General features: G+C 35.5%; 107 protein-coding genes, 2 pseudogenes and 1 riboswitch (1 of these 110 only partly in view). Of the genes and pseudogenes, 70 read left to right on the forward strand and 39 right to left on the reverse strand.

Annotation, left to right across the window (positions count from 1 at the left end; genetic code table 11):
• Positions 1 to 2: 2 nt before the first annotated feature.
• From FDO66_RS12940 to FDO66_RS12950, 3 genes are all read left to right on the forward strand, one after another.
• Positions 3 to 1,127, forward strand: a complete 1,125-nt coding sequence (locus FDO66_RS12940; RefSeq protein ID WP_141433076.1) for a GAF domain-containing sensor histidine kinase — start codon at positions 3 to 5, stop codon at positions 1,125 to 1,127.
• A gap of 5 nt (positions 1,128 to 1,132) precedes the next feature.
• On the forward strand, positions 1,133 to 1,771 hold the full coding sequence (locus tag FDO66_RS12945) for a response regulator (RefSeq protein ID WP_141433077.1): 639 nt from the start codon (positions 1,133 to 1,135) through the stop codon (positions 1,769 to 1,771).
• A 173-nt stretch (positions 1,772 to 1,944) separates the two neighbouring features.
• The gene (locus FDO66_RS12950; protein WP_141433078.1) at positions 1,945 to 2,490 is read left to right on the forward strand and encodes an NADPH-dependent FMN reductase; all 546 of its coding nucleotides are present in this window, start codon (positions 1,945 to 1,947) and stop codon (positions 2,488 to 2,490) included.
• Between the two features lie 92 nt (positions 2,491 to 2,582).
• On the opposite strand, the gene FDO66_RS12955 is transcribed toward FDO66_RS12950, so the two are convergent.
• Positions 2,583 to 2,828 carry a YhdB family protein gene (locus FDO66_RS12955; protein ID WP_141433079.1) on the reverse strand — a complete coding sequence of 82 codons (246 nt, stop codon included), beginning with the start codon at positions 2,826 to 2,828 and terminating at the stop codon, positions 2,583 to 2,585.
• A 246-nt stretch (positions 2,829 to 3,074) separates the two neighbouring features.
• Between FDO66_RS12955 and FDO66_RS12960 the strand changes: the two genes are divergently transcribed.
• On the forward strand, positions 3,075 to 4,487 hold the full coding sequence (locus FDO66_RS12960) for a SpoVR family protein (protein ID WP_141433080.1): 1,413 nt from the start codon (positions 3,075 to 3,077) through the stop codon (positions 4,485 to 4,487).
• 403 nt (positions 4,488 to 4,890) lie between these two features.
• Here the strand turns inward: FDO66_RS12960 and FDO66_RS12965 are convergent, their stop codons facing one another.
• Both FDO66_RS12965 and corA read right to left on the reverse strand, forming a co-directional pair.
• Entirely contained in the window at positions 4,891 to 5,778 is an 888-nt protein-coding gene (locus FDO66_RS12965; RefSeq protein ID WP_141433175.1) for a YitT family protein, read from the reverse strand.
• A 664-nt stretch (positions 5,779 to 6,442) separates the two neighbouring features.
• Positions 6,443 to 7,393 (reverse strand): magnesium/cobalt transporter CorA, encoded by a 951-nt coding sequence (corA, locus tag FDO66_RS12970; protein ID WP_141433081.1) that lies wholly within the window; start codon positions 7,391 to 7,393, stop codon positions 6,443 to 6,445.
• Positions 7,394 to 7,561: 168 nt separating this feature from the next.
• Here corA and FDO66_RS12975 point away from each other — a divergent pair, with 168 nt between their 5' ends.
• From FDO66_RS12975 to FDO66_RS12990, 4 genes are all read left to right on the forward strand, one after another.
• The gene (locus FDO66_RS12975) at positions 7,562 to 8,260 is read left to right on the forward strand and encodes a response regulator transcription factor (protein ID WP_141433082.1); all 699 of its coding nucleotides are present in this window, start codon (positions 7,562 to 7,564) and stop codon (positions 8,258 to 8,260) included.
• A gap of 710 nt (positions 8,261 to 8,970) precedes the next feature.
• On the forward strand, positions 8,971 to 10,281 hold the full coding sequence (gene dctA, locus FDO66_RS12980; protein WP_141433083.1) for a C4-dicarboxylate transporter DctA: 1,311 nt from the start codon (positions 8,971 to 8,973) through the stop codon (positions 10,279 to 10,281).
• Between the two features lie 557 nt (positions 10,282 to 10,838).
• On the forward strand, positions 10,839 to 12,167 hold the full coding sequence (dctA, locus tag FDO66_RS12985) for a C4-dicarboxylate transporter DctA (RefSeq protein WP_141433084.1): 1,329 nt from the start codon (positions 10,839 to 10,841) through the stop codon (positions 12,165 to 12,167).
• Positions 12,168 to 12,519: 352 nt separating this feature from the next.
• Positions 12,520 to 12,891, forward strand: coding sequence for a MerR family transcriptional regulator (locus tag FDO66_RS12990; RefSeq protein WP_141433085.1), 372 nt, complete (start codon positions 12,520 to 12,522; stop codon positions 12,889 to 12,891).
• A 269-nt stretch (positions 12,892 to 13,160) separates the two neighbouring features.
• Here the strand turns inward: FDO66_RS12990 and FDO66_RS12995 are convergent, their stop codons facing one another.
• The 3 genes from FDO66_RS12995 to FDO66_RS13005 all read right to left on the reverse strand — a co-directional run bounded on the left by FDO66_RS12995 (position 13,161) and on the right by FDO66_RS13005 (position 16,513).
• A complete protein-coding gene (locus FDO66_RS12995; RefSeq protein WP_141433086.1) occupies positions 13,161 to 14,510 on the reverse strand; it encodes a hemolysin family protein in 1,350 nt (449 codons plus the stop codon).
• 61 nt (positions 14,511 to 14,571) lie between these two features.
• Positions 14,572 to 15,003 carry a MerR family transcriptional regulator gene (locus FDO66_RS13000; RefSeq protein WP_141433087.1) on the reverse strand — a complete coding sequence of 144 codons (432 nt, stop codon included), beginning with the start codon at positions 15,001 to 15,003 and terminating at the stop codon, positions 14,572 to 14,574.
• Between the two features lie 202 nt (positions 15,004 to 15,205).
• A complete protein-coding gene (locus tag FDO66_RS13005; RefSeq protein ID WP_141433088.1) occupies positions 15,206 to 16,513 on the reverse strand; it encodes a hemolysin family protein in 1,308 nt (435 codons plus the stop codon).
• 274 nt (positions 16,514 to 16,787) lie between these two features.
• On the opposite strand from FDO66_RS13005, the gene FDO66_RS13010 reads away from it, so the two are divergent.
• Positions 16,788 to 17,948 carry a CapA family protein gene (locus tag FDO66_RS13010; RefSeq protein WP_141433089.1) on the forward strand — a complete coding sequence of 387 codons (1,161 nt, stop codon included), beginning with the start codon at positions 16,788 to 16,790 and terminating at the stop codon, positions 17,946 to 17,948.
• 34 nt (positions 17,949 to 17,982) lie between these two features.
• Here the strand turns inward: FDO66_RS13010 and FDO66_RS13015 are convergent, their stop codons facing one another.
• Positions 17,983 to 19,128 (reverse strand): histidine kinase N-terminal domain-containing protein, encoded by a 1,146-nt coding sequence (locus FDO66_RS13015; RefSeq protein ID WP_141433090.1) that lies wholly within the window; start codon positions 19,126 to 19,128, stop codon positions 17,983 to 17,985.
• A 658-nt stretch (positions 19,129 to 19,786) separates the two neighbouring features.
• Here FDO66_RS13015 and FDO66_RS13020 point away from each other — a divergent pair.
• On the forward strand, positions 19,787 to 20,251 hold the full coding sequence (locus tag FDO66_RS13020; protein ID WP_141433091.1) for a helix-turn-helix transcriptional regulator: 465 nt from the start codon (positions 19,787 to 19,789) through the stop codon (positions 20,249 to 20,251).
• Positions 20,252 to 20,397: 146 nt separating this feature from the next.
• Here the strand turns inward: FDO66_RS13020 and FDO66_RS13025 are convergent, their stop codons facing one another.
• Together FDO66_RS13025 and FDO66_RS13030 are read right to left on the reverse strand one after the other, a co-directional pair.
• The gene (locus tag FDO66_RS13025) at positions 20,398 to 21,180 is read right to left on the reverse strand and encodes a glucose 1-dehydrogenase (protein ID WP_141433092.1); all 783 of its coding nucleotides are present in this window, start codon (positions 21,178 to 21,180) and stop codon (positions 20,398 to 20,400) included.
• An 18-nt stretch (positions 21,181 to 21,198) separates the two neighbouring features.
• Positions 21,199 to 22,056 carry a GRP family sugar transporter gene (locus FDO66_RS13030; protein ID WP_141433093.1) on the reverse strand — a complete coding sequence of 286 codons (858 nt, stop codon included), beginning with the start codon at positions 22,054 to 22,056 and terminating at the stop codon, positions 21,199 to 21,201.
• A gap of 285 nt (positions 22,057 to 22,341) precedes the next feature.
• Between FDO66_RS13030 and sigY the strand changes: the two genes are divergently transcribed.
• Genes sigY through FDO66_RS13060 form a run of 6 tightly spaced genes read left to right on the forward strand, consistent with a single transcriptional unit; the run spans position 22,342 to position 25,281 of the window.
• On the forward strand, positions 22,342 to 22,875 hold the full coding sequence (gene sigY, locus FDO66_RS13035) for an RNA polymerase sigma factor SigY (protein ID WP_141433094.1): 534 nt from the start codon (positions 22,342 to 22,344) through the stop codon (positions 22,873 to 22,875).
• On the forward strand, positions 22,872 to 23,204 hold the full coding sequence (locus tag FDO66_RS13040; protein WP_141433095.1) for a YxlC family protein: 333 nt from the start codon (positions 22,872 to 22,874) through the stop codon (positions 23,202 to 23,204). The genes sigY and FDO66_RS13040 overlap by 4 nt, the downstream gene beginning before the upstream one ends.
• Positions 23,201 to 23,401: a transcriptional regulator gene (locus FDO66_RS13045; protein ID WP_141433096.1), complete on the forward strand. Its 201-nt coding sequence runs from the start codon at positions 23,201 to 23,203 to the stop codon at positions 23,399 to 23,401. The genes FDO66_RS13040 and FDO66_RS13045 overlap by 4 nt, the downstream gene beginning before the upstream one ends.
• A 15-nt stretch (positions 23,402 to 23,416) precedes the next feature.
• On the forward strand, positions 23,417 to 23,605 hold the full coding sequence (locus FDO66_RS13050) for a PLD nuclease N-terminal domain-containing protein (protein ID WP_141433097.1): 189 nt from the start codon (positions 23,417 to 23,419) through the stop codon (positions 23,603 to 23,605).
• Positions 23,606 to 23,617: 12 nt separating this feature from the next.
• Complete coding sequence (locus FDO66_RS13055) at positions 23,618 to 24,508, forward strand: ABC transporter ATP-binding protein (RefSeq protein ID WP_141433098.1); 891 nt, start codon at positions 23,618 to 23,620, stop codon at positions 24,506 to 24,508.
• Positions 24,505 to 25,281, forward strand: coding sequence for an ABC transporter permease (locus tag FDO66_RS13060; RefSeq protein WP_141433099.1), 777 nt, complete (start codon positions 24,505 to 24,507; stop codon positions 25,279 to 25,281). Before FDO66_RS13055 ends, FDO66_RS13060 begins: the two co-directional genes overlap by 4 nt.
• A 76-nt stretch (positions 25,282 to 25,357) precedes the next feature.
• Here FDO66_RS13060 and FDO66_RS13065 read toward each other — a convergent pair whose 3' ends face one another.
• Together FDO66_RS13065 and FDO66_RS13070 are read right to left on the reverse strand one after the other, a co-directional pair.
• Positions 25,358 to 25,735 (reverse strand): DUF3147 family protein, encoded by a 378-nt coding sequence (locus FDO66_RS13065; RefSeq protein WP_141433100.1) that lies wholly within the window; start codon positions 25,733 to 25,735, stop codon positions 25,358 to 25,360.
• A 13-nt stretch (positions 25,736 to 25,748) separates the two neighbouring features.
• The gene (locus FDO66_RS13070) at positions 25,749 to 26,105 is read right to left on the reverse strand and encodes a DUF3147 family protein (RefSeq protein ID WP_181444567.1); all 357 of its coding nucleotides are present in this window, start codon (positions 26,103 to 26,105) and stop codon (positions 25,749 to 25,751) included.
• Positions 26,106 to 26,646: 541 nt separating this feature from the next.
• Between FDO66_RS13070 and FDO66_RS13075 the strand changes: the two genes are divergently transcribed.
• The 3 genes from FDO66_RS13075 to FDO66_RS13085 all read left to right on the forward strand — a co-directional run bounded on the left by FDO66_RS13075 (position 26,647) and on the right by FDO66_RS13085 (position 30,776).
• Positions 26,647 to 28,401, forward strand: a complete 1,755-nt coding sequence (locus FDO66_RS13075; protein ID WP_141433101.1) for an ABC transporter ATP-binding protein — start codon at positions 26,647 to 26,649, stop codon at positions 28,399 to 28,401.
• On the forward strand, positions 28,398 to 30,410 hold the full coding sequence (locus FDO66_RS13080; protein WP_141433102.1) for an ABC transporter ATP-binding protein: 2,013 nt from the start codon (positions 28,398 to 28,400) through the stop codon (positions 30,408 to 30,410). The genes FDO66_RS13075 and FDO66_RS13080 overlap by 4 nt, the downstream gene beginning before the upstream one ends.
• A gap of 66 nt (positions 30,411 to 30,476) precedes the next feature.
• Positions 30,477 to 30,776 (forward strand): hypothetical protein, encoded by a 300-nt coding sequence (locus FDO66_RS13085; RefSeq protein ID WP_309475279.1) that lies wholly within the window; start codon positions 30,477 to 30,479, stop codon positions 30,774 to 30,776.
• A gap of 199 nt (positions 30,777 to 30,975) precedes the next feature.
• Here the strand turns inward: FDO66_RS13085 and FDO66_RS13090 are convergent, their stop codons facing one another.
• From FDO66_RS13090 to FDO66_RS20910, 3 genes are all read right to left on the reverse strand, one after another.
• On the reverse strand, positions 30,976 to 32,085 hold the full coding sequence (locus FDO66_RS13090) for an ABC transporter ATP-binding protein (protein ID WP_141433104.1): 1,110 nt from the start codon (positions 32,083 to 32,085) through the stop codon (positions 30,976 to 30,978).
• 129 nt (positions 32,086 to 32,214) lie between these two features.
• Positions 32,215 to 33,111 (reverse strand): PucR family transcriptional regulator, encoded by an 897-nt coding sequence (locus FDO66_RS13095; RefSeq protein ID WP_181444568.1) that lies wholly within the window; start codon positions 33,109 to 33,111, stop codon positions 32,215 to 32,217.
• 192 nt (positions 33,112 to 33,303) lie between these two features.
• Positions 33,304 to 33,480, reverse strand: a complete 177-nt coding sequence (locus FDO66_RS20910) for a hypothetical protein (RefSeq protein WP_181444569.1) — start codon at positions 33,478 to 33,480, stop codon at positions 33,304 to 33,306.
• 127 nt (positions 33,481 to 33,607) lie between these two features.
• Between FDO66_RS20910 and FDO66_RS13100 the strand changes: the two genes are divergently transcribed.
• From FDO66_RS13100 to FDO66_RS13110, 3 genes are all read left to right on the forward strand, one after another.
• On the forward strand, positions 33,608 to 33,961 hold the full coding sequence (locus FDO66_RS13100) for a YlbF/YmcA family competence regulator (protein WP_141433106.1): 354 nt from the start codon (positions 33,608 to 33,610) through the stop codon (positions 33,959 to 33,961).
• Between the two features lie 143 nt (positions 33,962 to 34,104).
• A complete protein-coding gene (locus tag FDO66_RS13105) occupies positions 34,105 to 34,971 on the forward strand; it encodes a Cof-type HAD-IIB family hydrolase (protein WP_141433107.1) in 867 nt (288 codons plus the stop codon).
• Positions 34,972 to 35,231: 260 nt separating this feature from the next.
• Entirely contained in the window at positions 35,232 to 36,746 is a 1,515-nt protein-coding gene (locus tag FDO66_RS13110; protein WP_141433108.1) for a coproporphyrinogen III oxidase, read from the forward strand.
• Positions 36,747 to 36,800: 54 nt separating this feature from the next.
• Here FDO66_RS13110 and FDO66_RS21510 read toward each other — a convergent pair whose 3' ends face one another.
• Together FDO66_RS21510 and FDO66_RS21515 are read right to left on the reverse strand one after the other, a co-directional pair.
• Positions 36,801 to 37,748 (reverse strand): methyl-accepting chemotaxis protein, encoded by a 948-nt coding sequence (locus FDO66_RS21510; RefSeq protein WP_395939786.1) that lies wholly within the window; start codon positions 37,746 to 37,748, stop codon positions 36,801 to 36,803.
• Positions 37,746 to 38,567: pseudogene (locus FDO66_RS21515) on the reverse strand (MCP four helix bundle domain-containing protein); the annotation flags it as partial. The gene FDO66_RS21510 and the pseudogene FDO66_RS21515, both read right to left, overlap by 3 nt.
• Positions 38,568 to 38,758: 191 nt before the next feature.
• Here FDO66_RS21515 and rpmG point away from each other — a divergent pair.
• The gene (gene rpmG, locus FDO66_RS13120) at positions 38,759 to 38,908 is read left to right on the forward strand and encodes a 50S ribosomal protein L33 (protein ID WP_141433110.1); all 150 of its coding nucleotides are present in this window, start codon (positions 38,759 to 38,761) and stop codon (positions 38,906 to 38,908) included.
• 115 nt (positions 38,909 to 39,023) lie between these two features.
• On the forward strand, positions 39,024 to 40,346 hold the full coding sequence (locus FDO66_RS13125; protein WP_258535726.1) for an MATE family efflux transporter: 1,323 nt from the start codon (positions 39,024 to 39,026) through the stop codon (positions 40,344 to 40,346).
• Positions 40,347 to 40,386: 40 nt separating this feature from the next.
• Here FDO66_RS13125 and FDO66_RS13130 read toward each other — a convergent pair whose 3' ends face one another.
• On the reverse strand, positions 40,387 to 41,568 hold the full coding sequence (locus tag FDO66_RS13130; RefSeq protein ID WP_141433111.1) for a GTP-binding protein: 1,182 nt from the start codon (positions 41,566 to 41,568) through the stop codon (positions 40,387 to 40,389).
• 214 nt (positions 41,569 to 41,782) lie between these two features.
• On the opposite strand from FDO66_RS13130, the gene FDO66_RS13135 reads away from it, so the two are divergent.
• From FDO66_RS13135 to FDO66_RS13170, 8 genes are all read left to right on the forward strand, one after another.
• Positions 41,783 to 42,682 carry an ABC transporter ATP-binding protein gene (locus tag FDO66_RS13135; RefSeq protein WP_141433112.1) on the forward strand — a complete coding sequence of 300 codons (900 nt, stop codon included), beginning with the start codon at positions 41,783 to 41,785 and terminating at the stop codon, positions 42,680 to 42,682.
• A complete protein-coding gene (locus FDO66_RS13140) occupies positions 42,675 to 43,925 on the forward strand; it encodes an ABC transporter permease (protein WP_141433113.1) in 1,251 nt (416 codons plus the stop codon). The genes FDO66_RS13135 and FDO66_RS13140 overlap by 8 nt, the downstream gene beginning before the upstream one ends.
• Before the next feature lie 117 nt (positions 43,926 to 44,042).
• A riboswitch (TPP riboswitch) is annotated at positions 44,043 to 44,154 on the forward strand.
• A gap of 157 nt (positions 44,155 to 44,311) precedes the next feature.
• On the forward strand, positions 44,312 to 46,078 hold the full coding sequence (gene thiC / locus FDO66_RS13145) for a phosphomethylpyrimidine synthase ThiC (RefSeq protein WP_141433114.1): 1,767 nt from the start codon (positions 44,312 to 44,314) through the stop codon (positions 46,076 to 46,078).
• On the forward strand, positions 46,056 to 46,250 hold the full coding sequence (locus tag FDO66_RS13150) for a hypothetical protein (protein ID WP_141433115.1): 195 nt from the start codon (positions 46,056 to 46,058) through the stop codon (positions 46,248 to 46,250). Before thiC ends, FDO66_RS13150 begins: the two co-directional genes overlap by 23 nt.
• A 114-nt stretch (positions 46,251 to 46,364) precedes the next feature.
• Positions 46,365 to 47,582 (forward strand): metallophosphoesterase family protein, encoded by a 1,218-nt coding sequence (locus FDO66_RS13155; protein ID WP_141433116.1) that lies wholly within the window; start codon positions 46,365 to 46,367, stop codon positions 47,580 to 47,582.
• Positions 47,583 to 47,621: 39 nt separating this feature from the next.
• Entirely contained in the window at positions 47,622 to 50,615 is a 2,994-nt protein-coding gene (locus tag FDO66_RS13160) for an ATP-binding protein (RefSeq protein WP_181444571.1), read from the forward strand.
• 323 nt (positions 50,616 to 50,938) lie between these two features.
• Positions 50,939 to 51,883, forward strand: a complete 945-nt coding sequence (gene yhaM / locus FDO66_RS13165; RefSeq protein ID WP_141433118.1) for a 3'-5' exoribonuclease YhaM — start codon at positions 50,939 to 50,941, stop codon at positions 51,881 to 51,883.
• Positions 51,884 to 52,021: 138 nt separating this feature from the next.
• The gene (locus tag FDO66_RS13170; protein WP_309475280.1) at positions 52,022 to 52,201 is read left to right on the forward strand and encodes a sporulation YhaL family protein; all 180 of its coding nucleotides are present in this window, start codon (positions 52,022 to 52,024) and stop codon (positions 52,199 to 52,201) included.
• A 265-nt stretch (positions 52,202 to 52,466) separates the two neighbouring features.
• Here FDO66_RS13170 and FDO66_RS13175 read toward each other — a convergent pair whose 3' ends face one another.
• Complete coding sequence (locus FDO66_RS13175; RefSeq protein WP_141433119.1) at positions 52,467 to 53,324, reverse strand: peptidylprolyl isomerase; 858 nt, start codon at positions 53,322 to 53,324, stop codon at positions 52,467 to 52,469.
• A gap of 188 nt (positions 53,325 to 53,512) precedes the next feature.
• Between FDO66_RS13175 and FDO66_RS13180 the strand changes: the two genes are divergently transcribed.
• Both FDO66_RS13180 and FDO66_RS13185 read left to right on the forward strand, forming a co-directional pair.
• Entirely contained in the window at positions 53,513 to 53,596 is an 84-nt protein-coding gene (locus FDO66_RS13180; protein ID WP_141433179.1) for a YjcZ family sporulation protein, read from the forward strand.
• A gap of 61 nt (positions 53,597 to 53,657) precedes the next feature.
• Complete coding sequence (locus FDO66_RS13185; protein ID WP_141433120.1) at positions 53,658 to 53,747, forward strand: YjcZ family sporulation protein; 90 nt, start codon at positions 53,658 to 53,660, stop codon at positions 53,745 to 53,747.
• 78 nt (positions 53,748 to 53,825) lie between these two features.
• Here FDO66_RS13185 and FDO66_RS13190 read toward each other — a convergent pair whose 3' ends face one another.
• Both FDO66_RS13190 and FDO66_RS13195 read right to left on the reverse strand, forming a co-directional pair.
• Positions 53,826 to 54,008, reverse strand: a complete 183-nt coding sequence (locus FDO66_RS13190) for a hypothetical protein (RefSeq protein WP_141433180.1) — start codon at positions 54,006 to 54,008, stop codon at positions 53,826 to 53,828.
• A 174-nt stretch (positions 54,009 to 54,182) separates the two neighbouring features.
• Positions 54,183 to 54,728 carry a DUF3267 domain-containing protein gene (locus FDO66_RS13195; protein WP_141433121.1) on the reverse strand — a complete coding sequence of 182 codons (546 nt, stop codon included), beginning with the start codon at positions 54,726 to 54,728 and terminating at the stop codon, positions 54,183 to 54,185.
• 182 nt (positions 54,729 to 54,910) lie between these two features.
• Here FDO66_RS13195 and FDO66_RS13200 point away from each other — a divergent pair, with 182 nt between their 5' ends.
• Positions 54,911 to 55,252, forward strand: a complete 342-nt coding sequence (locus tag FDO66_RS13200; protein ID WP_141433122.1) for a DUF1878 family protein — start codon at positions 54,911 to 54,913, stop codon at positions 55,250 to 55,252.
• Positions 55,253 to 55,254: 2 nt separating this feature from the next.
• On the opposite strand, the gene FDO66_RS13205 is transcribed toward FDO66_RS13200, so the two are convergent.
• The 4 genes from FDO66_RS13205 to FDO66_RS13220 form a co-directional block, all read right to left on the reverse strand.
• Positions 55,255 to 55,830 (reverse strand): HTH-type transcriptional regulator Hpr, encoded by a 576-nt coding sequence (locus tag FDO66_RS13205; protein WP_141433123.1) that lies wholly within the window; start codon positions 55,828 to 55,830, stop codon positions 55,255 to 55,257.
• A 336-nt stretch (positions 55,831 to 56,166) separates the two neighbouring features.
• Positions 56,167 to 56,529 carry a YtxH domain-containing protein gene (locus tag FDO66_RS13210; protein ID WP_141433124.1) on the reverse strand — a complete coding sequence of 121 codons (363 nt, stop codon included), beginning with the start codon at positions 56,527 to 56,529 and terminating at the stop codon, positions 56,167 to 56,169.
• Positions 56,530 to 56,649: 120 nt separating this feature from the next.
• Entirely contained in the window at positions 56,650 to 57,732 is a 1,083-nt protein-coding gene (gene serC / locus FDO66_RS13215; RefSeq protein ID WP_141433125.1) for a 3-phosphoserine/phosphohydroxythreonine transaminase, read from the reverse strand.
• A gap of 363 nt (positions 57,733 to 58,095) precedes the next feature.
• Positions 58,096 to 58,515, reverse strand: coding sequence for an HIT family protein (locus tag FDO66_RS13220; RefSeq protein WP_181444572.1), 420 nt, complete (start codon positions 58,513 to 58,515; stop codon positions 58,096 to 58,098).
• 628 nt (positions 58,516 to 59,143) lie between these two features.
• Between FDO66_RS13220 and FDO66_RS13225 the strand changes: the two genes are divergently transcribed.
• The 3 genes from FDO66_RS13225 (at position 59,144) to FDO66_RS13235 (ending at position 61,899) form a co-directional block, all read left to right on the forward strand.
• On the forward strand, positions 59,144 to 59,884 hold the full coding sequence (locus FDO66_RS13225; RefSeq protein WP_141433127.1) for an ABC transporter ATP-binding protein: 741 nt from the start codon (positions 59,144 to 59,146) through the stop codon (positions 59,882 to 59,884).
• Positions 59,877 to 61,088: an ABC transporter permease gene (locus tag FDO66_RS13230; protein WP_141433128.1), complete on the forward strand. Its 1,212-nt coding sequence runs from the start codon at positions 59,877 to 59,879 to the stop codon at positions 61,086 to 61,088. Before FDO66_RS13225 ends, FDO66_RS13230 begins: the two co-directional genes overlap by 8 nt.
• Before the next feature lie 91 nt (positions 61,089 to 61,179).
• A complete protein-coding gene (locus tag FDO66_RS13235) occupies positions 61,180 to 61,899 on the forward strand; it encodes an EcsC family protein (protein ID WP_141433129.1) in 720 nt (239 codons plus the stop codon).
• A gap of 223 nt (positions 61,900 to 62,122) precedes the next feature.
• Here the strand turns inward: FDO66_RS13235 and FDO66_RS13240 are convergent, their stop codons facing one another.
• A complete protein-coding gene (locus FDO66_RS13240) occupies positions 62,123 to 63,322 on the reverse strand; it encodes a M20 family metallopeptidase (protein WP_141433130.1) in 1,200 nt (399 codons plus the stop codon).
• A 265-nt stretch (positions 63,323 to 63,587) separates the two neighbouring features.
• Between FDO66_RS13240 and FDO66_RS13245 the strand changes: the two genes are divergently transcribed.
• The gene (locus FDO66_RS13245; RefSeq protein ID WP_141433131.1) at positions 63,588 to 64,226 is read left to right on the forward strand and encodes a phosphatase PAP2 family protein; all 639 of its coding nucleotides are present in this window, start codon (positions 63,588 to 63,590) and stop codon (positions 64,224 to 64,226) included.
• 63 nt (positions 64,227 to 64,289) lie between these two features.
• Here FDO66_RS13245 and FDO66_RS13250 read toward each other — a convergent pair whose 3' ends face one another.
• Complete coding sequence (locus tag FDO66_RS13250) at positions 64,290 to 65,693, reverse strand: hypothetical protein (protein ID WP_141433132.1); 1,404 nt, start codon at positions 65,691 to 65,693, stop codon at positions 64,290 to 64,292.
• A gap of 162 nt (positions 65,694 to 65,855) precedes the next feature.
• Positions 65,856 to 66,344 carry an antibiotic biosynthesis monooxygenase family protein gene (locus tag FDO66_RS13255; RefSeq protein WP_181444573.1) on the reverse strand — a complete coding sequence of 163 codons (489 nt, stop codon included), beginning with the start codon at positions 66,342 to 66,344 and terminating at the stop codon, positions 65,856 to 65,858.
• Positions 66,345 to 66,825: 481 nt separating this feature from the next.
• Here FDO66_RS13255 and hemE point away from each other — a divergent pair, with 481 nt between their 5' ends.
• From hemE to FDO66_RS13285, 6 genes are all read left to right on the forward strand, one after another.
• On the forward strand, positions 66,826 to 67,869 hold the full coding sequence (gene hemE / locus FDO66_RS13260; RefSeq protein ID WP_141433134.1) for a uroporphyrinogen decarboxylase: 1,044 nt from the start codon (positions 66,826 to 66,828) through the stop codon (positions 67,867 to 67,869).
• Positions 67,870 to 67,957: 88 nt separating this feature from the next.
• Complete coding sequence (hemH, locus tag FDO66_RS13265) at positions 67,958 to 68,908, forward strand: ferrochelatase (protein ID WP_141433135.1); 951 nt, start codon at positions 67,958 to 67,960, stop codon at positions 68,906 to 68,908.
• Positions 68,909 to 68,923: 15 nt separating this feature from the next.
• Positions 68,924 to 70,369, forward strand: coding sequence for a protoporphyrinogen oxidase (hemY, locus tag FDO66_RS13270; protein WP_141433136.1), 1,446 nt, complete (start codon positions 68,924 to 68,926; stop codon positions 70,367 to 70,369).
• A 287-nt stretch (positions 70,370 to 70,656) separates the two neighbouring features.
• Positions 70,657 to 72,357, forward strand: coding sequence for an MFS transporter (locus FDO66_RS13275; protein WP_141433137.1), 1,701 nt, complete (start codon positions 70,657 to 70,659; stop codon positions 72,355 to 72,357).
• Between the two features lie 177 nt (positions 72,358 to 72,534).
• Entirely contained in the window at positions 72,535 to 73,137 is a 603-nt protein-coding gene (locus FDO66_RS13280) for a TetR/AcrR family transcriptional regulator (RefSeq protein ID WP_141433138.1), read from the forward strand.
• Positions 73,138 to 73,281: 144 nt separating this feature from the next.
• Complete coding sequence (locus tag FDO66_RS13285; protein WP_141433139.1) at positions 73,282 to 73,707, forward strand: CotD family spore coat protein; 426 nt, start codon at positions 73,282 to 73,284, stop codon at positions 73,705 to 73,707.
• 134 nt (positions 73,708 to 73,841) lie between these two features.
• Here FDO66_RS13285 and FDO66_RS13290 read toward each other — a convergent pair whose 3' ends face one another.
• Positions 73,842 to 74,585, reverse strand: coding sequence for an SDR family NAD(P)-dependent oxidoreductase (locus FDO66_RS13290; protein WP_141433140.1), 744 nt, complete (start codon positions 74,583 to 74,585; stop codon positions 73,842 to 73,844).
• 119 nt (positions 74,586 to 74,704) lie between these two features.
• Here FDO66_RS13290 and FDO66_RS13295 point away from each other — a divergent pair, with 119 nt between their 5' ends.
• From FDO66_RS13295 to FDO66_RS13305, 3 genes are all read left to right on the forward strand, one after another.
• Positions 74,705 to 75,547 (forward strand): LysR family transcriptional regulator, encoded by an 843-nt coding sequence (locus tag FDO66_RS13295; RefSeq protein ID WP_141433141.1) that lies wholly within the window; start codon positions 74,705 to 74,707, stop codon positions 75,545 to 75,547.
• Positions 75,548 to 75,738: 191 nt separating this feature from the next.
• Positions 75,739 to 76,308, forward strand: coding sequence for a TetR/AcrR family transcriptional regulator (locus FDO66_RS13300; RefSeq protein WP_141433142.1), 570 nt, complete (start codon positions 75,739 to 75,741; stop codon positions 76,306 to 76,308).
• Between the two features lie 71 nt (positions 76,309 to 76,379).
• Positions 76,380 to 78,578 (forward strand): YhgE/Pip domain-containing protein, encoded by a 2,199-nt coding sequence (locus FDO66_RS13305; RefSeq protein WP_141433143.1) that lies wholly within the window; start codon positions 76,380 to 76,382, stop codon positions 78,576 to 78,578.
• Positions 78,579 to 78,685: 107 nt separating this feature from the next.
• On the opposite strand, the gene yhfH is transcribed toward FDO66_RS13305, so the two are convergent.
• A complete protein-coding gene (gene yhfH, locus FDO66_RS13310) occupies positions 78,686 to 78,823 on the reverse strand; it encodes a protein YhfH (RefSeq protein WP_141433181.1) in 138 nt (45 codons plus the stop codon).
• A 162-nt stretch (positions 78,824 to 78,985) separates the two neighbouring features.
• Here yhfH and FDO66_RS13315 point away from each other — a divergent pair, with 162 nt between their 5' ends.
• From FDO66_RS13315 to FDO66_RS13335, 5 genes and pseudogenes are all read left to right on the forward strand, one after another.
• A complete protein-coding gene (locus FDO66_RS13315) occupies positions 78,986 to 79,720 on the forward strand; it encodes an MBL fold metallo-hydrolase (protein ID WP_141433182.1) in 735 nt (244 codons plus the stop codon).
• A gap of 16 nt (positions 79,721 to 79,736) precedes the next feature.
• Positions 79,737 to 80,726, forward strand: coding sequence for a lipoate--protein ligase (gene lplA, locus FDO66_RS13320; protein ID WP_141433144.1), 990 nt, complete (start codon positions 79,737 to 79,739; stop codon positions 80,724 to 80,726).
• Between the two features lie 229 nt (positions 80,727 to 80,955).
• Positions 80,956 to 81,363, forward strand: coding sequence for a GNAT family acetyltransferase (locus tag FDO66_RS13325; protein ID WP_141433145.1), 408 nt, complete (start codon positions 80,956 to 80,958; stop codon positions 81,361 to 81,363).
• Positions 81,364 to 81,379: 16 nt separating this feature from the next.
• A pseudogene (locus tag FDO66_RS13330) lies at positions 81,380 to 82,056 on the forward strand (AzlC family ABC transporter permease); the annotation flags it as partial.
• A gap of 427 nt (positions 82,057 to 82,483) precedes the next feature.
• Entirely contained in the window at positions 82,484 to 83,758 is a 1,275-nt protein-coding gene (locus tag FDO66_RS13335) for a M48 family metallopeptidase (RefSeq protein WP_141433146.1), read from the forward strand.
• Between the two features lie 159 nt (positions 83,759 to 83,917).
• Here FDO66_RS13335 and FDO66_RS13340 read toward each other — a convergent pair whose 3' ends face one another.
• Positions 83,918 to 84,154 (reverse strand): IDEAL domain-containing protein, encoded by a 237-nt coding sequence (locus FDO66_RS13340; protein ID WP_141433147.1) that lies wholly within the window; start codon positions 84,152 to 84,154, stop codon positions 83,918 to 83,920.
• Positions 84,155 to 84,421: 267 nt separating this feature from the next.
• On the opposite strand from FDO66_RS13340, the gene FDO66_RS13345 reads away from it, so the two are divergent.
• Entirely contained in the window at positions 84,422 to 84,994 is a 573-nt protein-coding gene (locus FDO66_RS13345) for a competence protein ComK (RefSeq protein ID WP_141433148.1), read from the forward strand.
• A gap of 27 nt (positions 84,995 to 85,021) precedes the next feature.
• Here FDO66_RS13345 and FDO66_RS13350 read toward each other — a convergent pair whose 3' ends face one another.
• The gene (locus FDO66_RS13350; protein WP_141433149.1) at positions 85,022 to 85,408 is read right to left on the reverse strand and encodes a YhjD family protein; all 387 of its coding nucleotides are present in this window, start codon (positions 85,406 to 85,408) and stop codon (positions 85,022 to 85,024) included.
• A 166-nt stretch (positions 85,409 to 85,574) separates the two neighbouring features.
• On the opposite strand from FDO66_RS13350, the gene FDO66_RS13355 reads away from it, so the two are divergent.
• From FDO66_RS13355 to addA, 7 genes are all read left to right on the forward strand, one after another.
• On the forward strand, positions 85,575 to 87,551 hold the full coding sequence (locus FDO66_RS13355) for a S9 family peptidase (RefSeq protein WP_141433150.1): 1,977 nt from the start codon (positions 85,575 to 85,577) through the stop codon (positions 87,549 to 87,551).
• 278 nt (positions 87,552 to 87,829) lie between these two features.
• A complete protein-coding gene (locus FDO66_RS13360; protein WP_309475281.1) occupies positions 87,830 to 88,636 on the forward strand; it encodes an LCP family protein in 807 nt (268 codons plus the stop codon).
• Between the two features lie 166 nt (positions 88,637 to 88,802).
• The gene (locus FDO66_RS13365) at positions 88,803 to 89,423 is read left to right on the forward strand and encodes a TVP38/TMEM64 family protein (protein WP_141433152.1); all 621 of its coding nucleotides are present in this window, start codon (positions 88,803 to 88,805) and stop codon (positions 89,421 to 89,423) included.
• A 43-nt stretch (positions 89,424 to 89,466) separates the two neighbouring features.
• Positions 89,467 to 90,021, forward strand: a complete 555-nt coding sequence (gene lepB, locus FDO66_RS13370) for a signal peptidase I (RefSeq protein ID WP_141433153.1) — start codon at positions 89,467 to 89,469, stop codon at positions 90,019 to 90,021.
• Positions 90,022 to 90,059: 38 nt separating this feature from the next.
• Positions 90,060 to 91,055 carry a Gfo/Idh/MocA family protein gene (locus tag FDO66_RS13375; RefSeq protein ID WP_141433154.1) on the forward strand — a complete coding sequence of 332 codons (996 nt, stop codon included), beginning with the start codon at positions 90,060 to 90,062 and terminating at the stop codon, positions 91,053 to 91,055.
• Positions 91,056 to 91,228: 173 nt separating this feature from the next.
• Positions 91,229 to 94,717, forward strand: a complete 3,489-nt coding sequence (addB, locus tag FDO66_RS13380) for a helicase-exonuclease AddAB subunit AddB (RefSeq protein ID WP_141433155.1) — start codon at positions 91,229 to 91,231, stop codon at positions 94,715 to 94,717.
• Positions 94,710 to 98,477 carry a helicase-exonuclease AddAB subunit AddA gene (gene addA / locus FDO66_RS13385; protein ID WP_141433156.1) on the forward strand — a complete coding sequence of 1,256 codons (3,768 nt, stop codon included), beginning with the start codon at positions 94,710 to 94,712 and terminating at the stop codon, positions 98,475 to 98,477. The genes addB and addA overlap by 8 nt, the downstream gene beginning before the upstream one ends.
• Positions 98,478 to 98,523: 46 nt before the next feature.
• Here the strand turns inward: addA and FDO66_RS13390 are convergent, their stop codons facing one another.
• From FDO66_RS13390 to FDO66_RS13415, 6 genes are all read right to left on the reverse strand, one after another.
• Complete coding sequence (locus FDO66_RS13390) at positions 98,524 to 98,739, reverse strand: spore germination protein (protein WP_141433157.1); 216 nt, start codon at positions 98,737 to 98,739, stop codon at positions 98,524 to 98,526.
• Positions 98,740 to 98,764: 25 nt separating this feature from the next.
• On the reverse strand, positions 98,765 to 99,232 hold the full coding sequence (locus tag FDO66_RS13395; protein WP_141433158.1) for a spore germination protein GerPE: 468 nt from the start codon (positions 99,230 to 99,232) through the stop codon (positions 98,765 to 98,767).
• 4 nt (positions 99,233 to 99,236) lie between these two features.
• Positions 99,237 to 99,416, reverse strand: a complete 180-nt coding sequence (locus FDO66_RS13400; RefSeq protein WP_141433159.1) for a spore gernimation protein GerPD — start codon at positions 99,414 to 99,416, stop codon at positions 99,237 to 99,239.
• 16 nt (positions 99,417 to 99,432) lie between these two features.
• The gene (gene gerPC, locus FDO66_RS13405; RefSeq protein WP_258535727.1) at positions 99,433 to 100,005 is read right to left on the reverse strand and encodes a spore germination protein GerPC; all 573 of its coding nucleotides are present in this window, start codon (positions 100,003 to 100,005) and stop codon (positions 99,433 to 99,435) included.
• A 102-nt stretch (positions 100,006 to 100,107) separates the two neighbouring features.
• Positions 100,108 to 100,314, reverse strand: a complete 207-nt coding sequence (locus tag FDO66_RS13410; protein WP_141433183.1) for a spore germination protein GerPB — start codon at positions 100,312 to 100,314, stop codon at positions 100,108 to 100,110.
• A 36-nt stretch (positions 100,315 to 100,350) separates the two neighbouring features.
• On the reverse strand, positions 100,351 to 100,572 hold the full coding sequence (locus tag FDO66_RS13415; protein WP_141433161.1) for a spore germination protein: 222 nt from the start codon (positions 100,570 to 100,572) through the stop codon (positions 100,351 to 100,353).
• Positions 100,573 to 100,766: 194 nt separating this feature from the next.
• Between FDO66_RS13415 and FDO66_RS13420 the strand changes: the two genes are divergently transcribed.
• The 8 genes from FDO66_RS13420 to FDO66_RS13455 all read left to right on the forward strand — a co-directional run bounded on the left by FDO66_RS13420 (position 100,767) and on the right by FDO66_RS13455 (position 110,602).
• Entirely contained in the window at positions 100,767 to 101,681 is a 915-nt protein-coding gene (locus tag FDO66_RS13420) for a fumarylacetoacetate hydrolase family protein (RefSeq protein ID WP_141433162.1), read from the forward strand.
• A 96-nt stretch (positions 101,682 to 101,777) separates the two neighbouring features.
• Positions 101,778 to 102,134 (forward strand): DUF1516 family protein, encoded by a 357-nt coding sequence (locus FDO66_RS13425; RefSeq protein WP_141433163.1) that lies wholly within the window; start codon positions 101,778 to 101,780, stop codon positions 102,132 to 102,134.
• 51 nt (positions 102,135 to 102,185) lie between these two features.
• Complete coding sequence (locus FDO66_RS13430) at positions 102,186 to 105,179, forward strand: bifunctional diguanylate cyclase/phosphodiesterase (RefSeq protein WP_258535728.1); 2,994 nt, start codon at positions 102,186 to 102,188, stop codon at positions 105,177 to 105,179.
• A gap of 446 nt (positions 105,180 to 105,625) precedes the next feature.
• The gene (locus FDO66_RS13435; protein ID WP_258535729.1) at positions 105,626 to 106,501 is read left to right on the forward strand and encodes a sensor histidine kinase; all 876 of its coding nucleotides are present in this window, start codon (positions 105,626 to 105,628) and stop codon (positions 106,499 to 106,501) included.
• A complete protein-coding gene (locus FDO66_RS13440) occupies positions 106,494 to 107,132 on the forward strand; it encodes a response regulator transcription factor (protein ID WP_141433164.1) in 639 nt (212 codons plus the stop codon). The genes FDO66_RS13435 and FDO66_RS13440 overlap by 8 nt, the downstream gene beginning before the upstream one ends.
• A gap of 173 nt (positions 107,133 to 107,305) precedes the next feature.
• A complete protein-coding gene (locus tag FDO66_RS13445; protein WP_141433165.1) occupies positions 107,306 to 108,238 on the forward strand; it encodes an ABC transporter ATP-binding protein in 933 nt (310 codons plus the stop codon).
• Positions 108,239 to 108,248: 10 nt separating this feature from the next.
• Complete coding sequence (locus FDO66_RS13450) at positions 108,249 to 109,514, forward strand: ABC transporter permease (protein WP_141433166.1); 1,266 nt, start codon at positions 108,249 to 108,251, stop codon at positions 109,512 to 109,514.
• A complete protein-coding gene (locus FDO66_RS13455) occupies positions 109,511 to 110,602 on the forward strand; it encodes an ABC transporter permease (RefSeq protein ID WP_141433167.1) in 1,092 nt (363 codons plus the stop codon). The genes FDO66_RS13450 and FDO66_RS13455 overlap by 4 nt, the downstream gene beginning before the upstream one ends.
• A gap of 67 nt (positions 110,603 to 110,669) precedes the next feature.
• Here the strand turns inward: FDO66_RS13455 and FDO66_RS13460 are convergent, their stop codons facing one another.
• Complete coding sequence (locus tag FDO66_RS13460) at positions 110,670 to 111,233, reverse strand: DUF2777 domain-containing protein (RefSeq protein WP_141433168.1); 564 nt, start codon at positions 111,231 to 111,233, stop codon at positions 110,670 to 110,672.
• 384 nt (positions 111,234 to 111,617) lie between these two features.
• Between FDO66_RS13460 and asnB the strand changes: the two genes are divergently transcribed.
• Positions 111,618 to 113,465, forward strand: a complete 1,848-nt coding sequence (asnB, locus tag FDO66_RS13465; RefSeq protein WP_141433169.1) for an asparagine synthase (glutamine-hydrolyzing) — start codon at positions 111,618 to 111,620, stop codon at positions 113,463 to 113,465.
• 108 nt (positions 113,466 to 113,573) lie between these two features.
• Here the strand turns inward: asnB and FDO66_RS13470 are convergent, their stop codons facing one another.
• Positions 113,574 to 115,343, reverse strand: the 3' portion of a protein-coding gene (locus FDO66_RS13470; protein WP_141433170.1) for an alpha-glycosidase. It continues 30 nt past the right edge of the window; only the last 1,770 of its 1,800 coding nucleotides appear in the window; its start codon lies off the right edge, out of view; the stop codon is at positions 113,574 to 113,576.

Raw genomic sequence — 115,343 nt, forward strand, 5'->3', positions numbered from 1 at the left:
GATTGGAAGAAGAGAAAAAGCTGGAAAAAAATCTTATCCTAAAAGAGATTGCTGAATTGTTGAATGAAGGGATAGAGATTAATCATGTTCTTTCAGAGGTATTGAATAAATTGCTCCATCTTACTGGTTTAAATATCGGCTGGATCTATTTAATCAATGAAGATGGAAGCTATGTATTAGCGGCTCATAAATCTCTTCCGCCAGCTCTTTCTTATCATCAGCTAGCACCTATGTGTGATGGTCAATGCTGGTGCTTGAATCGTTATAATGATGGAAGACTTGATAAAGCGACGAATATTATTGAATGCAAACGGATAGAAGATGCATTAAAAGAGAGAAGAGAAGATACAAATGGTTTGACGCATCATGCTACTGTACCTCTGCGTGCAGGGAAAGAGAAATTCGGATTATTAAATATAGGCTCTCCTCAAAAAACACATTTTCAAGATAAGGAGCTTGCTTTGCTAGAGGCGATTGCATTTCAGGTTGGAACAGCCATAAAGCGGATGACTTTAACGCAAAAAGAGCAAGAGCTAGTATTAACTGCAGAAAGGAATAGGCTTGCAAGAGATCTGCATGATTCTGTTAATCAACTATTATTTTCCTTAAGCTTAACGGCACGAGGCGGAAAGGAAATGACGAAAGATGAAAATATAAGAGAAACCTTCTCATGTATACAAGATATTGCTCAAGAAGCTTTATCCGAAATGCGATCACTCATTTGGCAGCTACGGCCGAGAGGTTTAGAAAATGGTTTAGTTAGTGCTTTCCAACAATATGCGAGCCTGCTTGGATTAACCATTCACACAACGGTAAAAGGAGTAGTCTGTTTGCCAAATAGTATTGAAGAAGCACTTTGGAGGATTGGGCAGGAGGCTCTAAGCAACTGTAAAAAACATTCTGGCAAGAATGAAGCATGGCTTGAAATCATCGTGAAAGAAGCAAATATTTCAATCATCTTTACAGATCATGGACATGGATTCCATTATGATAAAGAAAAAGAAATCCCTTCACTTGGACTTAAAAGCATGAAGGGGAGAACGGAATCATTAAATGGAGAATTTACTGTTAGAAGTGTTCCAAAAAAAGGAACGACAATAAAAATTATGATTCCTATAAAGGAGTGAAAAGGTTGGCTATTCGTATTTTAATTGCGGATGATCATCATGTGGTGAGAAGAGGTTTAGCTTTTTTTTTGAAAACACAACCAAATATAGATGTAATTGGGGAAGCTAAAAACGGACAAGAGGCTGTTTCTTTAATAGAATCGATCAAACCGGATATCATCCTAATGGATTTAATGATGCCTGTCATGAATGGCATTGAGGCAACCAGAGTAATAAAGGGAAAATATCCTAATATCAAAATCATGATGCTTACGAGTTTTTCTGATCAAGAGCATGTAATTCCTGCTCTTGAAGCAGGAGCTTCTGGGTATCAACTAAAGGATATAGAACCTGATGAATTAGTGGAATCGATCTTTCAATTAATGAATGGTGAAAATCAGCTTCATCCAATTGCTACCTCTCACCTCCTTTCTCATTTAACAAATCAAACAAAAGAGCATGATCCTGTAAAAGAATTAACAAAGCGTGAACTAGAGGTATTAAAGGAAATTGCTAAAGGAAAAAGCAATAAAGAAATTGCCGCGGATCTTTTTATAACAGAAAAAACAGTTAAAACACATGTGTCCAATCTTTTATCTAAACTAGAGGTAGCTGATCGTACACAAGCGGCTTTATTTGCGGTGAAAAAGGGGATTGTGGATTAATGACAGTCTCAAAGGAGAGCAAAAAAATGTTATCTTTTAAAAACTAAATGTATAATAATACGAGCTACAATTCATCCAAAAGATGTAGAAAATATTCAGAAGAAAGCATGATGGATGAAATTAGTGCTTTTCCTATAATGAAATTAGGAAATAAACTTGAGGAGTGAAAATAGATGAAGATAATTGTTATTAATGGAAGCCCAAGAAAAAAAGGAAGAACTGGAGTAGCAGCTAAGTATATCGCTGATAAATATAGCTTTGAATTCATTGACTTAAGTACTGGAGATCTTCCGTTATTTAATGGCGAGGAACATCAATCTGAACTGCAAGCAGTTAAACAATTGCGTCAACAAGTATTAGAAGCAGATGGTGTTATACTAACTTCCCCTGAATATCACAGTGCAATGAGTGGAGCGTTAAAGAATGCATTGGATTTTCTAGGAAGTGGCCAATTTACTCATAAACCTGTCGCGCTTCTTGCTGTAGCAGGTGGAGGAAAAGGTGGGATCAATGCCTTAAATAATATGAGAACAGTTGGAAGAGGCGTATACGCCAATGTAATTCCTAAGCAGCTAGTACTTGATCCACAATCCTTTGATTTAGAGAAAGGGATTATTCAAGCGGCTCCGGCTCAATTAGTTGATCAATTGATTGATGAGTTAAAAATGTATGTTCAATTTTACTTGAATTACAAAGCTGAAAATAAAGTAATAAACTAAAGGGAAACACACGATTATAAAAAATCGTGTGTTTTTTTAATAGGGTTTGTTATCCATTTGATAGCTGATCGTTCGTTTATACGAGTTCCAATTTAAGTGAATTGATAAAAATTTACGTCATTATCAGAAATTTCATTTGCATGGTCAATGTATCTTAGTAAAGAATACAAATGCTTTTCAATGACAGTATAATCTTTTTCAAAATTATAAGCATGGAGGAAATGCTCAATTTTTTTGGATAACAGATGGTCCTTTGTTCTTACCATTAATATTAATAAATTATCCCACTCTGATTGGTGTGTATAGTACAGAGCACGATCATAATCTGCTTTTTGCATTTTTTTTTCCTCCTTATAAGGAGTTAGTTCTATTTTATGACGAATATAAAAAAACGTTCACGCTAAATGTTGGACATGCTGATTCAGAGCCTTTTTCATTATTTACCTGAATAATTATCATGATGAAAATTGAAAAATATAGGTAAATCAATATTTTGTACAAGCAAGTTCTCCTTGATAGGAATTCATTTTTTTTATTTCTCTTACATACATTGTCTATAAGAGTAAATAAGAGGGGGAGAACTGATGAGAGAAGAGGAGAAAAAGGAGCTTAATCATGCAATTCAAGAAATCACTGAAATTGCTTCTGGCTTTGGTTTAGATTTTTATCCAATGCGTTATGAAATTTGCCCAGCTGATATAATCTATACTTTTGGCGCATACGGAATGCCCACACGTTTTTCACATTGGAGCTTTGGCAAACAGTTCAATAAAATGAAGCTGCATTATGATTTAGGGCTTTCTAAAATTTATGAGCTTGTAATCAATTCAAATCCTTGCTATGCTTTCTTGCTTGATTCTAATTCACTCATCCAAAATAAACTGATCGTTGCTCACGTACTAGCACATTGCGATTTTTTTAAAAATAATGTTCGCTTTCAAAATACAAAAAGAGAAATGGTTGAAAGTATGGCTGCTACAGCTGAACGGATTCGGCAATATGAAATAGTACATGGTAAACATGAAGTAGAAACGTTCCTTGACGCTGTCTTAGCTATTGAAGAACATATTGATCCTTCATTGATGAGGCCGAAGCTTGCTTGGAACCTAACGGATGTTGAGTATGAGGACGACCCAGTGTCAGCTTCACCATATGATGATTTGTGGAATCTGGATGACCGGAATAAGCCGAAACCGGAGAGAAAAAGAAAGCCTAAAAAAATTCCTCCACAGCCGGAAAAGGACTTACTTTTATTTATTGAAAGCTACAGTCGCGAATTAGCAGATTGGCAGAGGGATATTTTAACCATGATGCGTGAAGAAATGCTTTATTTTTGGCCGCAGCTAGAAACGAAAATAATGAATGAAGGCTGGGCATCTTACTGGCATCAGCGCATTCTAAGAGAAATGGATTTAACAAGCTCTGAGGCATTAGAATTTGCGAAGCTTAATGCAGGGGTTGTACAGCCGTCTCGAACGGGGATTAATCCTTATTATTTGGGTTTGAAAATATTTGAGGATATTGAAGAACGCTACAATGATCCAACCGACGAAATGAAGCGTAGAGGAGTAAAGCATGGTTCAGGTAGAGAAAAGATGTTTGAGGTTCGTGAAATTGAATCAGATATTTCCTTCATGAGAAATTATTTAACAAAAGAGCTGATTATGAGAGAGGATATGTATTTGTTCCAAAAGCAGGGGAAGGACTATAAAATTGTTGATAAATCTTGGGTAAAAGTACGCGATCAATTAGTCAATATGAGAGTCAACGGAGGGTTCCCATATATTACCGTGAATGATGGAGATTATATGAAAAATGGAGAAATTTACTTAAAGCATTGGTATGAAGGGATTGAGCTTGATATAAAGTATTTAGAAAAAGTGCTTCCATATGTTCACCAGCTTTGGGGAAGAGGTGTTCATTTAGAGACAGTAGTGGAGGATAAAAGAATTCTATTTACGCATGATGGGAAAAATCTTCATAGAAAGTATTTATAGAGATTACAGTAAAAAGGAGCGTGCATTAAAATTGCTCGCTCCTTTTTACCTATTTCATATCGCCAACATGCAGGTGCCTTCCGACGTACAGGACGTGGCGTCTTTAATCGGCCGCATTTCTAGTTGTCCAGCTCCAGCGCCTATCGCCTATCAAACTTCAGGCCTTCTCCCTACGATAAGTCAACATCGATTCGCTATCGCTTATCGTGTATCCTTTATCACGTTTTAACGGGCAGTAAGATATAACCTGAAAAAATGTACTACAGTGGATAAAAAACTGCCCATAAAAACCTGATCGGCTCAGGCTAACCATCAGGGAAAAAACACCCTGATGGAAGGTTCGCCTTATCTCAGTCGAAGTCCCTCCAGTTTGTACGTCGATGAACAAGGCGCCTCCGCATTTCTAATGAATGCTCATTTTTTTGAATCTTCCTCCGCGAACTTCTGATATGTTAGCTACAGCTAAAAAGGCTGAACCGTCTAATTCTTCAACAATGGATTTTAATTTTGCTTCCTCAAGGCGCGTAATGACACAGAATATAACTTTTTTATCATCCCCTGTATACGCTCCCTCTCCTTTTAAATAGGTTACACCTCTCCCAAGCCTTGCAAGTATTGCATCTCCGATGATTTCATGCTTTTCGCTAATAATCCATGCAGACTTTGACTCATTAAGGCCAGTTATAACAATGTCAATCGTCTTATAGGCAATAAAATAAGCCATTAGAGAATACATCGCACGGTCAAAACCAAATACAAAACCTGCCGTTCCGAAAATAAAAATATTAAAAAACATGATGATTTCTCCAACCGAGAAAGGCATTCTTTTGTTAAGAAGAATAGACATGATTTCTGTTCCATCTAATGATCCACCATAACGAATGACAATCCCAACACCTACTCCAAGAGTGATCCCTCCAAAAACTGTAGCTAAAAGCAGATCATCTGTTATGACAGGAACATTATGTAAAAGGGAAGTAGTAACAGATAAAACAGTAATTCCTAATAGAGTAGATAGCGCAAACGTTTTTCCAATTTGTTTATAGCCGATATAAAGGAATGGAATGTTTAATAAGAAGATAAAAATACCAAGACTCATGCCAGTTAAATGGGAAAGAATAATGGAAATTCCAACGATCCCTCCATCTAATACTTTGTTAGGAACAAGAAATTCTTCAAGCCCAACGCCCATTAAAATAGAGCCAAGAATAATGAATAAAACTTGTTTAATAAGCTTTGCCGCCGTTATTCTCCTATGCTTTTGCTGTTGTTGCTGTGCTGTTAATATCATTTCTTTTGGAACTTGATTCATTCATTTTCCTCCATAGTTAAAATAATAATATATGATTCTTAAACGGATGGATAGTTACCTGCTAATAAAGGTTTAGGAGAGAGAAGAGGTAAGAGATGTTAAGATCATGTGAATAATTTAATTTTACCATAATGCATGAATATATACTGAAATAGTGCTTACAAACTTTATATAGAAATCAATATGAAAAGAATTAATGATATATTTGATAAAAAAAAATATTCCCCACGGATTTAATGGGGAATATTTATTTTATCTTTTTATAGCACCTTCGACGTACAGGACGTACTAGTGCCGGTGAAGACATAAGGCCGTGGCGTTCTTAATCGGCCGCTTTTCCTATTGTCTAGCTCCAGCGCCTAGCCCTTGTGAAAAATAACCTTTTGCCTCTAAAAGTAAAGAACACTTTTTGAGTCAAATGAACATTTTTCTTCAGGGCTGTTCAAGGCGCCTCCGACGTACAGGACGTACTAGTGCCGATGTTGCCACAGGATGTGGCGCCTTTAATCGGCCGCTTTTGTTATTGTCTAGCTCCAGCGCCTAGCCCTTGTGAAAAATAACCTTTTGCCTCTAAAAGTAAAGAACACTTTTTGAGTCAAATGAACATTTTTCTTCAGGGCTGTTCAAGGCGCCTCCGCTTTTCTTATTTAAACCAGCCTTTGTTTCTAAACCATATGTACATACCGATACCAAGACAAGACATAAAAAGAAGCGCGAATAAATAGCCGTATTTCCAAGTGAGCTCAGGCATGTATTCGAAATTCATTCCATAAATACCTGCTAGGAAGGTTAAGGGCATGAAAATGGATGTAAAAACAGTAAGGATTTTCATAATCCGGTTTGCTTGATGTGCGTTATAAGATAGATAGCTATCGCGAATATCTGCTGTAATTTCACGGTTCGCTTCTATCATTTCTGAAAGCTTTAGTAAGTGATCATAAATATCAGAAAAATATTCAATTTTATTTTGAATACTCACTAATCTTCGAGAGCTAAGCATTCGATATACTAAATCTCTCATAGGAGTTACTGTATGTCTTAAATATAAAAGATTATGCCTGGCATCAAACAGTTCTACTAACAATTTCTCGGTGGATTTATTCATGGAATTATCGTCAATATCATTTAAGGTATCCTCAAGCTGATAAACAATGGGGAAGTAATTATCAACAAGTTGATCTAATATTTGATAAAATACCAAGTGCTGATCCCATTTCTCCAAATCATTTGACTCAATAAGTTTGTTCCATACTTCATCTACTTCTATACATTTTAAGTGATGGAAAGTAACAATATAATGTTCACCAACGAATAAATTAAGTTCTTCTCTTTTCAAAGTTTGTGGATTTAAGCTATGTGTGACAAAAAAGGAATGATCCTCATAATAATCTAATTTTGGCCTTTGCAAATTGTGAATGCAATCTTCAATGGCTAAGGGATGAAAACGCAGAGGCTCTCTCAGCTTTAATGTTTCTTCTTTTGTTGGCTGATTAAAATCAATCCAATACCACTTATAATCTCCAGCCTTAAGTTCCTTAATAGGAATATTTCTTATGATCTGGTATTCCTGATCGATCGCAAGAGTTCTGATCATCTTTTTCTCCTTACGTGTACAATTTCCAATTTATTGAACATCTACTGAATTAATTTTAAACTAGCTAAAAATATTTTACAAACGATTGAAAAATCGCTAACATCAAAAGTAAATATATTAATGTACAAAACGGGCTTATATAAACTTTGTTTTGCGGGGTAAAATAATATGAAAATACTTGTAGTTGAAGATAACGAAAGTGTTTGTTCAATGTTAGAGATGTTTTTTCTAAAAGAGAAGTATATTGGTACATTTGTTCATAATGGGCAAGAGGGATTTGAGATATTTAAAAAAGAAAAATGGAATTTAATTATTGTTGATTGGATGCTGCCTGGAATGGATGGTGTGACTCTTTGCAGAAAAATAAGAGAGATAAGTACTACACCCATTATTATGCTAACAGCAAAAGATAGTGAATCAGATCAGGTTTTAGGGCTTGAAATGGGGGCGGATGATTATGTCACAAAGCCTTTTAGCCCTCTAACATTAATGGCAAGAATAAAGGCCGTTACAAGAAGATATCAACAAGAGACTGAGCATATTGAAGAAACACATTTTCTAACAAGTGAGTATTTTAAAATAAGTAAAGATACAAGAGAAGTGTTTTTTAAAGGGCATTTGATGGCGAATTTAACACCGAAAGAATTTGATTTACTTTATTATTTAGTAAAAAATCCACGTCAGGTATTCACAAGAGAGCAGCTGTTAGATCGAGTATGGGGATATCAATTTTATGGAGATGAACGTACAGTTGATGTCCATATCAAACGTTTAAGACATAAAATTGGGACATCCTCAATGCCATTCATTCATACTGTTTGGGGAGTAGGTTATAAATTCGACGAAACTGCGGTAGAAAGTGAATAGAATAGATAAACTCATACTAAGAAATGACGGATGTCTTTTTAAAAGATGTCTGTCATTTTTTGTTGGTTAAAAAAAGTACATAGACTATTATGCTAACATAACCAGCTGTTACGATTCCACAAACCCTCAGTTTTGAGCTTTTTCAATAGGCTCTTTTCGTATAGATTGTTGTTATTTAGCCCGCAGCCTGAATACACTTCGCTTTCCGCGGGTGACCTGTGAGCCTCCTCGCTCGTACCTCGCTGTGGGGTCTCACATTGCTCACTTTCCCCGCAGGAGTCTACGTGTATCCAGGCAGCTCAGTACTACTAAAGTGGTTCTCATCTTATTTCAAAAACAACAAACTTTTAGAAAACAACCTTTCAATATAACCCATGATTTAGCAGGCAGGTATTCTCTCTGTCTTCTATTTCTATTTGTAATTTTCGCATTTTTTATATACTTTATCTAATTTCATCATTTTTTTTTGGTTAGATGAGATAATGACAAGCATTTTTAAATTCATTATTATTCTTATTATGCTGTTACAAAATCATACATGCTTTGTTAAGAAACATCTCATAACTAAAGGAAGGTGTAAGGTATGTAAAAAGTACCAGAGTATGAAAGACTTCTATTTTGATAGAATGATGCTGGAGTGGAAATTAACATCTTTTTGTTGAGATTTTTTATATAGAATAAAAAAATATATAGGAGAAGGAGAAACATATATGAAACAAGAAGCTTTAAAGGTGAAAAAGCCATTTTATAAGGGGCTTTTCTTTCAAATTATAGTCTCGATTGTAGCGGGGATATTAATCGGATACCTGTGGCCTACAATTGGTATTGCATTAAAGCCACTTGGTGATGGATTCATCAAATTGATCAAAATGATTATTTCTCCTCTTGTTTTTGGTGTTGTTGTTGTTGGGATTGCGAAGGTTGGTAATATTAAAACGGTAGGCAGAATAGGTGGAAAAACACTGCTTTATTTTGAAATCATTACTACCATTGCATTGATCATTGGTTTGGTTGTAGCAAATTTAACCGATCCTGGTAAAGGAATGAATATAGATCCAGCTACATTAAAAATGGCTGATGTTGAGGCAAAAACGAATGGGTCACAACTTCCTAGCGAAGCTGAATTCATCCTGAATATTATTCCAGAAAGTGCTGTTGGGGCTTTTGTCAATAACACGATGCTACAAGTATTACTTGTTTCTTGTTTGTTTGGATTTGCCCTTGTGCATGTAGGGGGACGTACATCCGAAAACATTCTTAACCTTCTAGAGCAAGTGAACGAAGTAATGTTTAAAATCATGGGTTATATTATGAAGCTTACAGCTTTAGCTACGTTTGGAGCAATGGCTTTTGCAGTTAGTCAGTATGGAATTAACACGCTTATTTCGTTCGGTAAATTATTCTTTGCAATGACGATCGCATGTCTTGCCTTCATTATTATTTTAGCTATCATTACACGAGTATTTCTGGGCATTAGTCTCTGGAAAATCATTCTTTATATTCGGGAAGAAATTATGCTTACTTTCGCAACAGGTTCTACTGAGGCTGTTATGCCACAATTAATGGACAAGTTTGAAAAAGCTGGCTGCAACCGAGCTGTTGTAGGTTTAGTTGTACCGACTGGATATTCTTTTAACTTAGATGGAGCATCCATTTATTTATCGCTTGCATTAGTCTTTCTTGCACAGGCAACGGGCATTGATTTAAGTTTAGCTGATCAACTTTTGATGTTAGGTATTCTTCTGTTAACATCTAAAGGAATGGCTGGTATTCCAGGTTCAGCATTCGTAGCATTAGCAGCAACAGCAGCAGCAACTGGTTCAATTCCTGTAGCTGCAGTAGCATTAATGCTCGCTCCTGATCGTTTTATGGGAAATTATCGTACAACAGTTAACGTAATCGGTTACGCTGTTGCAACTTTTATCATTGCTCGCTGGGAGCGTATGCTTGACATCGATCAAGCAAAAAAAGCACTTGATGGTCAAAATAACGGTAAAAATAAGTTGGCTAAAACTTCTTAGTTTAACAATGAATTATAGATGTATGGTTCTTGAAGCAAAAGAAGCTCAATAGAATGGCTATATTCAATTTCTAATGAGGTTGACTCAAAAAATGAGTCAGCCTTTTTAGCTACAATAAAAAATAATTACTCTGAATCAATAAATACACGAAAAAATACAAGAACATCTTTTTGTTTATTCCTAACTAAAAAGATGTGTTTTTTATAGAGAAAATTAAAAAGTAGGAATATTTACTCCGTATATCTTTTACATGTCTTGCTTAGTTTTTTATTTATTTGAAATCTTCTTAATTTTTTATATATAATATCCAATTTTACCCTATGTTTTTAGTTAGTAGAGACAATGACTTTCATTTTTGATTTCCTTATTATACATATAAAGATGTTAAAGGCTCATACATCTTTTGTTAGTAAATATATCATAACTGGGTGGAAGGGGTTGAGCTATGAAAAATAAAAATTACCAAAGCAAAAATGATATTTCATTAGTTGTTTGGTGTCGCGGATAAATAGATAGAGATTAAAACCTTAAATAAAATCAGAGAGGAAGAATTGATTATGAAACAAGAAGCTATAAAGGTGAAAAAACCATTTTATAAGGGACTTTTCTTTCAAATAATGATCTCGATTGTTGCGGGGATATTAATCGGATACCTCTGGCCAACAATTGGTAATGCATTAAAGCCACTTGGTGATGGATTCATCAAATTAATCAAAATGATTATTTCTCCTCTTGTTTTTGGTGTGGTTGTTGTCGGGATTGCGAAGGTAGGTAACATAAAAACGGTTGGTAGAATAGGTGGAAAAACGATTCTTTATTTTGAAATCATTACTACCATTGCATTGATCATTGGATTAGTCGTAGCGAATTTAACTGATCCTGGTAAAGGAATGAATATAGATCCAGCTACATTAAAAATGGCTGATGTTGAGGCAAAAACGAATGGGTCACAACTTCCTAGCGAAGCTGAATTCATTCTGAATATTATTCCAGAAAGTGCTGTTGGAGCTTTTGTCAGCAACACAATGCTTCAAGTATTACTTGTTTCTTGTTTGTTCGGATTTGCCCTTGTACATGTAGGGGGGCGTACATCAGAAAACATTCTTAACCTATTAGAACAAGTGAACGAAGTAATGTTTAAAATCATGGGTTATATTATGAAGCTTACAGCTTTAGCTACTTTTGGAGCTATGGCGTTCGCAGTTAGTCAATATGGAATTAACACGCTTATTTCATTCGGTAAATTATTTGTAGCTATGACCATTGCTTGTCTTGCTTTCGTAAGTATTTTAGGAATAATCACACGCGTAATTCTTGGACTTAGTCTCTGGAAAATGATCCTTTATATTCGAGAAGAAATTATGCTTACATTCGCAACTGGTTCTACTGAGGCTGTAATGCCTCAATTAATGGACAAGTTAGAAAAAGCTGGTTGTAATCGAGCTGTTGTAGGTTTAGTTGTACCGACTGGATATTCTTTTAACTTAGATGGAGCATCTATTTATTTATCCCTTGCACTAGTTTTTCTTGCACAGGCAACGGGCATTGATTTAAGTTTAGCTGATCAACTTTTGATGTTAGGTATTCTACTGTTAACATCTAAAGGAATGGCTGGTATTCCAGGTTCTGCATTCGTAGCATTAGCAGCAACAGCCGCAGCAACTGGTTCAATTCCTGTAGCTGCAGTAGCATTAATGCTCGCTCCTGATCGTTTTATGGGAAATTATCGTACAACTGTTAATGTTATTGGTTACGTTGTGGCAACATTTATCATTGCGCGCTGGGAAAAAATGCTTGATGTCGCTCGTGCTAAAAAAGTACTTAATGGTCAAATATCTTATGAAAATAAAAGTAAAGTAGATAAAACTGCTGGACTGAACTGGTAATTTTTATTTAAAGCCATATATTTTAGAACTAATCTGTAAAAAAATGCTCTTAACGATCGTTAAAATTGAATTTATTATGAAAAAAATGAATAATTAGCTAGTCTTTTATTAGAAAAATTTATGATAAATTGCTGTAGAATTTGCAGTTGTTAAAAGATTAATATTTTGGTGATAGATGACAAGTATAGAAAGAGTATTCATACAAGATTTTATTAATTGTAGAATGTTTAGAACGCATATTAAACTGTACCTCCAATAGATCTAACTTACATACTATCCTCATCGATGGTACTGTCGCAAATAAATATGCTTTCTTGATAAGACATTTGAATTGGTGTTAGGGGGAAATAGGATGAATAAATTAACCATAAGCCAAGTGGCAAAGGCTTCTAACGTTAATATTGAAACCATTAGATATTACGAAAGAAAGGGACTTATTCCCCATCCCCAGCGAACTGAGTCTAGATATAGGATGTTTCCGTTGCATGTTATTCAGGAAGTAAAATTTATCAAACGCGCGCAGGTATTAGGTTTTTCTCTAAAAGATATAAAAAAGCTTTTAACTATTGTGAAAAAAGATGAAATCCTGTCTAGAGATGAACGTTTTAAGTTTGCTCTAACAAAAGTAAAAGAAATTGATGAAAAGATCAAAGGATTAATCGAAATAAAATCAATGTTGGAATTGATCATAAAAGAACCTAATTTAGAAGAACCGGAGAAATAGAAATGATTAAAAGACAAGGATTATCCCCTTGTCTTTTTAAAAGTGAAGAAGACTGATGTCAAGGCGCTTCCGCTTTTCTTATAAAATATTAGAATTTATATCTGAAGTTAGATTACTGTCTAGCTCCAACGCCTATCGACTATCAAACTTCAGGTCTTCTCCCTACGATAAGTCAACATCGATTCGCTAACACTCATCGTGTTTCCTTTATCTCAGTCGAAGCCCCTCCAGTTTGTACGTCGATGATCAAGGCGCTTCCGCTTTTCTTATTAAGATAACAATTGAGACTCAGGCACTGGGAGATGCAGTACGCTTTGCTTTTTTTCTTTAATCTTTGTAACTTCAATGTATTTAATATGATGATCTTCCATGTCTAGAATTTTGAATGAATAAGGTTCTAATGTAATGATATCTCCTTGAACCACATCATAATTTTCTGTTAAAATCCATCCACCAATTGTATCTATGTCTTCATCATCAATTTCAATGTTAAGTAATTCGTTTACTTCACTAATTAATACCTTTGCATCTATAATATAATGTTGATCGTTAACTTTTCGAACCATTGGGATCTCATCCATATCAAGCTCATCTCTAATTTCCCCGACAATTTCCTCGATAATATCTTCTACTGTGACTAAGCCAGATGTCCCGCCATACTCATCCATTAAAATGGCCATGTGAATTCTTTCTTTTTGCATTTTAACGAGAAGATCATGAATAGGGATTGTATCAATGACTCGAATAATAGGACGGATGTAGGTGACCAATGTTTTCGAGGATAATTCATTTGCTTTAATTAAATCCGTCATGATTTCTTTAATGTTTACCATCCCGATAATATGGTCTTTATCACCATCAATAATGGGATAACGAGTGAATTTTTCTTCATGCACGATCTTTAAGAAGTTTTCCAAGCTTGTATCAATAGACATTGATGCAATTTCTGTTCTTGGAACCATGATTTCTTTCGCAATTCGATTATCAAATTCAAATATTTTATTTACATACTTAAACTCAGATTGGTTAATCTCACCACTTTTATAGCTTTCAGATAAAATAATACGTAATTCTTCCTCTGAATGGGCTAATTCATGCTCAGAAACAGGCTTTAATCCAAATAAACCAGTAGTTAAACGTGCAGCTCCATTTAGAACCCAAATGAAAGGGTACATAATCCGATAAAATAAGATTAAAGGACGAGCTGTTAATAGACTGATGGTTTCAGCCTTCTGAATCGCTAAAGTCTTTGGAGCAAGTTCCCCAACGACAACATGTAGAAAAGTAATAAGTGCGAATGCTAAGGTAAAAGACAATATGGTTGTAACTGAAGCTGGAATGTTCAACGATAGGAACATCGGTCTTAATAGATGTTCAATCGTAGACTCTCCAACCACCCCTATGCCTAGTGCTGTAATCGTTATGCCTAATTGACATGCAGATAAATATTCATCTAAATTACTGATGACTTTTTTGGCAGCTAAAGCATTTCGATTACCTTCCTCAATTAATTGATCAATTTTTGAGCTTCTTACTTTTACAATAGCAAATTCAGAAGTTACAAAAAAAGCTGTTAAAGCAATCAAAATGGCAATAATAACCAAGTTAAATATGTCCAATAAGTTTCCTTATCTCGCAAATTACGAGTAAGGAGTCACCTCCTGATAATAAAAAAATTATTTAGTTGTTAAGTCTTTCTAATAATTGTATTAATATAGAGCCTTCACATGAAAGTTTTTTTGAAAGCTCAAGCTGATGATCTTCACCTAATCGGTTTAAGAACGGAGAGAGTACGTCAAGTTCATGGTGCAGTTGTTTCATTAGCTGAGTAATGGATTCAATTTGAGCATCCATTACTTCCTTCTCAACAGGATTAATACTTTTCCATTCTAGTTTTCTCTTAATTTCTTCAAGAGGAAGATGCATTCTTTTGTAATCCTCAATCACCCTTAAGTCATCAAGAGTATCTTCCGAATAGATTCTATAGTTTGCTTCTGAGCGATTTGCCTTTATTAAACCAAGACTTGTATAATAATCAATGGTTCGTTTTGAGACATTTGCCAGGTTTGCTAGTTCACCAATGCGATAGACTGCCCCATCATACCACCTCATCTTTAATTAAAATTAAAACTATTATACTTTAAACTGAACTGTACAGTCAAACGTTCTAGTTTAGATTTTCCTGTAGGGAGATGATTATTCACTTTATATGTTTAAAATACAAGAAATATGAATAGAAAATGAACATAATAAAAAGGGAACTAAAAGCTTAACAGGAATCCTCAAGGTATACATCTCCTGAGGATTCCAGTCATTATTGGATTTTTTCTTTTTGTACTTCAATAAAAGAGATATGGTGACCTTCAATTTCTTTTATAATAAAATGAAATCCTTCAGCTTCAATTTTATCTCCCTTTTGAAGATCAAACTTTTGCGTTAAGATCCATCCGCCAATCGTATCTACTTCTTCTTCGCTTAATGAAGTCCCAAGTAAATCATTGACTTCTGAAATGAGCAGCTTCGCATCAAAAATATAATGATTCTCGTTTAGCTTTTGAATAAGTGGAAGCTCATCTATATCAAATTCGTCTCTAATCTCACCAACAATTTCCTCAAGAATATCTTCAACCGTTACAATTCCTGCTGTTCCACCATATTCATCAATAAGAATCGCCATATGGGAACGTTCTTTTTGCATTTTTAAAAGCAGCTCTTGTATAGGGATCGTCTCAATCACTCTTATGACATCTTTCGTATATTTTAGAATGGGTTTTTCTTCTTCCTTCTGTTTTTTGTACAGACTATCAATTAAAATTTCCTTTATATTTACTATTCCTACTATATGATCCTTGTCTCCGTCAATGGTCACTGGATATCGTGTATATTTTTCCTCTTTAATGATTTCTAATATTTCTTTTAAACAAGCTCCCTCCTGCAATGTAGCAATTTCCGTTCTTGGCACCATAATTTCCTTGGCAATTCGGTTATCAAATTCGAATATTCTATTTACATATTTGTATTCTGACTGGTTAATTTCCCCCATTTTAAGGCTTTCTGATAAGATAATTCGAAGCTCTTCCTCTGAGTGAGCAATTTCATGTTCCTTCGCAGGCTTTAATCCGAAAAAACCTGCGACCACTCTTGCAGAATGGTTTAAAGCCCAAATGATGGGATAAAGGATTTTATAAAACCAAATAAGAGCAGGTGAAAATTGTAAGGTAATATATTCCGCTTTTTGAATCGCAAATGTTTTTGGTGCTAATTCTCCAATGACAACATGAAGAAAGGTAATCACGGAAAAAGCAATGGCAAAAGATAAAATATGGCTTAAAGGAGGCTGAAGATCGTAATGTTCAAAAATAGGCATGAGCAATCTTTCAACGGTGGGTTCGCCAAGCCATCCTAGACCAAGAGCTGTTATCGTGATTCCAAGCTGACATGCGGACAAATAGCCATCTAAATTAGATATTACTTTTTTAGCCGAACGAGCCTTTAAGTTCCCCTCCTCTAGTAGCTGGTCAATTCTTGAAGGTCTTATTTTCACAATGGCAAATTCAGATGCAACAAAAAAAGCTGTTAAGGCAATTAGACATAAAATGAGAATTAATTGAATGAATAACATAGACGAATCCTTACATTAGTAAGGGAGTACACCTCCTCTAACATCTATTATGACCCGAATAGGATGTTAATACTTATTGTTTAAGAAATTTGATAATGTGATGCATTATCAAAAATATAATAATAAGTTAGGGTGAACATATAAATATGTAAATTTGTTTCCAGAAGTCATATGACTCTTTGTTTGACTACAAAATGAAAAAAGTTGTATGGTTATAGTAGGGAAGAAAAGTTTTCTATGGTTACATTTAGCATTTTACATATAGGAGATTAATATGAAAAAGAAAAAACACCTTTTTCTTAATGTATCCCTTTTCTGTGTATTATTTTTTTCTGCTATACTAACTTTTGAAAAAAATAGTGATTTTCAAAATAAAGAGAAGAGTATTGAAGCTACTCCTCTTTCAACTAGGCAATCCAGTATTACCTCAAAAACACTTGAGGTAAAAGTAACATTAGGTGCAATAGGAGACATATTAATTCATGATAGAGTCTACAATATGGTAAAAACTTCGAATGGTTTTGATTTCAAACCCTTATTTAATGAAGTAAAGCCATATCTTCTAAAGCCTGATATTCTTTTGGCGAATCAAGAAACTATTTTAGGTGGAGAAGAGCTTGGTTTGTCAAGCTATCCGATGTTCAATAGTCCTCAGGAAGTTGGGGATGCATTAAAAGATGCCGGTGTTGATATTTGTTCTACAGCCAATAATCACGCATTGGATAAAGGAGAAAAAGGACTTCTTACATCCATACAATATTTAAATAAAATTGGGTTAGAACATGTAGGTACTTTTGAAAGCAGTGCGGATGAAAAGCAAATAAGAATACTCAACCAGAATGGAATAAAGATTGCCTATCTTGCCTATACATATGGTACAAACGGGATTCCTGTCCCAAAAGATAAAGATTATTTAATCCATTTAATTGATAAAAATAAAATGAGTAATGAAATTAAACTGGCTAAAAGCAGAGCAGATATAGTTGTTATGAGTTTGCATTGGGGAGTTGAGTATCAAAGATTTCCTAATGATGAGCAAAAGGAATTAGCCCAATTTCTCGTGAACGAAGGGGTAGATATCATCTTTGGATCTCATCCCCATGTATTGCAGCCTATGGAATGGATAACAACTGTGGATGGACGAAAAGGGCTCGTTGTCTATTCTTTAGGGAATTTTTTATCCGGTCAAAAAGATGATTACAAAGATATCGGTGGGATAGCAACGGTTGAAGTCAAGAAAACAACAAAAGATGGCATTGCTTCTATAAGTCTTTCGAATCCAGCGTTCTTTCCTACCTATGTTGCTAAAACAGCTGATGGGGTTTACAAAACTGTCCCACTTGAAAAAGCAGAGGCTAATGGTCTAATTAATACTAAACAAATATATAATGATATCTTGATCCATATGACTGAGGATCTTAAAAAGGGCGACTAGAAACTATGTTTTAGTCGCCCTTTTCTAATAAAATTTAGTTAAAGATAGTTGTATTTTTTAGCAGTGGCAACGAGATGGTAAATAATGTTCGATCAGATTCGGAATGGCAGGTTAGGGAGCCTTTATGCTTTTCAATGATTTCTCTACATACAAATAAGCCAAGTCCCGTTCCTAACTTTTTCGTTGTCACAAAAGGTTCAAAAATAGAATCTATTAAATGAGGAGGAATCATCGGTCCATTATTGGCAATTTCAACCTTTATGTTCTCTGTATTTATTATAGAAATATTAATTTCAATCATCGGGTTCGTCCGATATTGAACTAACACATCTATAGCATTAAAAATAATATTGATTAAGACTTGGCGAATTTCATCCGGATAACCAAAAATCGTAATTGGTGCTTCATAATTTTTTGTGATTTCTACATTTCCATCTAAAATGCTTGGATAAAGAAATGTTAATACTTCATCAATTAGCTCATTTAAGGAGAAGAATTTCTTTTCCTTGCCGATTAGCTCTTTTTTAGACAGAAGGAGAAACTGTGAGATTCGATAATTTAATTGCTCTAATTCATTTGAAATGATATCCCAATACTTTAATGACGGATGATCCGCTTTTAATAGTTGAATAAATCCCTGGATTGAGGTAAGCGGATTTCGAAATTCGTGGATAAAGCTTGAGGTCATTTGTCCTAATAGTGTTAGGCGATCCTTGTGGCTTAAATCAATGAATTTGGTTTTTTCTTCGATTATTCTATTTTTCGCTTCTGTATATAAAGTGACAGTTAAATAAAGCAGCCTATCAAGAAAATGATCAATTTGGTTTGTTATGAATTGAATATCTTTCCATTCCTGTTGAAATTGATAAATATGCTTATTTAGAGTCATACGAATAGCATTAATATTATAAACAAAGTTGCCAATATTCATATTTTCATTGACTCTTTCTTTTGCAATAGTTGAAGAAAAAGCTTTAATAAAAAGATCAAGAATCGTTTGATCGTTTTTGGGCATGTCATAAATAATCACATATAGGATTATTTCTCCATTTTTCTTCACTTGCTCCCGAAGAATATCCTCATCATTCGTAAGGATTATTTTCTTTTCCCACTCAGTCAATATAGCTTCTTTTTTTTCTTCCAATAAAACAAACAGCTTTTTATTTGGTAAAGAAACCATTATAGCCTCCACATTGATTAGTTTATTTTATTAGCTATGCTAAATAATTCTGTTGATTTTTGACTCATTTAGCACGATTTTTATGAAACGCTAGCGAATGCGAGCTTTCGCTAGCGTTTCACACGAATGATTCAAAAATCGCTTTTATCAACAGTACTCTTTAACAAAGCCTTTTATTAAAAATTCAATACTCTATTTGCTTAGGTAACTTACTTATTCGCTATGAAAAGATAAATTCCTTTTTGGAAAAATATATAAAGTGAAACTTCCATCAGTAGGGGTTTTAGTTCATCCCCCACTGATGGTTAGTTGAACCAATCACGCTCATACATGCCACATCCTGTGGCACTCGCCTGACTAGGACGTCCTGTCCGTTGTCGGGTTTTTACGGGCAGTTATCCTCCACCTAGGATTTTTCGTTTACTCTCATAACCTTGAGGTGGAGGTCTTACTGCCCGTTAATGCGGGATAAAATATTTGTTTTAGAAAAAGCATGATCGCATGGATCAATATAGAAGTAAAAGAGGAGCAAAGAAATTTTACTTTCTTTACAAAATAGTTAATTTTCGAATATTCATTGATCCTTAAATTCATAGTATTTTATAATAGAAGATATTGGTGTAATTTTACAAAGGAAATTATAAAGGGATGACTTAATTTGACACGGGAAGAAATCATTTTTGATGTTTCAGAAAAAATGAGATTAATAAGAGCCGAAGCGGGCTATACACAGGATAAAATGGCTGAGATTATAGGGATTTCAAAAAAAACACTTGTCCAAATTGAAAAAGGAAGGGCTTATGCAGGTTGGACAACTGTAGTCGCTGTTTGTGCTTTGTTTCGTGAAGCAGAGACTGTAAGGTTTTTATTTGGAAATGAACCTTTAGAAGTATTAGAGACAATTGCTAGGGAAGGAGCCGATTATCGGAAGGAAAAAACAATGGGTGGAAAAGTGTGGTGGAGAGAAATAGCCAGAGAGCATGACTATATTCTTCAGCAAAATATCATTAGTCAGCACTTTCGTATTATTGATGTTGACTTATTTCGTATTTTTAGCAGCTTTGATGAGAAGGAAGCGCTAGACCGGTTTAAGGAATTAGCTATCGAGTACAAGGAAATATAAATCTGGAGGGATAAGGTGTATAAATAAATAGTACCAATATATTATCATACATCTTTTTCCTGTTTATTGCATGCATAAGTGAAAAAACTTTAATAATCCATTCATATAATTGATAATAAAAGTAGAAAGAAATAGTATTTAATCTTTTATCCTCTTCCACCTTGAAATGCTGGAAATTTTGTCATTCCCCCATCGGCAAATAATGTAATGCCTGTCACATAGCTTGCTTCTGAAGAAGCTAGCCATGCCGCAACAGCTGCAATTTCTTCCGGTTTTCCAATATACCCCATAGGAATAAGCGATTCGACATCTGCTTTTGCAGCTGGGTCAGAGAATTTTTCAGCATTAATAGGAGTATTAATAGCTCCCGGTCCGATGTTATTTACACGAATTCCTTTTGGAGCAAATTCAAGAGCAAGGGTTTCAGTCATCAATTTCATCCCACCTTTGCTAGCAGCATAGTGAACAAAGTTAGGCCATGGAATCATTTCATGAACACTCGACATATTTATAATATTCCCTTTGATATTATGCTTAAGCATATACGCAATAGCTTCACGGCTTCCAAGGAATGCCCCGGTTAGATTTGTGTTAATCACTCGATTCCAATCTTTAAGCGGCATTTTTTCGGAGGGTACAGGATTTTCGATTCCAGCGTTATTAATCATGACATCAAGTCGGCCAAACGTTTCATGAGCGGCAAGAATTAAATTTTTCACATCTTGCTCTATTGTAACATCACCTTGTTTAGCAATAGCATGTCCACCCGCAGCTTTAATTTCCTGAATTAAGTTTTCAATTTCATCGTTATCGTGATAATTAATCACTACTTTTGCTTTTTCTTGTCCAAATCGAAGGGCCATCGCTCTTCCAATCCCTGTACTTGCTCCTGTAATAACGACTACTTTTCCTTCTAAATCTTTATACATATTTGATATCACCTCATACTATTTTTTTGTAAAACCAAGTAATACCCCTCCGATAATAATCAAAATACACCCGACTATGACAAATATAACCTGTTTTTTCGATTTTTTTTCACCAAGAAAGAACACTCCGCCTAATGTTGAAATAATAATTCCTGTCTGTGAAAGAGAATAGCTTGTAGCAACACCGATTTTTGGAAGGGAAAGAAGTAACCCCAAATTTCCAATCCCCCACCAAATCCCTGCAATTATATTTCTCGCTGCATATTTATTAAAAGGCTTATGTTGATATGTAAGAACAATTGAACTAATAACGATTCCAATAGATTGAGGCATAATTGCAGACCACCCGTCGATTTTATACCAACGAATAATGATCACATATATAAGATAGCCAAGAGTTGACAAAAGAAGGGTGAGAAAACCTTTTTTATTATTTTTTCCATTTTTTTCACTGCTCTTATTCTTATCCTCTAGTACTGTAAAAACAACCCCTATAATAATGAAGAGAATAGAAACTGTTCCTATTAAAATAGTGGTCCATTGTGACCATTCCTTAAAGATTATTACACCAACTAATGCGGTTGAAATTAGCTGCATCCCGGTAGAGAGGGGGACCGTTCTTGAAACCCCTAGGTACTTAACACTAGCCAGTTGATTGCGTTGCCCAATAGCCCAAAACATCCCTGAAATAATCCCTACCATCCAAATGGTGGGAGTGAGGGAAGGTGAAGTAACAAAAAATACTCCAATTGAAAAGATTATAGCGCCAAAGGCAGTACCGAGTAATTGACTAAACGCATCCCCTCCAAGTTTTACATTTAGAAAAATGATACTTCCCCAACATATTGCTGGAATAAGTGCTAATAAAAGTTCCATTACTGTCCTACTTTCTTGAAATAATTTACTATTTAAGCAAGTGGGTATTCAACGTATATTGAAAATATCTTACATGATTCATTAAGTTGATAAAACTTTAAATAAATAATGGGAAAAAAAGTTATATGATTTAGTTTTATATAAAAAAGAATTTTTTATCCATATAGCTAAGATTGAAAGGGAAAGTTTAGATAAAAAACTCATGTTTTGCTAAATTTTTTTGAACGATTTCTTTTTCCTATACGTCTTATTACTGAAATGCAGATAGAAAGCAGGTGCATCCTTTTGAATGTGGAAGATGAGAAAACGCTGATTACAAAAGCTAAAAACGGGGATGATGCCGCGTTTACACAGTTGTTTCAACAGCATTATTCTTTTTTATATAAATATTTGATTAAACTAACGATGAATAATGATCTTGCAGAAGATTTGATTCAGGAAACAATGTTAAAAGGATATGTAAATATTCAGCAATTTAATGGAAGTTCTAAATTTTCAACTTGGTTGATCTCTATCGCCTCTCGCCTATTTATTGATCATCAACGAAAAAGGAATAGAGAAAAAAAGTGGTTCCAAGAAGCAATAGAAACGTTTTCAAGAAAGCTAGAATGGGATTTAGCAATAAAGGGGTATGAGTGGAATGAGATTTTACATTTGTTCAATCACTTAAATGCTGAGACGCGTTCCTCGATACTGTTAAGACATTATTATGGGTTTACATATGCTGAAATTGCTCAAATCCTTCAGATTAAGGAAGGAACAGTTAAATCACGTGTCCACCATGGACTAAAAGAAATTCGAAAGGAGTGGGCTAAATGATCGATGAGAATGAAAAGGAGATTGCTTCGATCTTAAATATTGAATTATCAAAAGTAGACGAAAAGCTTGAGCCTCAAATACCGACTACAAATGAGCTGCATCAATTATTGATGCAATTGAAAGAAACTCGGAAAAAGGCATTTCGAAAAGAACTTGGATGGTTTTTATTCTCCGCTATCTTTATTCTTTCCTTCTATGTGATGATGGCTGCTAAGAACCCAATTATATTTATTACCGTTCAAGTGCTTGCGGTAATCGTTATTCCTATTGGTATCTTTATAGAAAAAAGACGGCAAAACCGAAAAGAAGGAGTTGTACGTCTACCATGAACCAAGAAAAACTTGTTGCGCTAGTATTGTTATCACCTATTCTTTTAACACAAAGCATCTGGCTATTCATTGATGCCAAGAAAAAAGGAACTTATGCCTGGTTCTGGGGAATATGGGGATTAATTCAATTTCCATGTCCAAGTCTTTTTTATTGGCTATTTGTTATTCGTCCTTATAAGAAAAAACAAAAAATGTAAAAGGAGTAATGAAGCATGAATGTAAATTGGGAAATAGTAGCGCCAATTATTGTATTACAGTTAATACTAATGATCAGTGCCTTACTCAGTTTGGTTAAGCAAAGAGAGACGAATGGTCCGAAGTGGCTCTGGACGATTGTCATCGTATTTCTTACAACCTTTGGACCAATTTTATATTTTATTATTGGAAGAAAAAAAGATTAGTGGAGGAAAGATATGCTTATAGAAGTAGAGCAGTTAACTAAAACCTATCATCAACAACATGCTGTGGATCATATAAATCTAAACATACATGAAAACCAATGTGTAGCTTTACTTGGACCGAATGGTGCAGGTAAAACAACCACCTTAAAGATGCTGTCTGGTCTTCTATCACCTACGTCAGGCAGGATTCAATTTCTTGGGAAATCTAGCATAGATAAGCAATTTATCGGCTATTTGCCACAGCATCCATCCTTTTGTTCTTGGATGACGGCAGAAGAATATTTATTATTTTCGGGAACACTTTCAAAGCTTACAAAAAAACAAGTAAAAGAAAAAATGAAGGAAGTTCTACAAATTGTTGGATTGGAGCATGCAAAAAATAAAAAAATCAGTGGTTTTTCTGGGGGCATGAAGCAGCGCTTAGGACTTGCACAAGCAGTCATTCATGAACCTAAATTTCTAATATTGGATGAGCCCGTTTCAGCACTTGATCCTTCTGGACGCCGAGATGTGTTAAACATAATGGATGAACTTAAGAAAAAGATGACCATTCTATTTTCAACCCATGTGCTTCATGATGCTGAGCAGGTGTGTGATGATATTATCATGCTAAAGGATGGCAAGGTAAAATGGTTTGGGTCACTGCAAAAATTAAAAGAGGCGCATCAGGAAGAAACTTTTCTGTTATCTACTTTTGAGTCTCTTAAACAATGGCTTGATAATCTCGAATATGTTCAGAATATCACATATTTTCAAACGTCAAAAGCTGAATTTAAGCTTATTGAATCAAAATATCGCAATAGATTGATTGAAGACTGTATAAAAGCGGGATTGACGATTTTGCATTTTGAACAAAGATCTCAATCTCTAGAGGACGTATATATGGAGGTGATGGGGCAATGAGTCAATTTTTAACTTTGTTTCAAAAAGAAATAAAGGAGAGCTTTAAAGACGGAAAATTGATCTGGTTACCGATCGTTTTTATGATTCTTGGTATTTCCCAGCCTATTAGTTCCTATTATATGCAAGATATTTTAGAAATGTCAGGGAGTCTGCCAAAAGGTACAATCCTTAAATTTCCTAAACCATCAGGAGAAGAAGTTTTAGCACAGGTTTTGTCTCAATTTGGTTTGATAGGAACAGCTATAATTGTTTTAAGTGCAATGGGATGTGTTGCTTCGGAACGAAATAATGGTTCTCTTTCGCTCATAATGGCTAGACCAATTAGTTCAACACAATACATAACTAGCAAATGGGCATCACAAGCAGCGATTCTGCTAGTTTCCTTCACTCTCAGCTATGGACTGTCCTATTATTACACAAGCCTATTATTTCATTCTGTCAGCATAGCTCGGTTCTTTTCAAGTCTATTTATTTATAGTTTATGGATTATATTTGTCTTAACGATCACATTATTTTTTGGTGTTATTTTGAGAAAAGCAGGAGGAATAGCAGGTGCTAGTATTTTGCTAGTATCCGTTCTATCATTAGGAAGTTCACTTTTTTCAAGATACTCAAAGTGGAGTCCATCACAGGCAAAAAATCAGGCAGTCAGTGTGTTATTGGAGGGAGTATGGGGGGATTCCTTTTTACTTATGCTTATTTCTACAGTTTGTTTTATCTTTATCCTTCTAATGGGGTCCGTTCTGTTATTTAAACGCTACGAGAGTTATTAATGAGAACGAGAATGGTAATAAATAGAGGGACTAAAAAGGCGAGATTTGTCTCTTTAGTCTCCCTATATTAATAATATTAAGATGCTTTTATATGCTTTTGTCTTTGCCCAACCGCTTCTTTTGTTTTTAAAATAAGAATTGAGCTAACGAACCAAACGATGGCTCCAAGTATAATGCTCATCCACCAGTTATGAGTCCACTGGAGTAACAATAATACGGCAATCACACAAACACCACAGCCAATCATCCCATATACAGAGCCTTGTGCAATTTGTGCTGCCATATTTGATCCGTGTCGAATGCCTACCATCAAGACAGCTACGATCATGACCGCTGGGAAAGCAGCGAAAATCCCACCAAGCATTTTCCAAGGAATTAAATTAGAAACGACATAGCTTATCATGACGGCAGACCCACCAAATAAAAAGCGTAAAAATAATTCTCGTTTATCCATGTTAACCCCCTCCTTATGCTGATAATAAAGCAATCATCATTGATACAATAAACCAGCAGCTTAATGAGTATACTAGGCCAAGCTTCCAGCCTTTTCTCGTACATAAATAACCGACTGCAACTGCGCATAAAATATTAATGGCCATTCCTATAAGAGCTCCTTTAGAAAGGGAGATTGATTTTTCTATTAATTGATAGCCAGTTGCATCTAAGTGAATTGTGAGCAGAGCGGCGAGATAAACAGCGGGGAAAGCTGCGAAGATTCCACCAATCTTACTACCTGCTTTTTTGGCAATAATGGAACAGGCTAATACTGCCAAGCCTCCAAATAAAAATCGAATCAACATACCGAAAATAGAAATATCGGACAATTTCCTGGCCTCCTAAATGTGTACAAATGAGTGAGTGAAATATGGAAGCATTTTCATGTGTGAAAATACTCACATTTTGTTCTACTACATTCTACTCCTCCTGCCATCATCTTGCCAGTGAATAAATTGTTAAATTTTACGAATTCTTCATTATATAAAAATTCGTAATTGACAATTGTTGGAGGTGATGATAGTCTAAAAAAAGATGGAAAATTAATGAAAAAGAAAGGGAGGTTACGAAAATGAGAAGCTTTCAATATGTTCTTTTTACTCAAATGAATAATAACGTAACCTATCTGCAAACCTTTCAAATCTAACATAGTGCAATCCAACAGCACAGGTTACGACTATTTCGTGACGTGTGCTTTTTTGTCTTATTTACATAGAGGCATATCGCATGTAGCGGTATGCCTTTTTGTATATAAATAATCATTATATGGAGGTAGAAAATGTGATTGTAATCAGACGGGAAAGACGAGGCAAATCATTAGTGGAGCTAGAAGGTGGCTAGTTTGTTTAGATTAGAGGGGAGAGATACGTATTGTTCTCTGTTTTATGGAAATTACGAGAGTTCTTTACAGAACATTGGAAAAGGTATACAATTGCGATTTCTTTACTCACCATTGTAGGGATCATCGAAATCATTCCTCCAAAGCTAGTTGGAATGGCAATTGATGATATTCATCTAAGTACAATGAATGTAGAGCTTTTAATGAAATATTTGGGTGCATTGACCATGATCATGGTTGTATCATACGGGATCACATATATTTGGATGTACCAATTGTTTGGAGGAGCCTTTATTGTTGAGAGAAAATTACGCAGTCGTTTTATGAAGCATTTATTAAAGATGACTCCTACGTTTTTTGAACGCAACAGAACAGGGGATCTTATGGCTCGTGTTACAAATGATCTCCAATCCGTTTCTAATACGGCTGGCTTTGGTGTCCTTACCTTAATTGATTCAAGTATATTTATGTTGACCATCCTTTTCACAATGAGTTTTTTCATTAGCTGGAAGTTAACTATTGCTGCGATTATTCCATTGCCAATCATGGCTTGGTTTTTTAAAATTTTAGGTAATCAGCTTCATGTGAGATTTACGAAAGCACAGGATTCCTTCGGTGAATTAAATGATAAAGTGCTTGAATCAATTTCAGGAGTAAGGGTGATTCGTGCATTTGTTCAGGAGAAGGCTGATCAAAGACGCTTTCATCAAATGACTGAAGATGTTTATGAGAAGAATATTTTAGTCGCAAAAATCGATTCTTTATTTGATCCAATGATCAAAATATTAGTTGGTCTCAGTTATCTAATAGGGATTGGCTACGGAGCTTATTTGGTGTTTAACCAAGAAATAACGATTGGAAATCTTGTTTCATTTAATGTTTACTTAGGGATGCTTATTTGGCCAATGTTTGCGATAGGTGAATTAATAAACATTATGCAAAGAGGCAATGCATCCCTTGATCGAGTACAAGAAACATTAGCTTATGAAGAGGATGTAAAGGAAGCTGTTCAACCCATAAGCATCGATACGCCAAAAGATATATCTTTTCAAACGGTATCCTTCCGCTATCCGTTATCAAAAAATGACAATTTAAAAAATGTTTCCTTACACATAAAGAGAGGAGAGACATTGGGACTCGTTGGAAAAACAGGGAGCGGGAAAACGACCTTCATTAAACAGCTTTTGAGAGAATATCCATTTGGTGAGGGGAGATTAGAGATTAGTCAAGCTCTACTAACTGAACAGCCCATGAAACAAACGAGAAGCTGGATAGGCTACGTTCCACAAGACCATGTCCTATTCTCAAAAACCGTTCGAGAAAATATTTTGTTTGGAAAGGATAATGCTAGTCAGGAAGAACTGGAAAAAGCGATTGAATTAGCTGACTTTCAAAAGGATATTGAACGGCTTCCGGAAGGGCTTGAAACACTGGTAGGTGAGAAGGGTATTGCATTATCAGGAGGACAAAAGCAAAGAATATCCATTGCTCGTGCACTTATCCGTCAACCTGAAATATTAATTCTCGATGATTCACTTTCTGCTGTAGATGCGAAAACTGAACAAAGGATTATCGCAAACATTCGAAAAGAACGATTTGGAAAAACGACCATTATTTCAACTCATCGAATGACTGCTGTACAGCATGCAGAGCATATTCTTGTCTTTGATGATGGGAAAATAGTGGAGCAGGGGAATCATAAAGATTTAATGTCGCAAAATGGCTGGTATAAAGAACAATTCGTAAGACAACAGGCAAAGTCAGATGTAGAGGGGGTGTTGTCTTGAGTACTGGAAAAAGATTGGTGCAATATGCACTGCTGTATAAAAAAATCATCCTTCTCGCTTTATTGATGCTTTCTATCACCGTCACTGCAGACCTATCTGGACCTTTTATTGCGAAAAAAGTCATTGATGAGCATATATTAGGGATTGAGAAAGTTTGGTATCAGACGGAAGCAGGAAAAAATACCGTTTCCTTTCAAGGAAATTACTATAAAAAAGAATCCTATGTAAATAAACAAGATAAGATTATTGAGCGCGCAAGAATCTTACAAGTTCATAAAGATTATCTTTTTATACAAGACGAACTTTCTTTTGAAGGAATTAAATCTTATAAAGATGGGATTCTGACGGTTAAAAAAGGAGATAAAATTAAGACGTACGATGCGATTAAATTGAATAAAGGAGATTTGCTGGCATTTTATAAACCAGAAATTCCGAAAATCATCCAATTGCTGTTTTTTTATTTTGGTTTAGTCATCGTTGCCGCTTTGTTCCATTATGGGCAGCAATTTTATCTTCAAAAATCAGCGAATCGAATTATCCAAAAAATGAGAGAAGATGTATTTGCACAAATTCAGCGACTTCCTATTCGCTATTTTGATCATCTGCCTGCAGGTAAGATTGTAGCAAGAGTAACCAATGATACGGAGGCTATTCGAGAATTATATGTAACGGTCCTGTCCTCCTTTGTTATAAGTGGAATATATATTACAGGTATTTACATTGGATTATTCATTCTAAATGCCAAGCTTGCAGCAATTTGTTTATTGCTTGTCCCAATTTTATTTATTTGGATGCTTTTTTATCGAAAATACGCTTCTAAATATAATCATATTATTCGTTCAAGAGTTAGTGATATTAATGGAATGGTCAATGAATCGATTCAAGGGATGAATATTATTCAGGCATACAGTCGAGAAAAAGCAACTGAAAAAGAATTCGAAAAGATGAATGAAGAGCACTTTACCTTTCAAAATAAACTGCTTAGTTTAAATGCGATGACTTCACATAATCTAGTGAATGTATTGCGAAATATCGTTTTTATTTCTTTTATTTGGTACTTTGGCGGCGCATCTCTTCAAGCATCCTCCATTTTATCGCTTGGAATGCTTTACGCCTTTGTTGACTACATCAATCGTTTGTTTCATCCGATTCAAGGGATCGTTAATCAATTAGCTAATTTAGAAAAAGCACTCGTTGCAGGAGAGCGTGTCTTTCGATTATTAGATGAAGAAGGAATCGATGTAAGTGAAGAAGAACAACCGCGATATAATGGAAATGTGACCTTTAACCATGTTTATTTTGGCTATAAGGATGATGAGTATGTATTGAAGGATATTACCTTTGAAGCCAAACAAGGAGAGACGATTGCCCTCGTTGGACATACTGGTTCAGGTAAAAGCTCCATATTGAATTTATTATTCCGCTTTTATGATTGTCAGCAAGGAAAAATCATGATTAATGGCGTAGATATTCAAACGATGTCTAGGCAAATGCTGCGCAAGCATATGGGGATTGTGATGCAGGACCCATTCTTATTTATAGGAACGATTGCTTCAAACGTTACGCTAGAGGATGAAAAGGTATCAAAAGAAAAAATGGTGCAAGCATTAAAGGATGTGGGAGCAGAAATAGCATTTCAAACATTGGAGAAAGGCTTTGATGAACCTGTACTAGAAAAAGGCAGTACACTATCAAGCGGACAAAGGCAGCTCATTTCCTTTGCAAGAGCTCTTGCTTTTGATCCTGCGATTCTTATTCTTGATGAAGCAACCTCAAGTATTGATACAGAGACAGAATTATTGATTCAAAAAGCAATGGATGTGCTGAAAGAAGGGAGAACGACCTTTATTATTGCACACCGATTATCCACTATTCGTCATGCAGATCAGATCATTGTTTTAGATCGTGGTGAAATTGTAGAAAAAGGAAATCACGATGAACTAATGGAGCTGAAAGGAAAATATTATCAAATGTACCAGCTTCAGCAAGGCTCTTCCATAGCCGGGTAAAAAGAAAAGGAACAACCCTTAAGATTTGGTTGATCTTGGAAGGGATTGTTCCTTTCTTTATTGATTATGCTAATAATAAAAAAGAGGGATTCACTTAACATGAGCATTTGTCCCATCTGTAATGGATTACAAGAAATTCATGCCGTATGTCCATCCTGCGGAAAAATCGTCCATGATGCAGGAAGGATAATGGATTATTATGATGACTACAGCGCCTATATGCCAATTGACCAACTTAAACTAGAGGATGGATATCCAGACGATCTTATAAACCAAAAATGTCCCCATCTTTTCTACTGTATAAGCTGCGGTCATGATCAAGTGATTATGGTAAAACAATGGGTAAAAGGCGCATCTCATCAATGAGTGCGCCATCCACTTTTCTATGTCCAGCTTCAGGCGCCATCGGCTCGAGGTCATAAACCACTTCTGAATGAGAGGAAAAAACATCTTCAATTCAGAAGCGTTTTTTGTTTGTCGGGGCTGATCAAAGCGCTTCCGACGTACAGGATGTACTAGTGCCGATGAAGACATGCGGACGTGGCGCCTTTAATCGGCCGCATTTCTATTCATTAGAAGAGCGGATTCTTATCTCTGTTTCTTTATCAAAAAAGTGAGCTTTATTCATATCAAAGCCAAGTTTAATGACTTGACCTGGTATTGTTTCCGTACGTGAATCAAGTCTGGCAACAAAATCTTGACCATTAACGCTTGAATAGATCATCGTTTCCGCTCCAGTCAGTTCTGAAACATCAACTGTAGCCGAGATAGCAGCTCCAGCAGAAACTTCAAGGAAGATAGGTTCATCGTGGATGTCTTCTGGTCGAATGCCAAATTTAATTTCTTTCCCTACATAGCCTTGGTCACGAAGAACTTTCATTTTTCCTTCTGGGATTTTAAGTGAAACGCTTCCAATTTTTAAAACGCCTTCATCTATTTTTCCATCAAAAAAGTTCATAGCAGGGGATCCGATAAAGCCAGCAACAAATACATTTTCAGGTTTTTCATAGACCTCTTTAGGTGCACCAACCTGCTGCACAATTCCATCCTTCATAACTACAAGACGAGTAGCCATTGTCATTGCTTCCGTTTGATCATGGGTTACATAAATCGTTGTTGTTTGAAGACGTTTATGAAGCTTGGCAATTTCAGCACGCATTTGGACTCTCAGCTTTGCATCAAGGTTTGAAAGAGGTTCGTCCATTAAAAACACCTTAGCATCACGGACAATTGCTCGTCCTAAAGCAACACGTTGTCTTTGGCCTCCTGAAAGCGCTTTAGGTTTTCTGTTTAAATAAGGTTCAAGTCCAAGAATCTTAGCTGCATTTTCAACACGTTCTTTAATTTCCTTTTTAGGGAATTTTCTTAGCTTTAAACCAAATGCCATATTATCGAATACAGTCATATGAGGGTAAAGAGCATAGTTTTGGAAAACCATCGCAATGTCTCTGTCCTTTGGTGCTACATCATTTACTCTTTGCTCGTCAATAAAAAAATCACCTTTAGATATTTCTTCAAGACCTGCAATCATTCGAAGAGTCGTTGATTTTCCACAACCTGATGGGCCAACAAAAACGATAAATTCCTTATCTTCAATCTCAAGATTAAAATCCTTTACCGCGGTTACATTATTATCATAAATTTTGTAAATATGGTTTAATTTTAATTCAGCCATTGAAAGTACCCTCCCAAGATCTTATTTATTTCATAGTTTCATTGTATTGAAAAAGAATGCGCTTTCATATAGAAGGATTGCACAAAAAATAGTTTTAATCTTTGAGCAAATTGTACATTTATCCTTCATTCATTTATCAAAAAGTAAGCAGGATATGTAAATGGTAATTGCACTGTTAAAGTCTTTTAAATTCACACCTGTTTTTTCCGAAAATTTATCTAATCGATATTGTAAAGTATTCCGATGAATATATAATTTCTTTGCGGTTAAGGATGCATTTGAATTGTTTTCTAAAAAGACCTTAATGGTAGAATGGAGCTCGGGATCCTCTTTGAAAATTGTAAACCAGTTTGAAACGATATAATGAAAGTTTTCTTGATCCAAATAGGAAATAAGCAAAGAAGGAAATATTTTCTCAAAAGTGAAAACTCGTTCAGACGGCTGATAGTTTATTCCTTTCTCAAATAAAGATTTTTCTTGATTTAGCTGTTTAGGAAATTCATGATCTAGAAAAGCGAAAGCTCCTAAATAAAAATAAATTTTAATAAAAAATTCACTTTCAAATATTTGAGATACAGATAATAAATCATCATATGTAACGGTATCTGTTTTATATTCTTCAATAAGAATCCCCTTTTGAGCTGATTCCCAAATAATTAGAATATTTTCTCTGAAATACTCTTTTAAAGCTATTTCAATATCCTGTTTCTCCCAATCTGTTCCTTCTATATAGAAATAGACTCCTCTAAACAATTTAGAATGATCTGTAGGAGGGAGTTGACCATGAAGGAATAAAAAATGATACCAAGCAGTTGATAAAGAATAAGCGTTAGTATTTGTTTCATAATAGACAAAAAGTGTCTTTAATAAATCAAGTTCATGCTGATTTATTTTTTCGATAGGAATCCCTATCCATTCATCAGTAGGAGGATGATGAAACCAGTAATATTGTAAATACTTTGAGAAATCTGGATGAGCTTTCATATACAATGCATCTGGATAATTTTCTATGAGTTTATTTAACATTGCTTCGTCCCCAATAACAAAATAGTGATTAATCTTGTCCTCATTATAACAGGTATAATAGGTTAACACCGATTCAAAAGCAATGATTAATGATTGAAAAAGATGTGTTCGTTTGAAAATGAAGGGTGCCCTGTAACTCAACATGAAATCGTTCTTGAAGTATGCAGGGCACTTATTGTTAAGTACTAGAAGTTAATCAATTTCGTTTGAAGGAGTTTCTTCGATTAGATCGACATATTCTTCAAGATTTGTTTTTCCTTCTCGTGAATATACATAGCCGCCACACATGCCTTCATTAATCATTCGATCGACGTCCATAAATGCTTTGTCACGTCCTTCGTTTTTTGAATCATTTCTTTTATTATTCATCGTGAATGCCTCCTTTCATATTGTCTTTATTTTTACTTGAATAAGATCATTCCATTCTATCTGGCTAATTCTTACATAATTTGTTATAGTGTAATGGATTGCTCATTAGGAGAGGAGAGGGACAAAAATGGCCGTAAACATACATGATTCTGCATATGCCCTGGAAAAAGCAATACGAAAAAGCAATGAATATTTGGATTTGAAAAAAATATACGATGAAGTAAATGCAGATAAATCTGCAAAGAAAATGTTTGATCAATTTAGAGATATGCAACTGAATTTACAGCAAAAACAAATGTCAGGACAAGAAATTACTCAAGATGAAATGGAAAAAGCACAAAAGGTAGTAGCTTTAGTACAACAGCATGCAAAAATATCAAAGCTGATGGATGCTGAGCAGCGAATGAGCTTAGTCATTGGCGAGCTCAATCAAATTATAATGAAGCCCCTTGAAGAATTATATGGAAGATTAGACGATTAAAAAGGACCCCACTTCACACAGTTGAAGTGGGGTTTGTTACTTTTAAGTAAATGATCCGCCTCCTCCTTCATAGTTCTAAGATCCTTTTTCGAATCATACAAGTTATAAAAGGAAACAAACATCTAGAGTAGGGGGCCTCATATATGATTTACCGATTATTAGCTTTGAATATTGATGGGACGCTTCTTCAAACGAATGGGAAACTTAATAAATCAACAAAAGAAGTCGTCGAGTATGTTCAAAAAAAGGGGATTTACGTTACGTTAGTCACCTCAAGAAACTTTCCCTCTGCAAAAAAAGTAGCAAAAGCATTAAAGTTAAATTCTATTCTTATTACTCATCAAGGCGGATATATAGCAAATTTCTTTGATCAACCCATTCACATGAAGCGAATATCAGAGGATACCACGGCGGACATCGTTCGGCTGCTTGAAGGATTTGATTGTCAAATAAGGCTAGTACATGAAAACTTTTCACTTGCAAATAAAGCATCACAGACGAGTTCCATGATGGCAAAGACCGTTTTTACATCTACAGATCCTGTGTTCTATTCACAGCAGTTTGTTGATTCGTTAAGTGATACTATTTTAGAGGACCCTGTAAGTCCTCCAAAAATAGAGGTGTATTTTGAAGATAAGGAAGAAAATCATGACGCCAATAAAGCGATTATTCAGATGTTCTCTGAAGTAAATACAATCCGAATTAATGAATATCGAATAGATATTGTTCCTACAGGCGTTTCTAAGTTAAGTGGTTTGCTTTATCTTGGAGAGCATTTAGGTATTTCCATTGATGAGATGGTCGTAATTGGAGATGGAATAGATGATTTAGAAATGATTGAAGCTGTAGGACTTGGAGTAGCGATGGGAAATGCTCCAGTAGAACTTAAGCAAGCGGCAGATTGGGTGACACGATCACAGGATCAGCACGGAGTAGCATATATGATCAAAGAACATTTCAGAAAGCAGCATCCTATTGAGTTTTTACGAAAAATGAATATTATTAAGTAACTTGTTATCGAGAGTTTAGCGAATTATTTATATAGCTATAGAGATTATTTTCTACCTAGAAATTATATAATAGTTGGTTGTTAATAACTTTGAAAAGGTATTTATCGACGTCCAGCTCCGACGTACAGGACGTACTAGTACCGATGTTGCCACAGGATGTGGCGTTCTTAATCGGCCGCTTTTGTTATATATTGACCATATTTATCCCTTTTTGTACACTTAAGCGAGAAATGTTTATAAGAAAATAAAAGGTGATTGATATGATTATATTAATAAATGGGCTAAAGGACGAAAGATTTCTTCGCCCCTTACAGCTAATAGGAAATTTATTTTTTGAAGAAACGAAAGTTATGCTCGAAAAGGATCATGAAGAAAGTCAAATGCAGGTCGTTTTCTCTGTTAAAGTGGAGAGAGATAAGTTACTTGTAGCAGGTGAATTATCTACAAATGGAGAGTCCTTTTTTGCAGAATATACAAATGTACTTTCCACTTCTATGTCAGAGAAGGAGAGATTTAAAGAGATAAAAAATGTAGTTTTACGAGTGTTTTTAGAAGTGCTCCAGAATTGTACTGGTATGAAGCAAAAATGGGGGATATTAACGGGTGTTCGTCCAACAAAGCTTCTGCATCGTAAAATGCAAGAGAATATAAATAAATCACAAGCTCATCAAGAATTGAAGGAAACGTATTTAATTTCGGATGAAAAGATCAATTTGATGCAGGATATTGTGGATCGTCAGCGTGCTGTCGTCCCTGATTTATATGATTTGAAAAAAGAAGTAAGTATTTATATTGGAATTCCATTTTGCCCAACGAAGTGTGCCTATTGCACTTTCCCTGCCTATGCAATCAATGGAAGGCAAGGGTCTGTTAATTCTTTTTTAGGCGGTCTTCATTATGAAATGAAAAAAATGGGTGAGTGGCTTAAAGAGATGGGGATTGCAATTACAACCGTCTATTACGGAGGAGGGACTCCAACCAGCATTACGGCCGAAGAAATGGACCTTTTATATGAAGAAATGTATCAATCTTTTCCTAATGTAAATAAGATTAGAGAAATTACCGTTGAGGCTGGAAGACCAGATACAATTTCAATAGAAAAGCTCGAGGTTCTGAAAAAATGGAATATTGATCGTATCAGTATTAATCCACAATCGTATATTCAAGAAACATTAAAAGCGATAGGAAGACATCATACCGTTGAGGAAACAATAGAAAAATATCATCTCGCACGCCAAATGGGGATGGATAACATTAATATGGATCTTATTATCGGTCTTCCTGGTGAAGGGGTAAAAGAATTTTCTTATACATTAAATGAAACAAAAAAGCTACTGCCTGAATCTTTAACGGTGCACACCCTTTCCTTTAAAAGAGCGTCTGAAATGACAAAGAATAAAGAAAAATATAAAGTAGCTGAAAGAGAAGAAGTGGAAGAAATGATGGAGATGGCAGAGAAGTGGGCAAGAGAACATCAATATGTCCCATATTATTTGTATCGACAAAAAAATATTCTCGGCAATTTAGAAAATGTTGGCTATTCGATGCCAGGAAAAGAAAGCATTTATAATATTATTATGATGGAAGAGCTGCAAACAGTGATCGGGCTTGGATGCGGAGCTTCGAGTAAATTTATCCATCCTGAAACTGGCTCAATCCTTCAATTTTCCAATCCAAAAGACCCAAAATCGTATAATGAAAGCTTTCAAGAATACACTGAGAAAAAATTAGCCATTTTAAATGATCTTTACAAAAAAACGGATGCATTTGTTTAAAAGCAAATATAAAGGGTAACCCAAAATAATGGGTTACCCTCTTTTTTGTTACTGTTATACTTTAAAATTCGATACAAGCTCTTGAAGTTTTTCTGCTAAGTTAGAAAGGCTTTGTGCACTTGATGATACTTCTTCTAAGGTAGCCAAATTCTCTTCTGTTCCAGCACTTATTTCTTGACTTGCCCCAACGTTCTTTTCGGCAACCTCTTTTACATGAGTGATCGCTTCGACAATTTGTTTGCTTAATGAATCAAGTTCCTCTAAGGAACCTGTTACTTCTTTTACTCTAGTTGTCACAATATCTATAGAAGATTGAATTTCATTGAAGGCAGAATCTGCTTCTTTCGTATAAGCTAATCCTTCGCCAACTTCTTTATTTTGTTTTTCCATAACTGAAATAGCGTCGCCAGTTTGTTCTTGAATTTGAGATATCATATCAGTAATGCGGTCTGCAGATTTTCTTGATTCTTCTGCAAGCTTTCTAACCTCATCTGCTACCACAGCAAATCCTTGGCCATGCTCACCGGCTCTTGCTGCCTCAATTGCAGCGTTTAAAGCAAGTAAATTTGTTTGGTTTGATATATCTGTTATAAGGCCGACTATATTATTTATTTCTAGTGAACGGTCCCCTAAAGAACGGATAACCGAGGTTGTTTTAGAAACGGATTCATTAATATTATTCATTTGTTGAACCACATTTTGAATAGACATTTCTCCTTTTTTCGTTAACTCAGTAGTCAAAACAGCAGAGTTTAACATATCTTCACTGTTGTTCGTTATTTCATTAATGCCAGATAGCATTTTTTTAGTCGAATTTTGGACTTCATTAAAGTAATTTAGCTGTGTTTCTGCACCTTCTGCATTTTCTTGAATTAAATGGGCAATCATTGTACTGGCTGATGTACTTTCTTGCGCACTTGCATTAAGCTGTTCACTGCTTGCTGCAACAGAGGTAGAAGACTCTCTAACTTCTAACACTACCCCTTTAATATCCGTGACCATTTGATTGAAAGCGTCTGCTAATTGGCCTAATTCATCTTTTGATCGAATTTTTATTTTTTCAATTCCTAAATTTCCTGTTGCTACCTCTTTCATAGAAACAACCATTTTATTCAATGGAGATGTAATTTGGTAGCTTAGCCAAAGCGCAAAACCAAGACTTATCACAATCGAAACAATTAAAATAATAAAAGTTAATAAACGAACGGAATGAACCTTATTCTCAGTTTGAATGCTTTCTTTTTTCATTTCATTCGTTTCATATTTCACTAAATCTTCAACATATTTATTGAACACAGGAAAAACATTTTTGGACATATGATTCATCACTTCAACATAGCCTTCTTGATTTCCATTTTGAATATAATCCATTGCACGTTTTGCATTATTGTTAATATCTTTGTAAATTGTTTCAATATTTGTTAGTAGTTCTTTTTCTTCTTTTAAGCTAGACATCTGTTGCAATTGATTTAATTTCTCGTTAAAAACAGTAACAGAAGCATCGTAGCTATCGATATATTTTGTATCCTTTGAAATAACAAAACCCCGCAGAGAGGCAGGCTGGCTAATCATTTCTTGTTTTAATTCTTCTGCAAGCACAAGTTTTTCAACTTGTGAATTCATTAATTGCTTATACATACTATTTACATTATTTAACTGAGTGGCTCCGATTCCTCCGATTAAAGCTAGCAATAGCAAAATAATCACAAATCCACCTATCAGTTTTTTACGAATCGTTATGTTCAATTTTTCTCCTCCAAAATAAAAAATAAAAATTTGCATATTTATTATAATAATACATATATTTACAAAATACGACATCTTTTTCTATGATATTTAAATCTTTTTGATTATTTTTTCCTCTTAACAAAATGTATATTGCATCTCTAGATGAACAATTTGATTAGTATAAATAAAAGTTTTTTGAATTTTCTTATGCTAATTGACTAAATAATAAAATTCATATAAAATTTAAATCGTAATAATTTCGATTTAAAAAGAGGTGGGAAAATATGCGAGTAAATGTTACATTACAATGCACAGAAACAGGTGACCGAAACTATATAACAACAAAAAATAAGCGGAATAATCCTGATCGGCTAGAATTAAAAAAATATTCACCTAGATTAAAACGTTACACTTTACATCGAGAAACGAAATAATTTAGACTGAAATGGATGAGTTATACAGGCTTAATAGGAAGCTGTATATACTCATCCATTAATTTTTTTATGGTACAAATACATAGTTTATTAAAGATGTAAGAGAGGCACTTCCATGAATCCTATTAGTCAAAAGGAATATTTAAAAATTGCATTCCCCCTGGCTGTATCAAATTTATCTACGCCAATCATAGGAGTAGTAGACACAGCAGTTGTTGGGAATCTTTCTTCTTCTGCTTATATTGGAGGAGTGGCAATAGGTACGCTTATTTTTAATACCTTATACTGGCTGCTTGGTTTTCTCCGTGTTGGAACTTCAGGTTTTGCTGCACAGGCTTTAGGTGCCAAGGATGATAAGCAGCTGCTTTTCACTTTTTACAGGCCTTTATTAATTTCTTTTGCAATCGGTCTGTTATTTATTTTATTTCAATGGCCGATCATTCAAAGCTTTCTTTTTCTGTTAAAACCAAGTGTTGAAGTGAAGACGCAAGCTGAAATCTATTATCATATTCGTATTTGGGGAGCTCCTTTTGCTTTAGCTAATTATGTGTTGATTGGTTGGATTTTGGGAAGATCCAAGGTTAAGCTCATGCTATATTTGCAGTTATATATGAATGTAATTAACGCAATCCTTTGTGTAGGCTTTGTATATGGCCTTGGAATGAAGGTAAATGGGGTTGCTTTTGCAAGTCTTTTTGCTGAAATCAGCAGCTTTATTATTGGATCATGGATGGTTCAGAAAGAAATGAAACAAATCAATGACAAAATTCGCTTTAAAGAATGTTTTAAAATGAAAGAAATGGTAAAGCTTATGCAAGTGAATCGAGATTTATTTTTAAGGACAATCTGTCTTTTAACTGTTTTTCAGGTGATCACTGCCATAAGTGCAAGAATGGGGAATGATATTCTAGCGGCTAACACCATCCTATTGCAGGTTCATTATATTATGGCCTATACATTAGAAGGATTTGCGAATGCAAGCAGCTTATTAGCTGGTAAAGCAGTAGGAGAAAAGAATCCGACTATGATGAAAAGAGTCATTCGTTTGTCTGCCATTTGGTCTTTTATATCTGCCATTGTACTTTCCACCATTTATTTTATTGGTAAAGAGTTTTTTATAAGTATATTTACAAAGCACGAAAAAGTAGTGGATTTAGCCATTGAGTTTTCATCCTGGATCGTATTATTTCCGTTAGCAGGTGCAGTAGGCTTGATTTTTTATGGAATATTCACTGGTGCAACAGATACTTCATATGTGAGAAACTCCACCTTTTTTGCCTGTGTTTTATTTATCATAACGATTTTATTAACAGTACCTTGGTTACAAAATCATGGAATATGGCTATCATTTATTATATTTACTTTATTTAGATCCATTGGACTGATATGGTACTTACCATCGCTTTCTAAAACTACTAAACAGGCGCAAGTGATTTAAAATGACAGGCATTTAATTGATGCCTGTCATTTAGCGATAATTAATTGGATACAGTGAATTTTGGAAGAGGGTCATTCATTTTTTTCCAATCGAAATGCATTTCTTCATCGGTTAATAAGCATTGATCTAAAGAATGTTCAATCTCTTCCGTATTCATATCGATCCCAATCATGACTAGCTCTGTCATGCGATCTCCAAAGGTAGAATCCCATTTTCTTTGCAGCTCTGGATCTTCTTTAAGCATTTGTTCTTGTTCTTTAAGAGGATATTCAGCTACCCATTCGCCAGCACCTTGAATCGTAATCGTTGAACCTGCTTGGGAGAGAAGGCCTGATATTTCATTTCGAGAAGCTAACCAAAAAAAGCCTTTCGCCCTTACAACATCAACAGGCCAATTTTCGAGCCACTCCATTAATCTTTCTGGGTGAAATGGTTTTCTTTTTCGATAGACAAACGATGATATGCCATACTCTTCAGTTTCAGGGATATGTTCTTCATATAATTCTTTTATCCAACCAGCAGACTCGCTTGCTTTTTCAAAATCAAACTTACCAGTGTTTAGAACCCAATTTACATCAACTTTAGAGAAAGAAGTTGGATAAATAGAAGCATCGCCATTTAGTTTTCTCAAAAATGATACTAACTCAAAGGTATCGTTTTCCTCTATTAAATCTGTTTTGTTTAGTACAATGACGTCAGCAAATTCGATTTGATCAATTAGCAGATCGACAACTTCTCTCACATCTGTATCATCCATTCCTTGCTTGCGATCAAGAAGAGAGTCTCCAGAAGCATAATCTTCCCAAAAACGGTTGGCGTCCACAACGGTTACCATCGTATCAAGTCTGCACTTTTGTGTTAAATCGATCCCAAATTCTTCATCTATATAAGTGAATGTTTGGGCAACAGGAATCGGTTCACTAATTCCAGTTGACTCGATTAAAATGTAGTCAATACCTCCTTGATCAACAATTTTTTCTACCTCTTTCATTAGATCTTCTCGAAGTGTACAGCAAATGCATCCATTTTGAAGCTCAACTAATTTCTCATCGGTTCTTGAAAACCCGCCGTTTTTTACAAGCAGGGCATCGATATTCACTTCACTCATGTCATTCACAATGACAGCAACTTTCAATCCTTCCTGATTTGTTAATATTTGATTTAATAAGGTTGTTTTTCCGGCACCTAAATATCCACTAAGTACGGTTACAGGTATTCTCATTAGTTTTTCTCCTATTAAACTGTATTTTAGTATTAAATAGTAATGATTACGATTTATAGTCTAACCTAATTTCAATCTACTGTAAATAAATTTACCTCTATTTTTTGCACGAAAAAATGAACAGCGTCCCAAAGAATATTAATATAGTTTTCCTTTTTCTTGAATCTTTTTTATAATGAGACTCGTAGTAAATATTGGTAAAGGAGGAGCGGAAATGACATTAGAAATTAGCGAGGTTACAAAACGCTTTGGAAAATTTAAAGCTGTAGATCAACTATCACTTTCAATTCCTGAACAAGAAATGTTTGGATTTTTAGGTGCAAACGGCGCAGGAAAAACAACGACCTTTCGAATGATTCTTGGATTATTAGAAGCAACAGACGGTCAAATTACTTGGGATAACAAGCCGATTGACTATTCTACCAGTTCATTAATTGGCTATTTACCTGAAGAAAGAGGCCTTTATCCAAAGCTGAAGGTGAAGGACCAAATTGTCTATTTAGCGAGACTAAGAGGGATGTCTAAGCAAGATAGTTTAAAAGAATTGGACTATTGGTTAAATCGATTTAAAGTTCCTGAATATAAGGAAAAGAAAGTAGAAGAGCTTTCAAAAGGGAACCAGCAAAAAATTCAATTCATTACTGCGGTAATACATAAACCTAAGCTGCTTATTCTAGATGAGCCTTTTAGTGGATTAGATCCTGTAAATGTTGAACAGTTGAAAGAAGCTGTTTTGGAGTTAAAGAAGAAAGGAACAACCATCGTTTTTTCAAGTCACCGGATGGAGCATGTGGAAGAGATGTGTGAGCATTTATGTATTATGCATAAAGGAAGCCCAGTCGTACATGGGTCATTAAAAGAAATTAAGAGATCATTCGGAAAGAAAAATTTGGTGATTCACTCTGATTTTGATCTTAGCTTTTTAAGTAAGTATCCTGGTGTGACGAAGGCAAAAGAAACACCAGAAGGAATTCAACTGCAAATTGAAAAAGAAGAAGTAGCAGAACAAATTTTAAAAGAAATTGTGGGGAAAGGGTTTATACGTAAATTTGTTCTAGAAGAACCTTCACTAAATGATATTTTTATAGAAAAGGTTGGTGCTTCTTATGAATAAGTTTTTTATTATCTTGTTTCATACTTATTTAAGCAAGCTTAAAACAAAATCATTTATCATTACCACACTTATAACGGTATTGATCGTCTCTGGCTTAACAAATTTAACGAACATTATCGATTTTTTTGATAAAGATCAAACAGACACGATTGCTGTAATTGATCAAACTGATCAATTATTTTCACCACTAATGAAACAGCTAACAGAGACCAATGACCAACTAAAGTTGGAGAAGTACAATGGAACAGAAAAAAGTGCAGAGAAAAAAGTGCGAGAAGAAGAATATGATGGTGTTTTAATCTTATCCAACGATCAAGAGGGGCTTCCGGTTGCTTCCTTTAAAGCAATGAGCATAGCGGATTCGTCGGTAGCCACTGACATTCAAAATGGTCTTCAACAAATAAAAACGAAGCTGGCTGCTTCACAAATTCATTTAACAAATGAACAGCTCGGAAAGCTTTATGAGCCAGTTGCTTTTAATAAAATCGCTTTAGAGAAAAATGCCAAATCAGAAGAAGAGCTTAATCAAGCAAGAGGACTTGTTTATGTGTTATTGTTTGTCATTTATTTTGCTGTCATGCTGTATGCGAATATGATTGCCATGGAAGTAGCGACTGAAAAATCTTCACGTGTCATGGAAATCTTAATATCTAGCGTTTCTCCTATTAAACAAATGTTTGCAAAAATCCTTGGAATTGGTCTTCTTAGCTTAACACAGCTAGCAGCTTTATTACTTGTTGGTTATACCTTTATTAAACGAAATTTAGAATCCATGAGTGGAGGATTTTTTGATGTTTTTGGCTTTCAGGACATTCCGATAATAACTATCATCTATGCTGTTATCTTTTTTATCCTTGGCTATTTCCTTTATGCAACACTAGCAGCATTTTTAGGATCACTTGTCAGTCGAATTGAGGATGTTCAGCAAATGATTACACCAATGACCTTTATCATTGTAGGTGGATTTATGATTGCGATGTTTGGACTTAATCAGCCAGACACTCCATTTATTACGGTTACGTCATTCATTCCGTTTTTTACACCAATGCTTATGTTTATGAGAGTTGGCATGCTAACATTGCCTGTTTGGGAGCCGATCTTAGGCATTGTGATCTTACTTCTTTCAGTGATCCTGATGGCCATATTTGGAGCGCGAGTGTATAAAGGCGGAGTCTTAATGTACGGAAAATCGAATTCCTATAAAGACATTAAGAAAGCTTTACAGATCACGAAAAATGAGTAATAAGATCATGATGAAAAGAAGAATTAGAAGACTACTAAAAATAGAATCACGATTAAGTTACTTTTTTGTGTCAAAAGAATAGAAAGTGTGTTATATTGAACTTGTACAATTGAATAAAATTTCCACTGGGGGGGCCGAATAGGTCGGCTGAGATTAAGACCCATATGTCTTTGACCCTTTTTCACCTGATCTGGTTCGTACCAGCGTAGGGAAGTGCATACTAGAGTGATTATCATGCAGATTCCAAGGGTGGAGTCTGCATTTTTTTGACTTCATCTAAGGATTTTTATCTGTATATACTTATTCGTCCCCCAGTGATTGTTACATGGGGGTTTTTGTTGTCTTGTTGCAGATCCTCCATGAAAAAAATGTTGGAGGTATGAAAAATGAAGAATGAAGAGACAAAGCAATACGCATGTTTACCTGGAAGTAAAAAGGTTTATATTCAAGGCTCAAGAAGTGATATTCAAGTGCCAATGAGAGAAATTGGACAAGGGCCTACAGAAGGCATTTTTGGAACAGAAGAAAATCTACCATTACGTGTATATGATACGAGTGGACTTTACACAGATTCTAACTATGAAGTTGATATTCATAGTGGCCTGCCAAAGCTTCGAGATAAGTGGATCAGAGAGCGAAATGATGTAGAAGAATACGAAGGAAGGACCGTAAAGCCTGAAGATAATGGTTATAGAAAAGAGTCTGATGGGAACGAAGTGAAAAAATTCCCACTACAAAACTATCTCCCTTTAAAAGCGAAAAAAGGACAAAATGTCACACAAATGCATTACGCCAAAAAAGGAATCATTACTCCTGAAATGGAGTATATCGCGATTAGAGAAGGACTTGATCCAGAGCTTGTGAGAAGTGAAGTTGCGAAAGGGAGAGCGATTATTCCTGCCAATGTGAATCATCCCGAAAGTGAACCGATGATTATCGGGCGCCAGTTTCACGTTAAAATCAATGCCAATATCGGAAATTCAGCTGTTTCTTCATCAATAGAAGAAGAGGTTGAAAAAATGACCTGGGCAACTCGCTGGGGTGCAGATACGATCATGGACTTATCAACTGGGAGAGACATTCACACAACGAGAGAATGGATCATTCGTAATTCTCCAGTTCCAGTGGGTACCGTTCCTATTTACCAGGCATTAGAAAAAGTAAAGGGAGTAGCAGAAGATCTTACTTGGGAGGTATATCGTGACACCCTTATTGAACAAGCTGAACAAGGAGTAGATTACTTTACAATTCATGCTGGCGTGCTATTAAGATATATTCCATTAACAGCGAAAAGAACGACAGGAATAGTCTCTCGTGGAGGATCTATATTAGCTCAGTGGTGTCTAGCTCATCATGAGGAAAACTTCCTGTACACTCATTTTGAAGAAATTTGTGAAATATTAAAAGCGTATGATATTTCCGTATCCCTTGGCGACGGTTTACGTCCAGGCTCCATTGCGGATGCGAACGATGAAGCGCAATTTGCAGAGCTTGAAACACTTGGTGAGCTTACGGAGATCGCCTGGAAGCATGACGTTCAAGTCATGATTGAAGGACCAGGTCATGTACCAATGCATATGATTAAAGAAAATATGGACAAGCAATTAGAAATTTGTAAGGAAGCTCCTTTTTATACATTAGGCCCATTAACAACAGATATTGCACCAGGATATGATCATATTACCTCGGCGATCGGAGCAGCGATGATTGGATGGTTTGGTACAGCCATGCTTTGCTATGTTACTCCAAAAGAACATTTAGGCTTGCCGAACAAAAACGATGTTCGCGAAGGCGTTATTGCTTATAAAATAGCCGCTCATGCTGCTGATTTGGCTAAAGGACATCCATCTGCTCAAAAAAGAGATAATGCTCTATCAAAAGCACGTTTCGAATTTCGCTGGAAGGATCAATTCAACCTTTCTCTTGATCCTGAAAGGGCTCTTGAATACCATGATGAAACATTGCCAGCGGAGGGTGCCAAAACCGCTCATTTCTGTTCAATGTGCGGTCCGAAATTTTGCTCTATGCGAATTTCCCAGGACATAAGAAATATGGCGATAACAAAAGAAAAAAGTGAACAAGAGATCATTGATGAAGGATTAAAGGAAAAAGCGAAGGAGTTTGTTGATCATGGGTCTGTCATTTACAAATGATCCGTTCATGATTGCAGATATGGAAGCTCAAATTCAGGAACTTGAGAAAAAAATAAAAGCTTTGCAAAATGAAATTCTTTTCATTCAATCGAATTGCCGACATGTATATTTAGAAAATAAAGGCTTTAGAAGATGTCAAAAATGCAATAAAATTGAAATCGTTTATTATTAATCTTACGAAAAAAGCTTGCCTAGAAAGGCAGGCTTTTTTCGTAAGATAAATAAGAACGTGCATTCGTTTTTTTGAGATGTTACAATGTAGGAAAAGATTGTGAAAGGACTATTTATGAAAAGGATTACATTTATTCATGCAGCAGATCTTCATTTAGATAGCCCAATGATCGGATTAAAGGAATTGCCTTCCTTTATACGTAAAAGAGTGCAGGAAAGTACGTTTGTTGCATTGAAAAAGGTTGTGGAAGCGGCGATCCTTCATAAGGTTGATTTTGTTATTATAGCTGGAGATCTATATGATGAAGAAGACCGAAGCATCCGTGCACAAACGAGATTTCGTCAAGAAATGACCAGATTAGCGAAGGAGAATATTTCTGTCTTTTTGGTACATGGAAATCATGATTATTTAACAGGAGATTGGGTTCATTTAAGCATGCCAGATAATGTTTATATTTTCCAAGGCCACGTAGAGAAAAAAAACTTTGCCAACCATCATACATCCGTTCATTTATACGGCTTTAGCTATGATCAGCGCCATGTAATAGAACGGAAAATTGATCAATATCAAAAAGTAGATGGGGCAGATTTTCATATTGGCATTTTACACGGTTATTTTGAAGGCGGCAGTGAGCATGGACGTTATGCTCCTTTTCAGCTTTCTGATTTAGTGGAGAAGAAATTTGATTATTGGGCTCTTGGTCATATACATAAACGTTCCATTCTTAGCAAAGAGCCTCCTATCATTTATCCAGGAAATATTCAAGGCCGCCATAAGAAAGAAGAAGGGATAAAAGGCTGCTACCTAGTTACGATCGATGAAGTAACAACGCATCTTCAGTTTATTGAAACCTCTGATATTGTATGGAGGAAGCTTGAGTTGGATGTTGAACAGGTTACAAGCTTTAATGAATTATATTCTTTCTGCAAAAAAGCAATAGAGAAAGAACGATCTAATAAGCAAGGAATTCTAATGTCACTTATCTTAAAGAATGTCAAATTAGAAGGACATGATTTAAAGGCCATCGTAACAGGAGAGCTAATGGAAACTTTACAAGATGAAGAAAAAGAAGAGGACTTATTCGTATGGATTTTTGAAATAGCCATACAAGAAAGCTTCATTTGGACAAAAGAGACATTAATAGAAAAGTCCGATTTTTACTCTGAGCTTTTTAATGTAATTGATGAATATGATGGATTTGATCAATCATTAGCCCCCTTATTGGAACATCATCAAGCTTCTCGTTTTATTGAAACAGTATCTGAAGAAGAGAAAAAAGAGCGATTAACAGATGCACAAAAGCTGCTAATACAGCTTCTTAATGAACATTAATCTTGATAATTCTTACACAATTAGGAAGGGAGTATGTGTATGAAAATCATTAGTATTCATATTTATGGCTATGGAAAATTTAAGAATTTAATTATACAAGATTTAAAGGATCGGCATGTTTTTTATGGAAGGAATGAGGCTGGAAAATCAACCATTATGTCATTTATTCACAGCATACTATTTGGTTTTCCTTCAAAACAGCAATCGGAATTAAAATATGAACCAAAGAAGCTTGTGAAATATGGAGGAATGCTTGAAGTGTGGTTTCCTGAAAAAGGAAGAGCTTTGATTGAAAGAGTGAAGGCGAAGGGGTTAAGTGAAGTTACGGTCACTTTAGAAAGCGGTGTAAGAGGCGGAGAGGAATTATTAAATGAACTCCTTCAAAATATGGATAAGCCCTTATATCAAGCTATTTTTTCTTTCAATTTGCAAGGCTTGCAAAATGTTCATCAATTAAAGGGGGAGGATTTAGGAAGATATTTATTTTCAACAGGTACAATTGGGTCTGATCGATTGTTTAAAATAGAAAATGATATACAAAAACAGCTAGATTTTCAATTTAAGCCTAGTGGAAGAAAACCAGTCATTAACGAAAAGCTTAAGGACCTTCGTCAGTTGTACAAGGATTTAAAAAAAGCTGAACAATTAAATGAACAGTATGTGATTTTCCTTGAGAATCGAAAAGCATGTCAAAACGAAATTGAAGAGCTTAATAGTGAGTTGAAAAAATCGCATCAATCGCTGAATAAACTAGAAGAATGGGGCAGGATGCAGCCTGTTTTTTTAGAACAGCAAGTTCTTTCCGAAAGAATAAAGGAGTTTGAGCAAGGGTCCTTTCCAACCGATGGCATATTAAGACTAGAACGCTTAATTGAAGCAATTCAACCATTAGAAAGCCAAATAAATCACTTAGCACATAAAAAGATGCAGATAGAGCAAGAAATGGAGTCTTTAAAACCAGATCAAAAACTTTTGGACCATGAATCTAGCATTTCTTTAACCATTGAAAAAATGTCTAATTATGATCAGCTCGTACAAGAAAATATTCAATTAGATATGAAAATAAAGAAGCAAAAAGAAGATCTGATTCTTTTAAAGGATAAGCTTCATCTTGATCTATCAGATAAGGCAATATTAGATAGTAACACAAGTATATTCATGAACGAACAAACAGCAAATGCACAGAAAAACCAAAGGCGTTTATTAGAAAAAAAAGACGGGTTAGAAGAGAGATTTAATGAAGAAAAAAGAGCGTTAGAAGAAATTGAAATGAAAATAAAATGGATAAAAAAAGGGCTTCTTTCAGAAACAGAGCGAGGAATCCTTTTAAATAAATTAAAAGATCAAACTGATAGACCGTTGCTTAGTACAAAACGAGATGATATTCAAAGTAAGATACGCATTCTGAAGCAAGCGAAGCAGACAGAATTAAAAAAACGCAAACAAGACAGGCTTCAGTTACTAATGTTTGGGGTAATCTTTTTCATTTTTACCATTTGGGGTTTTATTGAGAAACAGCTTATCATGAATGTGGTTGGGGCTGTTGGCATATTTATTTGCCTATTTTTCCTTTTCAGACTTCAGCACTCTAAACAACTAAAAATGGTTGAAATGGAACTCGAGGACTTACAAAAGCAGGGGAATCGTTTAAGTACTCAATTGGAAGATGCCCCCTTAGAAACAGAGAATCTTCAAGCTCTACAGCTTGAGAAGGATCAATTGCAAAGGCAGGAACTAAATCAATTAACGATGAAATGGGAGCAGCAAAATAAATATTATGAAAAAGTTATTGATGGTTTTGAAAGATGGGAGAAGGAATTTAATGAGCATAAAAAAAGGGTTATTGAGTTAGGAAGATATTTAAACTTACCAGATGAAATTTCTTTATTAAATATCCATGATGCTTATACGATAGTCGAGAAGATGAAATCAATCCTAAAGGAATTAGAATATTTTACAAAACAGCATCAGCAGATAAATTTGGAATTAGAACAGATTAATACAGATATTAATCATTACGCGCGTTCCTTTCTTGAAACACCACTTTCATCCTTATCGGAAACAGTCCTTTTGCTAAAAACTAAATTAAGATCAGAAATGGAGAAAAAAATACAATTTAAAGAGAAAAGTAATAAATATTCTGAACTACATGAAGAAATGAACAGGCTTGATCATAAAATGAAGCTTCTTCAAAATGATAAAGAGAAGCTTTTGCAGGCTGCTCATGTAGAAACAGAAGATGACTTTCGAGAAATGGGGAGAAAAGCGGCAAAAAAAATGGAGATCAAAGAGCGCATGGAGCAGCTGCAAATGCAATTAGCATTGTCATCATTATCGATGAACGAAATGCTTCATTATTCGAATACTACTTCATTGATAAAGGAAACAATGGAAGAAATACAAGTGCAAATAGAACAAACTCAGCAGAAAATGACAGACGTACAAAATCGTTTAGCAGAATTGAATTATCAAATTGGTTTAATAGAGGACGGAGGCATTTACACAGACTTATTGCATCAGTACAAGCAAAGGAAATTTGATTTTGAAGAAGAAGTAAAAAAATGGTCTCGTTTGGCATTAGCAAAAGATCTTTTAATGAAGACCATTGAACGATATAAACATATCCAGCTTCCTGCGATGCTTACAAAAGCTGAAGAATACCTCAGCTATTTAACAGAAGGGAGATATATTCATATTTTTCCGAAAGAAGAGGGAAGCGGCTTTTTAATTGAAAGTCACGAGCATGAAATATACAATGCAAACGAACTGAGCCAAGCGACGACAGAACAGCTATATGTTTCCTTGCGATTGTCATTGGCATTTACTATTTATCAAAAATATAAACTGCCTATTATTATCGATGATAGTTTTGTTAACTTTGATGAAAGAAGAACAGGAAGAGTCATGACATTATTAAAGACATTTCGTGATCATCAGTTATTGTTCTTTACTTGTCATCGGCCTTTATTATCATACTTTAAACAGAGTGAAATGACTGATATCGCTGAAAAAGTTAAGCTGCAATCTGTTTAATGTAGAATGTATGCAGTATGATATACTAATATCGTAAGAAATGTGGAAGCGGCTTGATCAGCCCTGAAGAAAAATGTTCTAATGGCTCAAAAAGTGTTTTTTACTTTTAGAGACATTAGGTTATTTTTCACAAGGGCTAGGCGCTGGCCGATTAAGAACGCCACATCCTGTGGCAACATCGGCACTAGTACGTCCTGTACGTCGGAGCTAGACACCGGTCGAAGTTCCGAAAACTTATACTTTCTTACCCTTGTAAATAAAATGAAAAATAACGATGTAAAAGAGACGAAGGATAAATTTTTATAGAGGAGCGACGGTTTAATATGTCAAAAGGTATACTTCATTTTGAAGTAGGGGAGCAAGTTGATTTATTTTTAATGATTAAAAGTTCAGTGAAAGCTACTGCAAGTAATGGGAAGCCTTTTTTAACCCTTTTTTTTCAAGATAAAAGCGGGGATATTGAAGCAAAGCTTTGGGATGCTTCTGATGACGATGAAAAAAATTATTGCCCCGAAACCATTGTAAGAGTGAATGGTGATATTCAGAATTATCGAGGGCGTAATCAACTAAGAATCAGGCAAATTCGTTTAGCTTCTCAGGATGATTCAGTTAAGCTTTCTGACTTTCTTGAAACAGCACCATTAACCCCAGACGATATGATGAGTAAGATTACTCAATATATCTTTGAAATGAAAAATCCAAACATTCAAAGAATCACGAGACATTTACTAAAAAAGCATCAACAAGCATTTTACCAGTATCCAGCTGCCACAAAAAATCATCATGAATTCATTTCTGGATTAGCTTTTCATGTGGTAAGTATGCTGGATTTAGCCAAAGCTATAGCGGGATTATATCCTAGCCTAGATAAGGATCTACTATATAGTGGGATTATTCTTCATGATTTAGGGAAGGTATTTGAATTGTCTGGACCTATTTCTACTGTTTATACTGTTGAAGGAAATTTACTTGGTCATATTTCCATCATGGTCAATGAAATTGGGAAAGCTAGTGATGAATTAGGGATAGCTGGTGAAGAGGTGATGATTCTTCAACATCTAGTTCTTTCCCACCACGGAAAAGCAGAATGGGGCAGTCCTAAGCCTCCTTTAATAAAAGAAGCAGAAATTTTGCACTATATTGATAACATTGATGCAAAAATGAATATGCTTGATCGAGCTTTAGAAAGAGTGAAACCTGGGGAATTTTCAGACCGCATTTTCCCATTAGATAATCGTGCGTTTTATAAGCCAACCTTTCATAAATAATTGATAGAAAAGGGCAAGTGCTTGATTTCTTTGAAAGAAGTCAAGTACTTGTCCTTTTCTGGAATCATATTTTAGACTTTGTTACATAAGAATGTATCAGAGAGAATCAGGAGATTATTTTTGAAATGAGGTGTAATTTTGATCATTCCAATTTGGGTATATTTTGTTGTAGTTGGAATTGTGATAAGTATGTACATGGCTATCCGTACAGGTAGAGCGGAAAGGAAGCAAGAGGAAGCACTGATTGAGAGAGATGGGGAAATATTTATGAAAAGAATAGAAGAAGAAAAGGAAAGAAAGCTATTAAAGAGTGAATAGTGCTAGGACTCCTTATATCTATTACATCAACAGATATAAGGAACCTAGCATTTTTTCTTCTCTTATGAAATAGAAAGCTCGCTCTCATGTAATCCTTCACAATCGAGATTAAGTGAGACTAATTTTATATTTTTTTTGAAAATAGGCGGGTGTCCAGCTGTGCGCCTAGCCGCTCGGATCATAAGCCACAATACTCCAAAAATCAGGATTTTCTGTGTATTGCGTCTTATGTCTGTCGCAGCTGATCAAGGCGCTTCCGCTTTTCTTATGATTGTTTAAGCTCTACAGCACCTTTAAGGTCTTTATCTGTAACATTTACATCAGCATCCTTAAGCTCACGTTCCATTGCTTTTTGGATACTTTCGCTTGTAATTTTAGATACCTTTAGATCATACGTCATTTGCTTTTTCATTTTTTCAAAAGTGTCTTTTTTCTTCTTGTCTGTTACTTGAATAATATGAAATCCATGCTCAGACTTAACAGGGCCACTGATTTCATTTACATTTAAGGCATAAGCCGCATCTTCAAATTCTTTGACCATCGCTCCTGCACCAAACCAGCCTAGGTCTCCTCCGTTTTGTGCTGAAGCAGTGTCAGTCGAATATTGTTTAGCTAGATCCTCAAATTTTTCCCCTTTATCAAGCTTTGCTTTCACTTCATTGGCTGTATTTTCATCAGCAACCAAAATATGGCGAGCCTTAATTTGTGGTTTGAAATCATCATAATATTTTTTGACTTCTGCATCTGTCACCTTAATATCTTTTACAGCTGCTTTTTCTTGAAGAATGCTTGTTTTTAAGCTTTCGCGTAAATCCTTCTCATCCTTTAAGCCATATTGAGATAAAGCCATTTGAAAGTTAGATCCTAGTTGATCTTTAATCGCCGCTACTTTTTCATCAAGCTCTTTATCAGTTACTTTATATTTATCAGATAATATTTTGTTAAAAAGCAACTCTTGAAGAGCCTGCTCCCCAACTTTCTCTTTCATCGCATCATATAACTCATCCTTCGTTATATTTCCTGCATCTGTTTTAACGATTGCTTGTGAGCCATTGCTTCCACAGGCAGTTAAGCTGCTGATTACACCTGCTGAAATAACAAGGGATAAAATCCTTTTTTTCAAATTAAACACTCCTAAAAAAATTTTTTGATCGTTTTAATCCACAAACATTACTATATCATAATTTTGAGAAAGAGCAAAAAATATTGAGAATGAATTTATTGATGGAAAAGGAAAATAGGCATTTTAATCTATGTCTTTTTATTGATGTACGCATAATATGAATCATAAGAGATTAAGGAGGTGCTAGTATGGGTCATGTACATGGTGGAGGATTTGCGTTAATTGTGGTGTTGTTTATTTTATTAATTATTGTTGGAGCTTCTTGGTTCTAAGTATGAGATTTATCTCCTGAGATCGTATGCTCAGGGGTTCAAAAGAAAGGAGGCAATGGATATGTCTGGTGCACCAGGATTTAGCGGAGGGTTTGCGCTAATTGTCGTACTGTTTATCCTTTTAATCATCATTGGAGCGTCTTGGTTATAAAATAACCAGATGTCTTTTTTCATACACGGAAAATGTAAAAGCGGTGAGAATATCTACTCACCGCTAAGTATTTTCCAATTAAGAAAATAAAATTTCAATATAGGAAGAAATCAATAAAATAGTAATAAGAATATTAATAGTATGAAATACTCTTGATTGCTTTTCTTCGGGAATTTCTTTTTGTAAACAAAGTAAATTTGTCATTTTATTAATATTAAACAATATAACAATAGCAAAAACAATGGTAAAAATGGAGATCATCATTGATTCCCTCCTTCTGGCAGACTTATATATGGTACATACATTATCAAATTTTGCAAAAAAAAGATAGCAAATTGTTTTTTATTTTGCTTTTGAGTTACTGACATGAGAATAGCTATCTCTTACATAATATATGTGACTTTAAAAAAAATATGAAACTTAATTGATCACTTATTAATCAGCAGTATAGACTAATATTTCAAATCCTTCCTCATTTTCTTCAATGTAAGCTTTTCTTGGAGCAAAAAGGACATTTTTTGTGCGAATAAAATCTGGTACACAAAGCCCTATGTGCATAGCTAGTAATATAGTCAAATAATGAACATAATGAGTAAAAAGAAAACAGCCAATAATTAACGTGACATTAATTAGAAAAAAAGGCAACATTGATGATAAAAGAAATAGATGTTTCGAAATAGGTTCAACTGCTCTAATTTCAATAATAGGAAAAAAGCGTAATTTAAAGTACACGATTCTCTTTACATTCTTACCTAAATGGGCAATAGGAATGTAGTGAAGTAATTTATGAATTGGGTACAAAAGCCAAAGGCATAATAAAAATAATAAAAAATATTGATTATATAAAGAAGTTGTAACAAATAAAAAGGTCGCCGGTACATAGAGAACAATAAATGCTATTAGCATCGTTAAGGAAGACAACATGACAAGTCTTTGTGACCCATATTGTTTATTGAAATTAATCGTCTTCCAGCAATTCATCGTATCAACCCTCCATTAGGAGTAAAATTTATGTTTAAAAACTCACTTAGATAATGTACGATGAAAGATAAAAAAAATCAATAGGGAAAAAAGCTACTTTTTGACTTTATTGTGTACACATAGCGAAAGAAGAATTAAGATATAGATGCTACAACTTTTCAAAATGAATTGAGGGAAAAGGCATGGATCTAGAATACCTTTTAGAAAAAATTAAACGTTTAGAATTTCATCAAGGCCTGCTATTAAAAATGCTACCGCATACGAAAGCAGCTTTTTATCAATTAGTCATTGAAAAAGGCTTAAGAGAAAGGGATCTCGAAGCCTTTAATAATATTTGTGAAAATTTGAACATTGAATTAGAGGAACAAAAAGCGGAGGGCTTTGTTCATTTTCACCCGCTTTTTGAAAAATTCACAATGAATTTACATCCGCACCTTCGACCAGAAGAGACGATTGAAGCTTGCCTTTTACAGGGAATTTATATTCCATTAATGATGGAGTTAAAAAAGTATACGAAAGAATAGCATTATAAGGTTTCATTGATGACTGTATCTTTTTTTCTAAGTTTTCTATTTTCTTCAACAAAGTCATTGTCAATATTCGTAAATGCTTTTTCAAATATTTTCATAAAATCATCGCCATAAATATTCCGAACGATCGTCATCATTTCTATAAACTCAGGAAATTTACCATATAAATTCCGTAATGGAAGAGCACCAGAAAATGTTGTATTATTGCTAGGCTCATAGGTCTCTAATAAACTTAGTAAAATATTTTCACCTTTTGTTGTTAATTTAATATACGTATTTCTTTTATCGCTTTCTTTTTTTGAAAACTCCAGAAAACCACGCTCTTCTAACTTTTTCGAAAAATTAAATGCAGTGGAGACATGCATAACCCCAAATTTTGCAACATCAGAAATCGAAGCACCATTTAAATGGTAGGCAATCCATAATATATGATGCTCATTAATATTTAAATCAAAGGGTTTAATCCACTGCTGCCAATCTTTTTCAATGGATTTCCATAACGCTTTGCTTAGCTGAGCAATTCTTTGACTAAAAACAATAGCTTCCTTCATTGAAAATTCTTTTTCATTCATCCCTAAACTCACCCACCTTTATATCTCTATCATCATTATGCCAATAAAACAAAAATTAATAAAGAAAAAAATTTACGAAATTTTTAGAAATTAGAGAAATAAAAGACATATGTAATGAATATTTAGATATAAAAGGATCTTTATAATGATAAAATTAGAAAAATAGGTAAATATTGTATGGGGTTGATGAAGGAAAATCATCTTAGAATATTAAGAACATTATTTTTCATTACAAAGGGATCGAACCTACACGTCTAATTCCGCGTAGGTGATTCCTTAATGATATTGAGAGTGGTCTACTTGATTCCCTTAGCTTTTAGATTGTGACATTCACATTCATTCAGTTTGTTTACTGATTGTTGACTCCAATTGTTTTAGGGCGGCTTCAATTTCTTCTAATTTTGTCTGCAGCTCTTGCTGGTGAGGAGTTATTTCGTTCCGCCATTGATCAATAGCGATTTTTACGTCTGAAATAAAATCGATTAATGAAGACTTTCCTTCAATTGTCACAGTTTTTAATGCTGTTAAAAGAGTGGAGATATGTGTGCTCAGTTCCGTTATCTCAAACTTAAGGGTGTCTTTATGATCCTTGATATATTTCCTTACTTCGCTCCCAGAAGAAGGAGTTAAAAATAGAGTGCTGATACCAGCGGTTAGACCGCCAACTAGTAAACCAAGTGCAAAAGTTTTCGTTTTCATTATTATCACTCCAGATATCAGAAAATTTAGTCTCTTAAATGATTTCTACGTAGTTTTAATATTTTCCTTCTGAAGAAAGGTATGAAAAAACCCGTTAGAAATTTAACGGGTTTTTAGAACTTAATATTGGTTTTGAAATTCTTTCATGAATTCGGCAAGCTGACGAACATGATCAAGAGGAACTGCGTTATAAATGGATGCACGGCAGCCGCCAACTGAGCGGTGTCCATTTAGACCGACAAAGCCTTTTTCTTTTGCTTTTGTAAGGAAGGCTTTTGTTATTTCATCATTTTGTAAAGTAAAGGTTACATTCATATTTGAACGGCTGTTTTTCTCAGCATGTCCTTTGTAAAATCCGTTGCTTTCATCGATCGCATCATATAATAATTTTGCTTTTTCGTCGTTCGTTTTGGAAATCGCTTCGATACCGCCTTCATTTTCTACCCACTTAAGAACAAGTGAAAGTAAGTATATAGCTAAAGTAGGTGGGGTATTGAATAATGAATTATTTTTGGCATGGGTTTGGTAATTTAGCATAGTTGGCAAAGAATCTTTTGAAAGCTCTAATAAATCTTTCTTAATAATAACAACAGTTACCCCTGAAGGACCAAGGTTTTTTTGTGCACCAGCGTAGATGACATCGAATTGTTCTACGTTGACTGGTCTGCTTAAAATATCACTAGACATATCAGCAACTAATGGAACAGAGAGATTCTCTGGAAAAGAGCTCCATTGCGTACCAAAAATAGTGTTATTGCTCGTTACATGTAAGTAAGCTGCATTGTCAGGTATTTTACTTGTATCTAATTCAGGAATATTGGTGTAATTTTCTTCTTTGCTAGTGGATAGAATGGCTGTTTCTCCAAATTTTTTCGCTTCTTTTAAAGCTTTTTCGGACCAAGCACCAGTTAGTGCGTAGCAGCCAACTTTCCCTTCAGTGAGAATGTTCATAGGAACCATCGTGAACTGAAGGCTAGCACCACCTTGTAAGAATAAAATTTCGTAGTTATCTGGTATCGACATAAGCTTTCTTAGTAAATCTTTTGCTTCGTTATGGACTTCCTCATACTCTTTGCTTCGGTGGCTGAGTTCCATAATTGACATACCAGTGTTATTAAAATTCATCCAAGATTTTTGTGCTTCTTTCAGCACCCATTCAGGCAGTGCTGCTGGTCCAGCATTGAAATTTAAAGCGCGACTCATTGTATTTCCTCCCGATAAAAGCATTGTTTCGCTTTAAAGCGATATATGAAAAACATTCATCCTTATCGTACCAAAAGTTAAGCATTTGTACAGATAAAAAATATAAAAATATTTTGTCGAAACAATAAAGAATAGTTCAATTTATGTTTTCCAAATTGGAGATAAATAAAACCATTGCAGCATTTTGCCGAATGGTTTTATGTTTGTAAGGTAAGAAATTAACATTTTTGAAGTCCGACTGGTATCTAGTATAGCGCCAAGCCTTTGTGAAAAATAACCCTTTGTCTCTAAAAGTAAAAAACTTTCCCGTGCCAAATGAACATTTTTCTTCAGAGCTGACCAAGGCGCTTCCGCTTTTCTTATTTAGATATTTTCCTTAATGGTTGACGAAATCGTTTGCAGATCCTCAGGAGTATATTCGCTCGTATGAGTTTTCCAAACAGCCCCAAATCCATCACTTTTTCCGTATCGAGGAATGATGTGCATATGGTAATGGAAAACAGACTGTCCCGCAAGTTCACCATTATTGTTTAATAGGTTTAACGCTTCCGGGTTAAAAGCTTTCTTAATACCATTTGCAATTGCAGGGACAACCTCAAATAAATTCTTCGCAATTTCTGGTGTTAATTCAAAAATATTTTCTTTATGTATTTTTGGTATAACGAGCGTATGTCCTTTTGTTACTTGACTTATATCTAAAAAAGCGACCACATGCTCATTTTCAAACACCTTGGCGGAAGGGATTTCTCCATTTGCAATTTTACAAAAAATACAATCACTCACGTTTTGATCCGTCCTTTCAATAAACCTGAATTTTACACTATATTGTATCATACTAGATCATTCGACAAAAGAATTAGAAAAAATGAAGAGGATGACCCAGAATCGTCTGCACGAATTTCTGTGTCATCCTCATTTGAAGGGAAAGCTTCTTATTTTATGCGTTCTTTTTCAGGTTATTTTCTGCGACAAACACCTCATTTATTTAATGAATTGTGTTTATATCGAGACTGATCTTTGTTCAAGCTAACCATCTCCAGATTCTTTATAGTTTTCATCAAACGTATAAAGCAAGGATGATTGTCTTTAATAAACACCTCATTTCAATTGTGAAAGGTTCATCACATGTTACCCATGTGATTAGGTGTAAATAGATCCTTTTTGTGGCTTATCAACACTAATGTGCAATAGAACCATCCCCTTAATTGAACGAATGAAGCTTCTTTTTGAACCCACTTTTCTGATGATTTCACATCAAATTTTTGTGGTGCTCCCCTTCAAAAATTAGAATATCCATCTATACAAAAGATATGCAAATCAAATTAATTTTTTTTGTACCGTTATATTTGTGCCTATTACGTCGATTATTGTTACAATGTTAGTAATTCAATCAGAGAGGACGTTGCAGCTTATGTCTTTGTTAGAAATTAAGAATCTAACAGGTGGTTATACGAGGAGCCCAGTTTTAAAAGATGTATCCTTTCATGTCAATGAAAATGAGCTAGTTGGGCTGATCGGATTAAATGGGGCAGGGAAAAGTACGACAATTAAGCATATTATCGGATTAATGGAGCCTCATCATGGTGAAATTACAATAGGTGGAACTGCTTTTCAAAAGGACAAAAAAGGTTATCGAAGCCAGTTTACTTATATTCCTGAAACGCCGATTCTTTATGATGAATTAACGCTTGAAGAGCATTTAAAAGTGACAGCTATGGCTTATGGATTAGAAGAGGGATTATTTCAAAAAAGAATGAATGATTTATTAAAGGAATTTCGGATGGAGAAAAGATTGAAATGGTTTCCAGCTCATTTTTCAAAGGGAATGAAGCAGAAGGTAATGATCATGTGTGCTTTTCTTGCTCGTCCATCACTTTACATTATTGATGAGCCATTTGTAGGGTTAGATCCGCTTGGGATACAATCTTTGCTAAATTTAATGAAAAATATGAAGGAAGACGGAGCAGGTATTCTTATGTCTACTCATATATTAACAACAGCTGAAAAATACTGTGACCGATTCATTATTTTGCATGAAGGGAAAACGAGAGCTCAAGGGACACTCGACGATTTAAGACAGCAATTTGAAATGCCGCATGCATCACTTGATGAGCTTTATATACAGCTAACAAAGGAAGAATCCAATGTTTAATGATAAAAATTTGTGGAAAGAAAGAGTAAATCGAACAAGAAAAGAGCTCGGAAGCTACCTGCGATACATATTGAATGGACATTTTGTGATTGTAGTTGTTTTTTTATTAGGTACAGCATCCTTTTATTACCAGGCGTGGATAAAAACCTTATCAGCGAATTTTCCAGCGGCTATCTTGCTTGCTTTCTTGCTAGCGTTTTTAATGACTTATAGCCCTGTTTATACTTTTTTTGTTGAAGCTGACTTGATTTTTCTGTTGCCATTAGAGCATAAACTTACGAGCTATATTCGAAGGTCATTATTCATAAGTTTTATCTTACAGGCTTATGTTGTCATGATTGGACTGGCAGTGATGATGCCTATCTACGCACAAGTAAATGAAGCGAAGTTTTCACCTTTTTTCTATTTTTTATTCATTCTTTTCCTCGTGAAATGGTTAAACCTATTTATTAGATGGCATATTCAATACTACGTAGATATACGAGTCCATCGCATCGATATAGCAGTAAGGTATTGCCTAAATTTTAGCCTGCTTTATTTGCTTTTTTCCAATGCCCATCTAGTTTTTATCATAGGATTAATAGGGCTATTAGCTGTGCTTTCCCTATATTTCAAAAATAAATCAATGCATAAAGGCCTTAAGTGGGAGTTTTTAATTGAAGCTGAATCAAGAAGATTAAATGCATTCTATCGTTTAGCGAATCTCTTTACAGATGTGCCGAAGCTGAGAGATCGAGTAAAAAGAAGGAAATGGTTAGATGGATTTATTCAATGGATAACATATCAACAGTATAATACCTATCTTCATCTGTATGTGCGATCCTTTTTTCGAGCAGGGGACTATTTTGGTTTATTTTTACGATTAACTGTAATCGGAATAGCTGCTCTCTATTTTATTTCGTTTGGAGCTGGACAAGTACTATTTGTTATTCTATTTATGTATTTAACTGGATTTCAGCTGTTGCCATTATGGCGGCATTATGATAACAAGGTTTGGATTGAGCTTTATCCTATTGAAAAAACGATCAAGGAAAAATCATTTAAAAAGCTTTTGTCTTTCTTGCTAGTCATCCAAGCTTTTGTACTGTCATGCGTTCTTCTTTTCAAAGGAGACGTGTTATTATCAGTTATATCTCTTCTTTCTGGAGCAGTCTTTACCTATGTATTTGTTTATGTATATCTGCCTAAAAAAATCCGCTCTTGATAAGCGGGTTTTTTTAGATTAGATCGAATGAAACAATTGCCTGCTTCTTTCGTATATACAAATTAAGAAGATTCGTAAAGGTGGTTTCATAATGAATGATTATAAAGTAAAAATACATCATGAAGTTTTAGATTGGAAACGAAAGCTACTAAGGAAATCAAGCTATTTCAATCGAATATCAAGAAGTGTACAAACTAAAGTGAATCAATATATCCCTGAGAAAGCTCATATGGTGATGACTAGTGCCATAAAAAATATGGTTGAAGCTATTTTAAAGGGATCAAATTATATAACCAAGAAGAATCAGGCAAATGAATTTCAAACTTTAGCTGAAAAGGATGCAAAGGTCGTTGAAAAATTAGCTATTTATCGAAAAACGGCAATGCTGGAGGGAGCAGGGACAGGAGCAGGAGGTTTTTTATTAGGATTAGCTGATTTTCCACTTTTGCTCTCGATTAAGATTAAATTTCTATTTGAGATGGCTTCTGTATATGGTTTTGATACGAACAAATATGAAGAGCGAATTTTTATTTTACAAATCTTTCATTTAGCCTTTTCAAGTGAGAAGAAAAGAAATGAAATAATTGATACTATTGAGAACTGGGAGAGCGAAAAGAAAAAGCTTGTACAAATGGATTGGAGAGAATTTCAACAAGAATATCGAGATTATATTGATTTGATCAAAATGTTTCAGCTTGTTCCGGGGGTAGGGGCAATGGTTGGTGCTTATGCCAATTATCGCTTCTTGGACCATTTAGGCGAAACAGCCATGAATTGCTACCGTTTAAGATTATTAACAGCAGCCCCATAGAATTGACGGATGCTGTTAATTATGGCCTTTCTTCTAATTTATAGGTTTAGTTAAAGAGTATTGTTGATAAAAGCGATTTTTGAATCATTCGTGTGAAACATCGTTTCACACGCCTTGAAGCATAGCTTCAAGGTAGCAGGATCTTTATGAACCGCTAGGAGCAAGCGAGCTTACTACTAGCGGTTCATAAAGATCCTGCTAAATGATTCAAAAATCAACAGTGTTATTTTGCAGCTGTTTCTTGATATTCTTTTACACTTGAGTGATATTGCACCGCAACTGAACAAAGAGTTTTTGCTGCTATTAGCATGGATTTTTCATCAATATCAAATTTAGGATGATGATGAGGATAAGCCTTTGAAGGGTCTTCAGGCCTTGCTCCAGTGAAGAAAAAACTTCCTTTTATATGCTGCAAGTAGTAAGCGAAATCCTCCGCAGCCATTTCAGGCTCTGATTCTTGAACCATAGCAAATCCATCCTTTTTCGCACATTCAGCTAAGAATTCCGTTTCTTTTTCATGATTTACTACTGCTGGATAGCCTTTTGTGTATTGGAAGTCGTAAGTACTATCAGATGTATAACAGGTCCCTTTTGTTACTCTTTCTAATTCTTCGGAAATAAGATTTTGAATGTCTTCATTGAAAGTTCTTACCGTTCCGCCAATTCGAGCACGATCCGCAATCACATTAAAGGCATTATCCGAAATAAAGGATCCCACAGATACAACGCCAGATTCAAGAGGATTCACTTTACGGCTCACAATTTGTTGTAAGTTGACGACTAGCTGGGAGGCTGTGACAATGGCATCCTTTGTTTTATGTGGCTGCGAGCCATGCCCGCCATGTCCTTGAATCGTAATTTGAAAGCGATCACCAGCTGCCATAATCGGTCCCACTCGATGAGCAACTGTTCCAGTTGGCAAGCTTGTCCAAAGATGAGTCCCATAAATAACGTCAACTCCTTCTAAGCAGCCATCTTGAATCATCTGTAAGGCTCCACCCCCGCCTTCTTCTGCATGCTGATGGATCATAACATAGGTACCTTCCAACTGTTCTCTGTTTTCATATAGCGTTTTAGCAAGTACAAGCAATGTGGCTGTATGTCCATCATGTCCGCATGCATGCATAACGCCTGGGACTTTTGATTTATAGGGTACGTCCTTTTCATCCTGTATCGGTAACGCATCAAAATCTGCGCGAAGAGCAACTGTTTTTCCTGGCTTTCCGCCATAGATTTTAGCGACCACTCCATTTCCGCCAACTTGGCTTCTAACCTCTACGCCTAATTGTGTATAGAAATCTTTTATGTACTTGGCTGTTTGATATTCTTGGTTTGACAATTCTGGATGCTGATGTAAATACCTTCGAATAGAGACCATTTCTTCATAATAGCGATTAAGTGTATTGAATAATTGATCAAGCATGTTAACCCACCTTTAAAAAAATTTGAAAATAAAACTAATTAAAGTTATAGTAATGTCTAGCTAAAGTCCTAATGTTAAGATATAGCTAGAAAAAGAAACCCATTTTTGACGAAAAATGAAGTTCGTTTGGGAAAATAAAGGTTGATTTTTCTGAATTGTTTACTTTATTTAAACATTATACCATTTATTTGATGGATGATAGGGGAAATTTTCTAAAGACAAGAAAAATAGAATAATATTTTTAATGCTAGTTGGAGGAAAGAGAATGAGGATTCGCAATTCAAAAATAGCTTATGTATTCGTAACAGCTGCTTTTATTTGTTCCATATATTTAATTATTGCTTTGAAAAATGGTAACTCAATTCCTTTTGACCGAGAAATTTCTTCTTTTTTTATGAATGTAATTCATGACTCAACTTACCCAGTTTTTCATTTTATTACAGGTTTTGGAGATAAAATGGGGATAGGGATTATGGCATTATTTGTTATCGCATGGTTATGGGTGAAAAAAAGAGATTATACGGGAATATCGATTTTTGTTCTTGCAGTTGCTATCGGAAATGAATTTAACGAATGGATAAAGGAAGCAGTCGGTCGACCACGGCCACATTTTGAGCATCTTGTTGATGTTAAAACATTAAGTTTTCCTAGTGGACATGCTATGGTGGGCTTAATATTGTACATGCTTACAGCCTATTTCCTTATCAATGAACTATCAACAAAGAAAGGGAAATGGATAGTAGGTATAGTTGCTATTGTTGTTATTTTTTTAATAGGAATTAGTCGGATTGCCCTTCAAGTTCACTACCCTTCAGATGTATTTGGAGGATATGCGTTAGGCTTTATTTGGACATTCCTATGGATTTCAATCTATGAAAAGTTGAAAAGACGAAAAAATAAGTAAAAATATGGACTTAAGTAAAGTACGTGGCACCTAAGAGCTTTGTAAAGGTGCCACGTACTTTGTTTATAAGAGAAAGATAGCAACAATGGTTGTGACAGCTAATCCGATGGTAACAGGGAGAAGATTTCGTCTAGCAAGCTCGAATGGATCTACATTACAAATGGCAGCTGCAGGTATTAAAGCCCAAGGGACCAGTGTGCCGCCGCCAACCCAAATAGCGGCAATTTGCCCTAATGCGGTTAAGGTAGAGATGCCAGATCCGATCGCTGTTCCAAATAAATGAGCAATGGATCCTGCTAAAGAAATTCCTGAAAACCCTGATCCATCTAATCCTGTGATCACTCCGACAGCTGTCAGAGTAATTGCACTAATTTCTTCTGTAATCGGAACAAAGTTTGCAAGGGCTACCCCTAGATCATTAACGATCCCTTGAGAATGCTTAGGGAGGAAATCTCCGATAATCGTAGTAAATCCTGAATCCCCCAAGTAAAAATAAGCAGCAATTGGAATAACAGGTCCAAATACTTTAAATCCAAATTGAAAACCTTCAATAAGATAGCTCGTTACCTTCTCAATGCCATTATTCTTATAGCTGATCAATGTAATGAATAGAAGAATCAAAATAGAAGTGCCGCCTACTAGCGCAGTCGCATCACTACCTTGCAGTTGAAGAGTATACATTGCAGCAACATCCACTGCAAATAAGACTGGGACAAGGATAGCAAAGAATTTTTTTTGAGATTTGGATAATAACAATGATTGTTCTTCAGAAATTTTCTCCAATTTATTATTTATCGCCTCATTTTTGTCAATTAATAAACGACCTTTTTTCATATCTCTTCTAAGAAAATAAAAAGCGGTGATTGTTGTCACAGCCCCCATGACCACAACGAGCGGTATACTCGCATGAATGACCTCATTGACAGCTATGCCTGCAGCATCAGCTGTTAGCTTCGGTGCGGCTTGAATCACATAATCACCTGAAAGTGCGATTCCATGTCCGAATAAATTCATGGCCATTGCTACGCCAAGGGCGGGTAAGCCGACACGGAGGGCAACGGGAAGTAATACAGCTCCTAATAGAGCAACAGCAGGAGAAGGCCAAAAAAACCATGAAATGGTCATCATTAAGATTCCAATGATCCAATAGGCTAAAGTTGGGGTACGAATGAGTTTAGAAAAAGGAGAAATCATAACTTCATTGATTCCTGTGGTTGTCAGTACTTTACTCATCGCCACAATGATGGATATAACGAGGATGGTAGAAAGAAGCTCTGTAATCGCATAAATAAAGCTAGTAAATATACTGATCACAGAAGTGCTTATTGATCCGGTTGCTGTAATAGCAATTAAAAATATCCCAACGATGCAAACGAGCGTCGTATCTCTTCTAAAAATCATAAATCCGATTATAAAAGCAATAAAAAGAACGTAAATCCAGTGGATAGCAGTTAATTCAATTCCCATAATAGCTTTCCTCCTTCATATGGTGCATATATCATGAATCAAGCAGTACAGGGCTAATGTCTAACTTGAAACGTAATACAGAATATGTGTGAAGGAAAAACTTTGTGAAAGGCACTATTGTGAGGTAGGGCAATCACTTGTCAAATTATTTCTTTCCTCATATTAACTTTCCATCGATATGACATATTCATGGATATAAGACTCCTGAAGAAAAGTGCTTGCCTTTGTTTGGTCGAAAAATATGTCAAATTTGCTTGCTTTTTTCCAATCAGAATAAGCATGTTGATTTTCCCAAATGGATAAGAAAATATACGTATTTGATGAAAGGGGACGAAGCAATCTTAACGCAATTAAGCCACATTCTTTTTTTATAAGCTCTATTTTTTTCTTATTATCATATTCAAAAATTGGACGTCCTTCCTCTGTAACGGGTATGTGATTCATCGCTGCAAAACCTGATTTAACTGTAAGCTCACCGATTGAAGAAATAGCTTCATATTTTCTTGGGGCTTTTAAATCCGTTTTTTTGTCCGTTTCCTGAAGTAAAAGAGCGTGATCTTCGTTTTCCATGAGGAGCCATGCTGATTCCTTATGCTTTTTTATAATTTTCTCTAGATATTGATAAGTTCCACTTGTGATATAAAGGTTCATCATTATCCCTCCGTTTATTTAGCAGTCTCATAAGATAAATTCCCTTCCTTGATATCATAAACCATTTTCTTGCAAATAGTTTTCCATAACCAGGGGATATTAATATAGAATAAAACGATAAAAAACGTCAATTTCATGACAATTCCCGAGGTTATCTATACAAAGATAGTGAAAAAGCTTATATTAATTACAATCAAACAATTAATATCATATTACCTGTTTCTCATTTTTTTACAGATAAGTAAAGAAGTTTTCTGAAGTTCGACGGATATCTAGCTTCAGGGCTGATCAAGGCGCTTGCGCTTTTCTTATGTATAGCTCCAGCTCCTAGCCCTTGTGAAAAATAACCCTTTGTCTCTAAAAGTAAAAAACACTTTTTGAGCCAAATGAACATTTTTCTTCAGGGCTGATCAAGGCGCTTGCGCTTTTCTTTGTTTATAATACAATGATTAACAGACACGTCTTTGAAAGGTGGATGTTAATGACGAAAGAGATAAATCAAACATTTATTCAAGCTGCAAGAGGGAAAGGGACAGCATATGTTCCTGTCTGGTATATGCGGCAAGCAGGTCGATCTCAACCAGAATATCGTGCAATTAAAGAAAAGTATTCTCTTTTTGAAATCACTCATCAGCCTGAACTTTGCGCATATGTGACAAAACTGCCTGTTGACCAATACAATGTTGATGCAGCTATTTTATATAAAGATATTATGACACCGCTTCCTGCAATAGGCGTGAATGTAGAAATAAAACCGGGCATTGGTCCTGTTATTTCAAATCCTATTCGTACATTTCTCGATGTTGAAAAGCTTGGTGAAATTAATCCTGAAAAGGATGTTCCCTTTGTCCTTGATACAATTAAACTATTAACGCAGGAACAGCTTTCTGTTCCCTTAATTGGTTTTTCAGGTGCGCCCTTTACACTTGCCAGCTATATGATTGAAGGAGGGCCATCGAAAAATTATCATTATACGAAGGCCTTTATGTACTCAGAGCCGAAAGCTTGGTTTGCTTTAATGGACAAGCTGGGTGATATGACCATTACATATGTCAAAGCTCAAATAAAAGCTGGTGTGAAAGCTATTCAAATTTTTGATTCTTGGGTGGGTGCATTAAATGTTGATGATTATCGCTATTATATCAAGCCAGTCATGAATCGGATTTTTACGACATTGAAGGAAGAGAACGTTCCTTTCATTATGTTTGGAGTAGGTGCGAGTCATCTTGCTTTAGAATGGAATGATCTTCCTATTGATGTCGTTGGTTTAGATTGGCGTCTTCCTATTCAAGAAGCAAGAAAATTAGGGATTAAAAAACCGGTACAAGGAAACCTAGATCCATCTATTTTATTAGCATCATGGGACATCATTGAAGAAAAAACGCGTGCGATCTTGGATCAAGGGATGAAAAATCCAGGCTATATTTTTAATCTTGGACATGGGGTTTTCCCAGAAGTAAACCCAGCGACACTAAAAAAATTGACCGCCTTTATTCATGAATATTCTGCTTCAAAACTAAGTTAATGAACTTTTCTAAAAAAGTGTAAGTTTTGCCTTAGCTTCTTTAGGCACGTATGCTTTTATGATTTGAGTGTAAGGGGTGTTAATTTTAATGAAGAAAAAGAAAATGGGTCTCCTAGTAATGGCCTACGGAACCCCATATAAAGAAGAGGATTTAGAGAGATATTACACGCATATACGTAGAGGAAGAAAGCCTTCAGAAGAAATGGTTGAGGAACTTAGAGGAAGATACCAAGCAATTGGAGGAATTTCTCCACTTGCAAAAATAACATTAGAGCAAGCGAAAAAGCTCGAGGAATATTTAAATTCCACTCAAGATGAGATATGCTTTCAAATGTATCTTGGCCTTAAGCATATAGAACCTTTTGTTGAAGATGCAGTTGCGAAAATGCATGAGGATGGGATTACAGAAGCAGTAAGTATTGTACTTGCTCCTCATTTTTCTACATTTAGTATTAAATCCTATAATGAACGTGCGAAGGAAGCAGCAAAAAAACTAGGTGGACCTGCTATTTCATCCGTTGAAAGCTGGTATAAAGAGCCAAATTTTATTCAATATTGGGTTGAACAAATTCAAAAAACGTATAAACAATTGCCGATTGACGAAAAGGATCATTCAATTTTTATTTTTTCAGCACATAGCTTACCAGAAAAAATATTACTTGCAGGCGATCCATATCCTGATCAACTAAAAGAAACGGCTGATTTGATTTCCAAACAAGCTGGTATTACTCAATATACAGTTGGCTGGCAAAGTGCAGGAAATACACCTGAGCCATGGCTAGGTCCAGATGTACAAGATTTGACTCGTCAATTGTTTAATGAAAAAAAATACAGAGCATTCATTTATTTACCTGTGGGGTTTGTTTCAAATCATCTTGAGGTCCTCTATGATAATGATTATGAATGTAAGCTTATTACTGATGAATTGGGCGCAAGTTATTACAGACCTGATATGCCAAATACGCATCCTTTATTTATTGAAGCTCTAGCGACAGTTGTGTTAGAAAAATCCGCATTAACAATCGGAAACCACATGTAAAGAAGGCGATAAAGAATGGGAGCAAAAAAGAGTAAAGTCGTCATAATAGGTGGAGGGATTACAGGATTATCGACAGCCTATTATCTACAAAAGCATGCTCGTGAAAATCAATGGCCAATTGAAGTCACTCTTGTTGAGGCATCACATCGGCTTGGCGGTAAAATCCAAACGATTGTGAAAGATGGATATGTCATAGAAAAAGGTCCAGATTCTTTTTTAGCCAGAAAGCAAAGTGCGAGCCGTCTTGCTAAAGAGGTTGGAATGTCAGATCACCTTGTTCATAATGCATCAGGGCAATCGTTCGTGCTTGTCAATGAACGTCTTTTTCCGATGCCTGGAGGCTCTATTATGGGCATTCCAACACAAATTGCTCCTTTTGTGACAACAGGTTTGTTTTCTGCAGTTGGAAAATTAAGAGCTGCTGCTGATTTTATTTTACCTCGTTCAAATGCCGTACAAGATCAATCATTAGGGCAGTTTTTTCGCAGGCGATTAGGAAATGAAGTCGTTGAAAACTTGATTGAACCACTATTGTCTGGAATTTATGCTGGTGATATTGATCAATTAAGTTTAATGTCTACGTTTCCGCAATTTTATCAGGTTGAGCAAAAATATCGCAGTTTAATCTTGGGAATGAAGCAGGCTTCAAACGCTGCACCTAATAAAGAAAAGAAAACAGAAAAGAAGAGTAATGGCCTTTTTTTAACTTTTAATACAGGTCTTTCATCCTTTGTAGATGCAATTGAAAGTAGTTTAGAAGCATCTTCTGTATTAAAGGGCTTTCGGGTTGAAGATATTAAAAAACAGGAAACTGGCTATCAAGTCGATTTAAATGGGGGAGAGTCTTTATTTGCTGATAGTATTGTGATGGCGGTTCCCCATCAAGTCACTCAATCCCTTTTTTCAAAATATGAACTTTTTGATTGCTTAAAGGACATGCCTTCTACATCCGTCGCAACTGTGGCACTAGCGTTTGATCAAAAAGCAATTAAGAAGGATATCAATGGGACAGGCTTTGTTGTTTCCAGAAATAGTGATTATACGATTACAGCCTGTACTTGGACGCATAAAAAGTGGCCACATACGACTCCAGACGGAAAAGTATTATTGCGTTGCTATATTGGAAGGTCTGGGGATCAAACCGTTGTTGACCTTTCAGATGATCAGATTGTTAAAATAGTACTAGAGGATTTAAACCGAACAATGGATATATCAATGGATCCGGAGTTTGTTATTATATCAAGATGGAATGATTCAATGCCGCAATATACGGTTGGACATAAGCAAAGGATTGAAATGATTAAAGCTAGAGTGAAAGAGGAATTGCCAGGCATTATTTTAGCAGGAAGCTCTTATGAAGGGCTCGGTTTACCTGATTGTATTGATCAGGGAGAATCGGCGGTTAAAGAAGCTTTTACTTATTTAAATTATCAAAGCAATGCAGTGAATCAAGCTGTCTAAGGATATTATGGATAATTTAATATCAATTGTAAAAAAGATTGAAAGTCCTGTATTTATAAAAATGCAGGACTTTTATTTTATCCATTTAAACACAGTTAGGCTATTTAGTCATTGTAAAAAGCACCTTTAAAGGGGTCTATCATTATTTAATTTAGATTCCATTCATATGAATCGATTTTTATTATATCTCGAAAACTTTATATAAAAATGTAACCAATCGATTGCTTTCATTATCTGGATACGATATAATGCAATCGAATGATTACATTTTTGGAGGTTGATGGATTTTGGTAGGAAATAATCATAAGAGTTTTTGGACTATTATTGCCGCAGGATTAGGTTATTTTATGGCTTTACTAGACACTACAATTGTAAATGTATCATTGCCAAAAATAACAGAGTATTATGGAACAACAATGGATCAGATATCTTGGATAGTGGATGCCTATAATTTGACATTTGGAATTGTTCTTTTAACAGCTGTACGCTTAGCTGATCAATTTGGTCGAAAAAAATTATTTCAAATCGGGTTAGTCCTATTTACAGTTTCATCCTTACTATGTGGATTCTCACAAACGGTTGAGATTCTTATCGTTTTTCGAACCTTGCAAGGATTAGCTGCAGCGATCATTGTACCTGTAAGTGTACCAATGGTAATCGTGCAGATGTCTTCAGAAAAGGTAGGTAGCGTGACAGCATTATTTGGTTTAATGGCAGGTGTGGCAGCAGCTCTAGGACCGACATTAGGAGGAATACTATCAGAAAATTTTTCTTGGCAATGGATATTTTGGATTAATATTCCTATCGGTGTGTTAGCCATTTTACTCGTTAAATCCATCATACGAGAATCCTATGACCCTACGGCATCAAAATCGATCGATTGGGGCGGAATCATCACCTTAAGTGTTTCTTTATTCTCTTTAATTTATGGTTTGTTACAAATTAAAGAATCTGGAGGGACTTCAACGATCGTGTTAATATGCTTTGGGAGTACGATTGTAGCAGGTATTCTGTTCATATTCTTTGAAAAGAAAAGTCGTCAACCAATGCTCCCACTTTATTTATTTAAAAATTTGGCTTTTACAAGTGGGAATTTTGCGACTGTATTTTTAGGTATTGGGATGATGAGTGTTTATTTTCTTATGGCCTTTTACTTAACGACTGTGAATGAGATGAGTCAAATGCATGCTGGACTTGTATTGAGTTCAGCATCGATCGCAACAATGCTAATCACACCGATCGCATCCAAAGCATACAAATGGGGAACGAAATGGTTAGGGGTCATTGGCTTTATCCTTTTCGGAATAGGTGCCTATCTATTAGGGAATATACCGTTAGATTCTTCCATATGGGTTAGAGTCGGAAATTTAATGGTAGTTGGAATTGGATCTGGACTAATCTTCAGCCCATTATCCATTTCACTAATTATGCAAGTACCAGTAGAAAAGGCAGGGATTTCCTCCGGTTTATTCCAAGCTAGTCGTGCAATCGGTACAGCAGTAGGAGTAGCGATTTTAGTCTTATTATTACAGCACACGATCCAAGACGAATGGAAATTAGCGAAACATGAGGTAATCGTAAAAATAGAAAAAAGTACATTAACGGAGGAAAGTAAGCAGCAAATGATTCATAAGATAAATGATATAAAAGATATCAGTCATCAGCAACCATCGAAGTCAATGTCTTTAAAGGACATCTTAGCAAGGATCGATAAGCAGGAAAAAAAGACTTTACAGACATCTCCTCAAGGAATGCACGATGAGATAAAAATGGGATTCTTTAATGATAAAAAAGAAATGAAACAATTATTTCCTAAACTAGAAGATACAATAAAAAATCATTTGTCTTCAGCTTTTAGTTCAGTATTTCATCTTGGCTCCATTTCCTTATTTATAGGAATGATTTTTGCTTATTTTAATGGAATTACTGCCAATGAAATGAAGCAGGAAATTAGTAAAAGAAATTTTAGCGTTGGTGTGGAACAATAGTGTCAATGATTTTATAAAATGCTCATGTTTTGTAGATAGTACCATATATTGTAGAGTTCATTGATAATGGAGATGAGATCTGACCGATTTTATAGTTAAGGCAATCAGTTGCTTACACAGCCTTTATTTCGATATAATGTGGTCAATTAGATGGTTATATTGAAAGAGGGATTCTAGTTGGGCAAAAAGGAAACGCGAGAGAAGATATTACAAACAGCTTTACAATTATTTGGTGAAAAGGGATATGCAGGTACATCAACTCGAGAAATTGCAGAAGGGGCTGGTGTGAATCATTTAACTCTTTTTCGTCATTTTGGAAATAAAGAAAATTTATTTAGAGAAAGTGTAATTATGCATAAAACTGATAGAGATTATTTTCCAAAAGTAGAAGGTCAGTTCTCAGGAGATATTGAGCATGATCTGAAAATTCTAGCTCATGCCTATTTTAAGGAGAATCTCCCTTTAAAAGAAGTAATTTGGATAAATATACGTGAAATGTATCAAAATCAGGATTTTGAAAAACTATTTTTTGAGTATCCGAATAATCTCTATCATCACCTTGAGAATTACTTAATAGAGCTACATGAGCAAGGGAAAATTCCTAAAGCCAATTTTAATAATATTGCCAATATGTTTTACTCTACACTTAATTCGATCCTTATTTTTCAAATGACGCTTCCTTATATGAATCAACATATTAATCCGAATCTCGATGAATTAACCACGGAAATTGCTCACGTATATGCAATGGGATTGCTGCATCCACGAAAAGATTCATAGGTTTTGTGTGCTAGCCGTCATCTGACATACGTTAAAGGATTTTTTTTGAAATGGCATTGGCAAAATAGGTGTTTCGTTTAGTACATGCACACCTTCTTTCTCATATAGTATAACTGTAGCAAATATAAGAAAGGAGGTAATTGTATGTATTGTAGACCAAGACCTACACAAGTATTGCCAGCTGTTGTTCATCCTACTAAATGCTGTGTTCAGCACACTTATAAAAATGTCGTTCAGCCAAATATATATCCAACACACACAACAAATGTTCAACACACAAATATTGTAAAACAAAATTATTTTCCACAAACTCAATCTTTTGTAGATCAAGTATCAACCCAAGAAGTGAATATGGGTCCAGGCCCATTCCCAGGATATGGACCGGGGCCAGGAGTGGCAGGAGCTTCAATGCCAGGTTATGGTCCAGGACCAGGAGTGGCAGGAGCTTCAATGCCAGGATATGGCCCAGGATCAGGAGTGGCAGGAGCTGCAACGCCAGGCTATAAACCAGGAACAGGAGTAGCAGGAGCTGCAACTCCAGGACCTAAGGGATCTTATCGCTACCGTTAATGGAATTGATTAGCTTTATAAAGGCGAATATGGAGGGGCTGTCTCAATAGCCCATGTTAATAAAGGAACCCACGGTGAAAGTGAAATTTTCTCCGTGGGTTATTTTTGCTTGGAATCGTTTTTTTACTTGCTTTTTACGAAAGTGACTGTCCATTATCAATGGTAAAGACTTGTCCTGTAATCGAATCTTGAGTCATTTGAAACACAATGGCTTCTGCAATCTCATCAGGTGTCGAAATTCTTTTAAGTGGTACATTACCTGCAAGCTGATACATCTTTTCTTGATGATCTGCCCACCATCTTGTATTTACTGCCCCAGGAGAAATACTATTGACTCTGATGTCAGGAGCTAATGCAATAGCTAAAGATTTGGTCATCGTATGAATGGCCGATTTTGTTGCAGCATATGGAATCGAAGAGCCTATGCCCGTAAGTCCTGCAATACTGCCCAAATTAATGATCACTCCAGATTGATGCTTCTTCATATAAGGGATAACAGCCTTAACACAATGGAACATTCCTTTCACATTTACGTTAAAAAGCGTATCCCATACTTCATCAGTAACAGATTCCAAGTCCTCCATTGGTATTTGAGCAGTTATACTTGCATTATTTACTAAACCATCCACTATACCAAATGTTTGGACAGTTTGTACCACCATTTGATCCACTTCATTTTTTATTGACACATCTGCTTTAATAGCTAGTGCTGTTCCTCCTTGTTGCGTAATTTCCTCAACTACTTGTAATGCTTCTTTATTTGAACGACTATAATTTAATACGACCTTTGCTCCTGCATCTGCTAATTTTAATGCGGTTGCTTTTCCAATTCCAGTTCCGCCGCCTGTAATAATCACTACTTTATCCTTTAACTTCATTATGACTTCTCCCTTTACTTTATTTGACACATTTATTGTATCCTCTGTTTCTTAAGAGGTATAATACAGAATAATAAGGTAGATATCATTTTAAATGATACCAAAGGAGTAGAACATTATTGGAAAGTCATGATTTATGGATTTTTAAACATGTAGCAGAACTCCAATCAATTTCCAAAGCTGCTGAAAGGTTGGGCTATGTACAGCCTAATATCACGCAAAGGATTAAAGGATTAGAGGATGAACTCAGTGTCAAATTATTTACACGTAATAATAGAGGGGTAACCCTAACCGAACATGGGGAAATTCTATTGGAGTATACAAACCAAATTATCATGCTAATGGATGAAGTGAAAGCTAAGATTAGCCCTAATCAGGGGAAAGAAACTTTAACGATTGGTGCAAGTCAAACTATTTCAGCTGTTAAAGTTCCTCAACTTTTTTCCTCATTTTTAAAAACAAATAAAGATGTGAATGTAAAAATAAGAACAAATGATAACCGAAAACTGCAAGAAATGCTGTCTTATGGGGAACTCGATGGGATTTTTTTAAGCGGGTCGTATAATCCTGCAATATTTGAATCCGTTTATCATTATTTTGAATCCATGATCCTCATTTCTCCGATAACTATAAAAATGATGAAGATAAAGGATGCCACTTTACTTGTTAATAGTGATAAGAGTTGTGTTTATAGAAATACATTAATAGACTTATGGAAGAAAAATATTTTTTATGAGCCTTCGATCATGGAATTTGATTCACTTGAATCAATTCTGCAGGCTGTTCAGGAGGGACTTGGAGTCAGTATACTTCCAAGCGATGTCATCCATAATCGAAAACAGATGAAAACAATGCATTTTCAAGAATTACAAGATAAAATAAAGATTGATTTTGTGATTAGACATAGAAAACAGCAGCCACATCGTTTAAAAAAATTCATTCTCTTTTTGCATAATCAATGATAAATGAATTTTACCACAAAATATTTCCAGTTATCCATGAGTGTTTAAAGCGTAACGGTACAGAATTCATAGGAAGGAGCAAAGTATACTGTCTTTTATATTGTAAATTTTAACGGAGTATGATATATTTCGAATATAGAAAAATGACCAAAATACTAAATTGGTCATTTTGTTCAGGAGGCGTTCAGAATATGGCTGACCGAAAGCAGCAGATTATAGAAGCTGCAGCAAAGTCTTTTTCTCTATTTGGCTATAAAGCGACAACGATGGATCAAGTTGCAAAGCTAGCGAATGTCGGTAAAGGGACGATATACACTTTTTTTAATAACAAAGAAGAATTGTTTGCTGAAATCATTCACTCTGTCATACAAGAAATGAAGGTAGTTGCAGAGGAAGCTTTTCAAGCTAACTTGCCTTTTCATGAAAGAATTCATGCTGTATTATTTCAAATACTTGAATTTCGTAAAAAGCATCAATTAATGATAAAGCTTTTTCAAGAGCAAAAAGAGATGGGTACTCCTGCTGTGCGGGAGGTACTCGAACAAGTAGAGAATGTAATTTTGAATTATATGAAGGATAAAATTATTATAGCAGTTGAGAATGGCGAGGTTCGAAAATGCGATCCAGAATTAACAGCATTTGTTATGTTAAAGCTGTATACATCTCTTATTTTTGAGTGGGAAAAGAATCATCCTCCATTAACGAAGGAACAGATTGCTTCCTTGTTTGAGCAATATATCTTTATAGGGTTATCCACTTAGATAGTCCTTCTTTTTTTAGATTAAATGACCAAATGAACAAATTAGTCAATTGTATAGAAAGGGTGTAAAAAGTGAAAAATCGTTTATTCATTTCGGAATTAAAAGCAATCTTCCACCATAAAATGCTGCTTATTTCGATTATTGCTATTTTATTTGTACCTATTTTATATAGCGGTATGTATTTATGGGCTTTTTGGGACCCATACGGACATCTAGATAATTTACCCGTAGCGGTTGTAAACCAAGATATAGGGGCGGAGCTTGACGGACAAAAGCTAAAACTCGGTGAAGATTTAGCTGCAAATTTAAAAAAGAGTGAGGAATTTCATTTCAGCTTTGTCGAAAAAGAATCAGGATACCGCGATTTAAAAAAACAAAATTACTATCTTTTAATCGATATTCCTAAAAATTTTTCTGAAAATGCTACCACGTTAATGGATCAAAATCCTAAAAAATTAGATTTGGTTTATGTTACGAATCCTAGCTACAATTTCATCTCCTCTCAAATAGGAAAATCCGCCATTGAGAGAATTAAAGAGGAGGTAGCAAAAAATATTACAGAAACGTATGCTCAGTCTTTATTTCAAAATATGGACGCGATGTCAAATGGACTGAAAACGGCCAGTGATGGTGCAGGACAATTAAACGATGGGGCAGCTAAACTAAAGGATGGGACGGTCACACTTTACGACAAGCTATCTCTGATAGCGGAAAAATCGATTGAGTTTGATTCTGGAGTAGCGGCAGCAGGAAATGGAACAAAGCAGCTTGTCGAAGGCACACAATCATTAACAGAAGGGCTTGGACAACTTGAAGCTGGTCACAATAAGCTTTCTTCAGCATCTGAGCAGTTAAAAGCTGGTGATGAACAAATTAGCAATGGCATTTCAAAGACAAAGGATGGACTTCAAGAAGTAAACGGAAAATTACCTGAGCTTATTCAAGGAACTGGGCAATTGCAAGCGGGGGCAACCAACCTACATAATTCTTTACAATCATGGCAGGATGGAGCAGCAAAGGCTTCTCAAGGAGCGAAGGAATTAAGTCAAGGGGCTGAAAACTTACAAACGCAATTGAATCAAATGATGCCAATGCTTGCTTCATTACCAGACGAGAACAAGCAGCAATTGATAGATGCCATGCAAAAAATCGTGGATGGAAGTATAGCATTAAGCACAAGTAATAATCAACTGGCAACTTCTGCAGGACAGCTTGCTGCAGGAGGAGGAACACTCTCTAGTCAGCTAGTCCAAGTGAACGAGGGCCAAAAGCAACTGCAATATGGATTAAATCAATTAGCAAATGGAAGTACAGAATTAGATAACGGAGTTAAGGCCCAGGTCTCAGGACAACAGCAATTTGTAGCAGGAATGTCTTCCTTTGACCAACAGTTTGCAAATGCGAAGGAAGGATCAGATCGTCTTTTATCAGGTGCGAGTGGTTTGCTTGGAGGGATGAATAAGATCACTGCTGGATCTGGGGCATTAAAAGAAGGAACAGATGAGCTTTCCAAAGGGGCAAAACAGCTTTCTGATGGGAATACAAATTTATGGAAGGGTGCGGATGAGTTAACAAGTAAGCTTCAGGAAGGGGCAAATGAAGCCTCTCAGGTTCATTCAACAAATAAAACCTATCAAATGATGGCTGAACCAGTTCAAGTGAAGAATCATAAGATAGCAGATGTACCAAACTATGGAACGGGACTAGCACCTTATTTCTTGTCGCTTGGGCTCTTTGTAGGAGCATTAATGTTTTCAATCGTTTTTCCGTTTAAAGAACCGATTGGACGTCCACAAAGTGGATTACAGTGGTTTATGAGTAAGTTTACGATATTAATAGGAGTAGGTACTCTGCAATCCTTAATTGCAACTTTTATTTTGCTTGTTTGTTTAGGGATTAAGGTACAAAGTGCTCCACTATTTATTTTATTTACCTTTATTACAAGCTTAACATTTATGGCTGTTATTCAATTTTTAGTGACTTTATTTGATAATCCAGGTCGATTTATTGCGGTCATTATCTTAATTTTTCAGTTGACGACAAGTGCAGGAACATTCCCGCTTGAGCTAATTCCGAACTTTTTACAGAAGGTGCATGCGTTTTTGCCAATGACTTATTCTGTTTCAGGCTTAAGATCGGTTATTTCAAGTGGAGATATTGGCTTTATGTGGCATAACGCAGGGTTTTTGGGGATATATGCTGTGCTCTTTATAGGAGGTACCATTATTTATTTCCATTCTCTCTACAAGCGTAGATATTCAGAAGCTTAAAAAATGAAGCTGATCCATGATCATCATAGGTTGTTTAAACTTACCGTTAGGGACTCATGATGATTGTTTGATCAGCTTTTTTTATCAAATGATAGTCTTATAATTTGTTAGTCTAGTATGGTAACCTCCAAGCAGTTTTCGCATTTATTGCCGTAACATTCATGCTGCTCCTCTATCTCACAACCACATTCTGTACATCTTTTGCGGGGCAAATGACGAAAAAATTCTAATACTTTACGCATAATTTTTTTTCCTCCAATTTGTGGTGTTTCTTGTTAAGATAATTGTAATATAACAGATGGTATTATCCAATAGTTGTTTTATGACAATTTTGTGAAAAGTGAAAAATACGGGAATCTATTATAGTATAAGTATTGATAGATTCGTTATAAATGGAGGGATTCATGTTGAAATTAACAGTTATCGGACCGTGGGGCGGCTATCCAAAAGCGAATGAAGCCAGTGCAGGCTACCTTTTGGAGCATGATGGCTATCATTTGTTAGTCGATTGCGGGAGCAGTGTCTTGTCTAAAATGCAAAATATATTGCCACCTGAAAAGTTAAATGGTGTGATCCTATCCCATTATCATGCCGACCATATTGCGGATATCGGAGTACTTCAGCATGCAAGGCTTATTCTAGGATTGTTAGGGAGGGAGCAGGAAACGCTTCCTATTTACGGACATAATGAAGATCTTGAGGAGTTTTCAAAGCTAACCTTTCAAAGCGCAACAAAAGGAATCGCCTTTGATCCACAAAAAGGATTGGATTTAGGTCCATTTAAGATTTCCTTTTTACGTACAAATCATCCAGCCATCTGTTACGCCATGAGAATAGAAGCAGAGGGAAAATCAATCGTTTATACTGGAGACACTTCCTTTAAAGAAGAGCTGATACCTTTTAGTATGGAAGCAGATCTGTTATTATGTGAATGCAACTTTTATCATAATCAAGATGGAAAAGCGGCCGGACATATGACGAGTACTGAAGCGGGCTACTTGGCACAAAAAGCGAAGGTAAAAAATCTTATACTCACTCATCTTCCGCATTTTGGCAATATTGAACAATTAATAAATGAAGCATCTATAGAATATGATGGTCCACTTTCGTTAGCTGCTTATCATAAAACGGTCATTTTGTAAAAGAGGAGTGCGATTGATGTATTTTATCGATAATCAAGGAATCACGGATCCAAGGATAAATTTAGCGATCGAAGAATATGCTTTGAAAAACTTAGATATTAATGAAACCTTTTTGCTTTTTTACATAAATGAGCCATCTATTATCATTGGCAAAAATCAGAACACCATTGAAGAAATTAATACAGATTATGTTGAAGAGAAAGGATTACATGTCGTAAGGCGCCTTTCAGGAGGCGGGGCGGTTTATCACGATTTAGGGAATCTAAACTTTAGTTTTATTACGAAAGATGACGGAGAAAGCTTTCATAATTTCCGAAAATTTACGGAGCCAGTAGTTTCCGCATTAAGAAAGCTTGGTGTAAATGCTGAGTTAAGCGGACGAAATGATATATTGGCAGAGGGACGAAAAATCTCTGGAAATGCTCAGTTTTCTACAAGAGGAAGAATGTTCAGTCACGGAACTTTATTATTTCATTCTGAAATTGAACATGTTGTTTCAGCGTTAAAGGTCAAACAGGATAAAATTGAATCAAAAGGAATTAAATCAATTAGAAGCCGCGTGGCGAATATTTCTGAGTTCTTATCAGAAGAAATGACCATTGACCAATTTAGAATAACACTTTTAAAAAATATTTTTAACGATACAAATGAAATTCCGGAATATACACTTACAGATGAGGACTGGGAAAAAATTCACCAATTATCAAAAGAACGTTATCAAAATTGGGAATGGAACTATGGGAAATCACCAAAGTTTAACCTCCAGCATTCTCATCGCTTCCCAGTAGGGCAAATCGATGTCAGATTTGAAGTCAGCAAAGGCATCATTAAAAATTGCAAAATATATGGTGATTTCTTTGGGGTTGGCGATGTCAGTGACATTGAAAATAAATTAATTGATTTAAAATATGAAAAAGAGACGATCGATTACGCATTAAAAGATGTGAATATTAAACATTACTTTGGAAATGTGACAAAGGAAGATTTTATTCATTTGTTATATTGATTGATAAAAGATTGAGTGCCTTTGATATTAAATAGTTCCGTTTTTGTGAAGAAACATTAGAAATAACATATTAATTTCAAGACCAAATTGCTATGGATTTGGTCTTTTCCTATTGCTGATATAACAGTAATTTATTCGGTTTAATGTTTGAAATAATTGAAAAAAATTCCATAAATATGTATAATTATTAATAGTTTGTTATTTTTATACAATATAGGAGGTTCTTTATATGAAATTTCGTGAGTTTACTTTGAATGATTTTGATGCAGTTACTAACCTATGGAAAAAAGCAGGATTAATTCTTTCTCGTTCTGATACATTTGAGGGAATGAAGGAAAAATTAAAAAGAGACCCAGAGTTGTTTTTTGTACTAGAGGATTCTACTCGAATTATAGGAGTAGTAATGGGTAGCTATGATGGAAGAAGAGGTTGGATTAATCATTTAGCTGTTGATCCTGAATACCAAGGAAGAAATATAGGACAGAAAATTATGGCTGAGCTTGAATTGCGTTTTAAGCAGGCAGGGTGCGAAAAGATTAATCTATTGATTGAATTGGATAATGAAAAAGTACAAGGCTTTTACAAAAAACAAGGATTTAAAAAGGATGAATTAATATTTATGGAAAAATGGATATGATTTTTCAACTTAAGTAGGTTCAAGCATTGGAATTGGCTATTTCCCTATTGCTGCTACTTTCGGTCTTTTAGCCAAATCAACTGGGTTATCACTAAGCGAAACCATTTTTATGAGTATCCTTGTATTTGCAGGTGCTTCACAATATATTTCATTAACCTTGTTAACATTGGGACTGGTGTGTTTGAAATTATCATTACGACATTTATTGTAAATATTAGACATTTTTTATTGTCTGCTTCCTTAAATGAAAAATATGAAGAATCTCATTTTTCCCCTAGAGCTTTAACTGCTTTTGGGACGGCAGATGAAGTTTTTTCAGTCGCAAGTATGCGAGAGGGGAAGGTTTCCTCCTCATACGTTTTAGGTATTATTACTATTTCTTATTCTAGTTGGGTCATTGGTTCAGGGTTAGGGCATATGTTAGGTGCCAGCTTGCCTAAAACATTGCAGGAGAGCATGTCCATTGCGCTTTATGCAATGTTTATCGGGTTACTTGTTCCATCCTTGAAAAAAGGAAGGAAGATTCTCTTTTTAGCTGCAATTGCTGCTTCCTTGCATTCTATTTTTGCGATTACTCATGTATTTTCAACAGGCTGGGCTATTGTGATATCGACATTATTGTCAGCTGTGCTTGTTGAATTAATAGGAACTTGGAAGCAGCATTTAAAGGAGGAGAAAAGTGATGAGAGTTGAAATACTTTCGATGATTATTGGTATGGCAGTTGTTACCTATATCCCAAGATTGATCCCATTTGTCGACTAAATAAAATTTAATTATAAACTTTTTCTAGCTTGGGTTTCCTAATGGTGCTCAAGCTACTTTTATTTATTATTGCAGCAATATCGTGAAAATAAAAAGTTATTCAATAAAGGGCTTGATTGTAGAACAATATATTTAAAAAATGATCAAGCTTTTTTTCATTTGTTTGGAAACGGTAAGTTCAATTACATAAAAAAGTTCTTGTTCTAAATCAATCTTTTTTCATTAAACTATTATAAGAAAGGTTGTACTTTGTGAATGGGTATAATCGTTTTGATCATGGGAAATATTGATATGATAATCTTATATACCACACAGGCTGTAGCTTTAGCATCATGTTCTAATTAGGGGGAAATACACATGGCTAGGAAGATTGGCTTTTATGGAATCATGATCTATGTTTTATATGGATTCTTTTTTTATGTCTATCTTTTTCATTTTTCAAATACTTCTATTCCGTTTGAATATGAAGGAACGAAGGCAGATCCGGCTACTTTTTTAAATGGTCGGGAGCTTGTACTTAGTGAAGACTATTCGAAAATACGAAATTTATTATTTTTCTTATCGACTCCATTTGAGTGGCTTTTTTATTTTTTAATCCTTTTGCTAGGTTTTTCAAAGATATTTCATAAATGGGCAGAGAGTTCAAGCAAATTTAAATGGCTTCATCCCTCTATTTATTTATTTTGGCTATCTTTGTTTGCCTTTATTGCGACGCTGCCTTTAAGCTATTTAAGCTATTCATTATCAAAATCGTATCATATTTCCACTCAGACTGTTTCATCTTGGGTAAAAGATGAGCTTATTGATTTTTGGATGAATTATGGAACTTTGCTTATTATCGTGTATGTTCTATTCTGGCTTATGAAAAAAAGCAAAAAGCGCTGGTGGTTCTATGCATGGGTCCTATCGATTCCATTTACACTTTTTATGATGTTTTTGCAGCCAATTGTAATTGATCCGTTGTATAACGATTTTTATCCTTTGAAGAATAAGGAGTTAGAAGCAAAAATACTAGATTTAGCGAACCAAGCACACATTCCAGCGAAGCACGTTTTTGAAGTAAATATGTCTGAAAAAACGAATGCTCTTAATGCATATGTGACGGGGATTGGGTCTAACTCGAGAATTGTTTTATGGGATACGACATTGAATCGATTAACGGATGATCAAATTTTATTTATCATGGCTCATGAAATGGGTCATTATGTAGAGAAGCATATTTATTTTGGGATTGCAGGGTATTTGTTCTTATCCCTTTTTGGCTTATATATTGTCTACAAGCTTATGCATGCAATTGTGAAAAGATGGGGGAGGGTGTTAAAAATCCCAAAAGTAGAGGATATACGATCGTTGCCTCTTTTCCTTATGCTTTTGTCCATGCTGATGTTTATTTCGAGTCCTTTGTCTAATTTAGCTTCACGCTATCAGGAAAAACGAGCGGATCAGTATGCAATCAATCTAACCAAGAATACCAATGCCGCGATAGGTTCCTTTCAAGCATTGACGAAAGCTGGCTTAAGTGAAGTCAATCCACCGATCCTCGTTAAAATTTTTCGCTATGGGCATCCAACAATGCTTGAACGTATTACTCGCCTTGAAGAATATGAGTTGCAGCATCAGAAGGACAAGTGATTTCAAGTAGACCCTTAAAAGTTTGGCGGTTTACGAATACAGATAAAATTAAACCTAATAAAATAAAATGGCCTTCTTGACGTCCGATTCAAGAAGGCTAAATTAATGCTTGTTCATTTGTCTTTTTTCCTCAATTCTTCATTTTTTCATGTTAAGCCGTTACGTTCCAAAGCGTCGTGCTAATGTACTGTAATGGTTCGACAAGTGAATGAATTTTTCCTCATTACGCTCATCAAGAGCTTGATTAATCATCTCAGTTAGCTTCTCTTTTTCAGCATTCAATTGTACCTCTGAAAGAACCATATCAATGTACAAGTCTAATACGAACGATTCTTTTCCATTCTTTTTTTTCATTACCCCGTTTTTCATTAACTCAGAATAAGATTTCTCATTCAAATGGATCACCTCGATGACTTTTTAATAGTATATGGAATTTTTCAAAGATAATCAACTGAATTTTATAAATTTTTTGATAATACTTTTAAAATGTGAAAAAATTAAGAAATTTTAATTATTAAAATTTTATAAATGGAATTGTTTGATATGATAGTCATAATTTACTATAAGGAGTTGAGTTTAAATGATTATAAAATGATCATTTTGGATCATGTTTAGATTTTTATGTCCATTTTGTAGAAAGAGAGTATTAAAGGAGTGCATTCTATGAATTCTTTTGAGAGAAAGTTAGAAGAATACGAAATCAACCCTTTTACGATGGTGATTTTACCTGTTCTGTATGAGGATTTAATTTGCTCAACCGTTTTAGAGCTGGAGGATGAGATCTTGATACCGTCTAAACCGCTCGATATTGTCAAGGCTAGTTGCAGCTATTTTGGAGTCAGCTATGAGGGGAGGAAGCAAGGAACGACGCATTTAACCGATTTTACTCACAAGGTTCCGATTGTAGTTGACTCTGCCAATACCCTCTATTTTTTTCCCACACATTCACCAGATAACCCTAAATGTATTTGGGTTGCTTCTAAGTATGTTTTTCGTTATGAACGGCTCACTGCTGTCAGTACACTTGTGACCTTTCAAAATAAACAATCAATTGAAATACCGATTTCTTTCACCTCATTTGGAAATCAAATGAAAAGGACGGCAGTACTACAAACAATGGTCTTTCAAAGAGTCGAGGAAACAAGAAAAGCTCATATTTATTTTAATCGTGACGAGAGATACGAAAAAGCCTTTGAAATGCGGACAAGCTATTGGAAGAAGCAAGGGAAAAAATGAAGGATTATTCTCAGAAGCATGTGAGCGTCATGCTTCTGCCTTGCCTTGTTCTTCAGAAGCGTATCTCTTGAAGAAATAGTATTCGAGTAGCTCTTCCACCTTATTTCGAAGACGCGGATTAAAATAATTATGATGCTCCTCGTACCCTTTGTAGAGAAACAGAAACATCGTAAAAGACTCATCACGCTTCATTTTTTGGACCTGCAGCTGATTTTTTCTCATATAGATCTTTACCTCTTTGAGATCAGCCTGGATTGCTTTCATTGTTTCTTCGATAAGATCTAAATAAGGCTGCTTTAGTTTGAATGAGCTTTGATTGATGACGGAAAGATCTCGATTTAATACAGTTAACACCATAGGCAAATAAAAAGATTGCTCCATGATTGTTCGATCTTCCTCTGGAATTCTCGTCATAGCACACATACCCTTTCAAATAATATAAGAACAAATGTTCTGTATTTATATTATATATAGAAACGACTGTTCTTACAAGTGGAAAAATTTTAAAAATAGAAAAGGGAATATATTTCTATTGTCGAAATATAAAAGGGGAAATGTTTATGAGAGAAGGGAGAATAACATGCCAGGAAAAGTAAAGATTCAGGCAGAGGATTTATACATATTGAAATCAGTCGTTGATCCACAGGTATCATCTAATGGAAGAGACTGCTTATTCGTTGAGACGACCATTAATGAAGAAAAGGATGCATATAGCTCCAACCTTTATTATGTGGATTTGGAGCAAAAAAATGAGCCTGTCCAATGGACATTTGGAAATGATCGTAATGTTTTCCCGCGCTGGTCGCCAGATGGGCAATTGATTGCCTTTATATCCAATCGTAGCGGAAAAAATCAACTGTACGTAATGAGCAAACACGGTGGAGAAGCAAGACAGCTAACCTTTCATCCGAATGGAGTCAGCCATCCATTTTGGTCACCAGATGGAACACAAATTGCCTTCAACATTGCTTTAGGAAAAGAAAGCTTTTTACACGAAACAGAAGAGAATACGAAAGAGCTGCTTCCTTTGGAAGTAGACAACATGAAGTACAAATCTAACGCCAAAGGATTTTGGGACGGGACATATACTCAGGTGGCGGTTGTTCATGTTCAAACAGGAGAACTGAATCAGATCACAAGCGGAGAGCATGATTATGAGCTGGAAAGCTGGTCCCCCGATGGAAAATACATAGCGATTGCGGTGGACTTAAGTGAGGATAAGGATTTTTCCTTTCTTCAAGATATTTATTTGTACGAGATAGACACAAAAGAATTAAAAAACGTAACAGCTGGAAAAGGGGCTTTTTATCAGGCTGCTTGGTCACCCGATGGAAACAATTTAGCAATAATCGGGCATGAAAGAGAATACGAAAATGCAACCCTTTCGAAAATTTGGATCTATGATATGGAAACAGATGCTTTAACGTGCTTAACAGATGGATGGGACGTGAATATCGGAGACTATGTCGTAGGAGATTTTCAACAGGGTGCCTCAGCACCGGGGATTCTTTGGGGAGAGGATAGCCACAGCTTCTATTTTTTAGCAACAGATCATGGAAATACCGTTGTGTATTATGGAACGGTTGAAGGAGAAATCTATCCCGCTTTACTTGATCAGCAGCATGTATATGGGTTGTCAACAGGAGGAAAGCTAGACAAAGCGGTAGTAGCGATCAGTGATCCTCTTAATCCTGGTGACTTATTTTTGTTAACTGTTGGAACTGGGGAATTAGATCAGCTAACAAATGTCAATAAAGAATTTAAGGAAAACCATGATTGGGCAGCGACAGAGCCGATTCAATTCCAGTCCAGAGATGGATGGGAGCTTTACGGCTGGATCGTAAAGCCTGCTGATTTTCAAGAAGGGGGAAAATACCCGCTTCTTCTTGAGATCCATGGAGGCCCTCATGCGATGTATGCCAACACCTATTTTCATGAATTTCAAATCCTTGCTTCGAACGGCTACGTAATCCTTTACATTAATCCAAGAGGCAGCCATGGCTACGGTCAAGAATTTGTCAATGCTGTTCGTGGCGATTATGGGGGCAAGGATTACGAAGATTTAATAGATGCAGTTGATTATGCTCTGCAGGAGTTTGATTATATTGATCCAAACCGGCTAGGAGTGACAGGTGGAAGCTATGGCGGGTTTATGACAAACTGGATCGTTGGTCATACAAATCGCTTTAAGGCTGCGGTTACACAACGTTCTATTTCGAACTGGATCAGCTTTTATGGAGTAAGTGATATCGGATATTACTTCACGGAATGGCAAATAAAAGCAGACCTAAAGGATATTGATACGTTATGGAAGCATTCGCCGCTAGCATATGTTGACAACATACAGACACCTTTACTGATTCTACATAGCGAAAAGGATTATCGCTGTCCAATTGAACAAGCAGAACAGCTGTATATTGCATTAAAAAGGCAAAGGAAAACAACGAAATTCATCCGCTTTCCTGAATCCAATCATGAGTTATCAAGAAGCGGGAAGCCCTCATTTCGAATAAAACGCTTAAATTATATAACGGATTGGTTTGAAAAATATTTGTAAAGAATATGAAATATATGACCGTAGGAGCTTTAAGCTTTTGCGGTTTTTTGTGTAAAATAAGGAATATAGTAATGAGGCGGAAACCTTTTGTGAAAAATGAGAGTCATATATTATAGAAGGTTGTAATCTTCTTCAAAGAAAGGAACTATATCATGAGAGCAGATAGACATCGAAAACATAAAAAAATAAGAAAAGTAAGATGGAAAAGGGTATTTTTTGTGCTGTTCCTTCTTTGCATAGTTATATTCGGATTTTCTTATTACCAGTTCAAACAGGGGATGAAGGAAGCGAATAAAGAAGCCGCGATCAATCAAGAAAAATATGAATTTAATGGCAAAAAAGATCAGTATGGCGGGACAAACATTCTGGTGCTTGGCAGCGATGCACGCGGAAATGAGAAATCAAGATCTGATACGATTATGATTGCTCACTACGTACCAGATCAAGATTCCTATAAAATTATCTCTATTATGAGAGATTGTTATGTCAATATTCCAGGGCATGGAAAGAATAAAATCAATGCCGCATTTGCTTTTGGCGGTCCTGAACTTTTGCGGAAGACGATTAAGGAAAATTTCAATATTGATTTACAATATTATACGATCGTAGATTTCCAAGGATTTGTACATTTAGTTGATACAGCATTTCCAGAAGGGGTCAAAATGGATGTGGAGAAAAAAATGTCTGCTGATGTAGAGCTCGAACCGGGTGTTCAAATGCTAGACGGAGAGCATTTATTAGGTTATGTGCGTTTTAGGCATGATGCTGTAGGTGATTTTGGAAGAGTTGCACGTCAACAAAAGGTTTTAAAAGAAGTTGCTGATCAAATTACAAGCGTTCAAACCGTTCCTAAACTTCCAAAGCTCGTAGGAGGAATGATTCCTTTTATAAACACGAACATGGATACTGGAGATATCCTATTCATGGGCAAGAATTTGCTAATGAATAAAAATCGAACCATTGAAACGCTGCGGATTCCAGTTGACCATTCCTTTGACAACGATAGAATCAGTGGCATTGGCGATGTTTTAACAATTGATTTAGAAGCGAATAAAGCTGCAATCGATGAGTTTTTAGGAAAGTAATGCACAAGCAAAATTTGAATGAATGACTTAGAAGAACTTTATTCTGCTATACAATAAGGTATTTCAATTATTTTTATTTGCTTTAGCGAAAGTGTACAATAGAGTAATTGAAATAAAATGAATTCTGACTATGCAGATTTGTTTTTAGAAAACAAGGAGATATTTCATGGACGTAGAAATCATAAAAACGTGGTTTACACTTGATCATATTATGGAATTGATAAACGAATACCGTTCTTTTGGTCCGATAGCAGGGATCCTATTACCGATGCTTGAATCATTTTTGCCTTTTTTACCACTGTTCCTTTTTGTGTTAGCGAATGCAAATGCATTCGGTTTATGGTTTGGATTTCTTTTTTCTTGGATTGGTGCATGTGCAGGGGCTATTTTCGTCTTTCTTCTCATTCGAAAATACGGCCAGAAAAGACTTTTGAGCTTTATTCAAAAACATAAAAAAGTACAAAAATTAATGCGTTGGGTGGAAAGTCATGGGTTTGGTCCGTTATTTATTTTACTATGCTTTCCTTTTACACCTTCAGCATTAGTCAATATCGTAGCAGGACTTTCAAAAATCAGCACTCCGCAATATGTTCTAGCGGTGTTAATCGGAAAACTAGTCATGATTTTTACGATCAGCTTTGTTGGATATGATATTCGTTCGTTAATTACTCAACCGATACGGACAGCGATAGTTGCTGTTGTTATTTTTATTTTGTGGGCTTTAGGTAAAAGAATTGAAGGAAGAATCAATAGGAAGGTTGAAAAGGAACGTCAAAGAGATTATTAATGTAGAAATAGACAAGTTTGATATGTAAAATGGAGGTTATTTTTTGAAGAAAAAGCTGAAAAGAGAAGGAATTGAATGGGTGAAGGCTTTTGGGATAGGATTTATCATCTTTGTGTTTGTACGAGCTTTTTTCTTCTCCAGTTATGTGGTTGAAGGTGAATCGATGGAGCCAACGCTTGAAAATGGAAACAAGCTTGTTATTAATAAAATTGGCTATCAAATAGGGGATTTGCACCGTTTTGATGTCATTGTCTTTCACGCCAATTCAAAAGAGGATTATGTAAAAAGAGTGATTGGGCTTCCGGGAGACAGGATTGAGTATCGTGGTGACCATTTGTATATTAATGACGTGAAAATAGAGGAACCATTTTTAAATACGTTGAGAAAAAATGATTATGGCAGTAAGCAAACGGGAGATTTTACATTAAAAGAACTAACAGGAAATGAGACGGTTCCAGAAGGACAGCTTTTTGTTATGGGAGATAATCGGTTAGTAAGCTTTGATAGCAGACAAATCGGTTTTGTGTCTTTAGAAAGAGTAGTAGGAAAAGTAAATTTAAGATATTGGCCAATGAAAGAACTGGATGCATCTTTTTAACAAGACAAAACTAACAAAAAAGAGGGAGTGGAAGACTATTGGTTAGATTCGGAGTTATCGGAACGAATTGGATAACAGATCGTTTTATTCAAGCTGCTCAAGCTGTACAGGGTTTTCAATTAACGGCTGTTTATTCAAGAACAGCAGAGAAAGCAAGTGAGTTTGCGGGAAAATATAATGTCAGTCTAATCTATACGGATTTAGAAGCGATGGCAAAGAGCAGCGAAATCGATGCTGTGTATATCGCAAGCCCTAACTCTTATCATAAAGAGCAAGCGACTATTTTTCTAAAAAACGGGGTACATGTGTTGTGCGAAAAGCCGATAGCCTCTAACACTTACGAGCTTACGGAAATGATCAAAACAGCAAAAGAACATCGAGTATTATTAATGGAGGCTTTAAAATCAACCTTTTTACCAGGCTTTCTTAATATTCAAAACCATCTATCAAAAATTGGTCCAGTCAGAAAATTTATTTCGAATTATTGCCAATACTCCTCTCGCTATGATGCATATAAGCAAGGGAAGATCTTAAATGCTTTCAATCCAGCTTTTTCAAATGGTTCATTAATGGATATCGGGATTTATTGTATTTACCCAGCTGTTGTATTGTTTGGAAAGCCAAAAGAAGTAAAAGCAAGTGGCTTATTGCTTGATTCTGGTGTGGATGGAGAAGGAAGCATTCTTCTTAAATATGAAGACAAGGAAGTCATCATTACGCATTCAAAAATAACGCAATCGTTCCTTCCATCTGAAATTCAAGGAGAAAAGGGGAGCATCGTCATTGAACAAATTAGTACACCTGAAAAGGTTCAGGTTAGTTATCGAGATGGAAAAATAGAAGATATTTCTAGCCCCCTAGAGTACGAATCCATGTATTATGAGGCAAAGGAATTTATTGAATTAATTAAGCAAGGGAAAACCGAGTCTGAGATGAATTCGTTTGAAAATTCTCTTATCACAATGGAAATTATCGAAGAAGCACGAAAGCAAATAGGACTTGCCTATCCAAGTGATGAGAAAGTAAAAGCTTAGCAGGGAAAAAACACACTCACGAACACTGACCTCCAGCTTAGTGGAGGCAGTGTTTTTTATGTGAGTCTCTATATAAAAGCTTTATTGATTTTAGGATCAAGAGTATTCAAAAGCAAACAAATGTTCTATAATAGAAGAACAAATTTTATTTTAAATCAGCAAGGAGGGACAAAATGACGGTACGTTTCATCATTGGTCGATCTGGAAGTGGAAAAACGACCTTTTGTCTAAATGAAATTCGTTCGAGTTTATTTAACAGCCCAGAAGGAGATCCGATTATTTATTTAGTTCCAGATCAAATGACTTTTTTATCTGAGTATCAATTAATAAAAACTCCAGACTTAGGCGGAATGATTCGTGCACAGGTGTATTCCTTTACTCGCTTTGCCTGGAGAATTTTGCAGGAAGCTGGGGGAATTAGCCGTTATCATTTAAATAGTGTTGGGATCAGCATGCTTATCCGGAAAATTATCGAGGATAAAAAAGAGGAGCTAAAGCTTTTTCAAAAAGCGGCTGACAAAAATGGCTTTATTCAGCAAATGGAACAGATGCTGACCGAATTTAAACGATATTGTGTGAGACCAGAGGAATTAAATGACAAGGGATCACAGTTTGCATCTAAGGAGAAAAATATCTCATTAGCAGACAAGCTGCACGATTTAGAGCTTATCTATCGCAGCTTTGAAGAAGGCTTATCAGATAAATATATTGATTCAGAGGACTACTTTCGTTTATTTGCAGAGAAAGCTCCTTTATCAAATGATTTAAAAAGAGCAGAAATTTATATTGATGGCTTTTACAACTTTACACCACAAGAATATGTCATGATCGATCAGCTCATGAAAAACTGTAAAAATGTAACGATTACGTTCACATTAGATCAGCCATTTAAAAACCATCCGCCTGATGAGCTCCATTTATTCAGAATGAATGGAGAAAATTATCAAACACTTTATGAAATGGCGAGAGCGAATGGAGTTACCATAGAGGAAATAAATCTAGAGGCACAAAAGAGATGGCAAGATGAATCACTTAAGTATCTTGAAGTTCATTTTGATTCTCGTCCTGCGATTGCTTTTAAGGGAGAGACATCGATTTATCTTGGACAAGCTGTTAATCGCCGTGCAGAGCTAGAAGGAATTGCTAGGAAAATAAAAGAGCTTGTTCGTTCACAAAAATATCGATACAGAGATTTTGCTTTATTAATGAGAAATGGACATGAATATTCTGATATAATTGAGACCATTTTTGGAGATTATGATCTTCCTTACTATATTGACCAAAAACGGACGATGCTTAACCATCCATTTGTTGAGCTGATTCGTTCAACTCTTGAAATATTGAATTCGAATTGGAGATATGAGCCAATTTTTCGTTCCGTAAAAACGGAACTATTATTCCCGCTCACTGAAAATCCTAGTAAAGTGCGCGAGCAAATGGATCGGCTTGAAAACTATGTTTTGGCATACGGTATTCAAGGAGATAAATGGACGAGAAAAAATCGCTGGACGTATCGTAGATTCCGAGGGTTAGAGCTTGCAAATATCGTACAGACCGATCGTGAAAAAGAGATAGAGCAGGAGCTAAATGAATTACGGCTCATGATTAGCGCTCCTATTCTCCGCTTGTCCCGCCGACTTAAAAAAGCAGAAACAGGGAGAATGCTCTGTGAAGCTCTTTATCTATATCTAGAAGAGCTGGAAATTCCAGCAAAGCTTGAACGCTGGAAAAATGAAGAGGAGGAAATAGGGAATCTAGTCAAAGGACGAGAACATGATCAAGCATGGAATGCGATTATGGAACTACTGGATCAATTTGTAGAGATGCTTGGAGAAGAAAAGATATCTCTTAAACAGTTTTCTGCTATTTTAGATGCTGGATTCGAAACGCTGCATTTTTCACTTGTTCCACCAGCCATAGATCAAATCATTATTGCCGATTTGGACAAGTCAAGACTTACTGAAGTAAAAGCTGCCTTTATGATTGGGCTAAATGAAGGAGTTCTTCCTGCAAAATTTTCGGAGGAAGGAATTTTAGCGGATGACGATCGTGAAAAGCTTATGCAATTCGGTTTGAAGATTGCTCCAAGCAGCAAAATTCGAATGCTTGACGAGGAGTTTCTGGCTTATAAAGCGTTCACCACCCCTTCAGAATCTTTATATATAAGCTATCCATTAGCAGATAATGAAGGGAAGGCGTTGCTCCCATCTCCATTCATTAAAAGAATGAAGGAATTATTTCCTTTAAGTATAGAAGAGTTTTATTTGACAGATCCTGCAGAATTAGGAGAAGAAGATCAGCTCAGCTTTGCCGCTAATCGAAAAACAAGTCTGTCTTACTTAACTTCACAGCTGCAGCTGCAAAAAAAGGGCTATCCAGTTCAAGCTCTTTGGTGGGATGTGTATCATTATTACTTAGAACATGATGAGTGGAGACCTTTCGTAAAAAAAGTGCTTTCAAGCTTGTATTATCAAAATGGAACAAAGAATTTATCGAAGGAAACGGCGCGTGAGTTATACGGAGATACGATTCAGGCCAGCGTTTCAAGAATGGAACTATTCCAAAGCTGCCCTTTCTCTCATTTTGCAGGTCACGGTTTGAAGTTAAGGGAGCGGCAGATTTTTCGTTTAGAAGCTCCAGATATAGGAGAATTATTCCATGCAGCTTTAACATTTATTGCCGAGACAGTTCTGCAGCAAAATCAAGATTGGTCAAAGCTGACGAAAGACCAATGCGAAATGTTAGCGAAGGAAGCAGTGGAATTACTAGCTCCAAAGCTGCAAAATGAGATATTGCTCAGCTCCAATCGACATCATTATATAAAAAGAAAGCTTGAGCAAATCATTACGAGAGCATCCGTCATTTTAAGTGAACAAGCTAAGTTAAGCGGTTTTTCTCCGATAGGGCTTGAGCTTGGATTTGGTCCTAGAGGGAAGCTTCCACCTCTCTCCTTTAAGTTAAAGAATGGGACAAAAATGGAGTTAATAGGGAGAATTGATCGAGTAGATAAAGCACAGGAAGGCAACGAAGCACTGCTTCGAATCATTGACTATAAATCAAGTGAAAAGGATTTAAATTTAGGAGAGGTCTACTATGGACTTTCCTTGCAAATGCTTACTTATTTAGATATTGTTATCACTCATTCAGAAGCTTTAATTGGCACTAAAGCAGATCCGGCTGGTGTGTTATATTTTCATGTCCATAATCCAATGATTCAATCAAAAAAAATCCTTACGTTAGATGAAATTGAGCAAGAAATCATGAAAAAATTTAAAATGAACGGTCTCTTACTTGCAGATGAACAAGTGATTCGATTAATGGATCAATCCATTGAGTCGGGTGATTCAAAAATTATACCAGCTGGAATTAAAAAGGACGGGACATTATCCAAGCGCTCTAAAGTAGCAAGCAGGCAAGAATTTAATGAATTAAGGCATTTTGTTAGAAAGATGTATAAAAAAACTGGAAATGAAATTGTAGATGGAAAAGTTGATATTTCCCCATATAAACTTAAGGATAAAACGCCATGTGGTTTTTGTTCCTATAAATCGGTTTGTCAATTTGATCAATCTATTGAAGCGAATGACTATCGATTATTAATTCCGTATTCAAAGGATGAAGCGATGGATTTCATACAAAGTGAGGTGGACAACGATGAGTGAAATGAAAATTCCTCAAAAACCGAAGGATGTATCTTGGACACATGATCAGTGGAAAGCGATTATGGCCAAAGGACAGGATATTTTAGTGGCAGCTGCAGCAGGATCTGGAAAAACAGCTGTCCTAGTAGAAAGAATGATTACAAGAATTTTAAGTGATCCTTCTTTTCATGTGGATGAATGGCTAGTCGTGACGTTTACAAATGCCTCTGCTGCTGAAATGCGTCATCGAATTGGCGAGGCGCTTGAAAAAGCAATTAAAGAAAATCCATCCTCTCAGCATTTAAGGAAGCAGCTTACCTTATTAAATCGTGCGTCCATTTCGACGCTTCATTCCTTTTGCTTAGAGGTCATTAGAAAATATTATTATTTAATTGACATAGATCCGGGATTTCGAATAGCGGATGCAACGGAAGCACAGCTGTTAAGAGATGAAGCGATGGATGAAATCTTTGAAGAGGAATATGGCAAGGAGGGAAATGGTCGTTTTTTTGATCTTGTCGATACCTTTACAAATGACCGATCGGATGTAGCTTTGCAGGACATTGTTCAAAAGCTTTACGATTTTTCTCAATCACACCCTGACCCTGTTTCTTATTTGCAATCCATCATCAATATGTATGATGTAAGGGAAGATGCACCGATCGATGCGCTCCCTTTTATTGATGCGCTACTAGAGGATGTGGAGCTGCAGCTTGAAGGAGCAAAGGAACTGCTTGAAAATGGACTAGATATAACAAGGCAGCCATTTGGACCTGCACCAAGAGAAGAGAACTTCTTAAGTGATATTCAAATTGTCGATACATTATTGCAAGCAAAGCAGGATTCTTGGTCTACTCTTTATGAAGCCATGCAGGTTTGGTCGTTTGCAAGAGCAAAGACATGTCGAGGAGACCAGTTTGATAAAGTTTTAATCGACCAAGCCCAAAAGAAAAGGGAGAAAGCAAAATATATCATAAAAAGCATTCAAGAAGAGCTTTTCTCTAGACGACCAGAGAGCTTTATGAAAGATATGCGAGAAATGAAAGAGAATATAGAGACACTAGTGCAGCTAGTTCAATCTTTTGCCAATCGCTTTCAGGAAATGAAAACAGAGAAGGGTTTGGTTGATTTTGCAGACTTGGAGCATTTGTGCCTTCAAATATTAATGGATCAAACGACAAATAAACAAGAAGGACCCGTTCCATCTGACGCAGCACTTTCCTATCGTGCTCAATTTAAGGAAGTATTAGTTGATGAATACCAGGACGTAAACATGGTTCAGGAGTATATTCTTCAGCTTGTTACAAAGGGTGAAGGAAAAAACGGTAATTTATTCATGGTTGGTGACGTAAAACAGTCGATCTATCGTTTTCGTCTAGCCGAGCCTAAGCTGTTTTTAGGAAAATATCATCAATTTACACACGATGGAGAAGTCTCAGGGTTAAAAATTGACCTTGCGCGAAATTTCCGCAGCCGGAAAGAAATATTATATGGGACGAACTATATATTTAAGCAAATTATGGGCGTGAAAATAGGTGAGATTGAATATGATGCAAGTGCTGAACTTGTTCCTGGTGCATCTTATCCTGAAAATGTGAAGGAGCCTGTTGAATTAATCCTCATTGATCATGATACAAATGGGCTAGATCGAGAAGAAGCTGAAGAAGATGATTCTATTGAATACGATCCAATCGAATTGGAGCAGTCAGTACTCGAAGCAAGGTGGATGGCACAGAAAGTAAAGGAGCTTATTTCAAGCAGGGCCTCCGTTTATCAAGCAAAGACTAAAACGAGCCGCCCCATTATGTATCGTGATATCGTTATTTTATTACGTTCGATGACTTGGGCACCGCAAATCATAGAGGAATTTAAGCAGCAAGGGATTCCAATTTACGCGAACCTTTCAACAGGATATTTTGAAGCTTCAGAGATATCCACGATGATGGCGCTTCTCAAGGTAATCGATAACCCGTATCAGGATATTCCACTAGCTGCAGTTCTTCGTTCTCCCATAATTGGCTTAAACGAGGAAGAATTAGCAAACTTGCGCATTCATCATAAAAATGGTTCTTTTTATGAAGCTTTAACCTCTTATGGAGAAAAAGGTGATGATTCAGCAGAGCTTTATGAAAAATTAACCATGTTTTATCACAGCTTAAAAGGATGGCGTTCACAAGCTCGAAAAGGATTTCTTTCTGAATTAATATGGCAGCTTTACCGGGATACCCATTTCTATGATTTTGTCGGTGGCCTGCCAGGCGGAAAGCAGCGACAAGCGAACCTAAGAGCTCTATATGATCGTGCTCGTCAATATGAAACAACCTCCTTTCGAGGATTGTTCCGTTTTTTGCGATTTATTGAAAGAATGCGCGAAAGAGGAGATGACTTAGGAGCTGCAAGAGCGCTTGGAGAGCAGGAGGATGTTGTTCGTATTATGACGATTCACAGCAGTAAAGGACTTGAGTTTCCTGCTGTTTTTATTGCGGGATTAGGTCGGAGCTTTAATATGATGGATATGAGAAAATCGTATTTATTTGATAAAGAATGGGGCTTTGCAACAAGATATGTAAATTCGAAAAACCGAGTAACTTTACCGTCTCTCCCACAGCTTGCATTAAAAAGAAAGAAAAAGCTCGAGATGCTTGCAGAAGAAATGCGTATTTTATATGTTGCTTTAACAAGAGCAAAAGAAAAGCTGTTTTTAATAGGATCTGTCAAAAAAGCTGAAAAAATGATTCAACAATGGGAATCTGAACTTGATAACCCTAAATGGCTGCTTAAAGAATATGAAAGAGCAAGTGCTTCCACCTATCTAGATTGGATCGGCCCTGCTTTAATTAGGCATGAGGATTCCGAGAAGCTTCGTTTGGAGGGTAAAGGCATATACGGACTTCCAGCAGATATTACGAAGCATCCATCCTCTTGGGATATTCAAATCATCCCTGCAAACGAGATCTCTTCTAACGATCAACTAGAACAAAATGAAACTGAAGACTATTTGAAGTATGTGTACAATGGAGAAAAAGTACCAATTGAATCAAAGTATAAAGATACCATTTATCAACAGCTTTCTTGGGAGTATCGTTTTCAAGCAGCAGAAACACATCGGTCGAAGCAATCGGTTTCTGAGATGAAGAGACAGAGAGAGGTTACGGATGAAAATAGTGGTGCAGAGTTAATATCAACCTTTAGCAAACCGTTTTTTAACAGACCAAAATTTATGCAGGCGAAAAAGCTGACCCCTGCTGAAAAAGGAACAGCGATGCATTTGGTCATGCAGCATCTAGATGTAAAAAAACCGTTAACAGTGGACCATATTCAGGATCAGTTAGATGAGCTTATTTCAAAAGAGCTCTTAACAGAGGAGCAGAGAATGGTGATAGATCCAACAGTAATCATTGAGTTCTTCGATTCAGAAATAGGAAAAAGATTAATGAATGCTAAGAAAATAGATAAAGAAATTCCGTTTAGTTTTTCCTATCCAGCAAGCAAAGCTTATTCTGATTGGAGGGGGGAGGAAGAAGCAGTATTAATTCAAGGGATTGTTGATTGCTTCTTTGAAGATGAGAAAGGAACCGTGCTTTTAGATTATAAAACGGATACCATTACAGGTCGATACAAGGGTGGTTTTACTGAAGCACAGAGGATTCTTGAGTCAAAATATCGTGTGCAAATGGATTTATATGCTGAAGCGATTGAAAACATAACCAAACGAAAAGTAGACGAATGCTATTTATTTTTCTTTGATGGATCTCATTTACTACCATTAACGAGAGTTTAAAGATGAAGTGCCAGTAAACTTCCTGATTAGAAGTTCTGGCACTTCATTAGTTATTTCCTATAGTAGGCTGATCGATAAGACTAGTATCAATATTATTTACAATACTCAACCCATTATTTGTTATGATAAAGGCTCCCGTGTTTCCAGATCCAGATCCATGGGCTGATTTTGAATTGCTTTTTGGTGAGATAAAAAGAGAGTCGCCGAACTGAACAGTTCCACTGGCATTAACAATTTGGACAGGCCCTACAAATGCTGGCATACCATACCCCCTTTACATAGTTATCTTACATATATCGGTTAGAAGAATATGAATCTACTGTTGTGTACTCTTCTTTGCTAATGTAATTGCCTAACGGAACGGAAGGATTATCCCGCTGTATATTTTCTGAATGGTCCATATGTCTAATATGCTTCACTCTAGATTCCATATAGATATGCTGACTACTGCCAATATGAAAGATAGATGAGGCTGCTATTCCGATAATAGCTATATCATGAACTTTAATTAGTGGTTTTCGATTTTCAAATTGTAGTGAGATATTTTCACTAATTGGAAGGAGAGGAATCCTTTTTGTAAAGATTGGATAGTCAGAGAAGTCCCCCTCTTTTCCAAAAAATAATTCTTTTTCTCTTTGGACAGCTAAAGCTTTAGATGCTCCTTGCAGGAATGTCGAATCTCCAATTTGAATAATAGAGGATAAGGATACTGTACTGACATGAAAATGATCCACTACAGAGGTTCTCTGCAGCATTTCTTTATCCTTCTGGTGAAAGTGGAACAAATGGACCGATAATAAGCGACTCAGGGGGAGTGTCAAAAATTGACGCTAATTGAATCGATTGTGTATCTCCTATCATAAAAAGGGAAGAACTTGATACACCAAGGATCCTAATGGTTCCGACCTGTAAATCTCGGTTATATACTTGAAAATTCATTGATTCTTCATTCCTTTCATTGATGAGGCATTTGACTAATAAAAGTAATTATCCCATTTTTGATGTCCATTTTTAGTTGATTGATCATTGTTTCAATTTTTTCATTTAATGGATATTGCTTTAAGTAATGTTCGATTCGTTGAGGAAGCTGTTTTTTTATATCTTCCTTAATGAATGTTAGCAATGAGTCATCTATTGTTCGATTTGTTTTCATTTGGATATCAGTTACGATGGTTGGCAATTCTGATTCAAGAAATTGATAAATGGCCTCTTCAATTTCCATTTCTATGTTCATTCTTTCCTTTGGTGAAAGAGGCGTTTTAACATCTTGATTGTTAACAGCAAACTCGTCAATATTTTGCAGATCAGATGGGTTTAAACCAATATTTAATGTTCCGTCTAAAGATTCCACTTTAAGCTGGTCAAATTTATATTCAATTTTATCCACATGGATAGAAGGCTTTTCTTTAATTTTCATTAGTTCTTTCTTTAATTCATTAATAGTTCTCTCAAGACTGCGTATTCTTTTTTCCTGTTCCTGAAGAAAAGCATTTACACTTTGTATATATTGTTGAAGCTGTTGGTTCAACCAAACCACCTCGTTTAAAACATAAAAATGAAAAGATATAAACGTTCTAAAGTTAGTCATGAATTATCCATTAAATTATTTTTAATTTTGGTGTGTCTAAGATCATGATTGGAAAGGGACTGCAGGTGTTATCGTCGTCGTTTGCGGCTGCATGATTGCTGGGGCAGGTTCTTTAAACCCTCCTGTGTTATACAAGAAAGAGGCTGGTTTTATGATTCCAGCACTGCCAATTTGCAATACAGAAGAATTAGAAATCCCTCCAATTTTTATCATATTTATGCAAATCGTTTGTTGAATATAATAATTCAAATTCTTCACCTGCTTCCTCTTAGTTTTTCTACTTTTTTACATATTAAATAAAATGCCTTGATCAAAATTATCTCTATCATCTGTGTTGGTTGTGCTTTTGTAGCTGGTCACATTTAGCCCATCTCCAGTGTTAAAGGAACCGCCACCTGAAAAAGTTTTTGCGCTAGAAATGGGTGCAATTTTATACACATCTCCAATATTAAACACAGCACTGCTTCCGATGGATATTACTTGAGCCACTCCGACAATAGCTGGCATAATCAACACCCTTTGTATGAGTTCTAATAGTATGGTATGTTTAATTGGGTGGAGTGTGATTAGAAAGCCCAAATTTATTGAGTCGATGTATGAACGATTCCTTGTTAAAAGCACAAAAAACCGTACGAATAGAAAAAGGATTTCTTAAAGATATACAGAATGTTAATAATGAAAGAAAACAAAGGGGTGTTTTTATGAAATTTGTGACAGCAAAAAGTGAGGATCAGACTTTCGTGGGTTTAGCAGACGAGAGTGGCAAAAAGATTCTTCCTTTAGGGATGGCAGAAGAAAGAAAATCAGGGGAAAATTCGATTCCATCTTCAATGATTGAATGTATTGAACTAGGTGATGCATTTTTAACGAAAGTGGAAGAATTGCTGCAATGGATCGAACAAGAGGGACTTGAGGAAGAGCTTTATTTGTCTATTGAATCTGTTAAATTACTCGCACCTATTCCAAGACCGCTTAAAAATATTTTTTGTGTCGGCAAAAACTATGCAGAACATGCAGTAGAGCTAAGAAACTTAGGAACGGGAGATATCCCGGAGCATATTCTAATTTTTACGAAAGCTCCAACAACGGTTATTGGGCCAAACGAGGCAGCATTGCTTCATCCGAATGCAACAGAAAAGCTTGACTACGAAGGTGAGCTTGCCATTGTTATCGGAAAAAAAGGAACAGCTATTCCTAAAGAGGAAGCTTTCGATTATGTATTCGGTTATACGATCATCGATGATATTACAGCTCGAGATTTACAAGTACAACATAAGCAATTCTTTATCGGGAAAAGCTTGGATGCTTCATGTCCAATGGGCCCTTGGATCGTCCATAAATCTTGCATAGAAAATCCGCATCAATTACATATTCAAACAAAGGTGAATGGGGAAGTTAGACAGGATTCAAATTCAAAAAAATTTATGTTTCCAATTGATGAAATCATATCTGTTCTTTCAAAAGGAATGACGTTAGAACCAGGGGATATTATTGCGACAGGAACACCAGCTGGTGTAGGACATGCTTTTAATCCTCCAAAATATTTAAAAGATGGAGACGTGATCGAAATAACAGTTGAAGGAATCGGTACTCTCGTTCATACGATGAAAAATTAAACGACTAAAACGTAACGAGGTTTACATCGTTTATAGATAGGTAATCTGGCTGAGTGTATAATGATGTGGAAGAAATCAGAGAAGGGGTTTATTTAAATGACACATGCTCATATTACGACTTGGGTAATATCCTTAATCTTATTTTTCGTCGTGCTAGGACTAGGCAAGAGCGGAAAAGAAAAAGGAAAAAAAATTGTTCACATGATTTTGCGCTTGTTTTATTTGTTCATCATTGCAACAGGAGTAATTCTTCTCTTGAGCATTTCTAGTATTAGTTTTCTATATGTTTTGAAATCACTTGTTGGTCTCTGGATCATTGCTATACTGGAAATGATTTTAGTTCGAGGAGGAAAGAAAAAACAAACGAGTATTTTTTGGGTACAATTTGTAATTGCTCTCCTGCTCGTTTTTTATTTAGGATTTAAGCTTCCATTAGGCTTTTTGTTTTTCTGATGCATGATAAATTTAAAAATATGGTAAAAAACTACCACCTTGGTAGTTTTTTTGTTACAAAAACCTTCTAAATATGGTATTTTAAAAGAAGATAGTGATGACTATTTTACTAATAATGGTGATGAAATGGCAAAGACCTTCTCTTATCTGTATAAAAATAATAGACACCTTAGATCCTTTATTGAGAAACATCAATTGTATCAGTATTCTACTATTTTAGTGCAAGTATTTTCAGATTGTATGGACAAGGCAAGAATTCTTTCCTTGCAAGCTGTTATTAAAGAGCAGTTGCCATCAGCACATATGATTGGGTGCACGACTGCTGGACAGATACATAATGGAAAAATCAAAGATAAAGAAATCATGATGTCATTTACGATTTTTAAGAAAGTAGAAATAGAATCCTGTTTGATAGAAATAGAGGCTTATGGAAATAGTTTTCAAATTGGAAAAAGATTAGGAGAGTCTCTATCTTCCTTAGATACAAAAGCATTTATCTTATTTCCAACACGTCATCAAATAGACACCCAGTCTTTGCTGGATGGAATTTATCAAGTGAATCCTAACCTTTTGTTAGCAGGGGGAGTAGCTGGAGAAAATGAGCTTGGAGAGTCATTTGTGTTTACAAACAATTCGATAACGACACATGGGGTAGCAGCAGTGGCTCTGAATGGAGAGAACCTCTTTTCTCAATTAAATACGGATTTTAGATGGCAAGAAATTGGAAAGAGCTTTCGAGTAACAAAGTGTAATGAGAATATTATTTATGCCATAGATAATAAAAAACCTCTTACCTTGTTGAAATACTACTTTGGAGAGCGATTTGTAAAGGGTCTACCTCTTTCTGGTAATGAATTTCCATTGCTCGTTCATCAGAAAGGGAAAAAAAATTCCGCATTTATCATTAATATCTTGAAAAATGGTGCGATTGAACTTAATCGTCAAATTCATGTTGGAGAGCAGTTAACATTTGGCTATGCAAATTTCGAAGAAGTTGTTCAATCCTCGTACATAAATATTCGCAAGCTTTCACAAAAGCCGGTAGACACTGTTTTTGCATATAATTGCATGGCTAGAAAAAAGACGATTAAACAATTGACAGAAAATGAGTTAGCGGCCATCAATCAAATTGCTTCAGTGAACGGTTTCTTTTCATATGGAGAAATTTCAGGAATGAAAATGAAAAGGCCACAGCTTTTGGGCTATACTCTTTCCGGTCTTGTGATATCAGAATGGGATCATATGGAGCAAGAAAACAAAATGATATCGACCTTTCAATACGATTTTCCTGATTATTTTCATACGATTTTGGCTCTTACCCATTTTATGAAGGCGTCAAAAAATGATATAGAAGTGTTAGATGAAAACAGAAAAGTATCAGAGCAATACTACCGATCATTATTTAATAATAATACGGATATTGTCTACTCGACCAATTTACAAGGACTTTTTACAAGTGTGAATGCCCATTTTGAGAAGACTTTTTCCATTAAAGAAAAAGAGATAATAGGAACATCCTCACTAGAATTTGTAAAGAATAATGATGTGTCAAGGGTTAAAAGGCATTTTTATAAAACCATAACAGGAAAAGAACAATATTATCATATTCAAACTGAATTGGAATCAGGAGAGATCAGGTATTTTCAAATAAAGAATATTCCTATTACACTAAACGAAGAGATTGTTGGGGTTTACGGAATTGGTCGAGATATCACAGAGCAAAAGATAATGGAAGAAAAAATGATAAAGCTAGCTTATTATGATGCTCATACGGGTTTGCCAAATCGATTGAAATTAACAGAGATATTAGAAGAAATGCTAAAAAGAGCCAAGAAGAAAAAACGATTACTAGCAGTTAGTATCATTGCAATTAATCGATTTCATTTAATTAATGATACATTTGGACATGATGAAGGAGATAATATATTAAAGGAATTGGCTGCAAGAATACGAGCCGATCTTCCAAAAGGTGTTTATTTTGGTCATTTTGGAAGCGATCATTTTGCTTTGGTCATAACAAAGGATGTAGAAAGAAAAAATATTGCTCAAATATTAAACTCTGTCCTCCAAAATTGTTCAAAGCCAATTATGTGTCGACATAAGGAGATGTTTTTAACAGCCAGCGTAGGCGTTAGCATATTTCCTCGAGATGGAGAGGACGTAAAACTTTTGTTTAAAAACGCTGATATCGCCAAAAATTATTCAAAGAATCAAGGCGGAAATCAATTCACCTATTTTTCTGTTGATATGAACGATGATGCGTTAAAAAAGCTTGAACTGGAAAGTCAATTAAGAAAGGCTCTTGCTTTACAGGAGTTTGAGCTGAATTATCAGCCACAACTAGACTTAATTAGCGGGAATATTACTGGATGTGAGGCATTAATACGTTGGCAGCACCCTACTCTGGGCCTTATTTCACCTGATCAATTTATTCCATTAGCGGAAGAAACAGATTTAATTAGTCAAATAGGGAACTGGGTATTAAGAACAGCTTGTCATCAAAACAAGCAGTGGCAATTAGCTGGCTTGGGGATGCTGTCAATAGGGGTAAATGTTTCTGCGTTTCAGTTTCAGGAGCCAGGATTTATTGACCAAGTTAAAAAAATTCTTAATGAGACACACCTAGAGGCAAAATATTTAACCTTAGAGCTAACAGAAAGTACCATGGTTCAAAATATTGAATATAATATTTCAGTTATGAAAGCATTGCAGGAGTTGGGTGTAAAAGTTGCGATTGACGACTTTGGGACAGGCTATTCTTCTTTAAGCTATCTAAAGAATCTTCCTATAGATATTTTGAAAATTGATCGATCTTTTATTCAAAATCTTCATATTGACCCCTCTGACATGGCGATTGTCAATGCCATCGTGATGATGGGGCATGGATTATCCTTGAAAATTGTTGCGGAAGGAGTAGAAACAAAGCCGCAAATAGAACTATTAAAGGGTTTAAGATGTCATTATGCACAAGGATACTATATACATCGTCCACTCTCTAGGGAACAATTTGAACTTGATTTCATAAAAAAATGGAGCATGATATAAGGTGTAACTTCAATCAGTGGTGGGTTCCGATGTACAGAGATAGAAATGTCATGCTGCATGTTTCAGCAGCATATATTAAAGGATAAAATCTAGCCAAATAATAGAGGTTGAAATCTTTTTCAAAGGCAAAGAAGTATTTCAACCTCTATAAAAATGTGTTGAAAATTTATAAAACAATATTGATGATAAAGCTAAGGTGAGTCAGCTTGATTTCTTTTTATTTTCGATTTGCTTTTTTACTCTCCCTGTGGATAGCAGGGATCCTGTTACACAAACAACCCCAATGGATTTTTATTAGCCTATTGTTTGGAAGTGCTTTATCCATTGCTCTATATTTTTTCATACCGATCGTAAAGAATAAAATATATTTATTCTCGAGCCTTATACTTATCGCTTTGTTTTTCTCTTTATACATAGGTACTCAAACAACATGGCTGTTTATTTTAATGGTTTTATTTTATTTATTTGAGGCAGCTTTTCAAATTCAACCACGTTTTTTTAACATCTTACTTATTTTAACCAGCACTATTGGCTGTGCAGTTTCTCTTTTTCAAATTGGATTGAATTCGTCGATTGTCTTTTCTTTTTTTATCTGGGTTTTAGCAGCATTTATTTTTTATCAATACAATGAGCTTTATAAACAATCTAAGGAACAAAAAGAGATTTACGAAGGTGTTCTTGATGATTACAGACGATTAAAAAGACAAGCTCTTTCAGATGAAAAGGCAGCAAGAGTGGAAGAAAGAGCGAGAATCGCAAGAGAGATGCATGATTCGGTTGGTCATATGCTTACAGCTTTGTTAATGCATATTGAAGTAATGATAATCAAAGAAAAGAGCGAGTCCCTTATAGTAATAAAGGAAATGATCAGCGAATGTTTAGAAGAAACAAGGAGAGCGGTTAGAGCTCTGCAAACAAAGGACATTGAGGGTATTTCATCTGTCATTTATTTAATTCGCAAGCTGGAAAGTGAGAGCCATTTGAAAGTACATTTTACAACGAAGCAAGGGGTATTAGGAGCCTCTTTATCTAATCAACAAAGTGTAGCTCTCTATCGAGTGATACAAGAAGGATTAACGAATGCCATGAAGCATGGTAGCTCTCGAGAGGTTTATGTCATATTAGGTATTTCTCCAATTGGGCATGTGACTTTTACCATGAAAAATTCAAACGTTGCAAGCAAACGAATTCATGAGGGATTTGGCTTGAAAAGCATGAGAGAGCGCCTTAATGAGGTTGGCGGAAAGTTTCAATTTATACAGACTGAAAAGGATTTTATCCTAGAGGGTTCCATACCCGTAGAGGAGGATAAAAATGATTAGGATATTGCTTGTTGAGGATCAAAGCATCGTTAGACAAGGACTAAAAATGATTATTGAGCAAGATCAACAATTAAAAGTGGTTGGAGAAGCAGAAAATGGTCTAGAGGCCATAAAGCGATTGGAACATCAGCATGTCGATATAATATTAATGGATATACGTATGCCCATAATGAATGGTATAGAAGCTACTCATAAAATTAAACAACGATGGCCCTTTATGAAAATACTTATTTTAACAACATTTAATGACGAAGAATATGCTATCAATACGTTAAAAGAAGGGGCAAGCGGGTTTTTATTAAAAACATCTGATGGTCCTAAGCTGATTCATTCAATTAAAAGCTGTTTAGATGGAGGAATAGCCATTCATGATCAAGTTGCTGCGAAGGTTATGCCAAAGCTTCTTGATAAGCCAATTGAAAAGGAGAAATCCACCTCCATCCCATTAACACCAAGAGAGATAACCATTACGAGGCTTATTGGCCAAGGGAAAACGAATAAAGAGATTTCGAGTGAATTATTTTTGTCGATTGGAACAGTAAAAAATCACATTACACAAATATTGCTTAAATTGGAATTAAGAGATCGAACGCAATTGGCCATTTTTGCAGTGAAAAATGACCTATATTAAATTGGAGGAGGCTATGAAAAAACATAGTCTCCTTATTATTTGGTATTTGATAAGAAGTTCCTGATATGAAAGATCATATGACTGAGGTCATAGAGTGAAAGCAAAGTTATGACTGTAGATTATAGTGGTTTAAGCAAAGTAAGAGTATTCTAACAATGTAGGAGGGAGATAACATGCTAGAAATCATAGATATTTCAAAAGAATTTAAAAATATTAAGGCAGTCGACCGGATAAATCTTTATTTAGAGCAAGGGGAAACGATCGGACTTTTAGGGCCAAATGGCGCTGGAAAATCAACAACCATTTCACTTATCTCATCATTAATAAAACCGACAAGCGGAGATATTCGAATGAATAATGGCAGCATATTGAAAGCTCCTGAAAAGCTTCGTCGAATACTTGGCGTTGTACCACAAGAAATTGCTCTTTATATGGAGCTAACAGCGAGAGAAAACTTGCAATTTTTTGGGAAAATGCATCGTATTCCGAAGAACCAATTAACGAAACGTGTCGATGAAGTAATTGAAATTATTGGTCTGAAGGACAGAGAAAAAGATCTTGTGAAAACATTTTCGGGAGGGATGAAGCGCCGTCTAAATATTGGAGTAGCTCTGCTTCATGAACCGGATATTATCATCATGGACGAACCAACTGTCGGCATCGATCCTCAGTCAAGAAACTATATATTAGAAACAGTAAAAAAGTTAAATAAAGAAAAAAATATGACCGTGCTGTACACCAGTCATTACATGGAAGAGGTCGAGTATTTATGTGACAGAATTTATATTATGGATCATGGAAAAATCATTGCTTCTGGGACGAAGGAGGAAATCAAGAGCATTCTTTCTAGTGAACAATCGATTGTCGTTAAAGTTGATATGTTAAAAGGTTCGTTTATTCAAGCTTTAGAAAAAAATCCAAGTATCAAAAATATTTCCGTACAGGAGCCTCTCGTTACCATAATTGTTCCTAAGCAAGTCTTTATTTTAAAGGATATTTTTAAAGCATCTGAAGAAACTGGCACAAACATTGTTTCGGTAAACATTGAAACCCCTTCACTCGAAGATGTATTCTTGCATCTTACTGGAAGACAATTAAGGGATTAGGTGAAGAAATATGATTAGTCAATTAATCAAAAAAGACTTGCTAATGTTTTGGAGAAGGCCGAAAGAATTAATCATTTTGCTCCTTATGCCTTTCGTGCTTATTTCAATATTAGGGACTGCTCTAGGGACACTTGAGGGAGATCAATCAAATATTCATATTAAACTTGCTGTTATTCAAAAGGACAATATGAAGATAGCACATGAGGAGATGGAAAAAGAAATAAATAATTTACCTTTCCCCAATGAGCAAAAAGAGCAATTACTATTATCCTCAAATAGCTTTCAACCAGTGAAAATTTTACTAGAGGATTTTTTACAAAATCCAGAGCTAAATGAGAATATTCAATTGGACTTTATTCATGAACATCAGCTTTCAAAAAAGGAACAAAAAAAGTATAGTGGGATTCTCGAAATTCCAGCTGATTTTACACTAGGCTTTTATCGATATGCTTTTATGAATGAAGGAAAGCCGCCACAGTTGAAGCTGACTTTAAATGATTCAAAAGAACTTGAAGGGAAGATACTAACGGATCTAATAACGACCTTTCAGGAAAAAATCAGCTTGTTTACCTCTGTTCATTCTATAGGGGTTGATGCACAAAAACTGCAGGAGTCTATCCCAAAAGAAATTGGAAAAATCAATTCGATATCTGAGAAAAAAATGATTAATTCGGTTTCTTATTTTACTGTTGGAATGTGTGTCATGTTTATTTTTTATGTAGCTTCAACCTCAGCGGAGTTTGCGTTTTTACAAATACAAAATCATGTTTATTCTAGAATTATTTTAGCAAATGTACCTATCATCGCTTTTTTCATCGGTATTTTCATTTCAACAATGCTGATGACTTTTTTACAGATCAATATTTTATTTGGATTATCCGCCCTTATTTTCAAGGTTTATTTTCCGAATATTGGCTATTTTCTTCTAGTGTCAGCAGCATTAAGCTTCATGATTGGAAGCTTTTCTTTATTGATCTCTTCCATGTGCTATCGCCTAAAATCAGAAAGTATTAATAAATTATTTGTAGCTTTTCTAGTTCCGATCCTTGCTTTTATAGGAGGCAGTTTTTTTCCAATCTCTCAACTGGGAAGAGAATTTGAAAAATTAGGGAATTACTCGCCGGGAGGAGCAGGAATCTTAGCTTATTTAAAGCTTATGCAAGGCTATTCTATTCAAGATGTTTCAGCTCAAATAATGTCTATCTTCATTGTTTCTGGAGTATTTATTATTCTCTCTTATTTAATTCAAATGAAAAAAGCAGGTGTACGCATATGATGGGAATTCTTTGGGGGAAATATCGACAATTTGTTCGAAAACCAGCTGCCATTATTATTTCAACGATTATTTGTATGGGTTTTGCTTATATAACAGGAAAAGCAAGCTATTCCAAAATAGAAGTTCCCGTATTTAGCTCATTATCTCAAACAGAAATAAAGCCTTTGCTGCACGAACTAAGTAAAGGGGATTCCTTCATATTTAAGGTTTATACAGAAAAAGAGGTAAAGGATAAGGTAGCAGAAGGGAAAGCAGATGCAGGGATCGATCTAGAAGAGAAGGACTATGTTCTTTATCGAACAGGAGAAACAAAAAATCTACCATTGATAAAGCGTCATGTTGAACGTTTCTACGAAAGCAAATTTGAAAAAGAATCAATCATAAGGATGGCAAATGATCCGCTGCAAGCAGAAGTAAAGCTAAAACAAATAAAAGAACAGCCGTTATTCAATTTGTCTATTCAAAGCTTTCACAATCAAGACCAGTTTAAATATAATCCAGCACTTCAATCCCTATTTGGCTTTACTCTGTTTTTTTCTATCTATACGGTAGCTTTTACAGTTGTTGAGATTTTACGTGATAAGCAGAATGGAATATGGGATCGGCTAATATTATCTCCATCTTCTAAATTTAGTATTTATACCGGGAATTTGTTGTATAGCTTTATTATTGGATTTATTCAAATTGCTTTTATATTTACTGTTTTTCGTTTTGGGGCAGGCATAGATTTTAATGGTGCATTTTTAAAGGCGCTGATCATGCTCATTCCCTACCTCTTTTCGATCGTGGCACTCTCAATCTTTATTACAGGGATTGTGAAAACAACAAGCCAATTTAATGCGATTATTCCATTAATTTCCGTCAGCTTTGCCATGCTTGGAGGAGCGTATTGGCCCATCGAAATCGTAACATCGAAGCCGCTTCTATGGATATCTAAGTTTGTTCCTATCACATATGGAATGGAATTGTTAAAAGGAGCCGTAATAACAAACTCCTCTATGTTAGAGCTGTTATATCCGATCGCGATTCTTTTATTGATGGGTGTTATATTAATGGGAATTGGCATACGTCTAATAGAAAGAAGATAGGCAGAAAAAAGGTGACAGGTTCCTTATTTCAGTTTGTTCCTGTCACCTAAATTTGTGGAATTAAACGTTATCTGGAGATTTTCTCAATAACAATTCTTCTCCCAGTATTTAAAGTAAATTCAAAGCGGTCATTTTGTTTTTCATAATAGCAGAAATGGTGTTGAACATTGCAAATGGATTCTTCATTATCAAATACCATAAAATTTACGCCTATTTTTTGTTTAGCGTCATTTGTAAAGGCTAAATGATTATAACAATAGAGGCAATCATAAATGGAAAATTTCATTGAATTTAAGCTTGTAATAAATTGATAGAAAGCGTCATCATTCAGTTCCTCAAGTAATCTTTCTAAGGAAAAGATTAAATGCTTCCGAACTTTAATCATATCGTTCTCTTTCAAAAAAATGACTTCATCTGATAGTTGTAATTTTCCATTTTCATACAAAACTCCTTTTTTCCAGCGTTTATAACGCTGTACTTCGATTTCTTGAAAAAGAAATTGACTTAACAAGGAAGATTCCTCTGTTTCATCATTGTAAAATACCCATTCATTATTAATAAATTCGATGGAGCCAACTGTAAAGGCTCGATTTTGATTTTCAATTAGTTTTGTCCTTTGGTGTTTATTCATATGGAACCTCCAATTATATTCCCTTAAAAGCTGTTCAAAAAGTCCGGGAAAAATAGCTCTCGAATTTCTACGTCAGCTTGCTTTTCCGTTCCTCACGTATTTAAATAGAGGATCTTCAACTAAAAAACGCTCACGTCCTGTGAGCAACGTTGAAGTCACCACATCCTGTGGAAGTCCGGTACTCAAAGCTTCGCTTCCTAGAACTTCTCGGCTCTTTTTGTCCTCCTTTTTGAACCCTTTTCTTAACATTCTTTTTTTCCAGATTGGTCCCTTTTTATAACTGAACGTTAGGACAAATAACCATTTTCATTCCTATGCATACAATATCAGCATGTCAGTTAGTCGTATCTAATCAACAGTTCCGCGAGAGAAAGGATGAATGGAATGTGTGGAATAACAGGTTGGATTGATTTTAAGAAGGATATGCGGAAGGAAGCAGAAGCAGTTGAGAAAATGGCGGAAACACTTTCTAAAAGAGGACCAGATGATACCAATATTTGGACCGATGTCCATGTTGCCTTTGGCCATAAACGATTGATCGTCGTAGATCCTTTATGTGGAGTACAGCCAATGACAAAAACAAAGCAAATCTATCATTATACGATTTGTTATAATGGTGAACTCTATAATACGGATGAATTAAGAAAAGAACTTCTACTAAAAGGATATTCTTTTAACGGTCATTCTGATACAGAAGTTCTTCTTGCAACCTATATGGAATGGGGAGAAAAGTGCGTTGATTTTTTAAATGGAATTTTCGCATTTGCTGTATGGGATGAAAAAAAGGATCAGTTATTTGTCGCGAGAGATCGCTTGGGAGTAAAGCCGTTATTTTATAAAGAAGTAAAAAACGGAATTATTTTTGGATCAGAGATTAAAGCCATTCTAAAGCAGCCGGATGTTCGAGCAGAAATAGATCGTGATGGTTTAGCTGATCTATTTGCTCTTGGCCCATCTAGAACACCAGGGTTTGGAGTATTCAAAGGAATAAAAGAGCTAAGACCCGGTCATGCACTTGCATTTTCAAAAAACGGTTTGAAAATATGGAGATATTGGAATGTAAAAAGTGAAGCACATCACGATAGTTTAGAAGAAACGATTGAAAAGGTAAGATTTTTGCTGAACGATGCTGTTACTAGACAGCTTGTTTCAGATGTTCCATTATGTACTTTTTTATCTGGTGGCGTGGATTCTAGCGCCATTACAGCGATTGCTTCATCCTCCTTTCAAAAAGAGGGGAAGGGTGCGCTGCATACTTATTCAATCGATTATGAAGGAAATGATCTTTATTTTAAAAAGAGTGAATTCCAGCCAAATTCAGATGGGGTTTATATAAAAAAAATGACGGATACATTTCAAACCCTTCATCATAATTGTGTAATTACGCAGGATGTATTAGCTGAATACTTAATTGAGGCCGTTCATGTACGTGATCTTCCTGGAATGGCAGATGTCGACTCTTCTTTACTTTGGTTTTGTCGTCAAATAAGGAAGGACTTTATTGTTAGTTTATCAGGAGAATGTGCGGATGAAATCTTTGGTGGTTATCCATGGTTTCATCGGGTAGAAGATGTTAGCAGAAGTGGTTTTCCATGGATGCGATCAATTAAAGAACGCCAAGGACTGCTAAAAGAGGATTGGCAAAAAAAATTAAATCTTGAGGACTATATGATGGGAAAATTCCAGCAAACGATTGCTGAAACACCACGTTTAGAGGGGGAATCAGAGCTGGAGACTAAGAGGAGAGAATTGTTTTATTTAAATCAAATTTGGTTTATGACGACTCTTTTAGATCGGAAGGACCGAATGAGTATGGGAGCTAGCATTGAAGTCCGTGTTCCGTTTGCTGATCATCGTCTCGTCGAGTACGTATGGAACATCCCATGGGAAATGAAAATGTATGGGAATCGGGAAAAAGGAATATTACGAAAAGCATTAGAAGGCATACTTCCAGACGAAATTCTTTACAGGAAAAAAAGCCCTTATCCAAAAACGCATCATCCCTCCTATACAAAAACGGTTCAGAATTTACTAAAAGAAATCCTCGCCAAAAAAAGCTCTGTTCTGCATGAATTTTTTGATCTGAAGACGTTACAAAAAATTGTGGATACAGAAGGAGCCTCATTTAAAGAGCCGTGGTTTGGCCAACTAATGACTGGACCGCAGCTGCTTGCCCATCTTGCTCAAGTCCATATTTGGTTTGAGGACTATCGGATTAATATAGTAGATTAACTAATACCATGAGGTGATTATTCCTCATGGTATTTAAGTATTTGTCTAGCTCCGACGTACAGGATGTACGAGTGAACAGTACGTGACACACTTAATCGGCCACTTTTCTTAGTTTGGAAATACTAGGATCGCAGCATCATACGGCTTTAACATTATACATAATTGTTCAGCCTCTAATGCATACTCTTTCTCATTCAGCATATTGACGATTTTTCGGCTTTTTAATGGATAAGGAAGTGAATATTTTGTTTTTTGATCTGATGGATTTAAGATTACGAGTGCCCTTTTCTCAGTGTTAAATTTAGTAAAGGCAACACAAGGATTCTCTTCCGTTGATTCAAGAAACATAAAGGTGCCATCATTTGCTAGTAGAGGTTCTTTTTTACGTATCTCAATTAACTTTTTAAAATAGCTCATAAGCTCAAGCTGTTCTTTTGTATGATTCCAAGGCATACATTTCCGACAGTCTGGATCCATTTCCCCTGTTAACCCCAATTCATCTCCATAGTAAATGCAAGGCGTCCCAATAAACGTCAGCATAAAAGTATAAATTAATTTCACTTTTTCCTTATGATGATTGCATTGATTGATAATTCTTGGTGTATCATGACTGCCAACTAAGTTAAAATTAGTCCCATTAACGGTTAATGGATATTGCTGAATCACGTGTGTCATATTTTCAATAAATTGCTTTGAATTCATATAGCCTTTCCCAAAAAAATTGATGACATTTGTGGAGAAAGGGTAATTCATAACAGCATCAAATTGATCGCCTCTAAGCCAAGGCATTGCATCATGCCATACTTCTCCGAGAATATAGATATCTGGTTTTATTTCTTTTACAGCTGTACGAAAATCTCTCCAAAATTGATGGTCAATTTCATTTGCTACATCTAGCCTCCAGCCGTCAATATTAAATTCTTTTACCCAATAACGCCCAACCTCCAATAAATAACTCTTTACCTTCGGGTTTTGCGTATTGAGTTTAGGCATTGTTTCAACAAAACCAAAGGTCGAGTAATTCGGTCGATCTCCCCCTTGGAGAGGAAATTCGGTCGCATAAAACCAATCAGCATACTCAGAAGCCTTTCCTTTTCGAAGAACATCCTTAAAAGGAGCAAAATGAAGGCCGCTATGATTAAAAACAGCATCCAACATCACTTTTATTCCATTTTCATGACATTGATCTACTAATTTTTTAAAGGTTGCTTTATCTCCAAATTGAGGGTCAATTTCAAAATAATCCATTGTATCGTATTTATGATTTGAGTATGCTTTAAAAATAGGCGTAAAATAGATCCCAGTAATGCCAAGCTCAACTAAGTAGTCGAGATGATCCATAATCCCTTGGAAGTCTCCGCCAAAGAAATTTGTTGGACTTGGAGGTTCACTATCCCAAGCTAACGTTTTTTCAGGATTAATTGAATCATCTCCGTTTGCAAATCGTTCTGGGAAAATCTGATACCAAATCGTATTTTTCACCCAATCAGGTGAACGAAATACTTCAGTGGCATGCAAATAAGGAAAGCAAAAGTAATAGCCAGGATCCTGTGGTGGATCTTGGAAAAATCCTTTTTCTGTATAAACCATTTGTTCATTATCTTTATATAAAATAAATCCGTAGCGAAGCCTTTTAAAAGGTGGCGTTACGGAAATAAGCCAGTAATCAAAAAAGTAGTCTGATCCATTCTTACTCATCGTGTCCTGATGGTAAACCCAATGATTCTCGCTCCATTCATATTGGTCTCCATGTAAGAGAGCTACGGAAGTAACATCATTTTTCTTCGTTTTTAAACGTATGTGAAGTGTATGTTGATCTATTGGATAAGCAAAATTATCGGTTGGTCGGTGATATACTGCAGGAAGCTCAAACACATT

The sequence above is a fragment of the Bacillus sp. 03113 genome, from assembly GCF_006546985.1.
Classification (GTDB): domain Bacteria; phylum Bacillota; class Bacilli; order Bacillales; family Cytobacillaceae; genus VATK01.

What these genes read in the sequence shown, in the direction of transcription:
- FDO66_RS13240 (WP_141433130.1), bottom strand. Translation starts at nt 63,322, where the DNA reads ATGCTTGATCAATTATTCAATACACTTAATCGCTATTATGAAGAAATG.
- FDO66_RS13150 (WP_141433115.1), top strand. Translation starts at nt 46,056, where the DNA reads ATGGGTCTGTCATTTACAAATGATCCGTTCATGATTGCAGATATGGAA.
- FDO66_RS13300 (WP_141433142.1), top strand. Translation starts at nt 75,739, where the DNA reads ATGGCTGACCGAAAGCAGCAGATTATAGAAGCTGCAGCAAAGTCTTTT.
- FDO66_RS13350 (WP_141433149.1), bottom strand. Translation starts at nt 85,408, where the DNA reads ATGACGAGAATTCCAGAGGAAGATCGAACAATCATGGAGCAATCTTTT.
- FDO66_RS13055 (WP_141433098.1), top strand. Translation starts at nt 23,618, where the DNA reads ATGCTTATAGAAGTAGAGCAGTTAACTAAAACCTATCATCAACAACAT.
- FDO66_RS13290 (WP_141433140.1), bottom strand. Translation starts at nt 74,585, where the DNA reads ATGAAGTTAAAGGATAAAGTAGTGATTATTACAGGCGGCGGAACTGGA.
- FDO66_RS13190 (WP_141433180.1), bottom strand. Translation starts at nt 54,008, where the DNA reads ATGATCTCCATTTTTACCATTGTTTTTGCTATTGTTATATTGTTTAAT.
- FDO66_RS13005 (WP_141433088.1), bottom strand. Translation starts at nt 16,513, where the DNA reads ATGTTATTCATTCAATTAATTCTCATTTTATGTCTAATTGCCTTAACA.
- FDO66_RS13235 (WP_141433129.1), top strand. Translation starts at nt 61,180, where the DNA reads ATGAATGATTATAAAGTAAAAATACATCATGAAGTTTTAGATTGGAAA.
- FDO66_RS13400 (WP_141433159.1), bottom strand. Translation starts at nt 99,416, where the DNA reads ATGAATTTTCAAGTATATAACCGAGATTTACAGGTCGGAACCATTAGG.
- FDO66_RS13395 (WP_141433158.1), bottom strand. Translation starts at nt 99,232, where the DNA reads ATGCTGCAGAGAACCTCTGTAGTGGATCATTTTCATGTCAGTACAGTA.
- FDO66_RS13010 (WP_141433089.1), top strand. Translation starts at nt 16,788, where the DNA reads ATGAAAAAGAAAAAACACCTTTTTCTTAATGTATCCCTTTTCTGTGTA.
- FDO66_RS13195 (WP_141433121.1), bottom strand. Translation starts at nt 54,728, where the DNA reads ATGAATTGCTGGAAGACGATTAATTTCAATAAACAATATGGGTCACAA.
- FDO66_RS13160 (WP_181444571.1), top strand. Translation starts at nt 47,622, where the DNA reads ATGAAAATCATTAGTATTCATATTTATGGCTATGGAAAATTTAAGAAT.
- FDO66_RS13140 (WP_141433113.1), top strand. Translation starts at nt 42,675, where the DNA reads ATGAATAAGTTTTTTATTATCTTGTTTCATACTTATTTAAGCAAGCTT.
- FDO66_RS13230 (WP_141433128.1), top strand. Translation starts at nt 59,877, where the DNA reads ATGTTTAATGATAAAAATTTGTGGAAAGAAAGAGTAAATCGAACAAGA.
- FDO66_RS13000 (WP_141433087.1), bottom strand. Translation starts at nt 15,003, where the DNA reads ATGAGGTGGTATGATGGGGCAGTCTATCGCATTGGTGAACTAGCAAAC.
- FDO66_RS13435 (WP_258535729.1), top strand. Translation starts at nt 105,626, where the DNA reads ATGGTTTTATTTTATTTATTTGAGGCAGCTTTTCAAATTCAACCACGT.
- FDO66_RS13390 (WP_141433157.1), bottom strand. Translation starts at nt 98,739, where the DNA reads ATGCCAGCATTTGTAGGGCCTGTCCAAATTGTTAATGCCAGTGGAACT.
- FDO66_RS13360 (WP_309475281.1), top strand. Translation starts at nt 87,830, where the DNA reads ATGAAGGAAGCGAATAAAGAAGCCGCGATCAATCAAGAAAAATATGAA.
- FDO66_RS13155 (WP_141433116.1), top strand. Translation starts at nt 46,365, where the DNA reads ATGAAAAGGATTACATTTATTCATGCAGCAGATCTTCATTTAGATAGC.
- FDO66_RS13030 (WP_141433093.1), bottom strand. Translation starts at nt 22,056, where the DNA reads ATGGAACTTTTATTAGCACTTATTCCAGCAATATGTTGGGGAAGTATC.
- lplA (WP_141433144.1), top strand. Translation starts at nt 79,737, where the DNA reads ATGTATTTTATCGATAATCAAGGAATCACGGATCCAAGGATAAATTTA.
- FDO66_RS13415 (WP_141433161.1), bottom strand. Translation starts at nt 100,572, where the DNA reads ATGCCAGCTATTGTCGGAGTGGCTCAAGTAATATCCATCGGAAGCAGT.
- hemH (WP_141433135.1), top strand. Translation starts at nt 67,958, where the DNA reads ATGAAGAAAAAGAAAATGGGTCTCCTAGTAATGGCCTACGGAACCCCA.
- addA (WP_141433156.1), top strand. Translation starts at nt 94,710, where the DNA reads ATGAGTGAAATGAAAATTCCTCAAAAACCGAAGGATGTATCTTGGACA.
- FDO66_RS13450 (WP_141433166.1), top strand. Translation starts at nt 108,249, where the DNA reads ATGATTAGTCAATTAATCAAAAAAGACTTGCTAATGTTTTGGAGAAGG.
- FDO66_RS13110 (WP_141433108.1), top strand. Translation starts at nt 35,232, where the DNA reads ATGATTATATTAATAAATGGGCTAAAGGACGAAAGATTTCTTCGCCCC.
- FDO66_RS13425 (WP_141433163.1), top strand. Translation starts at nt 101,778, where the DNA reads ATGACACATGCTCATATTACGACTTGGGTAATATCCTTAATCTTATTT.
- FDO66_RS13420 (WP_141433162.1), top strand. Translation starts at nt 100,767, where the DNA reads ATGAAATTTGTGACAGCAAAAAGTGAGGATCAGACTTTCGTGGGTTTA.
- corA (WP_141433081.1), bottom strand. Translation starts at nt 7,393, where the DNA reads ATGATCAGAACTCTTGCGATCGATCAGGAATACCAGATCATAAGAAAT.
- FDO66_RS13200 (WP_141433122.1), top strand. Translation starts at nt 54,911, where the DNA reads ATGGATCTAGAATACCTTTTAGAAAAAATTAAACGTTTAGAATTTCAT.
- FDO66_RS13015 (WP_141433090.1), bottom strand. Translation starts at nt 19,128, where the DNA reads ATGGTTTCTTTACCAAATAAAAAGCTGTTTGTTTTATTGGAAGAAAAA.
- FDO66_RS13125 (WP_258535726.1), top strand. Translation starts at nt 39,024, where the DNA reads ATGAATCCTATTAGTCAAAAGGAATATTTAAAAATTGCATTCCCCCTG.
- FDO66_RS13105 (WP_141433107.1), top strand. Translation starts at nt 34,105, where the DNA reads ATGATTTACCGATTATTAGCTTTGAATATTGATGGGACGCTTCTTCAA.
- FDO66_RS13090 (WP_141433104.1), bottom strand. Translation starts at nt 32,085, where the DNA reads ATGGCTGAATTAAAATTAAACCATATTTACAAAATTTATGATAATAAT.
- FDO66_RS13460 (WP_141433168.1), bottom strand. Translation starts at nt 111,233, where the DNA reads ATGAATAAACACCAAAGGACAAAACTAATTGAAAATCAAAATCGAGCC.
- FDO66_RS13250 (WP_141433132.1), bottom strand. Translation starts at nt 65,693, where the DNA reads ATGGGAATTGAATTAACTGCTATCCACTGGATTTACGTTCTTTTTATT.
- FDO66_RS13065 (WP_141433100.1), bottom strand. Translation starts at nt 25,735, where the DNA reads ATGGATAAACGAGAATTATTTTTACGCTTTTTATTTGGTGGGTCTGCC.
- hemE (WP_141433134.1), top strand. Translation starts at nt 66,826, where the DNA reads ATGACGAAAGAGATAAATCAAACATTTATTCAAGCTGCAAGAGGGAAA.
- FDO66_RS13445 (WP_141433165.1), top strand. Translation starts at nt 107,306, where the DNA reads ATGCTAGAAATCATAGATATTTCAAAAGAATTTAAAAATATTAAGGCA.
- FDO66_RS13345 (WP_141433148.1), top strand. Translation starts at nt 84,422, where the DNA reads ATGAATTCTTTTGAGAGAAAGTTAGAAGAATACGAAATCAACCCTTTT.
- FDO66_RS12965 (WP_141433175.1), bottom strand. Translation starts at nt 5,778, where the DNA reads ATGATATTAACAGCACAGCAACAACAGCAAAAGCATAGGAGAATAACG.
- FDO66_RS13210 (WP_141433124.1), bottom strand. Translation starts at nt 56,529, where the DNA reads ATGAAAACGAAAACTTTTGCACTTGGTTTACTAGTTGGCGGTCTAACC.
- FDO66_RS13245 (WP_141433131.1), top strand. Translation starts at nt 63,588, where the DNA reads ATGAGGATTCGCAATTCAAAAATAGCTTATGTATTCGTAACAGCTGCT.
- addB (WP_141433155.1), top strand. Translation starts at nt 91,229, where the DNA reads ATGACGGTACGTTTCATCATTGGTCGATCTGGAAGTGGAAAAACGACC.
- FDO66_RS21510 (WP_395939786.1), bottom strand. Translation starts at nt 37,748, where the DNA reads ATGGTCACGGATATTAAAGGGGTAGTGTTAGAAGTTAGAGAGTCTTCT.
- thiC (WP_141433114.1), top strand. Translation starts at nt 44,312, where the DNA reads ATGAAGAATGAAGAGACAAAGCAATACGCATGTTTACCTGGAAGTAAA.
- FDO66_RS13335 (WP_141433146.1), top strand. Translation starts at nt 82,484, where the DNA reads ATGGCTAGGAAGATTGGCTTTTATGGAATCATGATCTATGTTTTATAT.
- FDO66_RS13365 (WP_141433152.1), top strand. Translation starts at nt 88,803, where the DNA reads ATGGACGTAGAAATCATAAAAACGTGGTTTACACTTGATCATATTATG.
- asnB (WP_141433169.1), top strand. Translation starts at nt 111,618, where the DNA reads ATGTGTGGAATAACAGGTTGGATTGATTTTAAGAAGGATATGCGGAAG.
- FDO66_RS13285 (WP_141433139.1), top strand. Translation starts at nt 73,282, where the DNA reads ATGTATTGTAGACCAAGACCTACACAAGTATTGCCAGCTGTTGTTCAT.
- FDO66_RS13455 (WP_141433167.1), top strand. Translation starts at nt 109,511, where the DNA reads ATGATGGGAATTCTTTGGGGGAAATATCGACAATTTGTTCGAAAACCA.
- FDO66_RS13025 (WP_141433092.1), bottom strand. Translation starts at nt 21,180, where the DNA reads ATGTATAAAGATTTAGAAGGAAAAGTAGTCGTTATTACAGGAGCAAGT.
- FDO66_RS13225 (WP_141433127.1), top strand. Translation starts at nt 59,144, where the DNA reads ATGTCTTTGTTAGAAATTAAGAATCTAACAGGTGGTTATACGAGGAGC.
- rpmG (WP_141433110.1), top strand. Translation starts at nt 38,759, where the DNA reads ATGCGAGTAAATGTTACATTACAATGCACAGAAACAGGTGACCGAAAC.
- dctA (WP_141433084.1), top strand. Translation starts at nt 10,839, where the DNA reads ATGAAACAAGAAGCTATAAAGGTGAAAAAACCATTTTATAAGGGACTT.
- FDO66_RS12950 (WP_141433078.1), top strand. Translation starts at nt 1,945, where the DNA reads ATGAAGATAATTGTTATTAATGGAAGCCCAAGAAAAAAAGGAAGAACT.
- FDO66_RS13040 (WP_141433095.1), top strand. Translation starts at nt 22,872, where the DNA reads ATGATCGATGAGAATGAAAAGGAGATTGCTTCGATCTTAAATATTGAA.
- dctA (WP_141433083.1), top strand. Translation starts at nt 8,971, where the DNA reads ATGAAACAAGAAGCTTTAAAGGTGAAAAAGCCATTTTATAAGGGGCTT.
- serC (WP_141433125.1), bottom strand. Translation starts at nt 57,732, where the DNA reads ATGAGTCGCGCTTTAAATTTCAATGCTGGACCAGCAGCACTGCCTGAA.
- FDO66_RS13185 (WP_141433120.1), top strand. Translation starts at nt 53,658, where the DNA reads ATGTCTGGTGCACCAGGATTTAGCGGAGGGTTTGCGCTAATTGTCGTA.
- FDO66_RS13355 (WP_141433150.1), top strand. Translation starts at nt 85,575, where the DNA reads ATGCCAGGAAAAGTAAAGATTCAGGCAGAGGATTTATACATATTGAAA.
- FDO66_RS13255 (WP_181444573.1), bottom strand. Translation starts at nt 66,344, where the DNA reads ATGAACCTTTATATCACAAGTGGAACTTATCAATATCTAGAGAAAATT.
- FDO66_RS13095 (WP_181444568.1), bottom strand. Translation starts at nt 33,111, where the DNA reads ATGTTAAATAAACTCATAGAAAATTATCCAGATGCATTGTATATGAAA.
- FDO66_RS12955 (WP_141433079.1), bottom strand. Translation starts at nt 2,828, where the DNA reads ATGCAAAAAGCAGATTATGATCGTGCTCTGTACTATACACACCAATCA.
- yhaM (WP_141433118.1), top strand. Translation starts at nt 50,939, where the DNA reads ATGTCAAAAGGTATACTTCATTTTGAAGTAGGGGAGCAAGTTGATTTA.
- FDO66_RS13085 (WP_309475279.1), top strand. Translation starts at nt 30,477, where the DNA reads ATGCTAATAATAAAAAAGAGGGATTCACTTAACATGAGCATTTGTCCC.
- FDO66_RS13440 (WP_141433164.1), top strand. Translation starts at nt 106,494, where the DNA reads ATGATTAGGATATTGCTTGTTGAGGATCAAAGCATCGTTAGACAAGGA.
- FDO66_RS13045 (WP_141433096.1), top strand. Translation starts at nt 23,201, where the DNA reads ATGAACCAAGAAAAACTTGTTGCGCTAGTATTGTTATCACCTATTCTT.
- FDO66_RS13205 (WP_141433123.1), bottom strand. Translation starts at nt 55,830, where the DNA reads ATGAATGAAAAAGAATTTTCAATGAAGGAAGCTATTGTTTTTAGTCAA.
- FDO66_RS12960 (WP_141433080.1), top strand. Translation starts at nt 3,075, where the DNA reads ATGAGAGAAGAGGAGAAAAAGGAGCTTAATCATGCAATTCAAGAAATC.
- FDO66_RS13180 (WP_141433179.1), top strand. Translation starts at nt 53,513, where the DNA reads ATGGGTCATGTACATGGTGGAGGATTTGCGTTAATTGTGGTGTTGTTT.
- FDO66_RS13135 (WP_141433112.1), top strand. Translation starts at nt 41,783, where the DNA reads ATGACATTAGAAATTAGCGAGGTTACAAAACGCTTTGGAAAATTTAAA.
- FDO66_RS13060 (WP_141433099.1), top strand. Translation starts at nt 24,505, where the DNA reads ATGAGTCAATTTTTAACTTTGTTTCAAAAAGAAATAAAGGAGAGCTTT.
- FDO66_RS13130 (WP_141433111.1), bottom strand. Translation starts at nt 41,568, where the DNA reads ATGAGAATACCTGTAACCGTACTTAGTGGATATTTAGGTGCCGGAAAA.
- FDO66_RS13100 (WP_141433106.1), top strand. Translation starts at nt 33,608, where the DNA reads ATGGCCGTAAACATACATGATTCTGCATATGCCCTGGAAAAAGCAATA.
- FDO66_RS12990 (WP_141433085.1), top strand. Translation starts at nt 12,520, where the DNA reads ATGAATAAATTAACCATAAGCCAAGTGGCAAAGGCTTCTAACGTTAAT.
- FDO66_RS12975 (WP_141433082.1), top strand. Translation starts at nt 7,562, where the DNA reads ATGAAAATACTTGTAGTTGAAGATAACGAAAGTGTTTGTTCAATGTTA.
- hemY (WP_141433136.1), top strand. Translation starts at nt 68,924, where the DNA reads ATGGGAGCAAAAAAGAGTAAAGTCGTCATAATAGGTGGAGGGATTACA.
- FDO66_RS13325 (WP_141433145.1), top strand. Translation starts at nt 80,956, where the DNA reads ATGAAATTTCGTGAGTTTACTTTGAATGATTTTGATGCAGTTACTAAC.
- FDO66_RS13050 (WP_141433097.1), top strand. Translation starts at nt 23,417, where the DNA reads ATGAATGTAAATTGGGAAATAGTAGCGCCAATTATTGTATTACAGTTA.
- FDO66_RS20910 (WP_181444569.1), bottom strand. Translation starts at nt 33,480, where the DNA reads ATGAATAATAAAAGAAATGATTCAAAAAACGAAGGACGTGACAAAGCA.